The following is a 115,343-nucleotide window of genomic DNA, read 5'->3' on the forward strand; positions in this document are numbered from 1 at the left end:
GCTTAAGAAGGCGGAGGAGTTACGAAATGACGGCAACTCCGTTGAGGTTAATTTCCAGAGTCGCAGCATGAAGAGTCAGATTAAAGAAGCTAAAAAATTAAATAGTAAGAACATTATAAGACTTGAGTAATTAGAAACGAGGGCGAATTTGATCGCCTTTTTCTTTTAACTCCATATTGAAAGAAGTGAGGATTTGAGTAATAAAAAAGAAAAGATCGGGACGGTCGGTCTGACGGCGTTCGTATTATCCGCGATGGTTGGTGGTGGAATCTATGATCTGCCACAGAACATGGCGCTCCATGCCGGAGCAATTGCCCAAATCATCGCTTGGGCCCTGTCAGGACTGATTATCTGGTTCATCGTACGTTCGTTTATGACACTATCAGAAGTTCGGCCCCAATTTACCACTGGGTTATACCATTATGCCCACGCTGGTTTTGGGAACTTTACCGCGTTCTTTGTAAGCTGGGGTTATTGGATCTGTCAGTCGTTTGCCGTGGCTGCGTACTCGGTGCTACTGATGTCGACGTTAAACGCGTTTTGGCCCGGGACGTTTACCGGTGGAAATAACTGGATCTCTATTTTAGGTGGAACGATTGTGTTGTGGCTGATGACCTACCTGATCCTGAAGGGGATTCGGGTTACTAGTCATGTGGACGTCTTTGGGACAATCTGTATGTTGACGATTGTGGCTATCTTTATCATTACCATGATCGTGGTCTTTAACTGGCACGCTTTTACCACGAATATGTTTGCTGCTCAAACATTGCCGAAGGTCAACGATAAAGCCATGGGTGGTCTCTTTTCCCAGGTTCGAAACGCCATGATGACCACCATGTGGGTCTTCTCTGGAGTTGAGGGTGCCGTGGTCCTTTCAAGTAACGCCAAGAGCCAAAAGGACGTTCGCCAGGCCACCAAGTATGGTTTCTTGATTTGTTTGGTACTGTACGCTTTGGTATCAATCCTACCACTTGGCTTACGGAGTTATGGTCAGATTGCGAACCTGCAGAGTCCTTCAACCGGGGCTTTGATGCAGATCGTCTTGGGACCACTAGGACGATTAATCATCACCTTTGGGGTAATCGTGGCCGTCTTATCAAGTTGGTTAACGTGGGTTTTGGTCCTATCCGAAATGCCACGTGCCGCTTCCATGGACGGAACCTTCCCGAAGTTCTTTAGAAAGATGGGAAAGAACAACGTTCCGATTCACTCATTGTTCATGACAGTTTTGGTCATTCAGTTGATCATCATTTTTACCCACTTTGCGGGTAGGGCCTTCAACTTTACTTTGACGATTGTTGGAACGATGACGGTTCCACCATACTTGATTTCGATGATGTATCTGTTCAAGATCAGTCGAAATGAGAAGACGTTTAATCCAACTGGCAACAAGATTTCCGTCTCGAGAAAGAGTGCCTACTTCGTTTCCGCCCTCGCAATCCTTGGAACCCTATTTATGGGGTATGCCGCTGGGCTTGAGTACATGACGATTGCCTTTGTGATCTATGCGATTGGGATTCCATTGTTTATGTACGCTAGAAAACAGTACGCACCCGACCAACCAATCTTTGGGAAGTACGAACGTTACTTTGCCATTGGAATTTTGATTGTGGCCGTTATCGGTGTGATTTTGCTGATTCAACCAAAACTATAAAACTAAATTTAAAGGACGATTGATTTAATTCAATCGTCCTTTTTCTATTCATTAATTTTAGTTTAAATGACGTACGTAAAGCCGCATATAACTATCCTTGCTTTGAGCGTTTTGGTAAGATTATAAAATAACTAATTAAGTGGGGATTAAAGATGAGTTTTTTAATTGATTTCGTGCTTCACATTGACCACCACCTGGTTACCCTTGTTAACGTGTTTGGTAATTGGACTTATTTAATATTGTTTGCGGTCATTTTCATTGAGACCGGAGCCGTGATTATGCCGTTCTTGCCGGGCGATTCGCTTTTGTTTGCTGCGGCGGCATTAGCGGCCGCCAGTACCAATGATTTAAACATCTGGATCTTCGTGATTCTGTTTTTCCTAGCTTCAGCACTGGGCGACTCGCTCGATTTCTTTCTGGGACGGAAGGTTGGACTGGCAATCACGGACAACAAGTATCTCAGCCGTTTTATTAAGCCAAAGGACTTCGAGAAAGCCCATCGTTTCTTTGATAAATATGGATCGTGGGCGATCTTGCTGGGACGATTCATGCCAATTGTACGGACGTTTGTCCCATTTGTAGCCGCCAGCAGTGACTACAGCTATCAAAAGTTCGTTAAATATAATGTGAGTGCCTGTGTCGCGTGGGTTGTACTTTGTTGCGGTGGCGGATATTTCTTTGGCAACATTCCATTCGTGAAGGAGCACTTCTCGGCGGTAATCCTGACGATTATCTTGATTACGTTGTTACCTGCCATCATTGGTGTCATTAAAACTCGTTTTACTAGTAAAAAGGACGAAGCCTAGGGCTTCGTCCTTTTATTTTCCAATCGAATGAGTCAGAAACTGAACTTGAATTAACGGAAATCCTGCAGTTCGTGACTAATCTTTTTGGTTTGAGGATAAATTTGTTGATAGATTTTGAAAAGTTTGGCGTATTTATCAGCGTTAGCCTGGATTGGTTCGTAGGTCTTACCGAACTTAATGAACTGATCGGCACAGGCAGGGAAACCGGTGAACCAGCCGAGTCCAACGGCTGCGATCATGGCCGCTCCGATGCCAGGTCCCTGTTCGTTCTTTAGTGTTGTGACTGGCTTATCGAAGATGTCAGCTTGGATTTGCGTCCAGACTGCACTTTTAGCTCCGCCACCAATGGAAGTGACGTGGTCAATCGTGGCACCCATTTCGTCATAAATGGTTAAAATGTCTCTCAGACTGAAGGTAATGCCTTCCATGACCGCACGGGTGAAGTCGCGTCGTACCTGGGTCCGATCGATGCCGACAAAGCTTCCCCGAATCTGAGAATCAGCGTGGGGCATTCGTTCTCCGGCAATGTAGGGTGTAAACAGGAGACCGTTTGCTCCGATCGGCGAATTGCCAGCCTCATCGGTCATTTCGGTGAAGTCTTCATCTGGGACAAAGGTGTTTTTGTACCAGGTGAGGGAATCACCGGCAGCCAGCGTAACACCCATAGAATAGTAGGTGTTTGGAATCGAGTGATCTTCCATTTGAAGACGTCCACCGTAATCGGTGGAGAGATCAACTTCGTGATGGAGAACCACCCCAGACGTTCCCACACTGACCAGGGCGTTATTTGGTGACATGATTCCCGCACCAACGGCTCCAGCGGAGTTGTCAGCGGCACCCCCGTAAACTTTAGTAACGGTCGACATGTCGGCTTCGTCGGCAAAGTCTGGGATGACGTTTCCTGCGTAATCAATGGATTGGATCAGTGGTGGGAGAATTTTTTCGGGAATTCCCAGTGCATGACAGATTTCTAAACTCCACTTGTTGTCGTGGATGTCTAGAAGGGTGGTTCCGGTGGCGTCGGAGAAGTCAACCGCGATGTTTCCGGTCATCTTAAAGCGCAGGTAGTCCTTTGGTAATAGAAAGGTTTTTACTTTGGCCCAGTTCTCGGGTTCGTTTTCTTTGACCCAGAGCAGTTTGGTGATTGTAAAGCCCTCCAGTGGTTGATTACCCGTGATTTCAACGAACCGTTTGCCCAGTTTATCCTCAATTTCTTTCCGTTGTTTGGTGGTTCGGGTATCATTCCACAAAATGGCGGGACGGATAACCTGATTATTTTTATCTAATAAGACGAGGCCGTGCATCTGACCCGAAAAACTAGCTCCGCTGATGGAGACCGGATCCACGTTATCATCATTGACTAATTTTCTGATGGCAGCAATCGTGCCGTTAACCCAGTCGTTGGGGTTTTGTTCACTCCAACCTGGTTGTGGTTGTGGATTGGGATACGACGTTGATTCTTGCCCCACAATGTCACCCAGTTTGTTGACCGCTGTGACTTTAACCGATCCCGTTCCGAGGTCGATTCCTAAAACGTTCTTTTCCATGTGTGCACCAACTTTCGTAAATGTTTTTGTAGTTGCTTCGTTAATTTAAGATTAGCAGGTTATGTAATCGTTTTCAACGCTTGCGTGTTGTTTATTATATTCTAAATCAAATTATAGTTTTAAATGAAATTAAGTTATAATGATCACATTATGATAGGAGTGAAAGTATAGTAATGTATGCAGATAAACCAAAGGATTTATTAATTATTGGAAATGGATTTGATTTAGCTTGTGGGTTAGAAAGTAGCTTTAAAAATTATTTTGATTATATTAAAAAACAAACCTTAATTAAAACTATGGAAAATGAAGAAGTTCAAGAGCACAATATTATGGATTATGTACATGATTTTCTTAATATGAGAGCTTATGTACAAAATAATGAAAACATAGATTCAAAGCTTGATAATCCAATGATTCGATTTATCTATGATATATGCGTGAATGATGATACTATTCGAATTTCTAATTATCCATTAGTGACTGAACATAAATCAAATGGCAGTATAGGATCACTTTTTGATGTGTATTTTTTAACTAATGAAATATTAAATAATAATTGGTCTGATGTTGAAACGAATTTATATAATCTTATTAATAATAATGATAATAATTTGAATTATTTAATCTTAGTAATGAAGCATTTAAAAGTTTTAAAGGATAATTTATATGATAAAAAGAGCAAGTATTCAGCTTTTATAAATAACAGTAAAAAAAGAACGAATATAGTTAATGAATTAGATTATAGTTGTAAAGATGGATCATTGACATTATTATTTATTATGTTAATGACATTTGAATATCCAATTGATTCATATTCAGATAGGGAATTTGTAAACTTCATTTTTAATCAATTAAATCAATTTGAAAGAAATTTAGGTGAATATATTGGTTCTATTGAAAATGATTCGTATAGAAAAAATGCAAAAAACTTATTAAAAAGGATAAATAAAAATATTTATAATAATAGAAGTTTTAATATTTTAGATTTTAACTATACAAATCCATTTTCTGAAGATTCAACGATAGATAATGTTCATGGAGATACATCACAACCAATTATTGGAGTTGATGCTAACTCAATAAGAAATGATGATTATTTTTATAAGTTCAGTAAAACGTATCGGATCATGACTAGGTCTACAGATAATAAAGAATTAATTTTACCAGATGATCCTAAAAATATTTATTTCTATGGTCATTCATTAGCTCCGGCTGATTATTCCTACTTCCAAACAATTTTTGATCATTATGATATTTACAATAGTTCAATCAAGTTAGTATTTTGTTATTCAATTTATGATTCAAATAAAGAAAATAAAATTAAGTCTAATTATTTTGAAGAAGTATATAAACTTATGAATACTTATGGTGAATCAACCGGAACTCAAAAGGGAAGAAATATCCTTCATAAAATGATTCTTGAAGGACGTCTTATGTTAAAAGAAATTGATACAAGTGATTTAAAGAATATTGAAAGTGCTAATACTAAAGAGTAAAAAACAAGCATTACGTAATAAATACATAATGCTTGTTTTTATTCATCAATCTCCATCGCCATCTTTACCAGCTGTTTCTTAACTGGTCCCACGGCATCCCGATGTGCCAGGACAATCAAAGTGTCACCGGCTTTAATCTTGGTGTTGCCATTGGGAATAATGTGCAGATTGCCACGACTGATCGTGATGAGAATGGAGTTTTCTGGCCATTTTACGTTTTTGACCAGTTTATTTTCAATTGAACTAAATTCGTAGACGGGTACCTGAATCCTGTCCGTCTTGCTGTCAGCATTGAAGTACGTCTTGATGGCAGTCAGCCGTTCGGCCAAGGCTTGATAGATTGGTTGACCACCCATCATATCGACCACGACGTAGGAAACCAAGACCACGAGCGCTAACGCCATGAAGTTCTTGGTGTTACCCACGAGTTCGGTAATTAGCATGATTGAAGTGAACGGAGCTTTACTAACGGCCGCAAAATAACCGGCCATTCCAAAAATCAGGAGATTATTGACGTATCCAGTTCCCAGCAGTCCTGATTGTGACATGAAGCCACCATATGCGGCTCCAATTAGTGATCCGACGGCAAGGACCGGCATGAAGAAGCCACCTGGAATCCCAGCACCATACGTAATCAAACCAAAGACGAACCGAACGATTAGGAAGACAAAGATGGCGGTCAATGGAACGTTATGAGTGGCCACCGTCATGATGACCCGACTACCACTTCCAATCGTGGTCGGGAAGAACATTCCAATAGGAATGACCATTAAGATCGGGATGGCACACATGAAGTACCAGGGAATGATTTTAATTTTGGCGAACCATTTGGGAAGATCCAGCAGGCCTAAATTATAGACGTAACCTAGTACACCCAGAATAATTCCCAGAATGATCAGCTGCCAGTAGTTCTGGAGCTGAAAAGTGTGACTGTAAAAAATGGGAAGGATAGGTTTTAGCCCAAAAACTTTCAATGAAACAAAGTTCGCACAGATTGACCCGGTCAGTGACGAGAGCCAGACGGCTGGTGAAAAGTTCCGGTAGACACCCTCCATGACGAAGAACGTCCCGGCTAGTGGGGCACTAAAAGTCGCCGAAAGTCCGGCGGCAGCTCCGGTTGCAATCATTAGCCGACGTTCAGAGCCGACTTCCTTGAATCCCTGAGCGACTCCTTGACCGATTGCACCACCTAATTGAACGGATGGACCCTCTCGACCTAAGAAGATCCCGGTTCCGACGGTTAGAACTCCTGTAACAAACTTCCGCCATAGAATTGAAACCCAGTTGGTTTCAATGTTTCCAGCTAGTTGAGCTTCCACTTGGGGGATTCCGGAACCCTTGACGTCAGGATCACCTTTCATGATGAGTCCCGTGACGATTGAGATCAGTAAGAAGAGAGGAATCACGAACCATAGGAGGTTAAGGTTGTGGTCAAGACCATTGTAAATGATTAAAGACCATTTGAGTGCCACTTGGATTAGATAACGAAAGGACGCAATGACGGCTCCCGTTAGGATTCCAATGATGGTCGCAAAGAGGACGTATCTTAAATCTGAAAAATCGATGTGATGTGTGCGTTTTGCCAAGCTTTTCATCTCCATTAAGCAATTACATTAATTGTATCACAATTATTTTTACCAAATGGATTCGATTTTCATGTAAAATGGAAGTATAAAGATGAATTAGATGGAGGAATTTATGAAGAAATCAGATGTTGTTCAAAAGTTAGACTTCTTGTATGTTCTAACGCTTATAATTGCGATCGTTGAAACGGTCTTGTTATTCCCGATCCTTGGTGGAATCATTATCGTAAGTATGCTTTGGGTTCCATTACTAGTCCTACTGGGACTTTACATTACCTGTTTTATCATCAGCTCCCAGATGGTGAGCTCTTTAGATGATGGCAAGGTTCGTTCTGATATGTTAAGCATCAAGCCCAAATTCATCGTTGGGATTATCCTGTCAGTAGTAGCGGTGATTCCAATTGTAGGATGGGTTTCACATATCATCATGGCTATCATTATGTGGCAAGTCTTCACTAATATTAGTACGCTCAAGACTGATTTAATCGATAATGATGAGTCTAATGGGGAATGGAAAGACGTTACTCCTGATTCTGAGAAAGAACAGTCGGGAAATCATGGTTCGGATGATCGTAACGCAAATAAATAGATAAAATAGAGCGTTCTTATTGTTAAAATAAAGACGCTCTATTTATTTACATTAATTTTTCACTAAACATCATATTTTTTGTGTCATTGTATTTTACATACATTAAGATAGTAAGTAGACGTGACAATTTATTTTAAAAGTCTTAATTAGAGAGGGGAAAGAGCCAATGAAAAGAATACTAAAGTGGACCGGAGTGACGGCTTTTTTCTTTGTCATTTTTACAATTATCCTAGATTTGGCCTTAGGTTATCTCCTGTTCAACTTTGCCTTTGGAAAAACTGGTTTAGCTAGTTTATACAATGAAAACGCGGGAACACCTGATACCGAATGGTTTAGTGATAACAACACCCAAGTCTTACACGAAAAGGCGGACGACGGTACCAATTTGGTAGCCAGGTACGTTCCATCAGAAAAGCCATCTAATAAGACAGTGATCGTGGTTCATGGCTACGGTAGTAACAGTGAAGAGATGGAAGCTTTCATTAAGATTTTTCATGCGGACGGCTACAACGTCCTAGCACCTGACAATCAATCGTTTGGTGGAAGTGGTGGAAAGTACATCGGGTATGGGGTTAAAGACGCCACTAACCTTGAAAAATGGGCTAGAGTGGTGAATTCTGACCATCCTGGTGGTGAATTAGGATTGTTTGGAACCAGTATGGGGGCTTCGGCGGTCATGTACTCACTGCCAAAGATGCCTAGTAACGTCAAGTTTGCGATTGAAGATAGTGGCTACGCTAGTGTCGAGGGCGAACTTGGTGGTCAACTAAAGCGACTATTCAACATTCCCAGTTTTCCGCTCGTTCCGACCGTCAATCTTTACGTCAAAACGTTGGCGAAGTATAACATGAATGACGGAAACACCAAGAAGACCTTGAAACACAACCAGATTCCACTGTTTATCATTCACGGGGATGCCGACAAGTTCGTGCCAGTGAGGAACGCCTATGAAAACTATCGAAATGATGCCGGACCGAAGCAAATTTGGATCATTAAGGGTGCTGGTCACATTGAAAGCCGAAGTCAAGATCCGGATACGTATACGCAAAAGGTTACGGATTTTGCTCAACAGTATTTTAAGTAGTCAAAATTGTTGATATGATTGATAAGTTAAACCAGTAAAATTTAGGAGATGGATTTTAATCAAAGCCAAAATCAGGTTGACATTTGCATACCTACTCGTGGTTCTAGTGATCGCTGCTTATTTTATCTTTGATCAAAAAGAGCGGCTGGTTCTCTTTTTAGAGGGAACCGGCTTATTTGCTTCATGTGTCCTGTTTGGATGGCATGGAATTAATGAGTTAATTAGAAGAATTTTTAAAGTGTTTTAAGCCAATAAAAAAGGAATGTGATTTAATCACATTCCTTTTTGATTTAATTTTAACCATTACCATTTTGAAATGATGGGTATAATGTCATACCACCATCAACGTAAAGGGAAACACCGGTTACGTAGCTAGCTTGATCGGAAGCTAACCAAACCGCAGCAGCGGCAACTTCTGAAGGCTTACCAATTCGGTGCATTGGAACCATGTTAACAGTTGATTCATAAGTCTTTGGATCAGCGAATTTCTTAGCGTTGATTGGGGTGTTGATCGCACCTGGACAAATTGAGTTAACTCGAATGTTTTGTTTAGCGAACTCCATTGCGGTAGTTTCGGTGAACAACTTAACGCCACCCTTGCTTGCTGCATAGCTAGCAAATGTAGGCCATGGAATTTGTTGATGAACTGATGAAGTTTGAACGATACTACCTTTTTTGTTTTTCTTTAAGAAGTAGTTCAAAGCGGCCTTAGTTCCTAAGAAGGTTCCGGTTAAGTCAACGTTGACAACTGCCTCCCATTGTTCCAATGGAATTTCGTTAGTTGGAGTCTTTTTCTCCATTCCAGCGTTGTTAAACCAGACGTCTAAGTCACCAAAAGCGTCAACGGCTGCCTTTACTAATGATTCAGCACCAGCATCGTCACCAATGTCACCTTGTTTTGTGACAGCATGACCACCGTTTTTTTCAACGACTTCAACAACTTGGTTAGCTGCTTCTTCGTTTTTGTGGTAGTTAATTACCACATTCATGTGTTCTTGACCCAAACGTTCAGCAATTGCAGCACCGATTCCGGAGTCTCCTCCAGTAATAACGGCTGTCTTGCCTTCAAGATCTTTGTACATAACCATAACAATACACCTCTGCTTTTCCTTAATCCTGTTAGTGGATTAAACTTATCTTGTGATTACATAATACCCCATTAAATCACGAATATAAAGTGAAAAAGCTTATTGGCTTTTTAAAATTAAATTGTGTACATTATACTTGCACTATGGATAATTTCTGTTAGTATTGATAGTGAAGATTTGAAGAAATTCATTTCTGAACCATTTAACTAGGAGGTTATGAATATGAAATTAACAATTACTGATGACGCAATGGCCTACATGAAGAAGAGATTAGCAGGTGCTAACGCATATCTGTTGACCGCAAATGACGGGTCAAATAACTTCTCTGAAGGTGCTGGTGGTGCTTGCACTGTTGGAGACGCATTTCAAGTCGTTGGTGTTTCAAAGGCACCCAGCGATTACGATGTAAAGCTCGAAAACAACCAAGACGCTGACGTTTTAACCAGCAAGAATGACATGACATTCTTCGGACCAGGTCTAAAGCTTGATTTCAAGAATAACTTCTTGCAGTTAAAGGATGACGGCGAAATGATTGATGGCCAAGTTACGACCAACAATCAAGTCGATAAATAATAAAACAGATTAATAAGTCATAGAATCGAAGGTCAAACTTCGGTTCTTTTTTATTACCAAACTTTCGTAAACTTATTGACAATGGCTAAGAAAAAATGTAGAGTAACGACAACCAAAAAACAATAAACTAAACAAACCGAAAAGTTGAGTAGACAGAACAAACCCTAAGAGAGTCTCAGATAGCTGCGATGAGATGGGTGAACGTTGTTGAAGATGGACTTGGAGTTTTCACCAGTGAATGATCAGCTGGTGACGGGGTTACCGCCGATATCAAGGTCAAGTTATTGATTGATAACTTGTAAGATAATGGTCGTGAGACGATTATGAACTAAGGTGGTACCGCGAAAGCATTCGTCCTTTGATAGGATGAATGCTTTTTTTGTTTGGTAAAATGGGAGGAATGAAAATGAGAAGATGGGTTAAATACGTAATTTGGATTGGAATTATCTTATTTGTTGGAGTTGCGGGATACTTTAGCTTTTTCCACCAGTCCGAAGCCGAAGCCAACACCATCAACGTTGGGATCATGGCGGGTTCTAAGCAGGAGCAGGCAATCTGGAACGAAGTGGCCAAGACCGCGAAAGATAAGTACGGACTAAACGTGAAATTTCAGACGTTTACCGATTACTCTCAACCAAACAACGCGTTAACCAATGGTGACATTGACGTAAACGCCTACCAAAACTATCCGTTCTTGGATAACTGGAACGAGGTTCATCACACTGACATCGTGCCGGTTGGTGACACCGTCATTGAACCCATGAGAATTTATTCTAATCAGTTTAAGTCTGTTAATGACATTTCAAACGGAACTTCAATTGCCGTTCCAAATGATACCAATAACGAATCGCGGGCACTCCACGTCCTTCAGAGTGCCGGTCTGATTAAGTTAAATCCGAAAAAGACCTTCACCACGGTCAAGGACATCACTAGTAACCCCAAGAATCTGAAGATCAAGGAAGTTGATGCTTCTCAGACTCCACGACTGCTGAATTCAACCGGAGCCTCCGTGGTCAACGGGAACTTTGCTGAAAGTTCTAACTTGAGTCCCAAGAAGGTTATCTATACTCCACCATTTACCAAAGATTCACATAAGTGGGTTAACTTCATTGCGTCAACGAAGAAGAATAAGAACGATAAACAGATTAAGGAACTAGTTAAGGCCTACCAGACTGAAAAGACTGCCAAGTTAATTAAGAAAGAATCGGGAATTAACCAACAGGCGGCTTGGAACTTAAAATTCAAATAACAATGAGGGAATCCATCAATTGATTTGGTGGGTTCCTTTTCGTCTGTGGAAACAGAAGTTCAAAGAATGGTAAAATAAAGAAAAATGATTGATTGGAGGTGTCCAGATGGTTTCAGTAGCTACAATGAGAGACGTTGCTTCAGAGGCAGGAGTGTCAACCGCAACTATTTCACGATATTTAAACGGAAAGACGAATCACATGTCAAGTGCTACCGCCAAGCGGGTCACCGAAGCAATTAAGAAATTGAACTACGTGCCAAACGAGTCCGCCAGACAGCTAATTACGAAGCAGAGTCGCTTAGTGGCCGTGGTTGCGGCAGACGTTGACGACTATTTTTCGACTGAAATCTTTAAAGGGGTTAATTCAGTTCTAAAGAAAAATAATTTCATCGCGGTTCTAATGGATTCAGATAGTGACGAACAGCGCGAACTTGGAACTCTTTCTTCACTTAATCAGCAGATGTTTGGTGGAGTGATTATTCAGCCCTTAAGTAACGACTTGAAGGCTTTTAAAAAGGTGATTCCGCAAAACATTCCGGTGGTTATGCTTGATCGGCAGGTGGAAAATAGCCCGTGGCCGAGTGTGGTTACCAATAACTACACGATTAGCAAGAAAGCGGCACAATATTTTAAGGATCAGGGATTAAACCATGTTTTTGTGATCACGAACAACGTCAAGAACGTTTCAACGCGTGAGGAACGGTTAAGCGGGATCAAGGCCGTTTTTCATGAAAACGTTCAAATTATCGAGCCCGGTGATAATGAGGATTCGTTTAACGTAGCATACGAAAAGCTGAAACGCTCAGTAGCCGCAACCCATGGTGGTCTAATTTTTGCGTTAAAGGAACGATGGTTGCTTAAATTTCTACCAAAATTAATCCGAGATGGTGTGATTCGAAAATCGGATGGAGTACATATGACGGGATTCTCTGATACATCATTAACTGACAATATTGATCCAGGAATCAAAGTTATTAATCAGGATCCTTATCAGATTGGGGTTAGTGCGGCTCAAATTCTAATCGAGGGAGTCGAAAGTGCTACTCAACCGATCGCCAAAAAGATTGAAATCCCGGCACAATTTTAAGGGAAGCTTACAGACTAGCTATTTTAGCTAGCCTTTTTTTATAGTGATTTGGAAAACGATTACACATTTATTTAAAAATATCACAAAATAGTATTGACTAGCTTTATGTAAACGATTACCATAGTTATAAATATGAAAGCGTTAACAAAGCAATTAAAGGAGTGCAATACTGATGAAATTGTTTTTAAATACATGGATCTTTGTAAATGACATTGATGCTGGAACGCGTCAGAGTGAGCTGTTTGCTCGTGTTAAAGACACGGGAGCCGACGGAATTGAAGTTCGCCGGGAGTACATCAAGGATTTTCCGAAAGAACTTGATGACATTCATCAAGCTAGTAGGAAGACCGGTTTACTGGTGAACTACAGCGTCCCCGATGAGCTCTTCTTAAAGGATGGGTCTATCAATCCCAAGTTAAAGCAATATTTTGATGAGGGACAACGGATGGGAATTACCAAGATTAAGTTTAACGTTGGTAATTTTAGAAAGTTTGATGGCGACCTAGCCCACGCGTTTGATGGGTTACCACTTGATCAAATCCAATTAAACGTGGAAAACGACCAGACAGAAGTGAGTGGCAAGATTGCCAACATTAAGCATTTTTTGAATCAAGCGAAAAAGAATGATTTGCCGATTAAATATGTTTATGACCTAGGGAACTGGGCATTTACCCATCAAAGTGCTGATTACGCTGCCGATTGTTTGGGTAGTTATACCGATTACATTCATTTAAAGAACGTTAATCAGTTTGATGAGGATGACCTTCAGACGGCTGATGACCTCAACGATGGGATGTTTGATTGGAAAAACATTCTAAGAGAATTGCCACCAAAGACCGACCTAGCGCTGGAATTTCCAATGCAAGATGACGAACATGTGAAACGTCAGGTCCAGTTACTTAAGGATGAGGTGATGTAATTGATAAATACGATAATTGCGATTTTGTTGTTAATTACGTTTGCGGGTTTTATTTTTTACATTATTAAAGGTGGCGACCTTACAATCGGGTTCTTTGTCATGGCGATTCTCTGGACCGTCATTGGTCTAATCCCGTATCATACTGCCATAACCGCCGTCTTCTCGACGCCAGCTTTGAAATACGGATCCACCATCATTTACATTGTCTTTGGTTCGTGGTTCGGTCGGGTCTTAGTTGAAAGTGGGATTGCTCCCTCCATTTCACAAAAGACCAATAAGGTGGGTAAATCCCATCCCTTACTGGCTGCTATCCTGATTGTGCTAGTAACCGCGCTCTTGTTCGTGAGTTCTTACGGAGTGGGTTCTGTAATTGCCATTGGTGTCATTTTACTGCCAATCCTGCTTTCTCTGGGGATCCCACGAGATGTTGCCTTGACGACCTTTGCCCTCTCCATTGGATCGGCGATGTATGTCAACGTTGTCCTATTTAATCAGATCAAAGCCTTCTTTCCCAAGGCGCAGTATAACTTGCACTACCTTGAGTTTGGTTGGGCTGCCATGGCGGTTCAGCTGATCGCGGTCATCTTGTTCTTAGTCATGAAACGCCACACTTTCAATCCTAAGAATGCTGAAGCCAACTTAAAGGAAATCGGGGCAACCGATCCAGGCGATGTGAATAAGATCCCGTACATTGCCTATGCCATCCCAGTTGTTCCAGTTATCTTGAACATGGCTCTTGGTTGGGATGCCATCCCGGCCTTGATTCTCTCAAGTATCTTGGCCATGCTAGTAACTGGGAAGATGAATGGCTACAAGAAGTTTAAAAAGTTCTTAAACACTACCATTAAACAGTCCATTAATGATATTTCTGGATTAATTATGTTCTTAATGGCGCTAGTAATGTTCGCTGGGGCTGCCCAATTAAACGCTGGTCGTTTCAAGGGCATCTTTAGTGCCATCTTGCCTAACAGTCATTTACTGTTAGCACTTGGAATTGGAATCTTAGCGCCATTGGCCTTGTTTAGAGGACCCTTACAGGTGTGGGGAGCTGGTGCCGCAACGGCAGCCGTCTTATCTGCCACTGGCATGTTTAACGACATGTTCCTCTTGCCTCTCATGTACGTTCCAACTCTAATGGCGGTCTCCACCGACATTACCCAATCGTGGAATGTCTGGGGCCTTGATTACATGAAGGTTCGTCCTCAGCAATTATTGAAACTGGGAGTTCCAATCATGTGGATCGTTTCCATTATTAATGAAATATTAGTCTACTTATTCTTCGGATAGATGATTAAAGAAAGGTGAAAACTTATGAGTGAATTTCTGACAATTGGCGAACCAGTGGTGACGTTCGCCTCAACCGATCCTGATGCCAGCCTCGCTGACTCAACCCATTACTTAAAAATCCTAGGAGGTGCCGAGTTAAACGTGGCCATTGGTGCCAAACGATTAGGACATTCCGCCCAGTACGTTTCTCAAGTTGGAACCGATCCCCTAGGACAATACGCTAAAAATGTCATCATTGGTCATGGGGTTGGAATTGATTACGTCAAAGACGACCCCGAGCATTGGACGGGGCATCAGTTAAAACAGATGGTAACGCACGGAGATCCGAAGACGTTTAACTACCGCACGGGGTCCGCTGCTTCTCATTTGGATAAAGATGTCATTGATGAAATTAACCTTGATGATGTTAAGATGGCCCACCTAACGGGGATCTTCCCGGCGCTCTCAGATGAAGCCCAAGCCTCATATCGTGCATTAATGGACCGCTTGATTAATAATAAAATTAAGATAACGTTTGATCCAAATTTGCGTCCCGGACTGTGGGGTGATCATGATCGAATGATTAAAACGATTAACGAGTTGGCAAAATCGGCGGACATTGTGATGCCCGGTGTAAACGAGGGAAAGGTCCTGATGGGCAGTGATGATCCTGAACAAATTGCCGATTTTTACCTCCAAAACGGCGAACGAACCCAAGCGGTTTTAATTAAATTAGGACCCGCTGGAGCGTACGTCAAAACAAAGAATGGTGATTCGTACACCGTTGATGGTTTCAAGGTTGATCACGTTGTGGATACCGTTGGTGCTGGAGATGGCTTTGCCCTAGGAGTCATCACCGCGTTACTGGAAGATAAGGACTTAAAAAGTGCCGTGATGCGAGGAAATGCCGTTGGCGCCATGCAGGTCCAAACGCCGGGTGATAACGACGGTTACCCCACTCAAGATCAGTTAAAGGATTTTTACAGAAAAGCAAATGTTAGTGAATCATAGACAGGAGAGATAATTATGGCTAAAAAAGTTGCAGTACAAGCAAGTTTAGCTCCAGATGGGAAACAATTATTAAAGGATAATGGTTTTGAAGTCGTCGAATTGCCAGACAAGAAGATTTCGACCCTGCTTGACAAGGCCGCTGACGCTTATGGAATTCTGATTGGAACTGCGCCATTTCCTAACGATACGATTGAAAAGATGCCTAATCTGAAGATTATCGCTAGAAACGGTGTGGGTTACGATAACATCGACGTTCCCTTCATGGTACAACATGGGATATATGTAACAATTACACCACTCGCTAACGCTTCAACGGTGGCGGAGACTACGCTTGCGGAAATCTTTGACATTTCCAAGAACGTTACGAATGATTCCCACGAAATGCGTGAAGGCAATTGGAACTACAAGAAGGATCACAAGGGCTTTGACTTAGAGGGGAAGACCCTTGGAATTCTTGGTTATGGTCGCATTGGTAAGATGGTCGCTAAAAAGGTGAGCGGATTAGGGATGAATGTCATTTACAATTCACCCCATGCCGAAGATTCTGAGTACGGAAAAGCGGTTAATCGTGACGCCATCTTTACTGATTCGGACATCGTTACCCTGCACATGCCAGTGCTTCCCTCAACTAAGGGAAGTGTGGGGAAACGTGAATTTGAGATGATGCATAGCTCTTCGGTTCTCATTAATTTGGCTCGGGGTGCACTCATTAATACGGATGATCTTATCGATGCGTTAAAGAGTGGTGAAATTAAAGCCGCTGCCTTGGATGTGTTTGATAAAGAGCCACTTCCAATGGATAGTCCGCTTTATCAATTGGATAACGTCCTCTTGACTCCCCACATTGCCTCGAACACGGTGGAATGCATGAACCGGATGGCACATGATGCGGCGAGTGAGATCGTTAAAGTTCTAAATGGTGAACAACCACAGTGGGCCGTTCAAAAATAAAATTTTAAAGTGTTAAGGACTGGGATGATTTCATTCCAGTCTTTTTTTGTTTAAGGAAATCTTAAAAAAGTAATTGTCATGATCATGGTTTCACGGTACAATGCAATACAAATGAAAAGGAGTGATGCATATGCATAACATGTTCAAGAAAGAATCGGTTGAAAATTTTGTTAGAGCTGATGCCGGTTTGAAGCGGACCTTAACCGCGAAAGATTTAATTGGACTTGGTGTTGGTGCCGTGGTTGGAACTGGAATCTTTATTCTGCCAGGACACGAAGCAGCGTCACACGCAGGACCAGCCGTGGCGTTAGCGTTCTTGTTCGCTGCCATCTTAGCGGGAGTCGTGGGGATGGCCTATGCTGAGTTTTCGTCAGCCATGCCCGTTGCTGGATCTGCATACTCCTTTGGAAGCGTTGTTTACGGGGAGATTATTGGGTGGATCCTCGGATGGGGGCTTATTCTTGAGTATTTCCTGGCGGTCTCTGCTGAAGCAACGGGATTCGCTTCATACTTTAATAACAATATTCTGGCGGCAATTGGGTTTAACATTCCTAAGGCACTTCAAAATGGACCTATGCAAGGCGGGGTCGTCAATATCACAGGGGTGGTAATTACGCTGCTAGTCGGCCTTTTGGCGCTCATGGGGACAAACTTTTCTAAAAAGATTGAGAACTTTGCTGTTCTGGTCAAAATTGGCATTATTTTACTGTTCATTGTCGTAGGTGTTTTTTACATAAAGTCGAGCAACTACGTTCCGTTTTATCCGAAACAATTTCACACCACACCATTTGGTTTAGGTGGGATTTCGACCGCAGCTGCCACCGTCTTTTTTGCCTTCATGGGATTTGACGCTTTAGCCTCAAATTCGGCAGAAACGATCAATCCGAACAAAAACATGGCCAAGGGAATTCTTGGAACCGTTCTGATCGCAGCTGTTTTGTACGTCGGCTTTTCACTGGTACTAACTGGAATGGTGCACTATTCGCTTTTAAACGTTGATGATCCAGCTGCCCTGGCATTTTCCATGGTTCACTTAAACTTCATGAACAAGGCAATTACGATTGGAGCCTTATTTGGGATCTTTACCGCCATGGTAACCATGGTGATCGGGAGTTCACGGCTGGTTTACTCTTTAGGACGTGACGGCCTTATTTCTAAGAAAATGGGGAAGATCAACCATAAGACTGGGATTCCCACCTCTGCCGTTTGGTTGGCCGTTATTATCCAGGCTATTTTTGCTGGAATCGTTCCATTAACGCAGTTGGTTTCGTTAATTAATGCGGGAACGCTAGTGGCCTTTACCTTTATCTCGTTTGGAATCATTCCACTTCGGCATCGTAAAGACATCAAGAACACTGGGTACAAGATGCCACTCTACCCATACCTACCAATTCTGGCGGGTCTGATGAGTATTTACTTTATCATCATGTTGCCAAACGTAACCAAGATTGCGGTAGTGGGCTGGTTAGCCCTTGGAATTGTGATTTACTTTGTTTACGGGATTCATCATTCCAGACTACAAAATGAAGAATAAATTGATGGGAAGTCCAATGGTGGGCCTCTCATTTTTTGTGGACAAGTGAGCTCCTGCTGTGATAAAATTAACTTATATTATCAGTAATAAGTAAGGAGAATGAATGATGGACAAAAAAGTAGCTTTAGTTACGGGTGCTGGGCAAGGAATCGGCGCTGCCATTGCTAAACGTTTGAGTAAGGACGGCTTTTCCGTGGCACTCGTTGGTCGTCACTTGGATAAAGTGGAAGAAATTGCTAAGGAGATTCAAAGTGACAACGGAGATGCCATTGCGATTAAGGCGGACGTTGCTAATCGGGATGAGGTCTTTGCCGCAGTAGAAAAAGCTGCTAAACATTTTGGTGACTTCAATGTCATTGTCAACAATGCCGGAATTGCACCAACCACACCAATTCAAACCGTTACTCCAGAAGTCTTGGAACAAGCTGAAAAGATTAACGTTGGTGGAACCATCTGGGGCATCCAAGCTGCTGCCAAGAAGTTCAAAGAATTAGGACACAGTGGCAAGATCATTAACGCATCTTCACAAGCTGGGATGACTGGAAATGAAAACTTGACGGTTTATGGTTCAACGAAATTCGCCATTAGAGGAATTACCGAGACAACTGCCAAGGAATTGGCTGACGATGGCATTACTGTTAACGCCTACTGCCCTGGAATCGTTGTGACGCCAATGATGAATGACATTGCTCAAAACGTGGCCGATGAAGCAGGTAAACCATTTGAATGGGGAATGGAACAATTCGCTAAGGACATTGCCTTAAAGCGTCTTTCAAAACCTGAAGACGTGGCAGGCTGCGTATCATACTTGGCAGGACCTGACTCAGACTACATGACTGGTCAATCGTTGTTGATTGATGGTGGAATGGTTTTTAATTAAATAATTAACGGGAACTCCAGTGCTTTAACTGGGGTTCTTTTAATACATACGAAGAGGAGAGTAAAAATGGCTTTAAAAACAAGATTTTGTCCCAATTGTGGTGCAGAAATTCCAATTGACGTGAAGTTCTGTACCAAGTGTGGATACAAACAACCAAGTATTGATGAATTAGAGGAAATGAACCGGAAAGAAGCTTCGGACGTGGAAACTCCCTTGGCTTCTGAAGTGGATTCATCAGCTAAGGAGGATATTGTTATTCCTGTTTCAGCTGGTACGATTCCGGACGGCTACGACTTTAATACGAATGGTTCCATGGCTTTGAGTGGACATTACGTTCCTGATGATGATCAAAGCTTGCGTGAATTTCAACACCACGCATTTGAGAAAATCAGATTGATTGTGAAGAAAAATCATTGTGACGGAGCCTTCAACTTGGCAATTCAAACGCAAATTGACGGAGATAGTTCAAAAATGTTCATTTTTGCCTATTTTGATATGGTAAATAGTGTAAAATAATAATAGATGTTATATTAACATCTATTTAATACATATTATGGAGGTTTTATCATGGATGAAACAAAGCACTGCCCTAACTGTGGCAAGTTGCTGAAAGCGGACGTAAAGTTCTGTCCTTATTGCGGTCAAGCTCAACCAGAAAGGGCGGGAGCTACTGATAGTTGCCAAGCTAATTATGAGAATCAGAGTAATAATTGGCAACAGACTTATCGTCCTAATAGCGATAGTGGAAACGGTAATATTCGCTCAGAATATTCATCACCAAATATGATTACTTCGTTTCAAGATTATTTTGGCAATATGTTTCATATTTCTGGAAGAATGAGCCGAGCTTCATATTGGTGGTCAGTACTTGATATTACTTTACTTGTTTGTGTTACTTGGGCATTTGTTGCTATTTTTAGTTCTACAAATACTTCCGCTGGAAATATGATTGCAGGATTATTTTCCGTAATATTTATCATCTTGTATATCTTTTTATACGTCGGTAATATCACTGCCATGTGTCGGAGATTTCATGATATTAACTATTCAGCTGGTTTCTGGTGGTTACAATTGATTCCATTTATTGGAAGCATCATTGTTTTCATTTTCATGTTGTTTAGTTCTGTGGACGAAGGAAATCGGTTCGGTGGACCAGACGTTAACTATTTGAAAAAGTTAAATTAAAGCATGTTAAAAACACCCTTCAGTTTGAAGGGTGTTTTTGTATGATTATTTTTTGAAATGTTCCATGTAATATTTTGGAGTATAAATCGTACCGCTTTCGGCGGCTTTATCAATTCCATTCATTTCTTTTGGATAAATTAATACTTTTGAAAATGTTCTTTTATTTGAAAAGGGCTGCTTAGGTGCAAACACAGTTTCAATGTATTTGTTAGAAAGCTTATCATACATTCTTAGCATATATACTTTATGCCCATTATAATTAAACAAATATCGATTGGTATATTTGTTTTTCATGAGAACCATGTTTTTTTGATCCATAATTTTATCTGCGGCAAAGTTTTCAGCATCCTTTTTAGAATAAAATTCTTTTGCGTAATCTTCGTAATCATTTCCAACCATTACAATCATCGATAGAATATCTGTTTTGCTATTAGTATAAGCCCATTTCATTATCTCATTTGGAGAAGTCGATCCACGTGACTCGTAGTATTTATATCCACCAAATGAAATTCCAGCTAATAAGAGCACTACCAATACAAGACTTGTAATGATAACACTTGTAGTTGAATGACCTTTATTTTGGTTATAATTATTTGGGTGATTTGGATGATTCGATTTTACTTCATTATTAGAACTTGGTTGCTCCGCTCCACAATACGGACAGAACTTCACGTCCCTTCCAATTTTCTTCCCACATTTGACACAAAACTTAGTATTATCCATTAGTTATCATCCTATCCCTCGAATGCTTGAGATCCCATAATCATTCCGAACACAATTCCAACGATCATTAGAACGATTGAAACAATGATTAGGATATTTCCGGCATTTTTGTGGTATTTACGTTCAAAGAATCCGAGGACAATGCCAATAATTCCGAAAACCACGGGGATAAATAGTAAAGAGAGTACCGCCGATATCCAACCGAATACTAATAAAAGCGTACTGGCCGTTGTGTTGTTGCCTTGCTTGGCAGAAGATTCTTGATTATGTACTACTTGCTGAGAATCACTACTGGTGGATGTGGAAGTGGGTTGTTCCGCACCACAGTACTGGCAGAACTTTGTCTCTTTGGGGATTTTTTTCCCACACTTGACACAGAATTTTTCGTTATCATTATTCATTAAGAAAGCCTCCATCTTGTGATAAATGTATTTATTCACTTTAATAATACCATTTCTTTTTCTTAGCCGCAATTTAACAATGAATCTAAAGAAACAAAAATCGTCCAACTGTAATTTACCAATTGAACGATTTTTTAATATTTATTTGTATTGTTTAGCTTCCTCATCACTGCAATACAACCAGTGACCAGGGGTAACCTCTTGAAGATACTGATCATCTTTGAAGGGTTTACTGTGATCAAACTTGATGATCTTGTGCTGCTTTTCTGAATGTGGGTCAGGAACGGGGACCGCTGACAGTAAGCTCTGAGTGTACTTGTGAAGTGGATGGTTGTACAACTCGTCCGTGTCTGCCATTTCAACGATCTTGCCATTGTACATTACTGCAATGCGATCACTGATGTACTTCACCATTGAAAGGTCATGGGCAATGAACAGGTAGGTAAGTCCTTCCTTTTCCTGGATGTCTTGCATCAGATTTACTACTTGAGCTTGGACGGAAACATCTAGGGCGGAAATGGGTTCATCGGCAATGATGAACTTCGGTTTAACGGCTAGGGCTCTGGCAATCCCGATTCGTTGTCGTTGACCACCAGAGAACTCGTAGGGATAACGACTAGCATGTTCTTCATTCAAATTAACCAAGTGAAGGAGTTCGTGAACCCGTTTGTCTCGTTCATCAGCGTTTTTAACTAGATGATTAATGTCGAGTCCTTCAGCGATGATGTCTTCAACTTTCATTCTGGGATTCAATGAAGCATAGGGATCCTGAAAAATCATCTGCATCTGACTCCGAAAGTCCTTCATCTGTTTACGCTTTAACTTTGAAATGTTTTTGCCTTCAAAGTCGATTTCACCATCAGTAGGATCGTATAAACGAATGATATCACGGCCCGTCGTACTTTTACCTGACCCGGATTCACCAACAAGTCCTAGGGTTTCACCCGGGTAGATGTCAAATGAGATGTCATCAACGGCTTTCACTTCGTCAGGTTTTCCAACGTTGAAGTATTGTTTTAAATGTTTAACTGAAACAATGGGATCTTTTTTAGTCATGGTCGGCTTCACCTCGTTTCTTAAATTCAGCCTGACGCTTTTGAATGGATTCTGGTGGAGTTACCTTTGGAGCTCGCTTGTCTAATAGCCAGGTAGCAGCGTAATGCGTGTCACTTACCTTGAAGAAGGGTGGCTGCTTTTCGTGGTCAATCTTTAAGGCGTACTTGTTTCGAGCGTAGAAAGCGTCCCCCTTAGGAGGATTGATCAGGTTCGGTGGAGTCCCTGGAATGGTGTTAAGTCGATCACTATTCATGGAAAGGGTCGGCATAGAATCTAGAAGTCCCCAGGTGTACGGGTGTTGTGGATTGTAGAAAATGTCATCAACGGTTCCATACTCCACAATTTTACCAGCGTACATTACGGCAACTCGGTCAGCAATGTTGGCAACTACCCCTAAATCATGGGTAATGAAAATGATCGAGGTTCCAATTTTGTCCTTTAAATCCTTTAACAACTTAATGATTTGGGCCTGCACGGTAACGTCCAGGGCTGTCGTTGGTTCGTCAGCAATTAAAACATCAGGATTGTCAATAATGGCCATTGCAATCACGATCCGTTGCCGTTGCCCACCAGAAAATTGGTGTGGATAGTCGCGCATTCGTTCTCGGGCATTGGGAATTCCAACTTCTTCGAGGACTTCAGCAGCTTGTTCTAAGGCTTTATGTTTTGACATTCCCTCATGAACGCGGAGTGGTTCAGCCACCTGGTTCCCAATATTCATAGTGGGATCAAGTGAGGTCATGGGGTCCTGGGAGATCATGGCGATCTTGCCACCACGGATCTTGTCCATTTCTTTCTTAGATTCCTTTAAAATATCTTTGCCTTCAAAATCAATGGTACCGTTGGTGATGGTTTCGTTATCAGCTAGGAGACGCATAATAGTTCTCACGGTGATTGACTTACCTGAACCAGATTCACCAACGAGTGCTAGGGTCTCTCCCTTGTCAAGGTGAAAGCTAACATCTCGAATGGCCTTGACGGTTCCGTTTAGGGTATCAAAATCAATTGACAGGTCTTTAACGTCTAATACTTTTTGAGCCATCTTATTTGTCTCCTTTACTTAGATTTTGGATCGAACGCATCCCTTAGCCCGTCACCAAGTAGGTTAGTCGTAATCATAATTACTGACAGTACGATTGCTGGAACCCACATTTGATATGGCAAGAAATGGAACGCCTTCTGACCATCATTTAGAAGGGTACCAAGTGATGCGTTTGGTGCTGGAATTCCAATTCCGATGAAGCTTAGGAAAGCTTCAAAGAAGATGGCCGATGGAATGGTGAACATCGTTTGAATGATAATGGTTGAACTTAGGTTGGGAATCAGGTGTTTCATCGCAATCTTGAATGGTGATTCACCAAGGGTTCGAGCGGCTAGAACGTACTCCGATTCCTTTAGTTTAAAGGTCTGGGCCCGGACTAGTCGTGACATGGTGATCCATCCGGTAAAGGCAATGGCGATGATGATTGAAGTAATACCTGGTTTTAGGATTAATAGTAGTAGGACAACCACGATCAGGTTAGGAATTGATGAAAGAATTTCAACGATTCTCTGCATGAAGGTGTCAACGGCACCGCCGACCCAACCAGAGATTAATCCGTAAGGAACACCGACTAATAAATCAACGGCTGTAGCAACCACGGCAATGAACAGTGACAAACGGGTTCCATACAGAATTCTTGAGAAGAGGTCTCGACCAAGGTAGTCGGTCCCCATGATGTAGTAGGTACCCTTTGGAACGTGTTCTGCTTGATAAGCATTGACCATGTGACCGCCGGCTTCATGAATTCCGTTTAAACCGGGGATGTTCAGTGAACCCCATTTTGGTGGCAGGTTAGCGTACAGAACGTTTTGAGCGTTTGGATCGTGTGGTGACAAGATTGGCGCGAAGATTGCGACTAGGGCAATAATTACTAAAAGAATTAAAGAAGTCATGGCAACCTTGTTTCTGATTAATCTTCGTTTAACGTCTTGAAAGTACGTTAAAGATGGGGTGTTAATTGATTCGGATTCAGTGTCCAAGTTTGAAAGATCGTCACTAGCGAATTGGAACTGATCCTCAAGTGGTGGTAGGTTTTCAGCCATTATTCTTTACCTCCGTTTCCTAGTCTGATTCGTGGATCGATGATTCCGTAGAGAATATCGACAACTAAGATAATTACAACTAATAAGAATGAATAGAAGATTGTAAGTCCCATGATGGTTGGGTAATCGTTGGTCAAAATGGATTGAACGAACTGATTTCCGATTCCTGGGATTGAGAAGATGTTTTCTACTACCAGTGAACCGGTCATGATTGAGACGGCCATTGGTCCAACGATGGTAATTACCGGAATGAGCGAGTTTCGCAGGGCGTGATGCGTAATCGTCTTGCGTTCCGAATCACCCTTCGCTTTAGCTAGTTCAATGTAGTCACTGTCTAAGACATCAACCATTTCAGTCCGCATGAATCGTGCCACGTTAGCGAGTGGAAAGGCCGCAAGTGCTAACGTCGGTAGGATACTGGAACTGAAGTTCTGCCAGAGTGCTACGGGGAACCATTGCAGTTTGTAACCGAAGTAGTACTGAAGAAGAACGGCTAAAACGAAACTTGGGATTGAGATTCCTAGAATTGAGATGAAAGTGGCACCTGAGTCAACCCAGGTGTTTTTCTTGATGGCGGCAACGGCTCCAAGAAGAATTCCCAGAACGGAACCAACGATCATGGCTTGGGTACCAATCTGCATTGAAGGTCCAATGTCATGAGCGATCAACTGGGTAACTGGTTGGTTGTTAAATTGAAATGAGGTTCCTAAGTTTCCGTGGAGTAAGTTTCCCATGTAGATTAGGTACTGATCCCAAAGTGGTTTATTTAATCCATACTTTTGGTTCATTATTGCAATTTGACTTGGCTGGAGTTTTGCCTGGTTCGAGTAAGGGGTACCGGGTAAAAATTTCATCAGGAAAAATGTCACTGAAGCAACAATGAATAAAGTGAGGATTAGGTAGAAAATTCGACGAATGATGTATTTTGTCATTTTGATTTACCTCTCTTTATTTCTTGTAGGCAGCTGCGAGATCGTAGTTCCCATTTGGTGACATGTTGTAATTCTTAACGTCATTTCTTGTAAGTGCCGCAGTGTTTAATTGATAAAGCGGAACGACTCCCTCTTGTTTGGTTAAGATCGTTTGGGCGTTTAAGAGGTTCTGCCAACGAGCCTGATAGTTCCCGGCATTTTTGTCAGAAGCTTCCTTGATTTGGTTATCAAATTCTTTGTTAGACCAGTGACCGTCATTCATGGCGCCACCAGTTTCAAAGAGGTTCAAGAAGGTAACTGGATCTGGGAAATCGGCGTTCCAAGCGGAGACAACCATGTCGAAATCACCACTCGTTGAACGTTGTAGACGGTTCTTGAATGGAACGTTAGCAAGGGTCACTTTCAATCCTGGTAATTTCTGTAGTTCGGCCTGCAAGAATTCTGATTGTTTAAGTGCAGAGTCTGTGTCATCACTTAAAAGAGTTAAATTAAGATTCTTTTGACCAGTTTCCTTTAGACCTTCCGTCCAGAGCTGTTTAGCTAGTTTAGGATTGTAGTTGTTGTAACTAGCGTCTTGTTTACTCTGAGGTTCGTTTTCAAAGTCAGTCCCGGTCTGCTTGTTCCAAGTCATCTTGGAAGGAACGACACTAGCATCCGGGGTCGCCGTCTTACCTAAAACTTGATTAGAGAGAAGCTGGCGATTGATGGAATGACCAATAGCCTGTCTAATCTTGGTGTTTTTAAAGAACGGATCCTTCTTCTCGTTCATTTCGATGTAGTAAGTGCTTGAAGTTGGATTAGTTGAGAAGTCTTTATTATTTTTCAATTGATTAGCAGAATCACCCGATAAGTCTTGGTATCTGTCAATCACATGACTGGCATACAAGTTGAGTCCGGTATTTGGATCTTTAACAACGTAATATTTGATGTTATTTAATTTGACGTTGTCTTTGTTCCAGTACGAATTATTCTTACTTTCGGTCCAAGCGGTATTTCCAACCTGCCATTTGTCTAGTTTGAATGGTCCGTCAAATACCATTTCTTTGCTGTTTAGTCCATACTTACTTCCAGCTTTTTCAACCACTTTTTGGTTCAGTGGAAGATATGACGCACCGGTTAACAAGGAGTTAAAGTATGGAATTGGTTGCGATAGGTTAACCTGTAACTTATGCGGACCAATTGCTTTAACACCTAAGGTCTTTGGTGACGCCTTGCCGTTGGTGATTTTGTCAGCATTCTTAACTCCCTGGAAAATGTAGGAGTATTGAGAAGCCGTCTTAGGATCAACGATTCTTCTCCATGAGTAGACGAAGTCATAAGCGGTTACGGGGTCTCCATTTGACCATTTAGCGTTTCTCAGGTTGAAATTATACTGAGTTCCGCCCTTAGTCGGAGTCACAACCTTGGTAGCAATTCCGGGTTCAATTTTCCGACCGCTATATCTGTATAATCCTTCCATGGTGTTGGCTAAATTTTGGGCTCCAATAGTATCAGTAACGGTACTTGAATCCATGGTGGAAATAATATCTTTGGAATTAATCGCAAGATCCTTACTTCCAGACTTAGTACTTCCAGAAGAACAACCAGTAAGCACCAGTGCAAGTGCCGCACCGATGAATGCTACTGAAAATATCTTCTTGTGGTTCAAATGAAACACCTCCATGTTTGCTTTTTGTCGAATATACTCGCGTGTTTCACAAAAGTAAATATGAATTTTTATATTTTTATTAAGAAGTTTAATAAAGCCTTAAAATGGTTGAATTAATGTAAGCGCTTGTGTTTCTGTGATACGGGCAATGAAAGCTTGTTCATAATTAATGCCCTTTTTAATTAATATCTTTCGTAATTTCATTCCTTAAATTCGGATAGAGAAATGTGAATGTAATGGCGTTACAAGTGATACAATACGAACAAGAAAAATATTAAGGAGTGATCATTTTGGATAAAAAAGCAATTAGTCCGCAAGACCTGGAATGGTATGAAAAGAGTTATGAAGACAAAGACGATAGTCTTGTCTTAGAACGTGCTGTTTCACACAACGGAATTAACAACAGTGCTGCCGACTACAAGGCCGACGAAAAGATGAAACGAGTATTCTCCGTGGAAGTTCCCGAACAACACGTTGCTGATCAGAAGCAAAGTGGTAGATGTTGGATGTTCTCCGCGTTGAACACGATGCGTTTCAAGATCGCTGAAAACTACAAGATTTCTCCTAAGTTTGAGTTGTCACAGAACTACGTTAACTTCTGGGATAAATTTGAGAAGTCAAACTACTTCTTAGAAAACGTCATCAAGACAGCTGATCAACCACTTGGATCACGTAAGATTGATTTCTTAATGGAGACCCCTCAACAAGACGGTGGTCAATGGGACATGTTGTGCGCCATCATTGAGAAGTATGGCGTTGTTCCAAGCTCTACCATGGTTGAGACATACAATAGTAATCGTTCCGACGAATTGAACCAAACTTTGAACCTGAAACTAAGACGTGACGCGGAAGTTTTGCGTAAAATGGTAAAGGATGGTTCTGCAGAAGAAAAATTGGAATCAACTAAGAGTGACATGTTAAATGATGTGTACCGCATCTTGGCATATTCACTTGGTCGTCCAACCAAACGCTTTGATTTTGAGTACCGTGATACCGACAACAAGTACCACATGGACAAAGATCTGACTCCTAAAGAGTTCTTTGATAAGTACGTCAACATCAATTTAGAGGACTACGTTTCATTGATTAACTCACCAACTGATGACAAACCATTCAACGAAACCTACACCATTGAGATGCTTGGAAACGTCGTTGGTGGTCGTCAGGTGAAACATTTGAATCTTCCCATTGATGAATTAAAAGACTTGGCCATCAAACAGTTGAAGAACGGTGAAGCCGTTTGGTTTGGTTGTGATGTTGTTCAGGATTCCGATCGTAAGAAGGGGATCATGGATACCCACTTGTACCACAAGGATGCCTTGTTTAGCACTGACTTGAAGATGAGCAAGGGTGCTCGTTTGGACTACAAGGAAAGCATGATGACTCATGCCATGGTCATTACTGGTGTTGACCTTGTTGACGACCAACCAACGAAATGGAAAGTTGAAAATAGTTGGGGTGAAAAAGTCGGCGACAAGGGTTACTTCGTCATGAGTGACGACTGGTTTAACGAATTCGTCTACCAGACGGTCATCAACAAGAAATACATGTCTGACAAACAACTTGAGGAACAAAAACAGGCTCCAAAGATGTTGGAACCTTGGGACCCAATGGGTTCACTAGCTAGTTTTAAAAAATAATTAAAATTTGTATTGACAGATATTTTTCTGCGGATTAATATACTTACAACAAATTAAATAAACGAGATGGAAAAGCTGAGTACCCATTGAATTTTCTAAGAGAGTCTCTGGTTGGTGTGAAGAGATGAGATGAATTCGGGGAATATGGACTTTTCAACATTTACTGGTGAGATTTTCGAACCAGCGACGGGGTTGCTACCGATATCAACGCAAGGCTCTTCTGGTTAAGACGTCGACCAGAGTAGTCTTTGAGGCAGTTGCTTGTGAGAGCAACCGCAAACTAAGGTGGTAACACGAAAGCATTCGTCCTTTTTAATTAAAGGGGACGGGTGCTTTTTTTATTTAATTTAATGGATTAGGCAACCAAATAAAATTAGGAAGTGGACATCATGAAAAGAAGTACAAAATGGATTATTGGAATTGTCATCGTTGTTGTCATTGTTGGATTAGGATGGTTCAGTTTTGCACATCGTTCTGAGCAAAGTAAAAAGACCGTGAAGGTTGGATTAATGAGTGGATCGAAAGCGGACGACAAGATTTGGGAATCCGTTGCTGAAACCGCCAAGAAGAAATACGGTGTGACCATTCAATTTACTCACTTCACTGATTACACCCAACCCAACAAGGCGTTGACCCAACACGAAATTGATCTGAACTCGTTTCAGCACTACGCCTTCCTGGATAACTGGAACAAGCAGAATCATACCAACATCGTATCGGTTGGTAACACGTACATTGCACCAATCCGACTCTATTCAAATAAGTATAAGAATGTAAAAGACATTCCCAATGGTGGAACGATTGCTCTACCAAATGACACTTCCAATGAAAGTCGTTCACTTTACCTCCTTAAGAATGCTGGCCTCATTACTTTGAAGGACAAGAAGGGTTTCCTAGGACTCAATGATATTGAAAAGAATCCGAAGAATCTGAAGTTCAAAGAAGTGGATGCTTCCCAGACTCCACGGGTCCTAAACAGTGTGGACGGTTCAATCGTTAACAATACCTACGCTGCTCCAGCTCACCTAAGTGAGAAACAAAGTATTTACGTTGAGCCACTTAATAAGGACTCAAAGATTTGGGTTAACTTGATTGCCGCTAACAAGGATCAAAAGAATAACAAGAATTACCAAGACGTCGTTAAAGCCTTTCAGACTAAGAAGACTGAGCAGTTAGTTAAGAAGTACTATGGAAACACAGAAATTCCTGCTTGGAATCGTAAATTTTAGGAGGAACCAATGAGTAATAATATTGTTCAATTCAAGGACGTCTCAGTTACGTTCAAACAAAAAAAGAATGTAATTCACGCTGTTTCAGATGTAACGCTTGGAATTCCCAAAGGTGAGATCTTCGGGATTGCCGGATATTCTGGTGCCGGAAAGTCTACGTTAGTTCGAACCATTAACCTGTTACAAAAACCCACCGATGGTGAGGTTGATGTGTTTGGAAAGACCTTCTATAAAAAAGAAGGGGATCACGTTTCATCCATTAGTACCAAAGATCTACGTGATGAACGACGTCAAATCGGAATGATTTTCCAGCACTTTAACCTCTTGGAAGAACAAAACGTCCAACGAAACGTAGAGTTTGGACTGAAACACAGTGGTTTAAAGGAAAAAGAACGAGAGGCCAAGGCCAAGAAAATGCTCGATATCGTTGGATTAGGGGACTACTTAAAAGCTTATCCGTCCCAATTATCCGGTGGGCAGCAGCAACGAGTTGCGATCGCTCGGGCACTTGCCAATGATCCGAAGATTTTGATTTCGGATGAAGCCACATCCGCACTTGATCCTAAGAATACCGATCAAATCTTGGACTTGCTGAAAGAATTAAATGAGAAATATGGTTTGACGATCATCCTGATTACCCATGAAATGGAAGCTATCAAGCGAATCTGTCAACAGGTTGCCATCATGAGTGACGGGAAAGTCGTTGACGTTGGTGATTTGCTTGAAATCTTCGTTGATTCGAAGAATCCAACCACGAGAAAGATTGTTGGTAACAGTTTCAACGCCCTGGAAATCCTAAAGTCGATGAACATTGACGTGAATAAACGGAACTTGATTCAGCTGACCTACCTGTCAGCTGACATTAATGATCCCATCATTGTTAGTCTGTATGAAAAGTTCCACATTTCCGCTAGTATCATCTATAGTAATATCGAAAAACTAGGTGAACAGGTAGTTGGAACGTTGATCGTTGATTTACTCGGTGGTAAAGAGGATCAGGAAGCAGCTGTGAAGTACCTTGAGGGTCAAAACATCAAGGTCACTGAATTGAAGGAGGCAGAATAATGGGAGCTTGGTTTGCAACTCATTTTCCTAATGTAGTGTCACAGGGATTAAATGGTGAAGAAGGCTGGATCACAGCCGTTAATCAGACAATTTACATGACGTTTTGGTCAGCAATTTTTGGTGGAATTGCGGGAATTATTTTCGGAGTTTGTTTAGTAATATTTGCGGATAACGGAATTATGCCATGTCATCCACTGTTCTGGATCATTGATAAAGTTGTATCATTGTTCCGTGCCGTTCCATTTATCATCTTACTGGCTTTCATTGCGCCAGTGACCCAGAAGATCGTTGGAACTCAAATCGGAACGACAGCTGCTTTGGTTCCATTGTCAGTCGGTGTCTTTCCGTTCTATGCGCGGCAAGTTCAGGTCGCACTTGAGAGTGTTGATCATGGCATTATTGAGTCAGCTGAATCACTGGGGGCCACAAACTGGGATCTAATCTTCGGCGTTTACCTCAGTGAAGCTCGTTCAGAGTTGATTCGGGTTTCAACCGTGACATTGATTAGTTTAGTTGGTTTGACCGCTATGGCCGGTGCCATCGGTGCTGGTGGTCTTGGAAACATGGCCATCTCTTACGGTTACAACCGATTCGCTAATGACACTACCTTGGTCGCTACCATTCTCGTTGTGATCATGGTTCTCATTATTCAAGTTGTTGGTGATGTTTGGGCTAAGTTCGCTAATCACGCTGATCAAGGTTAATAAATGATGATTTAAAGAAAGGTGTTTCAGAATGGAAAAAGCAGAGAAAATCAAAATTTTACAGGATTTGATTCAGATTAAATCTGTGAATGGTAATGAAATTGAGATCTCAGAATACTTGTCAAAACTACTTAAAAAGCATGGAATTGACAGTAAGATTTTTCCGTTTGACGACGGCCGCGCAAACTTAATTGCGGAACTTGGGACTGGTGAGTCAGATCAGGTGCTGGCTTTAGAAGGCCATCAAGACACGGTGGCGGTTGCTCATCCGGAAAATTGGAAACGCGATCCCTTCAAAGGTGAGATCGTGGGTGACAAAATCTATGGACGTGGGGCCGCTGACATGAAGAGTGGTCTTGCTTCTGAAGTGATTGCGTTGTGTGAGTTGGCCGATAAGGGCCAAGTTCCAAACGGCAAGATTCGTTTGATTGCTACGTCAGGGGAAGAGTTTGGTGCCCCGGGTGCTTATAAGATCGAATCAAAGTACATTGACGACGTGGACGCCATGATTGTCGGTGAACCGTCTGATGGGGATGTAACCTACGCTCATTCTGGTAGTTTGAACTACCAGATTACGAGTACTGGGAAACCAGCCCACAGTTCCACTCCAGACCTAGGGTTGAACGCAATTACCGGTCTGGTGAAATACATTCAAGCTGAGCCAAGACTATTTGATGATCTGCCCGTTGATCCCGTACTTGGTAAAGTTCAGCACAGTATTACGGTGATTAACGGTGGGGAACAGGTTAACATCATCCCCGGATCCGCTAGCTTGCTGGGTAATGTTCGTCCTACACCTTCCTTTAACAACGATAACGTGATTGAATTAATCCAAACGGCCGTTGATAAAATCAACGATAAGACCCCATATCATCTCGAATTCAAATTGATTCACAATTTCTATCCAATTGAAACCGATAAAAACAATTCGTTTGTGCAGGATGCTTATCAAGTTACTAAGAAAGATTACCATAATCATGATTCTGAGCTGATCGTGAACAACGGTGCAACCGATGCCAGTGTTTACGTTCAGGAAAACGACCAGATGGCTGTGATCTTGTTGGGACCTGACAAGAATAATACGTCGCATCAGATTAATGAGTATACGACGCTATCGAGTTATCTTGATACGATTGATGCCTATCAGGATATTGCGAATGATTTCTTTGCAAAAAAGTAAAAACAAAGGCCTTGAACGGTGAGTTCAAGGCCTTTGTTGCGTATTTAGTATTTTTATATAATTATTTATATCTTAGAAAGCATCTTGAGTGCTTTTATTACCTTGGGGTTATCTGTTACTTTTTTATTAGCTTCTTCATTAATTCTTTTACGGTTTTTGGGATCCATTAAATGTTCTTGGATTCTTTGTAATTCTTTAGCTTGTTTTTTAGATATTTTATTTTTCATGATTTCCTCAATTAATTTATTTCAATAAAAAAAGAAGCCTCAATCGAGACTTCTTTTTTTATTATTTAAAATTACCATCTTAAGATAGCTGAAACTTTCTTGTCAGTTGGCATATCGCTAGCAGGCAATACGGTAACGTCACCATCAAGACCAAGAACAGTCAATGCTAATGAGTTTAATTCGTTAGCTGGACGTGAACCTTCGGAGTTGACTTCAACGTCTTCACCGTTGTCTTTGCTTTCAACGTAAGCATCTTGTTGGATGATTAGGTTAGCGATTCGGTCGTCGATAGCAGCCTTTAAGATTTGATCGTAGTCATCAGTGGTCTTTTTAGCACCATCAGCTTTGTCGTAGACGTTCTTCATTGACTTCTCACCATCAGAAACGAAGTTATCGTGAATGGTTTGAGCAACTTCTTGGACGTTTTCGCCGGCATTCTTAACGGCAGCATCCATTTCAACGTGTTTGTCTTCAACCACGTATGGGTTATGAGTAGCACGGTTGAAACGACCTTCGTCTTCAGCGTTTGCAACAACTACTAATGGATTGTGATCTTTGTTTGAAACATGCTTTTGAACATATTTGTCAACGAGTTCGTAGTATTCGTGAGTATCCCACTTAGCGCCATTCTTTCGAGGATCGTCCTGAGTTTCAGTCTCAGTCTTATCTGAATCGAATGGATCTGGAGTGTCAGTATCATCATCAATGACGTTTAGGTCGTTAACGTGAAATACCTTGAAATCGTCACGTTGTAAGAACAACATGTCAAAATCAGGAACAAATTGGTATTGTCTTACGATTGGTAAGATTTGTAATCTGTCTGAGAATGAGAATGCGGTTTGTGGGGCATAGTTCAATTGTGCAACTTCGATTGAATCGTTAGTTACATACATGATGATACCCTTAGCGATTGTTGACTTAGGTTGTAAAGTCTTTAAGTAGTTCTTAATTTGAAAATCGTAGGCGTTCCAAAGTTCTGGTTTATATTGCTTTTGAAATGCTTTCTTAGCAGTGTCAACCAAACTGTTAATTTGGGTGTTATCTCTACGAGTATTGTCTTCCTTAGGATCCAAAGGAACAGTAATTGTTAAAACTGGGCCGTTGTCAGATTCCAAGTCAAGCAAGTTTTTGATTTGATCTTTTTTGTCATGCTTAGCCATGATGAAAACCTCCATTAATAAATTGTTACTATACTCTACTATATTACCATTTTTGCAACCAATTGGAAACGGATACCTCAATTAGAGTTTGTCAGTGACAAGCCGTTTGACCATGAAGTACACAATTAAGGCAAAAATAACGATGATGGCCAATAGAACCATTAACTTTTTGAAGCTTCCCTGAAGGATCGTATCACCACCAAGAGAGTATATAACCGAGATTGGTACACTTCCTAAAACGGTTGCGATCTTAACGTCCTTGCTAGTGAAACGCTCCTTGTCTTGATTGGCCTGAAAACTTACCAAGTAAGTGGGAATAATGGGAATTGAATATCCGATAATTAGACCCAATAGGGGGTGCTTAAGATTCTTGAAGTGTTGGGCGTATTTATTGTCCTTATACTTTTTACTCATTCCTTTAAACGAGGAGACAATTTTAGTGGTTCCAAGGTTACCAGCAGATAGGCCGATGATGTTAATGATAATTCCAAACCATTTGCCAAAACAGATGCCGGAGATGACCCCGACTACCGCCACTGGTGCGCCAGGAATCAGTGTCAGAATGTATAAAAGGAAGATCAAGAGGACGGCATCCACTACACCATGATCACGAATTTCTTGGATAGCAGTGCCACGGGTAGCTGGATTAAACATCATCTTAATTTCAGGCCAGTAGTCCATGAAAAGGATGTAGAAGAAGAGGACGGCGATGATAATCGCGAGATATTTTAGGATGTCCATGCGGTGTTCTTTAATGAATTCAATGATGATAAAAGACTCCTCCAAGTGTTATAGCTATATCTTATAAGAAAATCATCGTTACGTCTATTCTTTCTGAAAAAAATAAACCAACCATTTTGGTTGGTTTATAAATTATTTTTCGGCATGTTTTAAAACATTTTGAGCGATAAACGAAGCATACTTTGGTGTTCCTTGTACGTTAGGATGCGTCTGATCCTGATAGAGATACTGGGGATGATTCTTAGCGTAATCATACCAGTCAATGACGTACAGGTTCTTATACTTCTTTTGTGCTTTATTTAAGAATGAGTTGACTTGATTCTGCCATGGTTGAGTTGGAACGTACGTATTGATCCAGAAGACGTGACGATTCTTGCCAGCAATCTCCATGTATTGCTTCATTGTCTGATCGTTAATGGCTCCGTTGGTTCCAAGTCCAATGATGACGTTTTTACCAAGCAGACCCTGTTGTTCCAGACTCTTTATAATGGCAACACCGTCTTGAGGATGACGTGAAGTTTGGGCATCAATGTAGAGCTTGGGGAAAATCTTTTGCAAGTTATCGCGACCAGACAACATGACGGAATCACCAATGGCACTCCCAGAAAGATTTTGGGCTTCTTGAAGTTGGGGCTTAGTTAAGCCGTCTTTTTCGAGTTTCTTATTAACCTTGGTGTTCTTCGTTTTCTTCCCTGATTTAATCTCTTTAGCCAGTTTTTCGTTGTGCTTGTTCTGAGACTTCGAATTCTTTTGAATCCGGTTAGCTAGTTGAGTGTGATTAGCCGCCTTGGGATTAACCGTGGTGGACTGGAAAATTCCAACCGTTCCGATGGCAAGGACAACAATTGCGGCCATCTTTAAGATCAGGTGATGCTTGAAACATGAAATGATCCAGTTTTCAATCTCATCAAGACTCATCTTACCAATGTGGAAGAGGGTCTTGAAGAAGTCGATGACGTGATGGTAATCATATTTGGCAAGTGGCACCTCAATAAAGCGGTATGACAATTCTGAAATGACAATGATAATCGCAATTTCAATAATGGCATACAGCCATTGATGATCGGCCACGTCCTTGAACTTGTCGGCAAAAAAGACAAAGACAGGGAATTGGTAAACATAGATTTCGTAACTCCGAGATCCAATCCAGTTGAATAACTTGTTAGTTAGAATGCGGTTCCAGTGGCTATTAGGATGAACAATGGCCATCATTGCCATCACAGTGAAGATTGAGAACAAGGCCATTCCGCCACGATACAAAAACGGTGATTGTGAGCCAGTCGTAAAGATGATCCAACCCATTCCAATCATTCCGACTAAACCAAAGACGTCCAGTAAAAATGATTTTTGTTGGTCATCATCCTTTTTCTGGGTGCTGGTCCAAAAGACAGCTAGAGCAGCTCCAAAAAGAATTGAGAACATCCGGGTATCAGTTCCATAGTAAACTCGACTTGGATCCTTGCCTGGTTGATATAAAACGGCCATGAGGATCACTGATAGGGCTGAAAGTGCAATCGCCATGAAAAAGATCGGATGCTTATTACCGTGAAATTTTTTAAGTAAGAAGTATGCAATCAAAGGCCAAATTAAGTAAAATTGACCTTCAATTGCAAGGGTCCAAAGGTGTGTAAAGGGAGACGCACTTCCTGCAAAATTCTGGAAGTACGATTGACCATTCATGATTTCCCACCAGTTGTACACGTAAGCTAGGTTCGATACGACACTCTGCCATAAATTCGCAAGTAGATTGCGTTGAAACAACGTTATGTAGGCAGCCGTTGCAAACAACATTGTAATGAGCGTCGGGTAGAGACGTTTGAGGCGTTTTTGCCAAAAGAATCCGTAACGGAAGTGATCCGTGGCGTGATACTCACTGATAAGATGATCAGTGACAAGGTAACCTGACAACGTCAAGAATACCGGAACACCCAGGTATCCTCCAGTAAATACGCTAGGTGACAAGTGGTACAGAATGACACAGATAACGGCGAGTGCCCGTAAGCCGGTGAAGCCGGTAATGAACCGACGTTTTGGAGTTTTATTATTCATATTATTGGATCCTTGAAATTAATTTATTTATTAGTATACTTCTTCACAATATTGAAAAGTCTAGCACTCTAAAGCCGCACTGTATATGGCTTTCAGCAAATCTTAAGAAATAAATCATCGTACAAAAAAAGACCCATCAATGATGATGGGTCTTTTTTAGAATCAAACTAATTTAATTAGTCACCACTAGCAAATTTGGTTTTGTCAGTGTTCTTAGTGATTTCGATGGTGTCTTTTCTAAGGTCAGCCTTAAGATGTTTAACATCTTGGTGATCCAAGTAGTACATCGCAATCTTATCTCTTAATTGTTGTTCGATTACTCGACGTAATGGACGAGCACCCATGGCTTCATCGTAACCTTGGTCCATCAACCATTTCTTAGCATCTGGAGTTACGTAAAGTTCCATGTCTTTTTGAGCTAAGGTGTCGTTTAAGTTACCGATCATAAGATCAACAATCTTGCTTAAGTCTTCCTTAGTCAAGTGTGAAAATTCAACGATAGCATTGAATCGGTTCAAGAATTCAGGTCTGAAGTATGGAGCCAAACGGTCCATAATTGACATATCCTTCTTGTTGTTCTTGCTCATTGAATCGTTACCGAATCCGGCATTTGAAGTAGCAATGATAACAGTGTTCTTAAAGTCAACCACGTTACCTTGACCATCAGTCAAACGACCATCATCCATAACTTGAAGTAATAGGGTAATTACTTGTGGGTTAGCTTTTTCAATTTCATCAAGCAATACGATTGAGTATGGGTTTCTTCTTACTTGTTCAGTAAGGGTATTACCATTGTCACCGTAACCAACGTAACCAGCTGAAGTACCAATTAACTTAGATACAGCAGTTACATCTTGGTATTCTGACATATCAAGTCTAATGATTGAGTTTTCATCGTTGAACATGTCTTTAGCTAATTGCTTAACTAATTCGGTCTTACCAACACCAGTAGGTCCAACGAATAAGAATGAACCGATTGGACGGTTACCTTCGTCAAAACCAGCACGGTTTCTACGAATAGCGTTAACAACTAAATCAACAGCTTGGTCTTGTCCAATAACACGACCCTTAAGTCTAGTATCCATGCCTTTCAATCTTTCAAGATCGTTAGCACTCATTTGTGAAACTGGAATACCAGTTAATCGTTCAACTGAGGCAGCAATGTCAGATACTTTGGCAACTGGACGTTCAGTGTTAGTGTCGTCACTCTTAAGTTTCTTTTGGATGTCTTCGATCTTAGTCTTAGCTTTGGCAGCGTCTTCATACTTTTCAGCCTTAGCAGCATCATCTTTTTCTTTCTTAGCAGCCTTTAATTCACTTTCAAGGGTAACCTTGTCAGTAACAGGGTGTTTTGCAGCTAAGTGAGCAGCAGTCATATCGATCAAGTCAATTGCCTTGTCAGGTAATGAACGTTGAGGGATGTATTGAACAGAGTAGTCAACAGCAGCTTTTAGAACATCGTCAGGTAATGTAACTTGGTGATGGTCTTCGTAAGCCTTCTTGATACCCTTTAAGATTTCAAGCGTGGTTGCTTTGCTTGGAGCGTTAACAGTAACATCATTGAAACGACGTGCAAGAGCAGAGTCCTTCATGATGGTGTTTCTGTATTCGTCTTGAGTAGTAGCACCGATAACTGAGATCTCACCACGGCTCAAAGCTGGTTTGATCATGTCGGCTAAGCCTTTGCTTCCAGATTCGTCACCTGAAGCACCGGCACCAACAATTTGATGAATTTCATCAAAGAATAGGATAACGTTTTTACGTTCTTCAACTTCTTTGATTAATTTTTGAATGTTCTCTTCGTATGCACCACGGTATTGAGTGCCAGCTTCAAGAGAAGATAAGTCGATTGAGATAATCTGCTTGTCTTTGATAGCACCAGGAACATCGCCCTTAACGATCTTTTGAGCTAAACCTTCAACGATGGCAGTTTTACCAACACCAGCGTCACCTACTAAGATCGGGTTGTTCTTGATACGACGACTCAAAATTTCAGCTGTTTCTTGAATTTCTTTGTCACGTCCAATAACTGGGTCAAGTAAACCTTGTTTAGCTTCATCAGTTAGGTTACGACCAACTTTGTCCAAGTAGCTTTCAGCTTTCTTTTGTTGCTTGGCGTTGCCGCCACCGTTTTGACCGCCACGGCCAGGAATTTGACCTGATTTTCTCATTGCTTCAACTTCTTCAGGTGTCAGTTCGTGACCGTTAACAACGTAACGAGCATTAGGGTTATTTTGACCCATGCCACCACCTAATAGACTATTAAATAAATCGTCCATTCCGTTTCCGAATGGATCATTTCCAAAATTGTCTGCCATATGCAATTCCTTCTTTCCCTATTTTCACCACTTGGTGATTTTATGACTATTTAAGATAACAGGAACTTATCTCTAGTTCCAATTTCAATTATACCAGTTATGGGTCGGATGCATAGTATTTTGCTCATGTTTGATGAAATTGGTCAGGATTGGTCAGACTACTTCCCATGACCAGTGCTGATTTCCAAGATTTTTAATTTATAATTCACTTCTGGGGCTTTGACTGAAATGGTCTCGCCAACCTGATGATGTAAGAGTGATTTGCCAAGCGGGGAATCATAAAAGATTTTATTTTCTTCAAGTTTAGAGAACTCCGCTTCTTGTTTTCCAACAATAATGAAGGAATCGGAATCGCCATCTTCTAAAAACTTAACCTTAACCTTACTTCCAATGCCAACTTGATCACTTTTTGGGTTTGAAACCACTTCCGCATATTGTTCCTGCTTACGAAAGTATCGCAATCGATTTTCGAGCTGGTGAAGTTCTCTTTTAGAAGTGCTGTACTCAGCATTTTCAGAACGGTCACCTAACGCAGCTGCGTCGTGAAGTGCTTGGATTTTCCCTGGCCGATTTTTTTCAAGCGTTTTGATTTCATCTTGAATTTGTTGATAGCCGTGCTTTGTCATTTTATTAAAATACGTAGCCAACTTGATCACCTCTGTCTTTTTTTCGTCCAAATTTTACCATAATTATGGTAGTAAAAAGCCTGCATTTCCCATTTAAAGTTTGATTAGTAGCGCTCTTATGATATTATTACACTATGATTAATTCTAAATTGATTTCATTTTAACTAACTAAGGAGAAATAATATGAGAAGCCGTCACATGGAGAAAGAATCTCATAAGACTCGTAACATCATTATTCTAGTAGTGATTGTAGTGGTTGCCATTGTTTTGGCATTTCTAGGATATGGTGCTTACAAGTACAAATCTGCTTCAAATCAAATTAATAAAGCTTATAAGAGTGCCGGCATCAAGAAAACACGGGATACCGACGCCCTATTAAACCACAGAAAGCCAGTCTCAATTCTGTTACTTGGAACCGATACTGGGGCCCTTGATCGGAATTACAAGGGTCGAACCGATACCATTATGGTTGCTACTCTTAATCCCGAGACCAAGAAGATGACGTTAACTAGTATTCCTCGTGATACTGCCGTTAACATTCCTGGATATCCACAAGATTCACCATCTAAGATTAATGCAGCTTACACCTATGGAAGTGCTGGAACCGCAATTAAGACGGTTGAAAAGCTATTAAACGTGCCGATTGATTTTTATGCCCTCATTAATATGGGTGGTTTAAAAGAAATTGTGGACCAAGTTGGTGGAGTAACCATTACGCCAACACTGTCGTTTAGTTACGAAGGCTACACCTTTAAGAAGGGTCAACCAACTAAGATGGACGGAAAAGAAGCACTATCATATTCTCGGATGAGATATGACGATCCTGCTGGTGACTATGGTAGAACCATGCGTCAACGTCAGATTCTACAAGCCATTGCGGGTAAGGGTGCTTCGGTATCACAATTAATGAACAACGACTTCATTAGTTCCATTGCCAAATCCAGTCAAACAGACTTAAGTTCAAGTGATTTGACGAAACTTGCAGCAGGGTACCGTGAACACGGTGACTTTGTTGATAATCATTTACAGGGTGAGAACCAGATGATTGCGAACTCAGCAATGCAAGTTCCAACGGAAAGTCAACTGCAGCAGACGACTAACTTTATTCGAAAGAACCTTGGTTTACCTGCCGCAAAGACTGGAAGCGCAGCTTATCACTAGATTTAAATAGAAACACGATGTTCTCCTGAGTGTATGAGGAGAACATTTTGGCGTAAAAGGGTAATTAGAACTAAGGATGAAGGAGTCGTGATGCATGGAAGAGAACATAAAGAGAAAGACGATCTGGCTTGACCCTAAAAAAGTCCAAGATCGCCCCGTCTACTTCACGTGTAAAAGAATATTTGACATTATTGCCAGTTCCCTTGGACTTATTCTATTAAGTCCTTTATTCCTAGTGCTTAGTATTTTAATTAAGTTTGATGGATCCCATGGAAAGGTCTTTTATACGCAAGAACGGGTTGGATGCAACGGAGATATTTTCAAGATGTATAAGTTCCGCTCAATGATTCCCAACGCTGACCAAAAATTAGCTGAACTTAAAAAATTTAATGAGGTTGATGGAGCCATGTTTAAGATGAAAGACGACCCCCGGGTTACCCGAGTTGGTCGTTTTATTCGAAAATATAGTTTGGATGAACTTCCTCAGTTGGTGAACGTCTTGATTGGTGAAATGTCACTAGTGGGACCACGTCCACCACTTCCAAAAGAAGTGGCTGAATACACGGAATATGATCGTCAACGTTTATTAGTTAAACCGGGTTGCACTGGCTTGTGGCAGGTAACTGGGCGTAATAACGTTGGTTTTGATGACATGGTTTATTTAGATATTGTTTATATTATGAATAGTGGTTTCTGGTTTGATCTTAAGATTATATGTAAGACGGTTCAGATTATGGTCGTGCCAAACGCGGCATATTAAAGGGGTTTAAGGATGAAAATTGCAATTTTGGTGGCAGCACATAAGGATGCTCCTATGCCAAAGGATCGAAGTTTATACCTACCGGTTCTGGTTGGAGCCGATAAGAACTATCATGGTCAGCAGGGCTTTCAACTTGATAATCAAGGCGAAAACATTTCAGCTAAGAACCCAAACTATAATGAACTAACTGCCATCTACTGGGCCTGGGAGAATTTACACAATGTGGATGCCATTGGACTTGTTCACTATCGCCGACTTTTTAGTAAACACCTTGATCGATCACTTGATAAGGTTTTGACACAAAAGCAGGTTGAAAAAATGCTTGAAAAAGCACCAGTGATCTTACCCCGTAAGCGTTATTACGTGGTGGAAACGATCTATTCTCATTACGTTCATTCTCACTACAAGGAGCCCTTGGAAGAGACACGGAAGGTAATTTCTGCGATTGATCCAGATTACCTCGGAAGTTTTGATAAGGTCATGCATCGTCGTTCAGCTCATATGTTTAACATGTTTATCATGAAGACAAACTACTTCGATGACTACTGCAAATGGCTTTTTAACATTTTGTTTAACGTCGAAAAGCGGATCGACATTTCAAACTATTCGGTTCAAGAAGCACGGGTTTTTGGCTATCTATCTGAAGTTTTGATGGATGTCTGGATTGATAAAAATCACGTTAAGTACACTGAGTGTAACTGGATTCAGATCGGTGACCGGCACCTCGTTAAAAAGGCGTGGGGATTTGTGAAACGGAAATTTTCCAGTAACGTTGGAAAAGACGAGACACACTACTAGAAAGAGGATTCATTAATGACTAACTATGACATTAGTATTATCATGCCAAGTTTTAATTCGGAAAAATCAATTGGAAAAGCGATTGATTCCATTTTTAATCAGGAAACTGATTTTAGTTTTGAGCTTTTGGTTATTGATGATGGGTCCTCTGATGACACTGTGAATATTATCAAGTCACGGATGCTCCAAAACAAGAGCATCCAACTTTTTTATACTGATCATAAGTATCAGGCTGAGGCCAGAAATCAAGGCATCAAGCATGCCTCTGGGAAATACATCATGTTTTCTGACGATGATGATGAGTATTTGCCAGGATACATCCAGGCCATGGGAGAAAAAATTAAAGATATGCAGCTAGTGATTGCGGGAATTGAGAAGCAGTTTCCCAACGGCCGAGTTGAAGTTGAGGATCAGTCAGTTATGGAAACCGCCACTAGTGACGATCAACTACTTGGTGATTACCTTACTAAAAACCAAGAAATGGATGTTGGTTTGTGGAATAAGATTTTTGTTAAAAAGATCATTGATGATAATCACATTCTGATGAGTAACAAGAATTTTTTTGAGGATAGTCTGTTTGTCCTTCAATATCTGTTAGCGATTAACTGGGAACAGATTGGCTACGTTAATCAGCCAATGTACCTGTTAAATAAGCATGAGGGATCAACGACAAATACATACGATCCTGAGTTGTTGGACAAGTGCAATGAGTATATTGATAAGGTAAGTAAGTTAATTGCCAATCGACCTGAGTTAGAAAAGTATTTTAGAAGCTTTAAGGCACGGATCGACTTGTTTTATGTTCACCGCAATATTTTGAATAATCCGAAGTGGGATGTGCAAGATCAACGCTTAATCCTGCGACCCTTGATTAATTCATCATATCTAAAGGAGCTCAGCAAAAAGTATGTAAGTGCAATTATGCTGGCGTTTATGATGCCTAAAACTTACATTAAGTTGTATTCAAAACGAAAGTGAGGATCAGATTTGAATCTAAAATCCTTTATGTACAAGGCATTTAACGATGCAGTCTACATCCCAATTTATCAAATTAAATATAAACGGCAGTTTCAGACTTTAAAAATTAAGTCAATTGAGCAAACAATTGATGCGATTACGAAGGATCACATTTCCCTTAGTCGCTTTGGTGACGGTGAGTTCAAGTGGATCAATATGACTGGGCAAGAGTCTTTTGAACATGATTCAAAAGAATTGAGTCAACGGCTTTTAGAGGTTCTTCATTCTGATTTGAAGCGACATGGAATTGGATTACCACAGGCCTTTAAAAATCCTGATATCATGAACGCCAACAAGTATTGGGAACGTGAAATGGGGATGTACGGTAAACAATGGCTTTCTGATTTAGATTTTTCTAAAATGTACTTCAACACTAGTGTGACGCGTCCCTACATGGATTTGAAAGATAAGAAAATTGCTAAGTACGTTTTTGATGAATTTAAAAAGTACGTTTCAAATAAAAGTATCTTAGTAATCGAAGGTGATCAGACCCATTTTGGTGAGGGAAATGATCTGTTAAGTAGTGCCAGCAGTGTGATGAGATTAGAATGTCCTAGTCACAATGCCTTTGAGCAATATGAAACAATTTTGGGTCAGTCTAAGCATGCCATCTTAAATGAAGATCCAGATTTAGTTCTGGCTGCGTTAGGACCAACTGCCACCATTCTCTCGTATGATTTAACTAAGATTCTAAACAAACAGGTACTTGATATCGGACATTTTGATGTAGAGTATACTTGGTTCTTAAATGGTGACAAAAAAAGAACTAAAATTAATGGCAAGGCTGTTAATGAAGTGAAAAGGTAACTAATACAAGCATGTGATATCTTTTATTGCTTGTACTATTATTCTTTATTATTGTTAATGAAGTAGAATTATACTTCTTTTTATCAATTTACCTAGTGAGTTATTTATACCTTACAGGTGGTAAACAAAACAATTTAAGTGGGGCACGCCCCAATAAACTATTACATTTTGGAGGATAACATGACTGATTATTTAGTGGTTGGTTCAGGATTATTTGGATCAACGTTTGCGTACGAAGCTGCTAAACGTGGTAATCACGTTGAGGTAATTGAAAAGCGAGACCACGTTGGTGGTAACATCTATACAAAAGAAGTAGAGGGAATCCAGGTTCATGAATATGGGGCTCACATTTTCCATACCAAGATGAAGGACATCTGGGATTATGTGCACCAGTTTGCTGACTTTAACAACTACGTTAATAGCCCAATTGCCAACTATCATGGCGAGATCTACAACATGCCGTTCAACATGAACACCTTCAACAAGTTGTGGGGTGTTAGGACTCCAGCAGAAGCTAAGGCTAAGATTGAGGAACAGAAACGGGATGCTAACATTCCAGATAGACCAACTAATCTTGAAGAACAAGCTATTTCGTTGGTTGGACCTGATTTATACGAAAAATTAGTTAAAGGTTACACCGAAAAACAGTGGGGAAGAAAGGCAACTGATCTTCCAGCTTTTATCATTAGAAGAATTCCCGTTCGTTTCATTTATGACAATAACTACTTCAGTGATCCATACCAGGGAATTCCAATTGGTGGTTATACCCAAATCATTGAAAAGATGCTTGCTAGTGACCTAATCGACGTTAAAACCAATACTGATTTCTTCGATAAGAAGGATGAATACTTAAAATCTGGCAAACGGATTATCTTTACTGGAATGATCGATCAGTTCTTTGACTATCAACTAGGAGCCCTTGAGTACCGAAGCTTGAAGTTTGATACTGAAGTTAAAGACGTCGATAATTATCAGGGAAATGCTGTTGTCAATTACACGGACGCTGAAACTCCTTACACCAGAGTGATTGAACACAAACACTTTGAATTTGGTAAGGGTAACAAACATAAGACGGTAATAACTCATGAATATCCTAAAACTTGGCATCGTGGGGATGAGCCTTATTACCCAATCGATGACAAGAAGAACCGTTCTTTATACAAAAAATACGCAGAATTGGCTGCAAAAGATGTGCCTAATGTATTTTTCGGTGGCCGCTTAGGTCAGTACCGATACTACAACATGGATCAGGCCATTATGTCAGCTTTGAGATTAGTTAAAAACGAATTTGGTGAATAAATTTGGGTAAAGTAATTAAGAACTATTTGTATAATGCGTCCTATCAACTATTTGTGTTGATAGTTCCTTTAATAACGACACCTTACTTAGCTCGTGTGCTAGGACCACAGGGAGTCGGAATTAATTCATATACGAATGCTAATATTCAATATTTCATTATTTTTGGGAGTGTCGGGGTTGCTCTATACGGAAATCGTCAGATTGCGTACGTGCGCAACAATAAGCAGAAGCTGACTAACACTTTTTATGAAATTTTCTTTATGCGAATGGTAACAATTGGCGTTGCTTACATTGCATTTTTCATTTTTTTAGCATTAGTTCATCGTTATCATAGTTATTACATTGCCCAATCTTTTTCACTACTCGCTGCGGCTTTTGATATTTCTTGGTTCTTTCAAGGAGTTGAGAACTTTGCCGTGACCGTTTTAAGAAATTTCATTGTTAAAATTATTACGCTTTTCAGTATTTTTGCGTTCGTCAAGTCATACAGTGACTTGTGGTTATACATATTTATACTGTCCATGTCACTTTTAATCGGGAATTTAACCTTGTTCCCAAGTTTGAGAAAATATCTTGGAAAAGTGGATTGGAAAAACTTTCACTGGTTTAAGCACTTTTGGCCGTCGATGGTGCTTTTTGTTCCGGAGATTGCCACTCAGATTTATTTGGTTGTCAATAAGACTATGTTAGGTGCCATGACATCCGTCACTGCGGCAGGATATTTTGATCAGTCTGATAAGATCGTGAAATTGTCGCTGGCGGTTGTTACCGCAACCGGAACCGTGATGCTTCCCCACGTGGCAAATGCCTTTATGCAAGGGAAACACGAGAAGGTTAAAGACTACTTGTATCAAAGTTTTGAGTTCGTTACTGCCTTGTCGGTTCCAATTGCTTTTGGGATTGCGGCCGTAGCACCCCACTTTGTACCATTATTCTTTAGTCCCAAATTCATGGCAGTTGTGCCACTGATGATGATTGAATCAATTGTAGTGGTTATGATTGCGTGGAGTAATGCGATTGGGGTTCAGTACCTCGTTCCTACCAATCAAAACAAAGCCTACAATTATTCCGTTATTATTGGTGCCATTATTAACATTGTAGCCAACGTTCCCTTGATTTTACTGTGGGGAGCGGTTGGAACTGCCGTTGCGACGGTTCTTTCTGAGGCTTCGGTGACTGGAATTCAGTTATATGCCGTTAAAGACGAGATCGATTTTAGAAAGTTGTACCATGGATTCTTTAAGTACTTCATCGCGGGTCTTTTGATGTTTGCCATCGTATTCTTACTCAATGCCACTTTAAGAGTTAAGTGGATTAATTTGATCATCGAGGTATTCCTTGGAATCATTGTTTATACGGCTTTGATTTTCGTTCTGAAGACTAAAGTGTCTAAAGATGTAATTACTATTATCAAAAAGAAGTTTTAACTTAAAATATTAAGAGGTTATGAGTCAATGAAAATTGCGTTTGTCAGTGAGGATAAACTAAATGATGTTTCCGTTTGGTCTGGGACTACCAGTAATATTTATGATGTCATTTCCAAACGAAATGAAGTTGTTTCGGTGCGTCCGTCTGGCATTAAGCTGTTTTGTGGAAAAGTAATTCGTAAGTTTACAAAATGGTTTAAATTACCCGATCTGGAGGCATTTTCCGATGAATGGATTGCCAAAGTTGAAGGTAAATCATTAAGCCAAAAATTAAAAAGTCATTCAGACGTTGATTTTATTTTTGTGGCCGCTGAAGATAATTTAATCGAATTTCTTCATACTGACATACCAATTGTTTTTTTAAATGATGCAACTTTTAACGAGATGATTAACTACTATTGGTTCCATTTGACGAAAAAACAGATCAATATTCATACCCGAATGGATCAAACGACCCTTGATAAGTCAGCATTGATTTTGATGGCGAGTGAATGGGCTAAAAATGATGCGGTGCAAACCTATGGCATTAACGAAAGTAAGGTTAAAGTCTTGCCGTTTGGTGCTAATTTGCCCGATCAATTTGTTCCTCATCAACTAGAGGCTGATGATAAGGTGAAGTTATTATTTGTTGGAGTCGAGTGGGAACGAAAGGGAATGGACGTCATCTGTTCCATGATGGATAAATTAAATGAGAAGTATCCTCATCAATTTGAAATTAATGTTATTGGATTAAACGGTCTGGATGATCAGAAATTTCCCGACAACATTAAGTTTCATGGATTCGTTTCTAAACACACTGACGCTGGTTTAGACAAGATGATTAAGATTTATAATGAAAGTGATATCTTTGTACTGCCCACTAAAGCAGAGTGTGCGGGCATTGCATTTGCTGAAGCCTCCGAATATGGTCTGCCGTCCATCACGTACGATACCGGTGGAATTGGGACTTACGTAATTAATGATTACAGTGGTTATCGGTTAAATAGATCGGCAACAGCCATGGATTTTGCTGACACAGTTAGTGATTTGGCGAATGATCATGAGAAATTGGTTAAGATGTCAAAAAATGCGCGTAGATTGTATAAGACGAAGTTAAATTGGGATGCCTGGGAACATGGCTTTAATAAATTGACCCATAAATTTGATAATTAGGTGGAATTTAAAGGAGTTTAGTGGAACTGATGAAAAAATTGATTATTGATGTGGTCCGTTCGAAGGCTAACGATGGAATTGGTAAGCCCAAAGAAGACATTAATGAAGTCCTTGAAAACGATTATGGTTTTCAAATGGCTTACTTAAAACAATTCAAATATGGAAAGTTTGATCGCCATTTTTTGATCAATTATCGGATCAACAAACTTGATAAATATCACTTAAAATCAACTGATGTAATTGTCATTCAATACCCCATTTACTCTGGAAAACAGTTTGAAGAAACCCTCTTGAGATATCTCAATGATCGACGGGTTAAGACGGTGGCTGTCATTCACGACATCGATTCGTTACGTTTTCCTAATAGTACTTTCAAAACGGTCAAAGATGAGGCCGAGTTTTTAAATAACTTTACAGCGGTAATTTCACCCAATAGCACCATGTCAGATACATTGAGGGAAAATGGCTTAAACGTTCCGTGTGTTGACCTTGAAATCTTTGATTATTTTTCTGATGTTCATAGTAAAAAGAATGGGATTAAGTACAAGGATGAGATCACCTTCGCTGGAAACCTGAATAAATCTGTTTTCTTAAAATATTTAGAGGTTCCTGAGGACATTCAATTTGATGTCTTTGGTAATATTGATGATCCAGAAACGTTAAATTCTTCCTTGAAGTACATGGGAAGCGTTTCTCCAGATGTGTTATCGAAAAAGTTAGGCCATGGTTATGGACTAGTATGGGATGGTAACAGTGTGGATAGTATGGAAGGTAAGATTGGTGACTATCTACGATACAATAATCCTTACAAGGCTTCATCATATCTGAGCGCTGGCATGCCAGTGATTGTCTGGGAGGAGTCAGCAATTGCTAAATTCGTTGAAGAACATCATGTTGGATTAGCGGTGGATTCAATCGCTGACCTGGCAATGTCTTTGAAACGAGTAACTGATGGTGAATTCAATCAAATGGTCGATAATGCTCATGCAATTTCAGCGAAGTTACACGATGGTTTCTACACTAAACAGGCTTTTGATAAGGTATTTGATAAAATTAAATAAAACAAATCAAAAACGACGTGTTAATCTATTAGTTAATATTAACTAATGACTATCACGTCGTTATTTTTTTAGGAGTGATTGTATGAAAAAAGTTTTAGTGCTTGGATCTAGTGGACAACTAGGTCGTGAACTATCTGATCTTTTAAACGAACAACAAATTGAGTTTGATGCTCCATCTTCAAAAGAGATGGATGTAACTGATCAAAATAGGGTCATGAGGTATTTTAAAGATCATCAACCAGAGGTGGTTTTTGATTGTGTGGGTTACACGAACATTGCGAGTGCGGAAAAAGAGCCCGGAAAGACAATCAATCAGAACGTTAATTTTCTTGGAACCCAGTACGTTGCTTTGGCTGCAAGAGATGTGAACGCGACATTGGTCCACATCAGTACGAATCGTGTTTTTGATGGAAATGACAATTCTGAACCGCATAAGACGACGGACATCCCCAATCCAATCAGTGAATACAGTAAGCAGAAACGGATGGCGGAGCGTGCCATCGAAGAGATTAGTACAAAATACTATACAATTCGAACGACAAAACTGTTTGGTAAATATGACACGAACTTTACGAACATGTTATTAACTCCCGCCGATGAGAATGGTCTTCGGCATGTTTCCAATGAACAGCTTAATAACATCACGTGGACAAGGACCTTAGCTGAATTTATGTTATATGTTATTGAAAATGAACTTCCATTCGGAATGTATCATTTATCCAACCAAGGATTGACGAATTCTTATAAGGTGTTTCAGAAAATTCAGAAAAATAGTTCAATTGATGTTACACCAACTAATCCCAGAAATGATACGGTCATAGAATGGCCGATTCTTGATTTGAGCAAGGTAAATGACACTGATTTTAAAAATCTAACGTGGGATGAGGCCATCGCTCAATTATTGAACACTTTATAATACTAAAACCCGTTTTCTGCAATCTTTTTTAACCTCCGTGTAATGTTTTCCTAATATTACTGAAATTTCCACCCCTTAACGTATTGAATGTTGAGAGGAGGAAAAGACATGAACTGGAAACACATTATTCTAACAGTAGTCAGTGTTGCAGCTATTTTTACTACGGGCATAGCAGTCGCAAATAGTTCGCGCATGGACGTTAATGCTGATTCATCGAGATACACCACCGTTAATAGACAGAAAAAAGTTCAGAAAGCAAAACGGGCGAAACAACCCGTAAAAGTAATTAAGTCAGAAAGTTCAGTAACTCAGTTAAGCAAGTCCGAAGGGGCTGCCAAAAACTGGATTGCTTATCAAGAATCACGTGGTGACTATCACGCCAAGAATCCAACTAACCCAACAGTGTACGGTAAGTACCAATTAAGTCGAACTTACCTGCACGGCGATTATTCAAAAGAGAATCAAGAACGGACTGCCGATAATTACGTTTATGGACGTTATGGATCTTGGAAGAACGCTAAAAAACATTGGGAAAATAATAACTGGTACTAAACTTTTAGTACATAAGGCTCATGACAAAAGTCATGAGCCTTTTTGCGTGTTAATGAAGCTTTTAATGGTAAGGTTAGGTTAAGAATAAATATGTAATTGGAGGGATATATTATGACAGACAGATTAAAGAACAAAGTTGCAATCATTACTGGTGGGACCCTTGGAATTGGCTATGCCATTGCCGAGATGTTTGTTAAAGAAGGCGCTAAGGTAGCGATTACTGGGCGTAATGAAGATCGTGGCCGTGAAGCAGCAGATGCAATTAACAAAGAATACCCAAACACAGCTAAATTTATCAAACAGGATGTTTCTGATCCAGAGCGTTGGCCAGAAGTGTTTGAAGAAACTGAGAAGGATTTTGGTCAAGTTACTACATTGATTAACAATGCTGGAATTGCGATTGGCAAGTCGATCGAAGATACTACCACTGAAGAATGGAAGAAAGTCTTAAGCATTGATCTTGACGGTGTTTTCTATGGAATGCGTGAAGGAATCAAACAAATGAAGAACAAGAACATTGGTGCTTCCATCGTAAACATGTCATCAATCGAAGGTTTAGTTGGTGATCCTGATTTGGGTGCTTACAATGCCTCAAAGGGTGGTGTTCGCATGATGTCAAAGTCAGCTGCACTAGATTGTGCGCTTAAAGATTACGGCATTCGAGTTAACTCAGTTCACCCAGGCTACATTCAAACTCCAATGGTTAAACCAGACTTTGTTAAAGCCATGTCACAAAGAAGCAAGACTCCAATGGGCCACTTAGGTAAACCAAAAGACGTTGCATACGCTGCTGTTTACTTGGCTTCTGATGAATCCGAATTCACTACTGGCAGTGAGTTAGTGGTTGATGGTGGATACACGGCTCAATAAAAATTAGTATGAAAAAAGGCGACCTCACAGTCGTCTTTTTCTTTTCTGGTTTATTTTGTTAAGATGGCGTAAATGCCAGCAATGACCAAGATAATCATTACAACCGCCATTACAACGATTCGTTTCACTTGTGTTTTATGAAAATTATTAAATTTGTTTGCCATAGTATTCTCCTCTGATTGGTTATGAACATTTTAGCATTTAATAAGAGAAAAGAATTGCATTTTAACCACGGTTTAATTCATAATTGAGTTGTTAAAATAAGGAGATAGATCAATGTTTAAAATAACTATTTACCATGCTGATGCAATGCAGAAGCAATATTTTGAAGATTATAATCAAACAAGTTTTGAACTAAAGTTTGTTAAAGAGAGATTAACGATGGCTAATGTGATCCAGGCCCAGGGATCAAATGGTGTCTTGATCGATGGGATGTGCAATGCGGACGCTAAAATTGTTGATCATTTAGCTGACTATGGCGTTGAGTACTTGTTTACCCGTGCCGTTGGCATTAATAATATTGATGTTAAAGAAGCCACTGCTAAAGGGATCAAAGTGGCTAATGTACCCGACTATTCGCCACATTCAGTTGCTGGTCTTGCGTTCACACTTGGAATGACGCTTTTCCGTCATGTAGCTCAAGCTACTGCTAACACGCATGATGCTGACTTTCGGATCCTGCCCCTCTACTTTAGTCGTGAGATTCATGACTCTACGGTTGGAATTATCGGAGCTGGGAGAATTGGAACGGCCGAAGCTGAGATGTATGATGCGGTTGGTGCTAACGTTTTAGCGTACCAACGTCATCCAAACCCAGACAATCAAGCCGTTAAATTTGTGGAGATGGATGAACTGTTAGCTAAGTCAGATATTGTTTCCATCCATGTTCCGTTAACTTCTGGAACCGAAAAATTAATCGGTAAACCAGAATTGGACCAAATGAAGAATGATGCCATTTTGGTTAACACGGCTCGTGGTGGGGTAGTTGATAGTAATGCTGTCGCTGATGCCGTTGAAAACTTTCAAATTGGTGGTTATGGAACCGATGTTTTGCTTGATGAGGGCGAAGTCATTGGGAAAGAATTCAACAGTTTGGACGACGTTCCAAGTGCTGAAGACAAGAAATTGATGAAGAATTATCCAAATGTCATCGTGACACCTCATATGGGAGCATTTACCGAGGAAGCCAATAAAGACATGGTTCGGATTAGTTTTGAGAACTTCAAACAAGTGCTTGCAACTGGTAAACCATTGCATCCAGTAAACTAAGGAGAGATAGAATGGCAAAGATTACTGCTTATGATGTAAGACCATTTGAAAAAGAATATTTTGTGGACTTAAATTCATATGATTTTGATTTGAATCTGGTTGAGAAGCCATTGAGTATTGACACCGTTGACGAAGCGATGGGAACCAACGCTATCTTGATTGATGGCTCGTGTACCGCTGATAAAAAGGTGTTGGATAAAGTCAAAGACCTTGGGATTAAGTATCTCTTTACTCGTTTTGTCGGGTACAACAACATTGATTTAGATGCTGCCAAGGCCGACGGCATTATGGTGGCGAACGTTCCTAGTTATTCCCCATATTCAGTTGCTGAACTTGCACTGACAATGGGGATGGATCTGTTCCGCCACGTTGCTCAGGCAACCGTAAACACCAATAATGCTGACTTTCGTGTTTTGCCAACTTATTACAGTAACGAAATTCACGACGCTACCGTTGGAATTATTGGTGTTGGTCACATGGGAAGTGCCGAGGCCAAGTTGTACCATAACTTAGGAGCCAAAGTTCTTGGTTACCAGCGTCATCCTAATGACAATCCGGACGTGACGTTTGTTAGTGAAGATGAGTTGTTAGAGAAATCTGATATTGTCTCACTGCACGTCCCATACGTCCCAGGTGAAAACGACGAAATGATTGGTGGGCCTGAACTGGCAAAGATGAAACGCAACGCTATTCTGGTTAACACGGCGCGTGGTGAGTTGGTTGATACGAATGCAATTACGATTGCTTTGTCAGGTAGTAATATTGGTGGATACGCTGCCGATGTAATTATTGATGAAAATCAAATTGACGGCAATGAGTTCAATTCATTGGATGATCTTCCAAACAAAGACGTGTTAGAATTGATGAAGCGTTATCCAAATGTTATTATTACTCCACACATTGGGTATCTAACTAAACCCGCTACGATTGACATGATCAAGGTTAGTTATGATAACTTTCATGAAGCCATGACAACTGGGAAGACCAAGAATCAAATTTAACGAAAGAAGTTTTTAAACATGGAATTAAAGCAACAATTCTTAGACCTAGAGAAAAACCGACGGACCATCTATGATTTAGGAAAAGACGTTCCGTTCTCTCAAGACGATCTATATACTTATATTAAGGAATTAATCAAATACACACCAAGCGCCTTTAACGGGCAAACGGTTCGTGCCGTTGTGTTATTCGACGAGAACCATGACAAGCTGTGGGACATCGTTGAAGATGCCTTAAGAGAAAAAGTGCCAGCAAATGGTTTCCTTCGAACTAAGGCTAAAATCTCGACTTTTAGGGATGCTTATGCATCAATCCTGTTCTTTACTGACATGGATAAGGTTAAGGAATTGCAGGGTCAATTCAAGACGTATCAGTACGAAATGTATAACTGGTCAGAAGAAGGCCAAGGCAACGCTCAGTTCGCCGTTTGGACTGGACTTGAAGAAAATGGTTTAGGTGTTAATATTCAACACTATGATCCATTGATTAATGCTCAAGTTGCTTCTACCTTTGACATTCCTGATAACTGGCAACTACGTGCTGAGATGAACTTTGGTTCTGTCAACACTCCAGCTGGTAAGAAGGACTTTATGGACGATAGCAAGCGATTTAAAGAATTTAAATAAGATATACGTAAAAAGAAGCATGAAGATTTTATCTTCATGCTTCTTTTTTGTTGGATAAAATTATGTTTCGTGTTTTGAATAATTCTGATATGATTATATATGTATTTTATTAATTAAGAGGTGCTGTTATCACAAAATGTAAAAGGATTATTCAAAGACATCCCAATTTATTGGTAATGATGTTATTTGGATTGTTGAGTATTTTGATTGTTTTACCGTATTTTCATGGTGGAGTTGTTTATAATCAATTTGATCTTCAATTCCATATTTCTAGTATTCAAGAAAATTATTTAAATGTGAAGAATGGAAATTGGACTCATATTTTACCAGATATAAATACTAAAACATTCGGCAATTTTGGGTATCCGAATAGTTTATTTTATCCAATTTTTACTTTTTTACCTGAAATATTTATTCATTTAATTTTTAAAAGTGCTTGGATTTCATATTTAATTTTTGCGATAATAGCAAACTTTTTGATTCTTTTATCAATGTTTATTTTATGTCGAAAACTGAGTATTTCAATGATTCCTTCCATAATTGGATCATTAATTTATGAGTTTTCAGGATTTAATCAGATATGGCAATTTAATAATGAAGATATTTCCCAAGTTATGGTATTGATTTTCTTGCCAATTGCGTTTTATGGAGTTTATCAAATTATTCTTGGTAATTATAAGAAATGGTATATCCTTTCAATTGGGATGTTTTTGATCTGCATGACTCATCTTGTTTCTTTAGTGATGGTTTCAATGTTTGTTCTTTTCTTAGCATTGTATGTTTTATTTACCAATTTTAATTTACGAGAAAAGGTAGTAAGAATAATAACATTGATTATATCGGCTGTTGTTACTTTGCTTTTATCTGCATTTTTCTTAGTGCCTTTACTTTTTAATATGCATTATGTAGGAAACATTTCAGTATTTGTCATTCAATTAGATAAATTTGCTATCAACTTACAAAATTTTTTCTTTAATTATCTACCAAATAATAATCTAGAAACTAACTGGACGCAATTATCCGGCATAGGTATTTTAGGATTAGTTGCAATTGCTTTGATTTGTGTTGCATGGAAACATTTGAGTAGAGAATACCGATACTTGGTATTAGGTTTAATCATTTTTAGTTTATTAACTACTAATTTATTTCCGTGGAATTTGTTTCAAAATGTAATGCAGTTTTTGCAATTTCCTATTAGATTTATGCTGATTGTTTCATTTCTACTAGCAATCTTAGGAGCAAAATCTACACAAATTGTTCTAGAAAATAATTTATTAAGTTCTTCTAAAAATTTTGGGATATTTTTTGTTATATTAATTAGTTCTATTGGAATAATTTTTACAACTTCTACTACTGAATATTTGAAGCATAGTGGGAGACAAGTATTGTCAACTGAAGAATTTGAAAAAGTTTCCCCAGAATGGGATACATTAGATTATTTACCGCAGGTTTCCCAGCCTATAAGGGATGATTTATTTAAGCATTCAATTCCGAAAATGAATACTAAACAAAAGGGGTTGAAACAGGGTGAATATTTGACTTCATATGATCAAGTTAGTTACCAATTACGTTCAAATAAGGATTTATCAAGTATACGACTCCCCAATATTTACTATCCGGGATTTCATGCATATGTTAATAATAAAGAAGTACCAATTAAAGTTGATAAAAACAAGGCTATTAACATCCCAGTTCGAAAGGGTATAAACAATATTGATATTGTATACAAGAAGACCATTACCCAGATTGTTACTTTGTGGATCAGTATTATTATTTGGATTGTTTTAATTGGGTGGATTGTTTATAAGAAATTATTCAATAGAAAAATAAAGCATAAAAAGTTATATAAATAAATTAAAAAATATGGAAGTTCTATCTTCATATTTTTTATGTGAAATATCAAATTGTAAAAGGAATGATTAAATGCATAAGTCTATTACTTTTATGAACAAGCATAAAAGTTTTGTAATTTTTATTATATTTTTTGTTTTAAGTTTATTAATGATTATTCCATATTGGAATTTTCCATATATTGTAAATGATTTGCCATATCATTTGGCACCATTGAATGAAGCTAATTATTTTATTCAAAAACATCAATGGTTTAATATTTTCTCGAGTATTAGTACTAAAACGATGGGTGAGTTTGGATATCCAGAAAATTTGTTTTATCCGTCTTTTACATACTATCCAGTTCTTATATTTAGAATAATTCACTTAAGTGCTTTTAGAACATATTTATTGTCTCTCATAGTTATTAATTTCTTAGCATTTTGTTCTATGTATATAGTGACCAAAAAATTAACTAATAGTAAGAAAGCAGCTCTATTTTCATCAATTGTTTACGGATTTTCTCAATACAAGCTAAATGATATGTATGTGTTCCAAAATGTAGCGGAGAGTATCGCATTTATTTTGGTGCCTATTTGTTTTTACGGACTTTATCAAATAATATGTTTTGACTATAAAAAATGGTGGATATTATCAATTGGGTTATCCCTTCTTATTCTCACTCACGTTTTATCTGTTGTAGTTTTAAGCGTATTTATGCTTCTTTCACTTGGAATGCTTTTTATTAAAAAAAGTAGTTGGCAGGTTAAATTAAAAAGGATTTTTTGGTTAATAGTAGCTGGAATTGTCAGTTTATTATTGTCAGTAATATTTTTAGGTCCTTTGATTCAGAATTATTTATCTATTAATGGAAATTTATTAATGGGTAAAAGTATTTTATTTACTAATGCTGTTAATATTAATAATGTTATTGGGGCTTCAGTTGGACTAATTGAAGTAGTGATAATAATTATGGCATTAGTTTATTTTAAATATTTGTTGACATTCTATAGATATATACTCGTTGAGATTTTCATCTCAATATTATTGATAACCAATTTATTTCCATGGGGTCTTCTTCAATCAATAATGTACCCTATTCAATTTCCAGTTAGATTTCTTGCCATTACAAACTTTTTGGTAGCACTTATCGGTGGTAAATGTTTATTAATTTTATTTAGTAGAGTTAGCTACAATAATAAAAGTAAATATTCTTTATTTTTTGGTGGATTAGTTATTTTAGAATTATGTATTTTTACTGCACAAGCAGAAATGAATAGAAGAAATTTACCTAAAATTTCTGTTGATGAATTTAATTTGAGATCTTCTCAAATTTCTTATTATGATTATCTTCCGAAAAATGCAGAGCCAATAATTAATAAGTTAGATAAACATTCAATTCCATTAATGAATAAAGCAAGTAATATCAAGCAAAGCGGTTATTCGACATCTTATAATGCCATTCATTATAAGATAAATAATGGTAGTAGAATAAAATATATTAACTTACCAAATGAGTATTATCCTGGATTTCATGCTTATGTAAATAATAAAGAAGTTCCAATTAAATCTAATAAAAACAATGCCATTAATATCCCAATACAAAAGGGTAGAAATGATATTGATATTATGTATAAGAGTACTATAACTCAAATTATTTCTTTTTGGATTAGCATTATTAGTTGGATCATTTTAATTAGTTTTATTAGTTACAAAAAGTTTATAAATTTCAGAATAAAGCATAAAAAATCAAATAAATAACTTTAAAAGAGTGAAGAATTATTTCTTCACTCTTTATTTGACTCAAATTGTGTTTTTTGTTAGTTAAAAGTCTGATATCATTATGTTTGTGTTAAATTTTACATAATTTAGGAGAAAATATGAAAAAAAGATTAACTTATATTGATGTGATCAACATCATTGCAATTTTTGCTGTCCTGATGTTGCATTCTTCTCAGTATCCAACTAATGGGATAGTTTTAAAGAATAATATTATTCAAGCAATTTTTATCCCAGCCATTTATTTATTTCTAATGAATTCCGGTGCAACTTTAATCGGATATAGATCAAAGTATGATACAAAAACATTCTTTATTAAAAGATTTAGACGTGTGATTATTCCATTTGTGATATGGAGTATTGTTTGGTACTTATATGATACAAAGTTTACTGCATTTCCTGGACCAATTCCTCACCCAGACCCAAGTATCAATGATTTTCTTTTAGGATTTTTAAATAATAATATCGATAATATTTTTTGGTTCTTCTATGCCATTATTCTTTTGTATCTGTTAGTCCCTTTACTATCTTTGTTAGTGGATCGTCACAAAGATTTGTTATTTTATCTTGTAATTCTTAATTTCATTGGTGACTTTATTTATATATATGTTATTCAAGCTTATAAATTACCAATTGATCCTACCAAGATTCAAATAAATCCAATTGCATCTGTTTTTGTTGGGATTTTTATCATGGGTTATTTAATTAATACTAACTATTTCTCTAAAAAAGTTGAAATGTGTATTTCAGTTATTGGAATTTGTGCATTAGCATTTTTATTAATATCAGAGATCTTTCTTCCAAATGTTGCTTCTCATGACATCTTAGGTAATTCTCCTTATTTATTTTTCTATGTGATTGGTGTATTTACTTTGATTAAATTAATAGTAGGTAAATTTAAATTATTTAATAATATTCATGTAAAAAGTCTTTTAGCTAAAATGGCTTCTGTTAGTTTAGGAATATATATTCTTCATCCATTTTTCTTTAAAGTCTTTGACGTTATTTTCAAAGGTAGTCCTTCAGGATTTATGCATGTATTCATTATGCCTATCGTAACTTATGTCTTATGTGGATTAATGGTTTATGTAATTAAGAAGGTACCATTTGTGAAAGATGCTTTGCCATAAAAATATTCATCAAACAAGCCCAATCCAGATGGATTGGGCTTGTTTATTTACCATTTACTTTCTCTTTTTAAACACTTTTCTCTTCTTTGGATACAATACCAGATCAAGATTGCCCTTAGATCCAAACTGACCTAAGTAGACATCTTGAATGGTGCATCCCTGTTTCTCACATAGTTGTTCAACTTGATTAGCATCTAGGCCACGATGGCTAGCAACGTTTTCATTCAGTTGGCCATCAGTGATGAGTGGGTAGTTCATGGTTGGTTCGTCGTTCAGAGTTACGGTCAATTGACCGTTTTCTTCAAGGGTGGCGTTTTTCACGTCCTTAAAATCATTAACTCCATGAGTTCTAAGCTTGAAAGCAAGCTGATTAGCAGTTAAACCGTTCCGCAATGCACGGTTAACGTTTACGACACCATTTAAAATCAGTATCTGCGGACTTCCGTTGATCATCTTGTTCAGTGTATTACTCGTCCCAGTTAAGAACTTACTTGCGAAGACGATGACTGACCAGATCAATAGAATGATGATGAATTGGATTGGGGTAATGTCTTGGTTGTAGATAACACCACCGATAATTCCACCAAGAATATAGTTCTGGAGTTGATCGACGGCATTTGATGGAGCCAAGTTTCCTTTACCAGAAAGGTTAATCTGCAAGACGATCATGATGAATCCAATTAAGAACTTCAAGAAGATGGTTCCGTATTGTGAGTCACTACTACTCCAGGTAAAGCCACCAGAATTAACGTGTTGTGGCTGTGATACAAGTTTGGTTGGAGTGACGGTGTAGTTCGTCATGTCAGTGTTGAAATGGACAACGTAGGCGTCTTTTCCCGCCTGAATCGTCATTCCATCAACTAGATTGTTGCTGCTGGAATACATCTGATTCAGCGGTACCTTCTTCTGCTTACTGATGTTCTTCATGATTTGGACGGTCTGAGTCGTTTGACTGTCAGCGTTCTTTTGCTGAAAGACCCTGCCCGTCTGCATCGCAATAATCAGAGCACCAAGCATGGTGACTAAGATGAACAGACTTCGAAATCTCAAGTTGCTTCTATTGCGATAATAGAAGATCCCAGTTCCAATGATGACCAACGCAATTACTATAATCAAAGCAATAAAAATGTAGTTGGTAAAATGGAAGTTGTGGGCAATGAATGAATATGAATAAAGTTTCATGACTCTCGCTCCAATTTTGTTGTATTTATGTAACAATTATACTCAATTTGGATAATTTTGGTATTAAATTTTGAACAATTTAATTTTTGTTACATACAATAAGTCATTTATAGAACATTTTAACTTTAAAAGTACTAAACTTTGGTTAATTTATGGCATTCGAAAGTGATACAATTGTGTGTGCTATAATATCTGTATTATTAACGTGTTTTCTAGTTAAGGTACATTTAACCGTGTTATTTATAAGTGGGGGTTGTATCATCGAATATTCAAATACACAATGGTTCATATATAAATTATCGGAGCTTTTATCTAATAAATTATTGATACTTTTAATATTAACAGTTGCTTTTGTTATTTTAGTAATTGGTTATATTTTAATTAGATCTAGTTCTCATCACGATAAAATAATGAATCATGCTTTAAACAAAAATCATAAAAAGATGGGAATATGGTTAGTTTGTATTGGAATCTTATTTATTGGACTCTTTTTTGTGGGATCTAAGTACGTTAAAAAAATTGCCATTAGCCCCGATGAGATTACAAGAACTAATAAAATCAATTTTAGCGAAAAGGGCACTATTAGTAATATTGATCAATCAAATGGTAATTATGTGTACGAAATTAGATTCAATAATAAAAATAAACCACGGGTCGTTTATATTTCTGCACTTGCTCGACCGGTTCCAATCGATGCCTTACCACCAATTCAACCATTTAGTGGTACATTCATTGAACAATCAGTGATTAGTCATGCCACGCTGGGTAGTAAAGTGATGTTAAGGTCATATAAATATGATTATAAATACAAAAATCATAAAAAGTTTGATCCTAATGATCATTATTCCAATCAACAATTAAAACTATTAAATGAAAATTATGTAAATGGAGTTGTAACAGAGAAATGATAAGAGATTCAATAAACTTTTTAAAAAAACATGAATCTTCTTTATACTTGTGGGCCCTAGTAGTTGGAATCCTTGATGTATTAATTGGCACTACTATGATTGTTAAGATTTATCCAATCATTGGACATCTGTTGCATTTATTGTTGTTGCTTGCTCTTCTATATGTATTTTTTAAAATATTTTTTGTTGATGACTTGAAACCAATTTATTTAATAGGAATTTTCATACTAATTGCTTTTATATTTATAAATGGTCACGTAGCAAGAGAGCAGAATTTACTTTACACAATGGTCTTTTTAGTGGGAATGAAAGATGTCCCCATTAAAAAAATTATTAAAACTGAAATAATAACAACCTTAAGTGTTCTATGTATAATTATTTTATTATCGTTATTTGGGGTTTTACCAAATTTACAGTTTCCAAGAAATGGATTAATTAGAAATAGTTTGGGGTTTATTTACCCCTTATTATTGTCTTCGACGGTATTTTTCTTAAATATTGCTTTAGCGAGTTATTTAGTAACGAACAAAATATCATTGAAGAAAAAGCTTGCTGTCACTTTAGCAATGGCAGTTGCAACGATCGCAACTTATTTAATAACTGATTCAAGAACTGATCTTTTGCTTAATATCGCAATATTAATCGTAATTATACTTTCATGTTTCTCACTTACTCTAAGAAATCGATATACCAAGTTATTAGCAGAGTTAACACCCATCTTAATTGCCTTTTGGACGTTTATATCCATGATTTTTTATAGAAATGACAGAATATGGCTCGCTTTAAATAGTTTATTTAGTAATAGATTAGCCTTAGTTCATGAAGCATATTTAAAGTATATTCCCGGACTTTTAGGACAGTACATCAAACAACGTGGTAATGGTGGTAAAGTTAGCGACGTTGTTAACTATTTCTATATTGATTCAAGTTTTTCAAGGGTATTGTTTATGGACGGCTACATCGTGTTTGTAGCAATAATGGTCTTAATTGCCATTGGACTTGGTCGTCTAGTTTCTAAAGACAGTGCGTCGGCTGCATATTTGACTATGATTGTAATTATTACTCTTATTGAGGGTATTTTTACTGATCATATGTTTTTTGCTAACAACGTGGCATTATTTATCTTAGCTAGTCAATGCATGGAATTAATCAATAAACCAAGTAAAAATCATTTAAAAAAGGTTACGTAAATTTAGGAGTCTTCTTAATGGAATCAAAAAAGACAGAGGAAGAATTAAACAAAAAAATTAAGTATCTGCATAACTTTGCCAACTGGGGATTAACGCCACTAGTTGTGATCTTCATCGTGGTTTACTTTCTGACAAAACCAACCTCGATCTGGACCATTCTTTTGGCCCTCTTAGTGGTCTTTACCACCTTTATTGTTTGTGTGATGGCGTTAGTGTACATCCACCAGAAAAAGAAGTTGCAGAAACAAAATGACAATCAAAAATAATTAAAGGAGGGCGGTTTTAAGTGACCGTCTTTTTTCATGCCATTTGATTAGTGTATAATCGATGATAATTAAGAACTTAATAATTATATTTTATAAGAGGAAATCATGAAAAAATACAAGTATCCTAAAACGATTTTGGCAGTGATTTTAATTTTAGTAGCGGCCGCTTTCTTAGTTTCAATTCAGTGCTTTTCACATAGTTTGTTGCTGGGAAACGACTCACTTTTTCATTTTAGTCGAATTTATGACATTAAAATGCAGATGCAGACGGGCCACTTTAACTACTTCATGACCAACTATGGGTTCAATCAGAGTGGTCGGATCGTTAATGCCATTTATGGACCATACATGGCGGTCATTTTGGGATTCATTTTGTTGCTCACTAAAAGTTGGTTCAGTTTTCAAGTCGTAACAAGTTTTATTCTGTATGCAGTTGCTGGATTAGGAGCTTACGGACTTTTTCGACGGGTAAAAGTGAACCAGTGGTTTGCGACTGCTGGCGCCATTATTTACTTGTCACAAAACTTCATCACTGGTTGGCAGACGGACGCTCAATTTCTAGCCTGGGGAGCAATCATCCTACCATTTGCGGTAATGGTCGCTCTTGATTTGATGGATGGTTCACCAAAAAAGGTTCACGTGACGTTGGCACTGGTTGTGGCGGCGTTGCTTGAAATGCACATCTTAAGTGCACTGTTTACGGTCATCATGCTGTTACCATTTGCGCTGATCGGTCTTTGGCGATCCCGTGCTAAATGGAAATATTTGGGGAAGATTGCGTTAAACGTTATTTTGACATTAATCTTAGCTGGTAACTACTTCGTCAGCTTTTTGAGTGTTTTCGGTAAAAATGAACTCATGCCACCATTTATGATGGAGTACATGGGTACGTATTCTGCAAGTTTTAATTTTTACAATAATTTACCAAACGGTGTGGGCATTGTGCTGACCCTCATCTGCGTCTTTCAGTTAATTTACATGATAATCGCTAAGAGAAAGGACCTAACTAACATTGTGGTGACGGTTATCGGTGGATTGTTTTTGTTATTATCATCTGCCATTCTGCCGTGGAACGCCATGGGAGAACAGTGGACCTACATGCAGAATTTCATTCAGTTCCCATACCGTTTCTTTCCGTATGCGGCAATTTTGCTGATGGTGGGCTTCTTGATTTCGATCAGTCAGATCAGTAATGATTGGTACGAAAAAATCAGTGCGTCGCACGGTGATATTCACTATAACTATATGAAAATTTTCATGGAGGTCGTGGTGACTGTTATGGCAGTCGCAGCACTCTGGTTTGCGGATTCTAACATTCAGTATGGCGTCGACATTTGGAATAACCCCAAGAGTTCCCCGATTAAACGTAATATGATCAAGACACTTCCGGACCCCGAAACGCCGAAGAAGTACATGGCACCATCCAAGAGTCCATTTAAGAAAGGTGTGAGCGTCAAACAGGTTCGCTCTGACTTTATGAGTAAGAACTTAGGCAAGCCGCTCCGAGATATCTCTGAGTCAAACGGCGATTACCTGCCAAATGACTCGGGTAATCCTAACTTTGATGCGGTAGGATCACATTATCACGCAGATATTATGAACAATCATGGCTTTAAGAAACACGTTACGCGGAGTGGGGCACTCGTGACGAAATGGACTGCCGATTCTGGTAAGGCCAAGAACGGTTATCGGACGATTCCAATAATCTTGTACCATAATTCAACGGTGAAGTTGAATGGGGCGAAGCTGAGTCCTAACCAATATCGCGTTTCCGATATTGGAGCGGCGAAGGTTAAAGAACAGCCTGGTCAGAATCAGATGACGGTCAGGTATCAGCAACCAGCTCATTTCATGACAGTTATTGCTGTGTCAGTGCTTGCATGGATTGTGACGGTTGGATGTGTGATTGTTAAAGGAATGTATAAATGGATTAAAAAATAATAGACAAAAAAGGATTGAGCCACTAGTGGTTCAATCCTTTTAATGTTAAAGATTATTCCAGTTAATTCCCTTACTAACATCAGAATAATGATCTGGATTTTGGTCTTTTTGTCCTTCAAGCGCTTCCTGAAGTTGGCCATTCTTTTTTAATTCTTTGGTTTCTTTTGTATCACTATTATTTTTCATCATTGGCCACCACAACCTTACCAATCATTTGCTTACTTTCAACCAACTTAGTTGCTTTCCGCAAATTCTCAGCGTTAATTGGACCAAACTGCTTGGTTAAGGTACTTATCAAGTTACCTTCATCAAGCATGATGCTGATTTTATCTAAGATTTCATGCTGAGTAATCATGTCAGGAGTATGGAACTCGGATTTGGTAAACATGTATTCCCAAGCAAAACGAGCCCGTTTCTCTTTGAGCTTACTCATGTCGAGAGACTTGCCTGATCCAGTGATGGACACGATCGTGCCAGAAGGGGCAATTAACTCGCAGATTTCATCCCAGTAAGCATCCAAGTTACGCAGATCTAGAATGTAATCTACATACTTGAATCCCTTGTCATGAATCTGTTTGATGATGTCATCATGATAGTCAACAACAATATCGGAACCATGGTCAAGTTCCCATTGCTTCGTCTCATCTTTTCCGGCAGTTGAAATGACCTGAAGGTTGGCACGATGAGCCAATTGAGTCGCAATCGAACCAACGCCACCAGCACCGTTAATAATCAAGATGGATTTATTGTGGTTTTGTTCGTCACGATCGTAAAAGTCGATGTTCATTTGTTCAAACATGGCTTCCCATGCGGTCAAGCTAGTGAGTGGCATGGCAGCGGCGTGAGCGTTATCCAAGCTGTGCGGAGCGATTCCAACAATCCGTTCGTCAACGGTTTGATATTCACTATCACAGCCCGGACGAACGTGCGATCCGGAGTAAAAGACCCGGTCGCCAACACTGAAACGATTGGTCTTTGAACCAACTTTTTCAACGGTTCCAACCGCATCCCATCCGATAATTTTAGGATCCTTTAGCGGCACCTTTTGGGACTCACGGGTGAAAACGTCCACAGGGTTGACCGAAACAGCTTCAACCTTTACCAGCAAATCATGTGGTTCGGATTCTGGAACATCAGTGGTAAAATCAAATAAGCTTTTGGGGTCATCAATCGGTAGGTATTTAGTGTAACCAACGGCGTTCATTTTTTTAGTCATAATCGTTCTCCTTTTACGTATTCTACCCTTAGGATACCACGCGTGCGGTGATAATTGTTGATGTGAGTTTATTGTGGGAGTTAGGTTGCATTCTGTTTTTATGATAAAATAGTGACATGAAAGAGTGGGATGAGGTAGAAAATGCAAAGATTGTATTGGGATTCCGTTCATGTTAACGGAGATAAGATATTCTTCACGATTGACGATCATGGATTGAATTTCGTAAGCAGTCCGGGTCAGGGAGTTTCACAGCTACTTGATTTTTATACGAACGATCATTTTGAGTACGCAAAGAACAGTGAGCGTAGTCTGTTATATCGGAAAACGATTAAGAATTATTTGCGGGGTAAGTCAACTGACCTTGACCTACCAATTGATTTTATGAGCTATGGGTCCGACGAAGGACGGTTGATCTGGAACGAAATTGCCCAGATTCCATTTGGTGAGCTAGTGACGGTTTCTGACCTTGCTGATCAGTCTGGTTTAGGTCCTGACAAGGTCGAATTGGCAATCTCTAAGAGTCCCATTTGGCTGGTGTTACCACTTCATCGTGTAACGGATCGAAATGGTCGTTACCCCTATCGAACTGGTGATACGACCCGAGATTTCTTGGTGGATCTGGAACATCCGAAAAAGTAAATATAACTAAATAGGGATTTCGATTGGAAAATCCCTTTTACTTTCAGTAAATTTATAGCGATATGGCTTTTGTATAAGTAATTGATGTTGTATAGTCATAATCAAAATAATAAATGAGGTATTTAAAATGAAACATATTATTAAGGCAGACAACGGTAGAGTGTTTAAACGGCTAGTATCAACTGGTGTCAATGAGGATAGTAACCAGTTTGATTTCAACAAGATTCGTCCCATTCCTCAACAGATCCAGGACGTGATCGTGGATAATTTCTTATCGAACGCGGCCATTGGAGTTTACATGGTCAACGTTGATTTTAATCGGGATGACATTCCATCTACGGTTGAGGCTTTGGCGGCTGACATGAATCAAAATGGTGATGAATTCTACGATAAGGTAGAACGTGATCAACAGAAATTCCTGTCCACTTTCATGGAAGTTTACGGACAGTTTGAACAGCCCATGGATGACAAGATGAAGGAAGGTACCATTGCTTCGCTGCAGCGGGGATACATTGGCGCGAAGAAGTACTTGATTGAAGACAACATCGATTTGGAAGTCTTCAAATCATATGATCCAGAGGAAATTCTTCAACCAGATTTAAGAGAAGGCTTTCAAGGCATCGATCTGAACGTGCTGGCTTGGTTGTCAAAGCAGGGTGAAATGTTGATCAATAACTACATCGCTTTTCAGGCTTTCAACGAAGAGGACTGGACTGATGAGAACTGGCGCATTACCGAGAATGCCTTTGATACTGAATTAGATAAAAAAGAAAATACCATTACGTTTCATACGTACGAGATTGTCGGTTTGACCGATTTGTTTGAAACATTGTTAATTAAGTCGGATTCGTAGGCGGATGATGTGAAGTATTCGTATGAGTTGTAAAAATGAGAATTATTGAAATAATTTAATATCAATTAATTCTGTTACCTTAATTGATGGCATATTTTTTAGATTTTCTATGATCATATTTTTAAAAAATATTTTTCTATTTTGGTAAACTTGTTGACAAGTAGAATAAATTAATGTGTATAATAGCTATAGCATAAAAAATTTATGCAAATTCCTAGTCATGTTGGTGAATTTTATTTGAAGACTAATTTAACAGATTTCAAAAGACTATTTATTATGGCAAGTCTTATAATTGCTGTTTTAAATATATTGAAGTTAAATAAAAGAAGTACCATTGATTTAACAGGAATGATGTTCTTAATATCTAATTATATTACAATAATGGGTTTTAAGTTAAAGCAAAAATATAATGATAAAAGAATACCAACGCTAATTTGTAAAATCGTTGATGACATAATTATATTATCCTTCTTTATTACAATGATGGATACTAGTTTTCCATATATACCACAAAACTATTGGAAAAATATTCTAATTGGTGTCTTAATCTTGTCGGCCTCTTATTATATTATTGTTAGCTTTTTTGTTATGAACAATGAAGAAATAAAACAATTAATAGATGAAACAACTAACAAGTTTGCTAAAGAATTTGATAAACAGATTAAACAAGTTTCCCAAGAAATCGATGACATGGGTGGATGGTCTGAATTCGTTAAAACAGATGTTGGAAGACAATGGGCAAGTGCTGTAAAAGAAGCAAGTCAGCCGAAATCACCACGGGATCATAAAAAATCAAAAAAGAGAGGGAAATAATTATGTTATATTTAATTATTATTGTTTTTAGTATGATAATTACTTTCTTTTTAAGGACTTTTGATATTATGTTATCTTTTAGGGATAGAAATATAAAGATATCATTTATTGATTCTTTAAAAACTTTATTATTACTTTCAAAAAATCAATTTGTTTTATGTTTTAATTTGTTTAAGACAATGAAATGGAAAGAATTGAAAAGTTATTTATATAGTTATTTATTCCATTTTGATCTATTGGTTACTTTACTAGTATCGATTGTATATGAAGTAGATGAAGCTGTAAAAACAAATCATGTACCAATTTTAAAGGTAGATAAAGATGAATCATTTATGGATAAAATAAAAAGTGCTGTTCCTGAATATAATGATCGGCAGGTTACATTAGCTTCCTGATATTTGATTAGTTGTATTGAAAAGCTCGCTTGATATGAACCTATTAAGTGGAACATAGATCTCAACTTAAGAGGTTCTGTTATGTCGAAATTTAATTATGAGCTAAAATAATGATGGTTATTAATACCTTAATGAGGTTAGTTCAATTCAGTTATGTCAGAGATATGAGATAAAATCACGTATTTTAATATTTAATTGGGTAGACAGATTTAAACAATTGGGAACAAAATAATTAACCACATGGGCAAACATGTAAAATAAATTAAACCGAAGGTTTTTAACAGATCGCCATTATCAAAAGTTAGTTACTGATATCACTGAATTGCGGTACGGTTCTAAATCAAATTCAGAACGTCTTTATTAAAATCTTGTTTTAGATTTATTTTACGGTAAAATCATTTCTTACAGTTTATCCAAATAGCCATATCTTAATTCAGTTTTTTTACTAATAAGTAGAGCAATAAATTATTACAACAATGATCGGATTAAAAATCTAGGCGGCTCATCTGTGATTCAATTCCAGGAGCAAACCAATTAGAAGGGATTATACAATGTGTCCAACTTTATGGTTTTATATCATTACTAGTAGTGTTTATTTTGTGTTAAGGCCATATTTTGTTCATATTAAAGTCCTATAAAACGTTGACCTAATAGTGGGTATAATTTATAAGAATGCTCGAGATGAGATTTGAATTATTGAATGATCTATTATGGAGATGTCCATTCCGGCATCTCTTTTTTTATTCCATTTCATGTTCACTCATTAACAAATCTCCCTCAATAGGATAAACTTAGGTAACAAAAATACCTCATCGTATTTTCCAAAGGAGACTTTGACATGACACAATACATTATTGGAATCGACATTGGCACTTCCAGCACCAAGGCCATCTTGATGACGACCGCTGGTGATATTATTTCGCAGGGCCGTGTTTCGTATTCATTAGAAAACCCGTATCCAGAATGGGCTCAAGAAAATGCGGATGATTGGCTTAATGCGGCTACGACTCTGATTAAAGATCTGGCTGAAAAGGTTGATAGTAAAAATATTATCGGTATTGGAATTGACGGTCTCTATGGAGGATCGGGAGTTCCAGTTGATAAAGCGGGTCAACCACTTGGACCAGCTCTGATTTGGATGGATCGGCGCGCTACTGAAGAAACTGACCAGGCTTTAAAACTCGTTAGTAAAGCTGAACTAATGGACATTACCGGTAATTTGGCGGATCCATACTATGGTTACACTAAAATTATGTGGTTGAAACAACATCAGCCAGAACTTTATCGGGACACTTATCAATTTTTGCCACCCGAATCGTACGTCATCTATAAGTTAACGGGAAATATCAGCATTAATTATTCTGCGGCAGGCAATTTAGCGGGTGTTTTCAATATTAATGATGACGAGTGGTCACCCGAATTAGCCGATAAGCTGGGAATTGACTTGAAGAAATTACCCCAGAAAATGATTGCTAGTACCGACGTTGCCGGAAAAGTGAGTGATGAGTGGGCACAAAAGCTGGACATTAATCCTGGCACGCCAATCTTTAACACGGGTGTTGACGTGGGTCCGGCTACGGTTGGTACTGGTGTGCTTGGAGCCGGGCGCATGACAATCGCACTCGGAACGTCAATGAACGCGGCTTTGGTAACTGACAAACCGCTGAAAGATGATAACTTGATCATCTGGCCCTATGCTTATAAGCCTAAAGAATACTACTATAATTTTGCCGGGGCGAACACTGCTGGTGCCGTGATTGCGTGGTTTACCCGTGAATTTGCGCAGGAAGTCGATAACAATAATGGTACAAGAATGTTGGATGAAGAAAGTGAAGCAGTTCCAGCGGGTAGTAATGGCTTGATTGTCCTGCCATACTTCATGGGTGAGCGCAGTCCGATTTGGGATTCCAACGTACGGGGAACCATCTTTGGAATTTCGATGACGACGAAGCGTTATGAAATGTTCAACGCCTTTCAGGAAGCCATTGCGTACTCGGTGCGTCAAAGCATTGAACAGTTTGGTGATTACATCGGTGATTCGTTTACCCTAGTTGGTGGTGTCAGCAATTCGAAGAAAATGGTCCAGATTATTGCGGACGTGACGGGTAAAACCGTCAAAACGACTGATTCTGGTGGTGAAGCCGACCTTGGAAGTGCCATTTTGACGGGAATTGGGTTGGATCAAATCCATCCTGAGGATGCCGAGAAGTGGATTAAGATTAATGAAAAGGTTGAACCCGATCTTGTAAAACACGAGAAATACAATAAGTATTACGAGTTGTATCGTTTGGCATATACGGATACTAAGGGATTTTATGAAAAGTATAATGAGCTAATAAGTAAATGATGAATTTTTGATATTATTTAATTTTCAAAAAAGAAACCGATTATAGGTTTCTTTTTTTTGCAATGGTCATGCTATACTCATGACAGACGTGGGTTTTGCCCACTCTTAGTCAATTATAATTTAAAAATAATATTAGACTTATGTTAAGGAGTTTTCTTTATGAGTAAAGGAAATAAACGTATAACTCAACGTGATGTGAGATTACTTGATGAGACATTAAAGAATAAAGAAAATGAAAAAGATGTAGAAAATGCATGGAGAACTATCTTTAGAAAATATTTTGTTGAAAATAATGATAAGGAAAGTTCACCTGAAATGAATTCTCCATATAATGTAGATGGTCTAATAACCACTCATGAACTTATTCCAACAAAATTATTAATGGAGTTTAAAGACGGTACTGATTTAAATAAAGATTACGATAGATCACGCATTATGGCACAATGTATCCACTATATGCATATTTTTAAAGAGCAAGGTGAGAGTTTACCTAATGTCATTGTTGGTGCAGACGAAAATCAAGCTTTTGTTTTATATGCACCAAATTTTTATCATTATGTTGATGATAATAAATATAATTGGGATACACGTCCTAGTGATGCTTATAGAAATGACACTAAGTTAATGGACGATCTTACAAAAGATCCTAATATGAAAGTATGGACATATGATTTCTTAGAAAAGGGAATTACTTTAAAGCAAGAATATTTAAATATTAAAAATATGTTTGATGAAATTGATAGTTATACGAAGTTACAAGGTGATAACTTCAAAGTGAGTGTTACTGATAAAAATATTAATGGGTTATTTCTTCAATTTGAGAAAATTGTACTTAAAAATTCTACAAAAGTTAATCCAGTTGATGCAGTTAATGCATTTATGAAATTACTATTAGTTGAAGACCAAGATGAATATTATCAAAATCCAGGGAATCATAATAAACTACACCTACCTAATGATAAATCAATAGATATTAATGGGAGCGAATTTCAAATATTCTTTAAGCGTTATGATAGAAACTTTTCTCCTAACGAGAAAGACAGACTTAAAGATATGGTAGATAGATTAATTAAAGATGATGAACGCAGAAAGAGTGGTGACTTTTGGACTCCTACTATCTGGGCTGATCAAGCAGATAAGGTTTTACAAAAAAGTTTTGGTAATAATTATAAAAATGAAGCTCTTATTTGGGATTGTGCTGCTGGAGATAAAAATTTAACTCGAGATTTCAGCTATGATATGTTATTTTCTTCCACTATTCATCAAGGAGAAGTTAATTTAAGTTCACATAGAAATCCTGAAGCGATTTCTTTTCGATATGATTTTTTAAATGATGATGTTGATAAAAATCCTACCGATAATCCCGATCCATCTAATTGGAAAATGCCTAATCGTTTATATAATAATCTTATTGATGCTTCTAGAACAGGTAAGAATGTAATTTTTTATACTAATCCCCCATTTGCAACGGAAAATAGTAATAAACGAACAAATGGGAAAAGCAAATCAAGTAATTCAAAAAACAACAAAATTGTTTCTTTCATGAAAGAACATAATCTGGGGGGGGCAGCAACACAACAACTATTCTCACAATTTCTTGGAAGAATATTAAAGTTGATTGATGATTTTGATTTAAAGAGAGCTGGTATTGGTTTCTTTATGCCAGCAACTTTTTTTACTGGTGGTAAAGGTTGGCATCTATTCAATAAAAAGTTCTTTGAAGAATTCAAAGTTGATAGAGGTATTGTTTTTAAATCTGACGAGTTTAGTGATACTTCAGGTAATTGGCCTATTGTTTTTGTGACATTAAAATTACAGAAAAATAATATTGAAATTCAGGATATGACAAATAATTTTAAAGTTGAGGAAACTAATTATGACGACAAATCAGGTACTTATAATGTAATTAATAAGGATAATTTAAAGAAGACTATGAGAATGGTTTTTCCACCCGATTTACTAGAAAATAGCTGGGCCTCATTTGATAATTCCTTATCTAATTTTGTTTCTAACTACCCTTCATTAACGTCAGCTATGAAAATCACATCTGGAAAATCATCTGGTAAACTAAAACAAAATTCCCTTGGATATTTACAATTTAAGGGAAGTAGAATATCTGAAAATAGAAGTGGTGTGTGGCTAGCATCAAGTTTAATTTCTAATGGTCATGGATTTAATGTAATAGAAGAAAATTTTGATAAAACTATTGTGATGTTTTCTGCTAGAAGAGCTATTGACAGGAATTGGTTAAATGATAGAGATAATTATCAAATACCAAATGTGGAAAAGAATGGTTACCAGGAATTTGTAAATGATAGTCTAGTATTTTCCCTTTTTGATTCTCAAAGTAAACAAGCGGCTTACAGAAATGGTGGATTTAGTAATTTAAAAAACTTTCAATGTAAGTGGGCAAATCAGTGGTTTTGGGTTGATATTAATACTGTAAAAGAAGAAGCAAATAGGCAGAATCAAGATGTTATATTTAATGATGTAAATGGAGATAAAAATAGATTTGTTACTACTCAATTAAAAAAAAGAGAATTATCTCCAACTGCAAGGAAAGTTTTGGATCAGGCAACTAATGTTTGGAGAAAGTCTTTAAGATTGCGTACTTTAGCTTTATCGGCTGATGATAGTATGTCATATGATGCGTGGGATGCTGGATGGTTTCAAATAAAACAGTTAATTAAGAACTATGGGGGGCCAGGAATTGTTTTCAGATTTAAAGAATTTCGACACTTTATTTAAGAATCTGAAGAATAAAATTGCAGAGGAAGTATATGAATTTGGAATGCTAAGTAAATAGCTTTCTAATTAGTAAAGATATACTTTTATATAATTTATTTTAAAGATCAAGTTGCATTACATTGCGATCAATTTAGTTGTTGGCAGTGTTGGATATAATTAATTAAAAATTAGTGTTCCAAAATCGGTTATTTAATATGATTGTATTTTATTCGAATGTATTATCATTTCTATATGTACATTTTATTTTTGTTTACCTATTTTTAAATAAACTATAACTCACCGCAAGTTCACATTTTTGACTTTCCATTCTCACAGCCACATACTTCTTTTAGATTAAAAAGAAAGAAGTGTGATAAGAATGAAAATTGCAATCTACGGCGCAGGTTCACTTGGCACCATTATTGGTGCTTATTTGACCAAGGCGTATGGCAAAGATCACGTGGATTTGATCGCTGACAATCCCCAACACATCAAAGATTTAAACGAGAAGGGAGCCACCGTTACCGGGACCGCCAATTTTACGGTTCCCGTTTCCGCTAAAACTCCCGATGAATTGAAACTGAATGAGTACGATTTGGTGCTTCTCTTGACGAAGCAAACGCATAACGACGAAGTGCTTCCCAAGGTCAAAGAAGTGTTAAAACCAGATGGCACGTTAGTTTCACTGCAAAATGGGGTTCCAGAAATCGCGGTTTCAAAGGTGATTGATCCTAAGAACATCGTAGCTGGATCGGTTGAATTTGGTGGAACGCAGCTCAATCACAATGAATCTGAATTGACCACCGCCCAACCGGCTTTTGAGAATGCGGCGTTTCAGATTGGTGAACTCGACGGTAAAGGTACGGATCGAATTAAGCAGGTTCAAGCAGTGCTGAATCACGTTGGTGGCACGGCCGTTTCTGATAACTTGCTGGGAACCAAATGGTCCAAACTCTTAGTTAATTCATCATTTAGCGGATTGTCAGCGGCCAGTGATGCAACGTTTGGTCAGATTGCTGACAGTGAAATCGGCTTAAAGGCGGCGTTGAACATTGTCAATGAGGGCTTGAAAGTAGGCCATGCTGACGGTGTAAAATTCGCCAAAATGGGCAACCATGATCTGAGTTCATTGTCCATGGATCACCGTAATGATGAATCGGGTCAACTGGCATATCTCAGGTCAGCCATGGCAAACAGTAAGGACCTGAAAGCTAGCATGTTGCAAGATCTCGAGAAGGGTCATAAAACTGAGGTTAATGACATTAATGGGGTAATCGCTGATACTGGTAAAAAGTACGGCATTAAGACACCTTTTAATGATTTGATAATCAAGATTGTTTCTAACGCGCAGGACACGGGCAAATTACCCCAATTTGACGATACAATGACACAATTTCAAAAGCTCCTAGATAATAAATAGTAAAAAATATGAGAGTATTTTCAACCTTAGTTTGGAAATGCTCTTTTTTGAACTTTACACAACCTTGTAAAATCCCCAGTCTAAGCGCTTTACATTGACTTTATGTGATTCACCCCACATACTTTTTCATGAGTCCACTAATCATTGGACTCGAATAACAGATGGGGAGTGACAAGCATGAAAATTGCAATTTATGGTGCTGGTTCACTCGGCACCATTATTGGAGCTTACTTAACGAAAGCATACGGTAAAAAACACGTTGATTTAATTGCGAATAATGATAAACACATTGGCGACTTAAATAGTCAGGGAGCCCATGTCAACGGATCGGCAGAGTTTAGAGTTCCGGTCTCAGGTAAGATTCCCTGCGAATTACACGCAAATGACTATGACTTAGTACTCCTTTTAACTAAGCAGCCTGATAACGATAAAGTGTTAGATGAGATTAGAAAAGTATTGAAACCCGATGGCACGTTAGTTTCATTGCAAAATGGGGTTCCGGAAGCTACGATTGCGGAAGTAATTGATCCAGAACAAATGGTTGCTGGGTCCGTGGAATTTGGTGGTCGAATGCTTAAAAATAACGAAGCTGAGATTAACACGCTTCTGCCCGCATTTGAGAAGAACGCCTTTCAGATTGGGGAATTGAACGGGAAAGACACCCTACGGATTCGTATCATCCAACACGTCTTAAGCTTTGTTGGTGGAACGCGAATTTCGGGCAATATCCTGGGAGCCAAATGGGCTAATTTATTGGTTAGTGCATCGTTTGGTGGTCTTTCAGCCGCTGGCAACGTCACCTATGGGCAAGTCGCAAACGACGCGATTGGCTTAAAGGGTGCGCTCCACCTTATTTCTGAAGGACTGCAGGTTGGAGCTGCTGAAGGGATCAATTTTGCCAACATGGGTGAGTACGATCCCTACGACTTCGCTTTGAACGGTCAGTACGATGAGGACATGCAACTAAACTGCTTGAGAAGGGCGTTTACTGAAAATGGCAACCTGAAGAGTAGCATGCTCTATGATCTGAAACGGAATCGTCCGACGGAAGTTCATGACATCAACGGTTTAATCGCCAGTAAGGGACGTAAACACTACATTGAAACGCCCTTTAATGACCTCATTATTCAAATTATTGACGAAGCTCAGGATACGAACACGATTCCAGATTTTGCCGACACGAAAGACCGTTTTGCTGACCTTATGAGCAAGGAATTTGCTAGAAAAGCCCTGCCCATGATCGTTTAAGTAATTCTATTTACAGTTACGGTGAATCTCTAAGTTTATTTTAGAGATTCACTTTTTTTATATTTTCATTAACCTACTAATAATCCCAGTCTAAGCGCTTTGTTTTGACTTTCACTTGCTCACGCAACATAATTTTACTGGATTCAACTTTTTTGAATTCGAAAGATACGAGAAAACGTGGGAATATACATCAATAAGAAGTAGGTAGAGATTATGAAAAAAGAGGAACTATTAAAAAAAATCACAACCCCCATTAATGATCCAGCTTTTCCAGAAACCAAAGTTTCATACATTAACCGGGAGTTTGTCTGTTTTAGGTACAAGACGGATGGAGATGCTTTAAAAAAGATTCTCCCAGAACCACTCAAGCCGAGAGGAAACCAGGTTAAGTTTGAATTTATCAAGATGCCAGATGCTACTGGACGTGGTAGTTATACGGAAGCTTGTCAGATCATTCCGTGCACCTTTAAGGGTAAGATGGGAGAATTTACTTTAGCCATGTACGTTGATAACTTTCCTTCGATTGCCTCGGGAAGAGAAACCGCTGCCTTTCCTAAAAAGTTGGGAAAACCACGGGTCTACATTGACGGTACCGAAACCCTGGCTGCAACACTGGACTACGGATCCTTACGTGTTGCCCAGGGAACCATGGGGTACCGATATCAACCCATGGATCTGATGACCGCAGAAGATGAACTGACGCAACCCAATTATCGATTGAACATCATGCGTGACTACGATGGATCGCCTCGCATCGTTGAGCTGACGGAGAGCATGATTACTAATCTGAACGTGAAGGATGCTTGGACCAGTCCAGCCCGTCTGCAGCTCTTTGAACATGTCCACGCTCCGGTGGCTGATTTACCTGTTAGAGAGATGGTGGGCGGAAGTGACATTATCGCCGACCTGACGCTTCCACAACCGAAGAAAATTTATGATTATCTCAGCTAAACTGAATATGTAATATTATGAATCTCTAAAGTTACTTTTAGGGGTTCATTTTTTGTGGTTAAATATACTATATGTTAAAAATGATTATTTGAAAGAAAGGCGAAAAATGACTGTCGCGATCTCAATCTTTATTTTTCTGTTCTTGGTCTGGTTATTGTTTGAATTTATTAGTAGTACCGCTTGTGGCTGTCTCCTACTAATGTTTCTTTTAGCTGCTACCATTGGATTATTTGCGGCTAATTTCTGGATCCTTGGCATCATTATGGCGGTTTTGATCACCGTGGGAGCGTTATTTAATCATTAAGGACTTGTTTTATGTAAATTAAAAGCTTTCAGTTCCAATTATTGGGCTGAAAGCTTTTTTAGATGGAAATTAATTTTTGGGATCATGTTCTTGATGCCACTTTTTGATTTGTTCCAAACGTTCTTTAAACCGAACTTCATGTCCCTGACTGGTTGGCTTGTAGTATACGTGACCAGCTACGGACGGTGGCATCGTCTTCATGGTGGTTAATTTATCCTTATAGTTATGGGCCAGTTCGTAGCCCTTCCCATAGCCTAAGTTTTTCATCAATTTTGTTGGAGCATTTCTGATTTGAAGCGGTACCGGATCATCAGCAGTTTCTTTGACGTCTTTTGCTGCCGCCAAACGGGCCTTATAAAGGGCATTTGATTTGGGCGCCAGTGACAGGTATGTAACGGCTTCAACGAGGTGGACGTCACATTCGGGCATCCCCAAGAACTGACAGGCCTGAAAAACATTAATGGCAACGTTTAAGGCGTTCGTGTCAGCCAAGCCAACGTCTTCACTCGCAAATCGGACTAGTCGACGGGCGATGTAGAGTGGATCCTCCCCACCATCTAACATCCGTGAAAGCCAGTAGATGGCGGCGTCAACGTCACTATTACGCATGGATTTATGCAAGGCGGAGATGATATATATTGTAGTGTTCTTCACCGTTTTTGTCATACAAGACGAACTTATTACTAATTAACGGTTTTAAGTCGTTGAGGGTGATGGTGGTTACGCCATCCTTTTGTTCGCCATTTAAGACTGCCATTTCCAGGGTGTTTAAGGCCTTGCGCGCGTCTCCGTTAGCAAAATTAGCAATCTCATTGATTTCATCTTTGCCGATCTGAACGTGCTGTTTCCCAAAACCATTCGGATTCTTAATGGCATTGTTTAAAAGTGAGACGATGTCATCGGGCTTCAAAGCGTGTAAGACGAAGACCTTACAACGTGACAACAACGCTGAATTCACCTCGAACGATGGATTCTCGGTCGTTGCTCCGATTAAGATGATGCTGCCCTGTTCAACGTAGGGAAGGAAAGCATCCTGCTGCGCCTTATTAAAGCGGTGAATTTCATCCACGAAGACGATGGTTTTCTGGCCCACTTCCTGATCTTGTTCAGCCTGACGCATGATTTTTTTAATTTTACTGATGCTACTGTCGGCGGCACTAAAGCTAAAGAAATTTGATTGGGTCTTTTTGGCGATGATTTCAGCTAAAGTAGTCTTACCAACTCCTGGTGGTCCCCAAAAGATCATGGAGGATACCTGATCGTTTTCAATTAATTCGCGTAAAATTTTGCCGTGACCCAGTAAGTTCTGTTGGCCGACAAATTGATCCAGGTTCTTGGGACGAACCCGACTTGCGAGTGGTTCGTTTTGGTCTGGATTGGCAAATAGGGATTCTTGTCGCATTTGATCACTTCGATTCTCAGAATGAATCTGATTGATAGTATTAATAACATTCAAGTTAGACCACTTGACTCAATCATGCAATCGATGGGACTAAAAAACTCCCTTAATTAAGGGAGTTTGGTTTTAGATTTCGTATGATGGTTTATCTGACAGTAGATCTTTGACCTGCTCATCAAGAGTGGGAAGGGGTCTACCGATGACTTGTGGTAGATCGGGATCATTGTCCGTGTTGTTTTCTAAAATTTCTTGGTGAGTCATCCCGAACTTCACGGCCTGCTCGTCAATGTTTTCGTCGAGGACACCCGCACGAATCATGTCCTGAACGTCGACCATAAAATCAATTGATCCTGATTCAAAGCCCCGTTCAGCCAGTGCTTTGCGATAATTTTCGTCGTTTAGCAGTCTGACCTTAAAATCTTGATTGGTGTTAGCGATTACCGAAGCTGCCAGATCGGCGTAAGTGTGTTCATTTCCATAGAATTCGTAGACGTCTTTCGTCTTTTCATCACTTGCCAAGACTTTGGCAGCGGCATAAGCGTAGTATTTTTCTTCCGCCCATCCAACCTTACCGTCTCCAGCCGAGAAGATGAAGTCTTCGCCGTTAGCGGACCGTTTGATGAAGTTGGCATCATTTTCTAGATACCAGTTATTGCGCAGAAAGGAATGCTTAATTCCGGTATCTGTGATTAATTTTTCGGTTTTAGCATGATCCTTCGCTAATGGAACTTTGGCGATGTTAGCGTGGGGGAAACTGGTATAGGCAATGAATTTGACCTTGGCTTTTACGGCAGCATTAACCACGTTTTCATGTTGAACGTAGCGGGGATGCTTGGGATTCGGTTGTGACGAGACAAACAGGAGCTTATCAATTCCATCGAAGGCTTTGTCCAGACTTTCGGTGTCGTTGTAGTCACCCTTTCTAATCTCAACGCCAGCGGGATACATTTTTTTGGCTTTCTCGGTGTTTCTTGCGATCACGACGATGTCTTCGACTGGCACCAGTCGGATTAAACCCAGAATAGCACGTTCGCCGAAACGACCAGTTCCAGCGGTAACTCCATATTTCATAGTGATTTCTCCTTCGTCTTCATTACTTAAAAATTAGCATTAATCTTTTTAAAAGGCAATTAATCCATTTTATGAAATGATTATTTATGAATGCCTTCGCGATAATGATATAATAAGAACGTATAAACAGAAGAGGAGGGTTTAGTATGAGTGACAGAAGACCTAGTGAAAAACAAGAAAAAAATTTATTGCATAAATTAGAAAAAGACGATCATAAAAAGGATCGTGGCCATGAAAACCGTTCAACTAAGGGTAAAGAAATCCATAAACACATTGAACGTAGTGACCGTCCTGAAGAACCAAATAAGGACCGTAAATAATTAATGGCATAAAAAAAGATCGCGAATTCGCGATCTTTTATTTTGGCCTAGAATGAACGAACAATTAACAAAATTCCGAAGAACATGAAGTAGAATGCTACTAGGAATAATGCAACGGACATTGCCATGGCTGGTTGAAATAATAGGGCAATTCCTAAGATTAAACCAACGATTCCAAGGATAACTTCAAACCAGAAGTAACCCTTGTGGTTCCTTTCAGCAAAACGACTGTACCATAGTTCGAACAGTGAATCGACGATGAACCAGATTGATAACATCAACCAGATGTAGATTCCACCAACGGCTGGATCTAAGAAGATTAAGATACCAATGATGATATCAAGTACACCGTTAATGATTAGCCAAACTGGTGACATTCCTAATGATCGGTCCAGTTGAGAAATTTCAGCGATCTTGAAGATACCTTCAACGATCGATAGGATAGCAATTACGAAAACCAATGCTTTAAATGAGTTCAATGGATTTCTCAAAATGAAGAGTGACAAAATTACACTCAGGATTCCAATAACCAATGAAAACGGATCAAAGCCCTTTGTTTTACTAAACATATAAACACTCCTTTTTTATTTATTAGCCTAAGCTTAAATTCATTTTACCAAAATTTAAGAAATAAGCCACCCTTTGAGATTTGGCGGGGTAGAATATTAGGAAGATTAATTGAAAATGGGAATGATTAAGTGGGGAGTTGACGTATCTTAGTACCGAAGCATTGGGGATTAGTCATGAACGGCTTGAATTGAAAAATTTAAACTATAAAAACATTTTTAAAAATAGTCACATTTGTTAGGTTGCGTCACAAAAATATAATACAATGAGATTTAGTTACATATTTTTACAAATACTTAGTATAGAGGGAAATTTTATTTATGAAAAAGAAAATGCATGTTTGGAAGTACTATGCGGCAGCGTTCATCATCCCAGTTATCGTTGCTTGTATCGTATTTGCCATTTATGGAATCACGCCGTTCGGTAATCATAACTTATTATTGAGTGACTTACTCACCCAATACATGCCATTTTTTAAGCTACTTCGTGATCAAATGCTGCATCATACTCTAAGTTCATACTCATTCTTGGTATCCATTGGTGACAATACGGTGCCAATCTACACCTATTACCTCATGAGTCCATTGAACCTGCTAGTCTCGTGGTTCAGCGTGATTCACTTGCCAATTCTGATTTCCATCATCATCTTGATTAAGATCGGTTTAATTGGTTGGTCAATGGCCTTCTTCTTGAAGGTAAAGTACCAAAGACAAGACATGATGCAGATCATGGCAGCCGTTGCGTACAGTTTATGTGGTTACGTGGCACTCTACTTCTACGATTTCATGTGGCTCGAAGCCTTGATGATTCTCCCACTCTTGACCCTTGGGATTGAACGTCTTTTCTACAAGGGCAAGTGGGGTGGTTATGTGGTTGCTCTGACAGCGATTATCATCATGAATTACTACATGGGGTACATGTTATGTATCTACTCCGTAATCTACTTTGTTTACCTAGTCTTCTTGAATCGCCCTATTAAGACGGGCTTTTGGCACTATTTAAAGGTCCACGGTTCCATGACGTGCAAGTACGTGATCAGTTCGATTATTGCTGCCTTGTTATCTGGTTTCATGTTAATTCCATCAATCGTGGGGATGCTCTCGACTAGTAAAGGGCTCTTCAAGATTTGGGATTTTATTCCATACCCAAGGTTTAGTCCGGCTGTCTTCGCCAATTTAGGGGTGGGTGCCAACAACTTTATGGGACGCTTATCACACGACCCCAGTATTTTTGTGGGAACCATCTTTATCATGGGATTACTGGTGTTCTGGTTCTCTAAAAAGATTTCGAAACGACAAAAACACGCTTCATTTTGGTTGGTGGGTGCCATTTTCTTAGGCATGTGGATTACCACCTTTAACACCATTTGGCACATGTTCCAAAATCCAGCGGGCTTCCCGTATCGTGAAGCCTTCATGTTTGGATTCGTAATGATTATGTTTGCCTACGAGGCCTACATTAATGGTGCGTTTAAGAATAATCGGGTTGTCATAACGGCCGGGTCGATTGTGGCTGCATTACTCGTGATTGGCTACATTTGCGCTGATATCATTATTTTCTTTAACCATATGCAACAGGTAAATAACCAGCTGATTGTTAGCAACACCCATCTGTTGATTGCCATAGTCTTCGTGGCACTGACGACCGGATTGCTAGTAGCCGCTAATCGCTATGGCAAGAAGATTTGGTACCTGATTTTCGCCGTTTTGTGTGTTGAAATGGGTGTCAACCTCTATCTTTCGCTTCAAGGCGAACTGGTTAACGGTGTCAGACAAAGTGCTTCGTTTGGTAATCAGAAGCGTTTTGAGAACGCCTATAACCAGTCAAAGGGAATTATTGATCGAAAAATTGATAATAAGAAGGACCAGACAACTTTCCATCGGAATGACGTTGACAATCAGATTTACAGTCATATTATTAATCAAGCCTATAATCAGTATAATGATTCCATTATCTTTAATTTCAGAGGGGTAAGTGGATACAGTTCTACGCTGAACATGCATACGCAGGACGTTCTCTCTAAACTAGGATTATCATCACGAAACGTCCGAAGAGTCAGTGTCATTGGGAGTTCACCCGTTACAGATCAACTGTTGGGGATTACGAATCATCTGACGATTTTGCCAAACGGGCAGGCCGTTAATAAAAAAGATAACCGATTTAGTGGTCTTGGTTATGCCGTTTCAGATCAGATCGTTAAGACGAAGTTGAAAAAGAACCACGTCTTCATTAACTTAAATAAGTTTGTCCAGCATGAAGCTGGGACCAAGAAGAAGTATATGCATCGGGCTCAGGTAACCGTGAATAGTTCCAATAAACGGCATTACAAGATGCCTAGCTCTTATAACACGAAGTTAATGGACCAAATTGATGGATATGAGTATCATCTTACGATCAATCCAACCATTACCGGGAACCAGTACATGTACTTGGCTAACGCCAATTTGTATAATGATCAGATCTTCGTAAATGGTAAGCCGCTTCCTAACAGATACAAGATGCTTGGAACCGAAAATGTTTACTTGGGTCACTTTAAAAGGGGTGAAAAGTATACCGTAAAACTGGTTGTAACGGATGCGATCAAGGAGAAGAGCTTGCTTAGGAGCTTCTCTGGACTTGATAATGCTGCCTTTAATAAGTTTGTTGATGAGACACAACCTTACAAGTTGCAAATTGATCATCCCGAAAACCTGAAACTTTCTGGATCTGATTTTACTGGTCACGTTAAGACCACGCCAAAACGAAACGTACTGATGTTGAGTATTCCGTACGATAAGGGATGGCATGTGACCGAAAATGGCAAGAAGGTCAAAACCTTGATGGTTGGTGATGGAATGACAGGCTTGAAGTTGAAACCTGGAAAGCACACGCTTCACTTCCATTATCGAACTCCAGGACTAATTCTTGGATTAATTCTGACCCTAGTTGGAATCATTGGTGCTTTCTCAGAATGGTTCTTCTACCGCAAACGAAATAAATAAAAACTAGCATTCCCAAAACACTTTGGGAATGCTTTTTTGTTATAATTAGGTTAGTGTTAAGAAAACGAGTGAGGTAATAACTATGAAAGTAACTGCATATCTAGTACGACATGGACAAACTTATATGAACCTGTACAACAAGGTTCAGGGATGGATTGATTCACCGTTAACCAAGAAGGGTTTGGAAGACGCTGATAATGCTGGTGAGAGACTAAAGGACATTAATTTTGATGCGGCTTTTAGTAGTGATTCGGGACGTGCCATTCAGACCGCCCATCACATTCTGCAAGCTAACAATAATAACATCAACATCATTAGTTACCAGTTCCCGGAATTGCGAGAACAATTTCACGGATATTTTGAGGGTGAAAATCTGGAACAGATGTGGCAATTCGTTGGTGAACAGGTAAAGACCACCTCTGAAGCTGGGGTACTTAAGAACTTTGGACTGGAGAAAGCCCGGGACTTAATCGCAAAGGCTGATTTATATAATAACGCCGAAGACAACAAGACGTTCTGGAAACGGGTTGACCGTGGGATCGATCGAATTCGTGAAAATACGAAAGATGGCGACAAGATCTTGATTGTTTCTCACGGAATGACCATTCGTTCCATCGTTGACCGTTATAATCCAGCTTTGGATATCGGAGAACCAGCTAAGAACGGTAGTATTACCAAGCTGATTATTACCGATAAGGACATTAAGGTTGAGTACTTTAACAATTTAGGTAAGGTATAGAAAAAAGAAGTTGAGATAGATGTCTCAACTTCTTTTTTATTATGTAAATTTTCCAAATGGTTTACTTCGTAGTTTGTGAATAATATAATTAAATCAATTTAAGAAGGAGTGATTGAGATGGTTAAATTATTTGCGAGTCCCAGTAACTATGTTCAAGGACCGGATGTCTTGATGCACAGCGCTGATCGTATTGGTAAATTTGGTAAGAGGGTCCTGTTACTATCAAGTCCGTCGGTATTAAAAATTATTGGTAATGACTTTGCGGAGTACTTAAAAAAGAACGATTTTGACGTGGAAGTAGTTAATTTTACGGGTGAATCATCAGAAAGTGAGATTGATCGGGTAACTAAGATTGGCCAAACTAAAGGTGATAACGTTGTGATTGGGCTTGGTGGTGGAAAAGTATCCGACAGTGCGAAGGCCATTGCGGATAACCTGAATACTACCGTTGTGATTGCACCAACGATTGCCTCTACCGACGCTCCGTGCTCGCGTCTTTCGGTGATTTATACGGACAATGGTCAATTTGACCACTATCGCTTTTACAAGAAAAATCCTGACATGGTTATTTTGGATACGAAGGTCATCAGTCATGCCCCAGTGAAATTCTTGATTGCTGGAATGGCGGACGCTATGGCTACCAACGTTGAAGCAACTGACACCCGAAAGTCCGATGGAACTAACATGCTGGGTGGAAAATCGACATTGGCTGGTGAATCAATTGGACAAAAGTGTGAACAGACACTGTTCAAGTATGGAAGTCTAGCGGTAGCCGCTAACGTGGTTGGATCTGTGACACCAGAACTTGATAATATCGTTGAAGCCAATACGCTTCTTAGTGGAATTGGGTTTGAAAGTGGCGGATTAGCTGCCGCACACGCTATTTACAACGGTTTTACGGCCTTAAGTGGTGAAATTGACCAATTATCCCATGGCCAGAAAGTTGCCTTTGGGACTCTATGTGAACTTGTTCTGACTGGTTCAGATCATCGGCGCTTCGAGAAGTACTTGAGTTTCGACTTAGAATTTGGATTACCGACCACGTTGGAAGACTTAAAATTGGGAACTGCCAGTGATAAAGAGTTAATGAGGGCTGCCACGCAGGCATGTGATCCAAGTGATACTATGGTTAACTTACCAGTCTCCGTCACTCCAATCGACGTGATGAACGCCATGAAGACCGTCTCAGAATTCAGTCATGAATATCAGGTTAAGAATGGACTTGGTGATTAAAATGCAAACTCGTGATGATGTCATCAAATACATTAAAAAGCAATTTGACGTTGAACCAGACCATCCCTTTAAGGAATACCCGAAGTACTTGGCATTTCGCCACAAGGACGACCAAAAGTGGTTTGCTCTGATTATGGACGTTCCAAAAGACCGATTGGGATTAGATGGAACCGATGAAATTGACGTACTGGACGTGAAGGTAGATCCAGACGTTGCTGGTCTTTTGAAACAATCGAAAGGCTATTTGCCCGCCTATCATATGAATAAGGAACACTGGATCACGATTGTGTTGGGTGACGTGGATTCAAAACAGGTTCAAAAGATGATAAAAGATAGCTTTAAAATGACCCAATAGTGAGGATTACTGCTAAATAAACTATGATGGCGAGTGAGAACCAACCATCTAATTTCCTAAAATGGGTTTCATGATAACGAGTGGTTTTTGAATTAGTTGCGTAGCCGCGGGCATCAAGAGCATCACTCATCTTGTTAGCATGATTGGTGATAGCGAATAACAACGGAATGATGAGTTGAACGTGGAGTTGGATTTTCTTTGTCAGTTTTGCTGGAGAGAAGTCAACTCCACGACTGATTTGAGCGGTTTTAATGTCGTTTAATTCATTTAAAATGATGGGTACGAATTGTAAGGTAAGTGTCACCATGAGCGAAAGTTGTGGCACCGGAACATGGAAGAATCGCAGCGGACTGATCAAGCGTGACATTCCCTGGGCCAGTTCGGTTGAACTTGTGGTAAAGGATAGGAGAGCAGCGACCAGGATCATGAGGATGATTTTGATACAAATTTGAAGTCCATCCAACCAGCCACTGATGTTGACGTGGCTAAGACTCAAGTGGTGACTCGGAAAGATTCCATGATAAATTAAGATAAACACTAAGATGAATAAAATGGGTTTGATTGAACTTAATGCCATTCCGAGTTTGATTTGGGCCAAATAATACAACCAAAGTAAAACTAAAACGTTCATTCCAAGTTGAAATGGGGTAGTTGTCCACATAAAAGCCATGGTTATGATGGTGATGGAAATGAGTTTAGTCCGCGGATCTAACCGATTGAGAAATGAGTGGTTGTCAACGTATGAACCGAAGATGAAGTTATCCATGTTTAATTTGTGCTATGAGACTGATTTTTTTGGTGGCGACACAAATTAGACTGACGATAACGGCTTTGATGAAATCACCTGGGATGAACGCGAGATTGGAAACTAGAGACGCCATGACTGACATGTGGGCAATTACTGAGAGATATAAAGCACCAAAAAAGTCGATCAGAATGACTCCACCAATGATATTCACAATGAGGTATTTCCAGAAGTTAATCTTCTTCCATAACTTTTCAACTAGGTAGCCGATGACAAAAGCTGCGATGGGCCAGATGATAAAGTATCCACCAGTGGGTCCAGTTAGAATTCCCAGGCCACCGCGTCCTCCAGAAAGGACCGGCAGACCAATTAACACAAGGATTACCACCAGCAGGGAACTGATGAAGCCATTCTTCTTACCAAGAAAGCTGCCTTGCAGCATGACACCCATGCTTTGGATGGTGATTGGTACTGGGATGAATGGCAGTGTGATTGGTGGAAAGAGGCCTAAAACGATGACGATGGCCGCAAATAATGCATCATAGACGAGTTCTTTGGTTTTCATGAGTAATTATCTCCTTAATAAGTGACTGAATGTGTTTAATTAAGGATAGCGATTAGATTATCATTCTACAATCACTTTTTGGGATCATTATCTTGACATAATGTTACGTAAGAACTTTGGCTTGGTAGTGTTGTAGACACATAATTAAATATGCAACTTTAGTTCCCTTAAAAGAATTATGTGGTGGTTTAATTGTTGACAAATTTTATCCTAAATCGTAAAATTAATGTGTAATAAAAAAAGGAAGAGATGCTAGGACATCCCTTCCATATTCGCAAGTTTGGTGCGGTTTTTTGGGTGAGCTAATCAGTTATGATTAGCTTTTTTTATTATAGCGTACGCTTTGGCAAAATTAATTGCCGAAACGGATACTATGAATAGTCCTAAACAAACGGACAATCCCAAAGAACCTTCCCATTCTGTGATTTCATGTCATCAGCTCCTTCTCGTTTGGTTGATGAAGCTGGATGTAACCACATGAAGCTTGCTAAAGCTTTCCTTTCTGGGAGCTACCCAGGAATTAATTACTCTATTAATTATTTTATCTCATATGATAAACAAAAGCACTAATTATTTTTAATAAGAATCAATCTACAATAAAGAGGTCACACAGTTGTGTGACCTCTTTATTTCTTCTAAAAGAACTGTTTAATGTTATTTGTAATCTTTCGCATATCACGATCATCCAACTTTGCAACCAGCTTAGTTTCACTTCTAACTTCCATGTCTACGGTTCGAACGTGCTGTAACATGGCCGTTCTTGTTGTTAACCTGGAAGTAAAGTGGTGATTTAACGTACTTTTTTTCTTCTAAGTACTTCTCTGATGAACTAATTGGAATCACAATCACCGTGTTCATTAAACGATTGTAGTGATTGTTACTAACCACCAAACATGGCCGCTTTTTCTTCGTTTCAGTGCCAAGTGCTGGTTCAAGATTGACGAAGTAAATTTCGCCTTGTTTACAATTCATTAATCGATAACCTCCGACCCTTGGTCAGGACCCCAGTCCGTTTCGGGACTGCTGACGTTACCGTATTTCTTTTCCTGGTCCTCCACGATTTTCCAGAAGTCTTCAAAAGACTCTTTGGGTGCAATCGTGATCGAACCATCTTTTTGAATCGTAAACTCAACCTGATCGTTCTGCTTGAGATCGAGAATGTCACGGACGGTTTTCGGAATCGTGATTTGATTCTTACTTGTCATCGTGGCGGTAATTTTAATTTTGTTTGTAAACATGCACTAACCTCCCATATGCCCTCTTCTAATGTAGCTCAAAATTAAAAGAAAGGGAAACGATTTGTGCTTAAACCATTCTTTTATCAAACCATTTCGCAAGTAAGGAAAGACCGTAGTTAATAATGAAGTACATGATCGCAATGGTAATGAACATCGGAATCATGTAGTTGGGGTTTTGACCGTAAATAACTTGTGATCGGAAGGTTAATTCTGGGAGCACAATGGCAGTGGCCAACGAAGTGTCCTTAACTAGTGAAATGAATTGGGAAATGAGGGGAGGAATCGATTTCTTTAGAGCCTGGGGCAAAAGAATGTGCCAGAGGGTCTGAACCTTATTCATCCCGGTCGAGAGGGCTCCCTCAGCTTGATCAGCACCAACTGAGAGAAGGCCGCCCCGAATGATTTCACCAACCATGCTGGCTTCAAAGACCGACATGGCAACGACGGTGGCCGCAAAAGCGTTTAATTCCACTCCTAGCTTTGGCAAAGCAAAGAAGGTGAAGAAGATCAGAAGCAAGAGAGGTAGGTTTCGGATGGTATTAGAAATGAACCGAACCGTTTTGGTGAAGTAGGGGACCTTTTCAAATAGAATGATTCCAATTAAGGTTCCTAACACGAAACTGATTAGGATTGAAATTACCGAAACTACGATGGTGACAACTAGACCACCCAGTAAGTAATGCATGTTAATTAAACTAAATGCTCCACTCATTCTGTGGCACCCCCATTCACTTTACTTTCAATGATGCTCATGCACTTAGAGACGGAGACGGTGATAATTAAGTACATAATTCCAACGATGATGTAGGTGTTGAACGGATCTAGATTTTCACCCGAAATAACGTTAGCTTGGTACATTAAATCAAATCCGGCCACGAATGACAGAATTGATGAGTTTTTAACTAGATTAATGAATTGGTTTCCAAGTGATGGAATTGCCAATTTAAAGCCCTGTGGCAAGACCACCTGAACCATGGCCTGAGTGTACGTAAGTCCGTTGGCTCGAGCTCCTTCCATTTGACCTGGATCAACCGAGTCGACTCCACCTCGGATACATTCGGCGATGAAGGCAGAGGTGTAAAGGATCAGGCCAATGGTTCCGGACCAGAATCCTGAAATGTGAAAGTCAGCGGCGACCACCACGTAGAAGAAAAGGGTGATAACTAGAAGTGGAATGTTACGGAAGAATTCCACAAACGCACTCCCAATGAACTTCAGAAATTTATTGGGTGCCATCTCTAGGAGGGCAAAGATGGTTCCCAAGACTAAGGATCCTACTAGGCCAACGATTGAGGATAAGATGGTGATCCAGAAGCCGTCTAATAGGGTTTTCCAATTTTCAAGAAAGATATTTATCATTTTTCTAGACTCCTCCAATCTAATCCAGGAACGTGTGAGAACCATTTTTTAATCAATTTGTTATAGGTACCGTTGGCAATGACTTGTTCCAATGCCTTGTTCATGGCGGACCTTAATTCTGGTTGATTCTTGTTCATGGCCAGTCCGTAAGGCTGGTTGGTAAATGGTTTTCCAACAACTTTGGTGGATCGATTTTGATCAGCTAAACCATATAAAATGGCGTTATCGGTAGTAACGGCAACACCTTGACCAGACTCAAGGGCACTTAGGGCCTGAGAATTATCTGGCATTGAGATGACTTTAGCCTTGGGTGCGAACTGTTTCATGGTCTGAACCGCAGTGGTCCCAATCGTGGTGATCACGGTGTACTTCGGACTGTTTAACTGCTTAATGTCTTTGATTGGTGAATCTTTTTTAACCAGGATGGATTGTCCAGCTGGGAAATACGGTTTAGTAAAATCAATCACTTTGGCACGTTCAGGAGTGATAGTCATGGTAGCGGCGACCGCCTCTACCTGATGGTTCTTTAGTAACTGAATTTTCGAATTAGTTGTAACCGAAGTGAATTCGGGTTTAATTTTCGTTCCAGCGTTTTTAGCCATTTGGGCGGTAATGGCACGTGCCATATCAACGTCGAAGCCTTCACTTTGACCAGTTTTCGGACTGATCAGACCAAACAAACGCGTATCACCCTTTACACCCCAGCGCATCACGTGACTACTTTTAATTTTATTATAGTCGTTGCTGTCGACTGCTTGGTGCTTTTTGGCCTCAAGGCCACCGAAGATTCCGCCGATGATCACGATGACTAAGACGATGGAGGCAATTAAACCCACTCGTTTTAACTTAAATTTACTCATGGAATCTACCTCACTTTTTATTTATGTTCAACTTGTGATAAGAACTTGCGAGCTCGTTCGGTCTTCGGGTGATCGAAAAATTCGTCGGTCTTTGAGTTCTCAAGGATCTTACCATCAGCCATAAAAATGACCCGATCGGCAACGGCTTTCGCAAAGCCCATTTCATGGGTTACAACCAGGGTAGTCATGTCCGAGGTATTAGCGATGTCTTGCATGATGTCTAAAACACTACCAACCATTTCGGGGTCAAGGGCAGAAGTGGGTTCGTCAAACAACAGCACCTTTGGATCCATGGCTAGTGATCTAGCAATAGCGATTCGTTGTTGCTGACCACCAGAGAGCTGAGCTGGATACTTCGTACCTTGGTCAGGTAAATCGACTCGTTCAAGGAGCTTTTTAGCGACTTTTTCGTTTTCGGATTGCGGCCGCTTCAAGACGATGCGCGGAGCTAGCGTAATGTTTTCCGTGATGGTCTTGTTGTTGTAGAGATTGAAATGTTGAAAGACCATTCCCACGTCGGTTCTAAGTTTATTTAGATTAGTTTTGCTACTCGAAAGATCCTTTCCATCCACAATTAATTGTCCCTGTTGAATGGTTTCGAGTCCATTGATGGTTCTAAGTAGGGTTGATTTACCGGATCCAGATGGTCCGATTAGCACGACGTTTTCACCTTCGTGAATGTCGAGGTTGATATTGGTTAAAGCGTGAAATTTGTCATAGTATTTTTCTACGTTTTTGAATTGAATGATTGATCCCATTAAATTGTCCTCCTTCTTACATAAACTCCAAAAAACGTGTTTTGGGGTTAAGACTAGATTATACGCATTGAAAAGAAATTACTAGCATTGATGACACATTTTGTTACACAAAGATGAATTTTTTTAAAAGATAATGAAAAAAAGTCCCCCAATTTTTATAAATTTAGGAACTTTATTTCAGACTTATTTTTTTGAATTTTACTACTTTTTTATTTGTTGAAATGACTTCATTAATGCTTTCCTGAGTTCTGGATCATGCGCAAAGATGAATGTTCCGTAGACGCCCCGTTTCATTAAGACGTTAACGGAATTGAGGATAATCTGTTTGCGTACTTTTTTGAACTCCTTTTGATCTGTGATGTCTTTACGATGCTTCTTACTTTCAACGTCGGTTTGCTTACTTAGATCGACCTTAATTTGATGATCGCTAGGATCGAGATAAATTGGAGGGCCCAGAATGATGCCCACGTAGTTTAGGTCAAATCCCTGACAGGTGTAAATGGAGCCTACTTCATCAATGGTTTGGGGAATTTCAGCCCAAGGAGTACTGGTGTAATTGTACTGATCCCACGGCATCTTAAAACCACCACGTTCTCTGATGTAATGTTTCCCACCATCTAACGTTGAGGGGTAACCAGTAGTTGACACAATTCGTGATAAGCCAACCTTGTTATTTTTCTGGATGATTTCCTGTCGCATTTGTTCGGCATCATCAAAGATCCGAAAATCATAACCATCGTCAGCATCCTTTGGAATTGGCAACAATTTACCAGCGGTGAACTCGTTCATCCAGTGGACCAAATCAGGTTTGGCAGTCATCCGAAATTGATGGGTCAGCTGGTAACTTTCGTGATAGTAGGGAGCAAGAAGCTTTTTTAAACGACTTTGATCCCAGTAGCACTTGGTTCGTAAGACCTGATTCATGTCAAAGACGGCAATTACAACCTTGCTTGATTTGATAATCTCTTCTAACTGATTTTCCTGGTAGAAGTTGTTGTAATGGTCAGGTGATGAGAGTAAGAGGTGAGCTTCATCAACAATGACCACGTCAGCACGTTCGTCTCTTTTATGCATTTGGTTGATAAACGAGGTTGGACGCATAAAGTTTTTCTTTAAGACGTTATTTTCTGATCCGGCAATCTGTTTATAAACTTTCAAGATTTCGGGATGGTTGACCAAAAAATAATTCTTGGTGCCATGAAGTTTGTCATCCCTTCGTGCGGCTTGCTGAATGTTGAAGAAGAGTTGACTTAAAATCACGCTCTTCCCGGTTCCAGCGTCACCAAAGATGGTAAAAATTGAATGCTGTTTTTGATCAATTCGCTGATTAATAAATTGTTCAATTTGATCAATAAGCTGTTTCTGTTCGCCAGTCAATTCGTGGAGATTAGGAGCAAGCTTCTTAATTGCTTGATTATTATGCATTTTGGGTGTTGTGCTTTCTTTGAATGGTCCAGTTGACCAAGGTTAAGATTAAGCCAGCAACTGCCAAGACGAATAGTAAGAGGAAGTCCATGTGACCACCCATGATGGTTTTGGCAACGTACTGAGCGGCATCATGTGCTTGGTTCTGATTGAAGGCGTAGATGGTTGCTAGCACACTAGTACCAATTGAGCCCGCATATTGTTGCAACATGTTGAACAAAGAGTTCACATCGGCTGAATCGGACTGAGGTGCAGTTTCCTGAGCGTTAGTAATGGTACATGAGAACGCACAGTTAAATCCAAATCGGAGAAGGGCAAACAGTAACATTAAAATAATGGTACTAAACATTGCGGTCATCGTACTAAATAAGAACATGGCAATCGTCAGGAGGACCATTCCGGTGATGATCGGTTTGAAAGCCCCAAAGCGATCGTAGACACCACCAGCAAATGGTGAGGTTACACCACCAATGATGGAACCAGGCAACAGGATTAATCCAGCAACCATGGCACTCGAATGGAGAACCGTTTCCGCATAAATCGGGATGACAAATGAAGCACCAATGTTGATGAACATCAACAAGAAGTAGTTAACGGCATTTAATGAAACCGTTGGAATTTTAAGGGGATGAAGTGACATTAGTTGGGAGTCACCGTGACCATTGAGGTAAATGAACAGTCCGAGGGTAATCAAACCAATGATGATTGGGATCAGTCCGCTCATGAAGGTTGCACCCTTAACTCCGAACTGGTTGGCGCCCCATACAAATGAGAAGAGGGTGACAATCAGAAGGGCAAAACTGATGAAATCAAACCGTTTAGAAATTCCGGGAGCCTGAAGATCGATACTCTTGAGCCCAATGAATAACGTGATTAAGACGATTGGAAAGGCGATGATAAAGATGTATCGCCATGAGAGTAGAGATGATAAGGTTCCGCCATAGGTTGGGCCAAGGGCTGGAGCAATTGAAATTACCATTGAGGCAATTCCAGTGTAGAAGCCAATCTTTGGTCGTGGAACTTCAGCGAAGATGATTTGGTACATCATGGGTAAAGAAAGTCCAGTGGCAGCGGCCTGAATTAAACGTCCGATTAAGAGTAACCAGAAGTTAGGTGCAATTGCACACAAGACATCACCCACGATAAAGGCTAAGACAGCGAAGACAAAGATCTTCTTTAGTGAGAACCTCTTAAGTAGATAAGCGGTGGTAGCCATCGTAATCGTTACCACTAATAAGTATCCGGTTGAAATCCATTGAACTAAATTCAATGAAATGTGAAAAATTTGGGAAAGTTCTGGGAACGTCACGTTCATTGAGGTTTCCAGTAAAATTCCACAAAATGATAATAACGCGGTTGCGAGGATCGCGATTTTGGTTTTTAAGCTTACTTTTGAATCCAAATAATTTCCTCCATTAGCGTCTTTTATTGATTGGCGTCGTTAACTGCTTTGTTGACAGCGTTTCTAAATCCAGTTGCATCTAAAGCGACCACTCCCTTGATGGTAGATCCACCAGGTGAAGTAACTTGATCCTTCAGGGTGGCTGGTGAAATGCCAGTGTCTAATGCTAATTTACCACTGCCTTGCACCATGCTGGCCGCAACTTTAAAGGCGGTTTCACGATTAAGGCCATTTTGAACGGCTGCATCAGCTAGGGCATCCATAAAGACGTCGACAAAGGCAGGACCACATCCGGCAACGGTGCCAACGATACCGAGATTTTGGTTACTGGTCTTGATTAAAGTACCAAGATTTTCAACCACCTTTAAAGCAGTTTTTACGTCGTCTTCATTCGCATGATCTGATTCACCAACGGCGATACAACCCGCGTTGACCGCAACCGGGATGTTAGGGACGATGCAAACCACCGAATTGTTTTTATGAACGGCGTTAATTTCTGCCTCAGTTACACCCTGAGCAGCTGAAACGATGACCGTTTGGTCGGGCAACTTCGTGTTTTTTAAGACACTAACCGTAATGGGTGCCGGGGTTGTTACAAATAGCACGTTCAAATCACTGGGGAAATCATCATCAACGATTGTGAATCCCAACGTCTTTGATAAATCTTTCAGTTCTGAAGTAACGTGGTGGCCTTTTACAAAAATGTCATGAGGGTCATATTTATTAACTAAACCCTTAATGATTGCGCTGCCCATGTGGCCGGCGCCGAGTACTCCAATTTTCATGTATTTCACTCCTTAATTTACTATTATGATAATAATACATCATTGTTAATTGGTTATGTAAGGCTGAATTCGGAAACCACGGATTTTGTGAAAACGGATCATTATTGGTAAGCGCTTACAGCTAATGATATAATAAAAGTAGGGTTTTATGAATGAAACACGAGAAAAGGGGCTGGTAATTTGAATTTAAAGGGTTGGTTTCATAACTTAACTAATAAAGAAACGCCGAGCCTTTCAGACACAAAGTTAGCTGATAACATCGAGTTTATTGATAATGAAGGTAAATACCTAGAAACGGTCGTCAATAGTTTTAGGGACAAGTCTGGTCTGGTTCACTACCGGGGTGAGGGCTATACCGTTGAAAACTCTTTTGCCTTTGCCATTGGAGACCTAGTGAATGACGATAATCTCATCGAAAAGTGTACATATTCGATCAAGGTGTTAAAAAGAATGCGTGCACCAAAAAAGTCCAAATTAGCTACATTAATTACTCAGATGATTAAAATGATTGACCATGTTTCCGACTACGTTAACGGGATGCGGCGTGATATGCGCAAGGGAACTTCTGGACACGCTGCCATTCAAATGTATTGGCGCAGTGAGAAAGCGATTAAAGACTTTAAAGTCGAAAAGGTATATACGGTGGCCCTTGTGAATGCTGATGAACCACTGGTTAAGTGACAATAAAAAACTGGACTCGTTTGAGTCCAGTTTTTTTGATGTTTTAATCTATTGATTTAATAATTCATCATCGACAGCCTTAACGTAGCTTTGCAGCTTCTTATCAGCAGCTTCTGCGGTACCAGCTTTAACCCCAATGTAGAATTTGATTTTTGGTTCAGTTCCAGAAGGACGGATGGCAAGCCACGTGCCATCATCGAGCCAGTACTTTAAGACGTTTGATTGAGGTAAATCAATCTTTTGGGTTGATCCATCCGCCATTGTGGTGGTTGAAGTTTGGAAGTCTTCCAGTTTGACAACTTTAGCACCGTTAAATGAAGTCATAGGGTGATCCCTAAAGTTCTTCATGATGGCTGCCATCTTGGACTTACCTTCAAGACCATCAAATTCTTTGGAAATGGTCTTTTCTCTAAAGTATCCATACTTCTTGTAGATTTCTTGTAGCCCGTCGTACAAGGTCATTCCCTTTTCCTTGTAGTATGCGGCTACTTCAGCTAGTAGCAAGGTGGATTGGATGGCATCCTTATCACGAACAAATGGTTTGATCAAGTAACCATAACTTTCTTCAAAGCCAAACAAGAAGGTGTGGTCTTGATTTTGTTCAAAATTCTTGATTTGTTCGGCAATAAACTTAAATCCGGTGAGGACATCCTTCATTTCAACACCGTAGTTCTTGGCAATGTCAGTAGCCAGTTCCGTTGAAACAATTGATTTGACCACGACACCGTCCTTAGGAAGGTCACCAGCATCCTTTTTGGCCTGTAAAATGTAATTGAGGAGGACACTAGCGATCTGATTTCCGGTCATGAGTTTGTATTCGCCATTGGGCTGTCTAACCGCAGCTCCCAGACGATCAGCGTCAGGATCAGTCGCGATGAGGACGTCCGCGTCTTCTTTTTTACCTAACTGAATGGCCAGGTCAAAAGTCTGTGGGAATTCTGGATTAGGAAACGGAGTGGTGGGAAATTCAGGATCAGCGATGGTCTGTTCAACCACGGCATCGTAATTCTTGAACCCAGCGTCTGACAAGGCCCGTCTGGCAATGATTTTACCAGTTCCATGAAGAGGAGTATAGACAAACTTTAGGTCTTTTCCTACCTTATTGATAAGGTCATGATTAACGTTGACGGTTTGGACGGCTTGAAGATAAGGAACATCGACATTTTCACCAACGATGCTCATCAGGTTGTCGTTTCGCAAGTCCTTCTCTTCGGAAACGGGAATCTTGAATAAATCATCAACCTTACGGACGTAGGTAGTCATTAAATCGGATTCTTTTGGTGGCATCTGACCCCCGTCTTCACCGTAAATTTTGTATCCATTGTATTGTTTGGGGTTATGACTGGCGGTAATCATGATACCCGCGTAGGTGTTTAAATGACGAACCGCAAACGATAGTTCTGGGGTAGGACGAATGTCGTCAAAGACAAACGTCTTAATTCCGTGAGCACCCAGTACTCGAGCTGCTTCGTGAGCAAAAAGCTGGGAATTGTAACGAGGATCAAAGCTGATCACCACGCCCCGCTTCTTTACCTTGGGATCAAGCGTATCCATTAACTGAGCCAAACCCTCAGTGGCCTGACGAACAGTGTAGACGTTCATTCGGTTAGTTCCAGCGCCTAAGGTTCCCCGCATACCAGCGGTTCCAAACGAAAGTGAAGAACCAAAAGCATCTTCGATTTGATCTGGATTATCACGCATTTTTGCTAAATCAATTTTTAATTCTGCTGGCATATCTTCCTGGGAAACCCAGTTCAGATATTCCTTTTTAGTATCTGTTGAACTCATAATTCTCCTCCTGGAAAGCAATTTTTCCCACGTCGAATAGTGTGAATTGTAACTTCTATAAAGGATTATAGTTAAAGTCTGACACTCCGTCAATGTAAGCGCCTTTATATTGCTATCGTGACTATGATATACTGATATCAAGGTGGTGAGACAAATGAAATTTGATTATGAACCAGGACGTTTTTACGCTAACGATGTACATGGCAATCTAATTGCCGAGGTAACTTTTACTGAAGATAATGGAGTGGTCTCCATTAATGAAACGTTTGTTAACCCGAACTATCGCGGGCAAGGACTTGCTGGGAAGTTAATTATGGTAATGATTGATTACGCTAAGAAAAATCATTATCAGATCAAACCCGTTTGTTCCTTCGCCGTTAAATTTTTCGGAAAAAACACTCAATACGATGATTTATTAGTAGGAGGTAAATAAGATGGCTGTACTAGTTGCCGGAGGAGCCGGATATATCGGTTCTCACATGGTAGATCGCTTGATTAATGACGGATATGACGTTGTTGTGGTTGATAATTTGTCAACTGGACATCGTCAGGCCATTAATCCAAAGGCAAAGTTTTATGAAGGGGACACCCGTGACTCGGATTTCTTGGACGACGTGTTTTCTAAAGAAAAGATTGATGCGATCATCCACATGGATGCCTTCTCACTCGTTCCCGAATCAATGAAAGATCCACTAAAATACTTTGATAATAATGTAATTGGGATGATTAAGTTACTGGAATCAATGAAAAAAGCAGGCATTAAGTACCTGGTCTTTTCTTCAACTGCCGCTACTTACGGGAATCCAGAACGAATTCCGATTTATGAAAAGGACCGTAAAGACCCCATTAACCCTTATGGTGAAAGTAAACTAATCATGGAACACATCATGAAGTGGGTAGACAAAGCCTATGGCATTAAGTTTGTGGCATTACGTTACTTCAATGCTGCGGGAGCCAAGGAAGATGGCTCAATTGGTGAGGACCATCATCCAGAAACGCATTTGATTCCCATCGTTTTAAAGGTAGCGGCTGGCCAGCAAGATACGATGAAGATTTTTGGGGACGATTATGATACCCCAGATGGAACAAACGTCCGTGACTACGTCCATGTCCTTGATTTAGCCGATGCTCATATCTTGGCCATGAAATACTTGGAGAAGGGTAATCCAAGCAACATCTTTAACCTGGGTTCTTCAACTGGCTTTTCTAACAAACAGATTATTGATGCAGCACGAAAAGTGACTGGGAAGAAGATTCCAACTGAGATTGCTCCAAGACGTGGCGGTGATCCTGATACGCTGGTGGCAAATTCTGACAAGGCACGTGAAGTCCTTGGATGGAAGCCACAGTTTGATAATATCGACTCTATCATCAAAACCGCTTGGACGTGGAAAACGAAGCATCCAAATGGTTATGAAGATAAATAAATGGGGCACAAATATTGAAGAAGAGTAAAACTTACATTGGTGTCATCCTGGCAATTGCTGGTGCCATCATGTGGGGAATTCAAGGACCGGTTTCGCAGTTCTTGTTTCAAGACAAGAGTTTTTCAACGGAATGGCTTATGGGAGTTAAGATGTCGGTTGCTGGCATCTTAATTCTTTTGTTTACAAAATTTGTTCAAAAGAATCACATTTTAAAAATTTGGCATACGGGTCGAAGCTGGATAATCCTGCTTTGTTATGCCATTTTTGGACTTTCAGCGGTGCAGTACCTTTATTTACTGACGACGCGTGCCAGTAATGCGGCGACTTCGACGATCATGCAAAGTTTGGGGACGGTTATCATCATGATCCTGACCGTCATCGTCTATCATCAAGCTCCGACAGTTCAACAGGGTGTAGCCGTTATTGTGGCCCTAATTGGAACCTGGTTACTGGTGACTAAGGGTGACTTAACGCATTTAGCGATGAGTCCGAAGGCATTCACCCTTGGTCTTTGTTTGGCATTTGCGGGAGCCCTTCAGACCATGCTGCCGGTTAAACTGCAGGAAAAGTTCAGCACGTTTGTCATCATCGGGTGGGCCATGATCGTTGGTGGCGTGATTTTTACCTGTATCCATCCCTTCTGGGTTGATGTTCCTCATCTATCGCTTGGCGGAATTTTAGGAGTAGCTTTCATTGTACTTTTTGGCACAATGCTGTCATTTCTTTGTTTTACTTCCAGTCTGCGATACGTATCCGCTACCACCGCGGGACTACTAGATACGTTTGAACCACTCTCAGCAACCATTGGAACGGTTGTATTTTTGCACACTAGTTTCAATCTTTACGAAACCATCGGTGGCATTCTAGTCTTAAGCACCGTCTTTATCCTGGCAATTAGGCCACGGAAATCGTAGTGATAGCACTAACTAATTAGTTGGTGCTTTTTTAATTGACTTGTTTTCGTTGTATTGCTTGTTTGTGATCAATTTTGTATAATTGAAAGCGTTACACATGAATTAATATGTTAATTAAAATATTAAGCGTTGAGGAGGAGTTCGATGAATAAATTTGTCAAAAAATACATATTTTTTGCGGCGTTCTGGGTCATTGCTGTTTTAGCCGCTGTCTTATTTTTGCCCAACATTTCACAGGTAACTGCGGAACACGGACAAACTAAGATTCCAGCTAACATGCAGAGCCAGGTTGCAGAAAATATTCAAAAGCATTGGGGTCATCACATCAGTGATACCAGACAAGTGGTCTTGGTATACAACAATGGTGATAAAAAGATTGATACAGGCAAACAAGCCAACATTGATCACACTGTCTCAAAGTTAAAAAATAATGCTGATTACTACGGCATCAAGGGTGTAACGTCCGCTAATGAAAATGCGGCGACTAAGAAACAGCTGATCTCAAAGGATGGTACCACTGAGCTGGTCCAACTGAATGTTTCTAAGAAAGATTCAGTTGAGACGATGAATAACAAGCTTAAAAAGGGTGCCAAAACGTCGAATTTGAAGTCGTACGTCACTGGGTCGGACGTTTTAAACGATGATATGCGGCAATCAATGATTGACGGAATTAAACAGACCGAGGTTATCGCCGCCGTCTTCATCTTGATTGTCTTGATAATTGTCTTTAGATCGCCAATTGTCCCACTAATTTCACTATTAACCGTGGGAGTCTCTTTCATTGTTTCCCTAAGTGTAGTCATAAATATGGCTAAGTACATGGGCTTTCCACTTTCAAACTTTACTCAAGTCTTCATGGTGGTCGTCTTATTCGGGATTGGAACAGATTACAATATCCTGCTGTACGACAGGTTTAAAGATAATCTGGGTCAAGGAATGGATAAGGTTGAAGCCACCGTGGACGCGAGAAAACGAGCTGGAAAGACCATCCTTTATAGTGGAGGATCCGTTTTAATCGGGTTCTTTGCACTGGGACTGGCGAAATTCTCTATTTACCAGTCCGGGGTAGCCGTTGCCATTGGGGTGGTCGTTCTCCTGTTGGTTCTACTTTCATTGAACCCATTCTTTATGGCACTCCTTGGTAAGACCATGTACTGGCCTGCCAAAAATCTTTCCCCCAAGAAGCGTGGAAGTCGCATTTGGCACTTCCTTTCAAGTCATTCAGTGGCCCATCCCATCATCGCGATTGCGTTGGTCTTAGTCATAACGCTGCCACTGATCTTCTTTACCGGAAAGAGTAGTTTAAACTACGATAATTCGGTTGAACTAAGTGATTCATTACCTTCTAAACAGGGATTGAACACGGTTCAGCAACATTTCTCCAAGGGGACTGCTGAACCTTCCACCATTTACATTCAATCTAAGCATAAAGTTAACAACGAGAAATCGATGATGGAGATTGACCGGATCACTCGTCAGTTGAAGAAGAACAAGGAAATTAAGACGGTGGCGTCGGTTACTCAACCAAGTGGGGAACCGGTAAACCAACTCTACTTAAATAATCAACTTGGTACGCTTAATAGTAAGATGCAGCAAGCTAACGCAGGATTAAGTCAGATTCAAGCCGGAGCTAACGGTGGTTCCTTTAATGCCGATCAATTAAAGGCGATTGGAACTTCAGCCCAATCAATTGGAAATCACTTGAAGACCATTCAAGGGGTTAGTGGGGCAAGTACTGCTCCTGGTCAAACTTCTGGTCAGGCAGTAATTGCTCAGATGCAACAACAGGCAACTGCTATGGGATCACCAATGAGCCCACAACAATTGCAAATCGTTGCTAGTGGACTTCAAAACGTTAGTTCTCAAGTTCAAATGCAACAAGCATCTGCGATGTCTGGTTTACAAAATGAATTAACTGGCATTGCTTCAGACACACAAAATATCGGAAACAATGCGCAAGCCATGGGGCAACAACTCCAAGGAATTCAGTCGCAATTAACACAGGCTAACGCTGGCCTTAATAAGATTAATCAGGGAATGCAACAATCCAACGAATATCTGACGGGATTGCAAGATTCAGCTGCGGCTGCTAATACGTTCTACATTCCAAATCAGGTGCTTAAGAGTAAGACCTTTAAGCAATCGTTGAATAACTACGTCTCCTCAAACGATAAGATTACTAACATTACCGTTGTTTTGAAGGATAATCCATCCAACGCGAAGTCAATGAACCTTGTTAAGAATGTGCAGAATCAAGTTAAGCAGTCTCTTAAAGGAACCAGTCTAAATGACGCTACCGTTGCCATTGGTGGTGAAACAGCTACGATGTCTGATACCCATGACATTGCATCGCAAGACTTCTTTAGAACGGCCGTTATCATGTTGGTTGGAATCCTGATTGCGTTGATGTTTGTAACGCGTTCCATTTTGCAACCACTCTACATTGAAGGAACGTTGATTTTGACGTATTTCACTTCGTTAACGTTAACCCGTTTGTTCTCAGAGACCTTCTTAGGTCAAAGTATGTTAACTTGGAATACGCCGTTCTTCACCTTTATTATGCTGATTGCGTTGGGTGTTGATTACAGTATCTTCCTAATGATGAGGTATCGTGAGACCACGGATGGATCACCAGCGGAACGAATTGTCAGTTCTGCCAACTACATTGGTGTTGTGGTATTGTCAGCTGCAGTCATCTTAGGTGGTACCTTTGCCGCACTGATTCCATCTGGAATCTTGACACTGATTCAAGTTGCCATTGGCGTCATCATTGGTTTGATTATTCTAGTAATTATCTTACCAATCCTGTTACCAGCTGCCATTCGTTTGACTTATCAACCAATTAGCTTTAAACGAAATAAGAACTAAGCTTAAGCGTTAAATCAAAAGAGAGATCAGTTTTGACTGACCTCTCTTTTTTGTGTCATCTAAAATGACATGGGCTATTGACCGGCTTTCGCTTTACGCCTAAAATTAACTTATTAATATGTAAAAAAATAAATCGGTCGTGACCGAGTTAGGGTGAAAATATGAGTGAAGATAAGACTAGCATCGGAAAAAGTAAAGTATTAAAAGGGATTGCCTGGGCAACCCTGGCATCAACCTTTTGGGGTGTTTCTGGAGTGGTTCTCCAGTTTGTCTCACAAAATGCTGCCATTCCAGCCTCATGGTTCTTGTCAGTAAGAACCATTTTTTCTGGAATTTTGCTTTTAGTGATCGGATCCATCATGTATGGAACCAAGATTTTCCATGTTTTTAAAGACTGGAAGTCCATTATTTGTATCGTCGCTTATGGAATCATCGGATTAGGTGCTAACCTAATGTCATTTTACCTTAGTGTTCAGGATGGAAATGCGGCTTCGGCAACGATCCTGCAGTACTTATCGCCATTATTTATCCTGTTGGGTGGATTTTTGTTCATGCATAAGCGACCTTACAAGATCGATTTAATCGTTTTTCTATTAGCTCTTGTAGGGGTCTTTCTGGCAATTACCAAGGGTGACATTAATCAATTAGCTATTCCACTCCCAGCCCTACTTTGGGGAATTGTTTCTGGAATTACCGCCGCTTGTTATGTGGTCATCCCTCGTCCACTAATGGAAGAAAATTCACCCATTGTGGTTCTCGGTTGGGGAACTTTGATTGCGGGCTTGGTCTTTAACATTCATCAACCAGTCTGGGTTGGGGTTCCACACCTAACTACTGGTGCCATCGTTGGAATTGGAGCCATCGTAATCATTGGAACGGTTATTCCATTTGCATGTTTGCTTCACAGTTTGCACTTTGCTTCTTCAGAAGACGTTAGTTTGGTGGATGCTGTTCAACCAGTGGTCACTTTCATCTTGAGTGTGCTCTTCTTACACACTAAGATTAGTTTGATGGAAGTAGTTGGGTCAGCGTTAGTAATTCTCGCAATTTACATTTTGCAGGATTCCAAGCGCCGGAACGTGAAACAACAGAAGCTGTAACAAAGATAATCATGGCAAATAAATATAAAGTAATGCGGTTTACCGGAGTTCCACTAGCAATGGATGATGCCGGTAATTATGTAATTAAAAAAGATGAGAACGGCAATTTTAAACTTCATACTTGGCGAATTGGAAAACATACCAGGGGCCATTTTCATCGGATCGGTCAAGTTTTTTAACGGAAAATCGATTAAGGGTTGCCATTGTGCAGGATTTTAGTGTATCTTTTAACAAACGGCATCGGTATACGCCGATGGAGCGTTTTTTAGATGATTATGTTGATAAAAAAGTTATTGATGAAGCTGAGTCACACTTGGATTAATTGGAAACTGTGAGGAGATAATATGAAAAGTAGAACGGGTAAGATGAGCAACACCGTTAAGGGAATTTGTTTAGCGGCGTTTGCGTCAACTTCATGGGGTGTTGCTGGTGTCATAACACAGTATGTTTCACAAAATGTTGGGATTCCAGCTTCCTGGTTTCTATCAGCCCGTACCACTGGTGCGGCCATTGTTTTGTTACTAGTTAGTGCCATTATTTATGGTAAGGGAATCTTTAGTGTCTTTAAGTCGTGGAAGTCAATCATGTGGTTGGTTTTGTATGGTTTGTTTGGACTAGCAGCTAACATGGGAAGTTTCTATGTCAGTATTCAGACCGGTAACGCAGCCGCAACTACGATTTTGCAGTACCTATCACCACTGTTTATCTTATTAGGTGGATTTGTGTTTATGCATAAAAAGCCGATGAAGATGGACATCGTGGTCTTCGTTTTGGCCTTGGCTGGAGTGTTTTTATCAATTACCAAAGGTGATATTTCACAACTATCAATTCCAATGGGATCATTTTTCTGGGGAATTATTTCTGGAATTACCGCAGCTTTATACGTGGTTCTGCCACGACCACTTGCTCACGATAATTCACCCATCGTTGTTCTTGGTTGGGGAACTTTAATTGCCAGCTTGGCCTTTAACATTAACCACCCGGTATGGACCAACGTTCCTCACTTAGGAATGGGCGGAGTGCTTGGCGTTTGTGGAATCATTCTGTTTGGAACTTTGCTTACTTTTTCCTCACTAATCTACGCTTCTCGTTTTACCTCATCAGAGGTTATCAGTTTACTGGATGCGATTCAGCCAGTAGCAACCTTTGTCCTGAGTGTGATCTTCTTACATACTCACATTAGTTGGGTTGAAGTCTTAGGTGCTGTTCTGGTTATTCTGGCGGTTTACATCCTTCAGTATGTACAACGACACAAGAATCAAGAGGAGCTCTTATAACTTTCTTAAGCATTTGAGCATATTGGTTTGAAGGCCCAATCTTTCAGGATATAATAGTGTCAATCTTAATAAAGGGAGAGATTATTATGGCAGAAGAAAGTAAAGAGACAAAAGCATTAGACAAGATCTCAGAAATCATGAACAAGTTGCAAAAGACTTTGGACAAAGAAGGCACTGAATCAAAAGAGGGCCACAAAGTTCATAGTTGGTTGGAAGAACACCGTGCTATTCATGAAATCAAACGAACCCTTCATGAAGTTGGCAAGTTCGACAAGTTTGACTCAGCCGCTTACGACAAATTCATGAAGGATTACGAAAAAGTTGTTAATGATTTGGACGACAACGATTAATAATCTATAATTTCTAGGGAAGCTGCAATGGTAGCTTCTCTTTTTTTGTGAAGATCTTTAAAAGAAGGGAAATGATAATTTGGCGGGTACGACGAATGAGTTCAGCTTTGATGGATTCACTTTAAATCCGGCGGTAGGTGAGTTGAGTAGTAATACTCAATCCATTAAGTTAACCGCTACTGAGACCTCGCTGATGGTGCTTTTTATTGAGCACAAAGACAAGCTAGTATCAAAAAAAGAATTAATGACTTTTCTGTGGGCTAACGGTGCTTTTATTGACCAAGATGCCATTGAGGATGATATTAGCAGATTGAGACATAAGCTTGGTCAGGTTGGTTTAAAAGATAGGATCAAGACGGTGCCAATGCGAGGATATAAGTTGGTTACGAATCGGTAGGATTAATAATCAAAAAGAGAGATGGCAAAAATGTCATCTCTTTTTCTTTGTATAAAAAAGAACCCATCAATTAATTGATGGATTCAGGAAAATAAAAAATTATTTCTTAAGTAACTTTTCAGCATCAGCTTTAACGTCGTCATCGCTCATGTCTAAGTACTTTTCCATGTCGGATTCAGTCTTCATGGTGTCATGACTGTTATCTTCCATGTAGTGGTCCCATAAGGCATCACGGACAGGAATTGAGTCATCGCTCCAATCAAATACTTCTGACATCTTTTCGTCTAATACACGTGGTGTTTCAAAATCATCAGCCATGTTATATATCCCCTTTTCATTTATTCACTTCTATTTTAATTCTTTTTAGCAAAAAGTGTTAGCTATTTGCACTTAATTTCGCCTTTTTACTTAATTTTTTGATGCCAGGAATGCTTAACATTGTCACAAAGCTAATTAAATATAGAACGGAAAGGAAAATCATTACAACCATCAGGTTATACTGGTCCATTAAAATCCCAATGATCACCGATGACATTCCGCCAACCGCTCGACCGACACCAACAATAATGTTGTTAGCACTACTTCTAACCTCGGTGGGGTAGAGTTGACTGACAACTGCACCATATCCGCCATACATCCCATTGGAGAAGAAACCGACGATCGCTCCAATTACTAGGAGGGCAATCGTAGTGTGGGCAAGCACCAGGAGATAGACCATGATTGACGAGGCAATTAAAAAGATTCCAAATGAAAGTCTAGGACCAATGCGATCTAAGATGGAACCAAAGGTCATCATTCCCACACTCATTCCGATAATGGTGGAAATCATCCAAAGTGATGATCCGGCAACGTTCAATCCGCTTTGCTTTTGAACGATGGTGGGTAACCAGTTCATGAGGCCGAAATAACCGGCGATTTGGACGGTGGTCATGATCATCAAACCGATACTTTGATAGGACGTTTGAAAGTCAGAAAACATGTATTTTCGAATGGCTTCTGCGGTGGAAATGGTTTGTTCTTGCTTGGACTTCAGAAATTCGTTGGATTCCGAAAGGTGTCGACGAACGAAGAAGATTAAGACAATGGGAATTAATCCAAATAGGTAGAGTGCGTGCCAACCCAAGTGGGGAATAATAAAAGCAGCTAAGACGGCCGCAAGTAGTGCGCCGACTTGGCCGCCAACCGAGGCAATCGACGACATTTTACCTAACTTATTCTTGGGAAAGGCTTCCGCAAGGAGCGTAATTCCCAGCCCGTATTCACCGCCTGCTCCGATTCCGGTCAGTAGTCTCAAAAAGTAAATGAGATAGATGTTGTTGGCAAATCCCATTAAAGCTGTCGCAAACGCAAAGATGAAGATGGTGTATGTAAACGTTTTGACCCTGCCAAATCGATCGCCCAGAAAGCCAAAGATGACTCCACCAAGTAACATTCCCCAGTTAGTAATGGTTCCAATCAGACCGGCAGCTCCAGCTGAAATGTGGAGCGAAGCAATCATCGAACTCATCGTGAAAGATAGAAAGAGCACATCCATGTTTTCAAGACCAAATCCAGAACTAGATGATAGTAAAACTAGTTTTTGGTTCTTGCTCATTGCGTGGCTGTGCTCAGTATCATTGGTTATATTATTATCCATAATTTCCTCCAAATTAAGACTCACTGGTCTTTTTTATTTGTTGCTGTTAGCGATTATTGCATAGCAAAATTATTTTTGCAAGGTCCAATTTGAACTTGACGAGCCGACCAATCTTCCCTATATTAGGAGTAATCATTAATTAAATTGGTTCAGAGAAGCCAAAATTATGTTTATCAATTCATATAAATTTAATTCTAAAGGACCATTCTCTGACATTTGTCTCGGAATGGTCCATTTTTGTGAGGTAAAAAATGAAAAAAACAATGATGATTGCGTTGGATTTTCCAACCCAAATGGATGTGAATACTTTTCTTGATCAATTTCCGTATCCAGAACAGTTGATCGTTAAGATTGGGATGGAACTCTTTTACCGTTACGGACCAGAAGCAGTGCGGGAAATTCAAAATAAGGGATGCTCGATTTTCCTGGATCTAAAGTTAATGGACATTCCCAATACGGTTTATGCTGGAATGTTTCAACTGGCCAAACTGGGAGTCGATTACGTGACAGTCCATACTCTTGGTGGTAGTGAGATGATGCGTGCCGCCAAACGGGGGCTAGTTGATGGGAGTGCGGAGGCAAATAAGAAGGTACCTGAGCTACTGGGAGTAACCGAATTAACCTCCATTTCCCAGACGGCGCTCACTAACGAACAAAACTGTTCGTTAACTATGAATGAACAGGTCGTTTCCCTTGCTAACTTAGCTAAGGCATCTGGTTGTGATGGCGTGATTACGTCTGCCAAAGAGTTGAATGATCTCGTGGAACAGGTCGGCGATGATTTTGACTACGTGGTTCCTGGCATCCGGAGCAGGGATGACGCCAGTGAGGATCAGAAGCGGGTGGCAACTCCAGAGCAGGCTCGAGAACACGGTGCTTCCGCCATTGTCGTTGGAAGGCCAATTACTCAGAATGAGCATCCCTATCGAGCCTATCAAAAGTATGATGATGAATGGAATCTTAAGAAAAGGGTGGATTAATGATGAATACAACTAGCATTTTAAAGGACCTCGTAAGTGATCGAATTGTCCAACTTAACCCCAGTCAGCCGTTTACATTTGCGAGTGGGATTAAGTCGCCAATCTATACGGACCTTCGTTTGACAATTTCGTATCCGAAGTTAAGACGTAAAATTTATCTGGCCCTTGGTGATTTGATTGAAACTAATTTTCCCAACGCCACTGTCATTGGCGGTGTTGCCACCGCTGGCATTCCTCATGCTGCGTGGGTAGCGGAAGAAATGCAGTTACCGATGATCTACGTCAGATCCAAGCCCAAAGATCACGGAACCAGTAAACAAATCGAGGGAAGGGTAACACCGTCTGACCACATTGTCCTAATTGATGACCTGATTTCAACTGGTGGAAGCGTGATTAAAGCTTCCAAGGCAGTTCAAGCTGACGGCTATCAAGTTGACGGGGTGGTTTCAATTTTCTCCTATGGGTTTGCGGACGCTACTGATAATTTTAAAAAGGCTAATTTAAAATTTGTGCCACTACTAACTTATCCAGAATTAATTAAGCAAATGCTTAACGATGAACAAATTCAAAATGATGAGTATGAACGGTTGAACAAGTGGCATCAGGATCCATGGTCATGGAAATAAATTACCGTTTTTATTTCCCAATTTTTAAGGATATATTACGATCTATTATCGCTTACAATTCGTTATTGACACGTGAAAAATTTAACTATATGATAGGAATTGTTGATAGATAGATGAATATAATTACAAAAATAGGAGAAGTGATTATGGTTAAAGCAGCAGTTGTTAGAGATAATTCAGATGGATATGTAGACGTTAAAGATGTCAAGTTACGTCCAATTCATGAGGGTGAAGCCCTAGTTAAAGTTGAATATTGTGGTCTTTGTCACACTGACTTGCACGTGGCTTCAGGTGATTTCGGTGAGGTTCCTGGCCGAATCATTGGACATGAAGGAGTTGGCCGAGTAATTCAAGTTGCAGACGATGTAACCGACTTAAAGATTGGTGATCGGGTTTCGATTGCCTGGTTCTACTCAGCTGATGGAACCTGTGAGTACTGTGTTACTGGAAATGAAACTCTATGTCGGAACGTTAAAAACTCTGGTTTTACCGTTAATGGTGCGATGGCTGAAGAATGTATCGTAGATGCTAAGTACGCCGTTAAGGTTCCAGAAGGTTTGGATCCCGTAGAAGCAACTTCATTAACCTGTGCTGGTGTTACGACTTACAAAGCCTTGAAGATTGGTGACACGAAACCAGGTAAGTGGGTTGAAGTCGTAGGTGCCGGTGGTTTAGGTAACCTTGGGGTTCAATTAGCTCACAATGTTTTTGGTGCACCAGTGGTTGTCGTTGACGGTGACCCTAAGAAGTTGGAAGCCGCTAAAAAGAACGGTGCCGATGTTTTGATTAACCGTCACGATGGTAACGTAGCTGAACAAATTCAGGACAAGGTTGGCGGTGTTTACGATTCTATCGTTACGGCCGTTAATCCAGACGCTTTCACTCAATCAGTTAACGCCTTGAGACCTAATGGAACATTGGTTGCCGTTGCTCTTCCTAAGGGTGACATGGCACTTAACATTGATAAGACGGTTCTTGACGGCATCAAGGTTGCTGGTTCACTTGTAGGAACTAGACAAGACCTAAGAGAAACCTTCCAGTTCGGTGCTGAAGGAAAGGTTAAACCAATCGTTAGAACCGACAAATTGGAAAACATCAATAACGTCATTGATGACATGAAGGCCGGTAAGATTGTTGGTCGAGTTGTCTTTGATTTCACTGGCGACGAAAAATAATTTAAACTTATAATTAATTAAGAAGCAGAATTGTTCAAATTCTGCTTCTTTTTTTAATAATTACTTCGATGTTCGTTATAATGGAGAAATGAGATTATTTTTAAATTCATAACGAACGAGGAAGCATAATGAAAGAAAACCCCAAGTATAAAATTGCCATTCCAAATCAAGTGGTAGAACGCTTGCACATTAAGCCTGATGCTAAATTAAAGCTCACACTGCGACGGCAAGGGATGGTGGTAGAAAAAATTAATGATGGAAGTGCGGACTCTTGGAACGTGTCAATCTGGTGGTCTCTCATTCCGGCCATTCTAACTGCCGTCATGGTCCTAATATTTTTTAAGTATCGGAATTTTCGGATTATTCCCTTGAGTGGTCAGTTTTCGATTGCAAGTGGAACCATTGTCTTTGGTCTGATTTTTGGTGCACTCTTGTTTACGATTTTTTTGGTTAAAAGCCGGAAGAATCCGCAAAATACCATTTATCGCAACATCTATTGGCGAAATTTTCCAACAATTGTCCTGTCGTTTACGGCTAGCTTACTGGTTGGATTACTAGGAATCTTTTGGATACTGGGAATTGCCTTTAAGGGGGCAACTTTTGATGTTTATACAGCAACCATTATCATTGCGGTTTTAGAGGGGATCGTGAACTACGTCATGATCGGGGTAGCCGTGGCTTTGACACCCACGTTGCTAGTTGATCTCTTGAACCTGATCATCGTGTCTGGAGTCCTCATCTCCATGTCTTCTAACAGTCACCGTTACTGGTGGAAACACAACCTGAGCTTTCTTGGGACCAGTCGGGCCACTGATAGCTGGCAGTTTAATTTGACCATTATTTTTTCGGCTTTATTGATGTGGGCCGTGATTGATTTCTTGTTTGTTTCATTGAAGTCGGTCCAAAAGCCCACCGTTCAGACTTGGATTTTAAGGACTCTGATGACTTTAATGGCTTTTAACGTTGCCGCAATTGGAATCATTCCGAATGACATTCAGGTTCCGTGGATGCACTTCTGGCATACGCAGTTTGGGTGGTCGTTAGTCTGGATTATCATTATTTTAATTGCGGGAATTCGGTGGCTGTGGCCTGGGATTTCCAAGAACTTTTTAAAGACCTCTTATCTGATTGGTTTTCTCCTGGTACTAGCCAGTATTCTCTTCCAGGTCGTGCACTACTTTTCACTCACAGCTTTTGAGATTACCTCATTTACGCTAGCGTTTGCGTGGATTTTGATGTTATTTCAGTATATTTTAAACGTCGTGAACAAGGGAATCCTCGATTTTACGGTTACTTTAACCCAAAATAAATAAGCAGAATCCATGAAATAAATAGCGTGATATCCTACAATGTATTCATGGAGGTGTTAAGTATGAGTAGAGACTTAGAATCAAAAGTACGTTTAAATAATGGCGTTGAAATGCCCCAATTAGGAATGGGTGTTTGGAAGAGCAACAACAAAACTGCCGCTCAATCCGTTGAATGGGCATTAAATGATGGTTATCGAGCAATCGATACCGCTAAACAATATGGTAATGAAGCCGGTGTTGGTGAAGGTCTGAAAAAGGGCTTAGCTGACAACGGGTTAAAACGTGAAGATGTTTTTCTAACAACTAAAGTATTTAACGGTGATCAAGGATATGACTCAACACTTGAAGCTTTTGAAGGCCAATTGAAGCGTCTTCAAACTCCATACGTTGATTTACTACTGATTCACTGGCCAGTAAATGGCAAGTACAAGGAAACATGGCGCGCCCTTGAAAAGATTTATCATGAAGGTAAAGCTCGCGCAATTGGAGTTTCAAACTTCAACATTCGTCGTCTTAGAGACTTAATGAAGCATTCTTCCGTAAAGCCGGCCGTTAACCAAATGGAATTCCATCCATTGGAACAAGAAGCTGACATTAAAGAATACTGTGATCTAAATGACATCAAACTCGAAGCATGGTCACCACTTGGTGGTGGAGAAGCCTTAGGCAATCCACTTGTTAAGAAGTTGGCTGAAAAGTACGGTAAATCAACCGCACAGATCATTCTTCGTTGGGACATGCAACGTGGTATCATTTCAATTCCAAAGTCAGCTCACGAAAAGTATATCCAAGCTAATGCTGACATCTTTGATTTTGAACTTGATGATGACGACATTCGTTTAATTAACAGTCTAAACGTTGACAAGCGTTCAATTTGGTACGGTGACTTCCGTTGGAACGGAAATCCTGATGCTCCAGTTGACACTGTTGATCAATGGGACGATTAATATTAATCAAAAGAGAAGCATATGCTTCTCTTTTTTTATTGCCTGCGGTGGCGACTGATAGCGTTTTTATTAAGATTTAGTTATAATAAAAGTGTAAAACAAATTAACAAAGGGAGAAATATTATGATTATTAAAGCAATTAAAAGTGCCTTAAATATCACTAAAAAGCATTTTTGGATTTTGCTGGCAATGGTTGTTCCCGCTATCCTAATCTCTGCGATTCTTGGCGGAGTTGTTAGTAGCCTGCAGAATTCTGAAGCTTTGAGTTTAAGTTATAGTTTTGGCGCTAGTTTTAGTGTCTGGTTAATATCCGTCTTAGTTGGAATTATCGGAGTGGTTCTGTTCGAGTCGGCCGCCATGGGTTATCTGACTGGTGATGAGACCGAGACCTTTAAGTTTGAAGATGCCTTTGTGGCCTTTAAGCAGGGTAATACTTGGTTGGTAGCAGCCTTATACGCTGCCTTCATGGATCTGATTAGCTTCATTTTTGGAGCACTGTTTGTTGCCGCCGTAGGGGTAATTAGTGCGTCATTTGTACCTCAGGCCTTTGGTTTTAATACCACAACCGCTCAGATCATTGCTCTGATTATTGTGGGCATTGTGATTTTGGCTTTAGTTGGAATCGCTTGGATTTTCGTTGCTACCGGCTTAGCCTTTATCTACTTAACTTACTTTGACGCCAAACGGAAGGGTCAAGAATTACATTTGATGGCTGGATTTTCGAAATCTTGGAACCTCATGAATGGTAAGCGTTGGGATTTGATTGGTTTGAAACTTTTGACCTTAATCATTGCCGTCGTTACTCTTGCTATCATTGCGGTAGTGGGGGCCTTGTTATGGTGGATCTTTGCTTCAATGCTAACTTGGACCGTCTTTGCGATTGTACTAGAAGCAGTTTTGGCTGTTCTTGCCGTTGCTATTTCAATTTTTTACACGGTATGGTTCGCAATGGCTAATATCAAGTTCTACGAAGAAATTAAATAGTTAATAAGATAATTTTAAAAGAGAAGCTGATGGGCTTCTCTTTTTTTGTGGATTTTCATTTTACGCAAAAGTTCGTTATCCTGGACCTAATTAATTTTTAAGGGAGAGTATCATATCTATGGCAATTGAAGCAATTAGTAAAGCACTTAGTACCACCAAAAAATATTTCTGGCGACTCCTCTTGATGACAGTTCCGTATGTGATTATTTATTTCGTTTTAACTGGGCTCGAGATCTATTTTATGAAGGAAACTCAGATCATGAACTTGAACGATATTTTTACATCAGGAGTTTCAATGATCATGCGGATCGTGATCACCCTTATCACTAATATTTTGGGGATGTCCATTATTATGGGATATCTTTTGGGTGAAAAAGACGGTCACTTTCCCTTTAAAAATGCGTTTGCAGTTTTTACTAGGGGTAACACGTGGCTGATTTCGATTGGTTATTTACTTCTTATAATTGTGATTATGATTTTATATGCTGGTGTTACGATAGGTGGAATTTGGGGGATTGCGACCCTGTTAGGAAGCTTTTCCCTAAACGTTTGGCTGAAACTGTTGATTGCGATTGTCGGGATTGGTTTAATAATTGCCTGGTTCTTTTTGTATGCCTACGTTGGACTAGGATTGCAGTTTATGTATCTGGCTTACTTTGAAGCCAAGGGACAAAATAAGCACGTTTCCTTCTTTTATGGTATTAGAGCCTCTTTAGAAATGATGAAAGGACACCGATGGAGCCTCTTTGGATTTAAATTTACCTTATTATTAGTTGCCTTGGCAATTTTCCTGTTGTTAGGAATTATCGGAATTATCTTGTGGGCGATCTTTGCCGTTGCTCTATCGTTAAAGATTGTAGGAGACATCTTTCTGATTTTAATTGGTCTGATGGCGGTTGCAGTTTTTCTTTTCTTTAATGTATGGATTTTCATGGGTTACGC

The 115,343-nt window shown here is 39.6% G+C and carries 111 protein-coding genes, 2 pseudogenes and 2 other annotated features (2 of these 115 running past the window's edge); of the genes and pseudogenes, 77 read left to right on the forward strand and 36 right to left on the reverse strand.

All coding sequences use genetic code 11. The features are described from left to right. The 3 genes from hisS to FC73_RS02830 form a co-directional block, all read left to right on the forward strand. A protein-coding gene (hisS, locus tag FC73_RS02820; RefSeq protein WP_010022350.1) for a histidine--tRNA ligase crosses the window boundary here: on the forward strand, nt 1-130 show its 3' portion. It extends 1,061 nt beyond the left edge of the window; the window shows 130 of its 1,191 coding nt (coding positions 1,062-1,191); its start codon lies beyond the left edge, outside the window; the stop codon is at nt 128-130. Nucleotides 131-193: 63 nt separating this feature from the next. Then, complete coding sequence (locus FC73_RS02825; protein WP_010022351.1) at nt 194-1,654, forward strand: amino acid permease; 1,461 nt, start codon at nt 194-196, stop codon at nt 1,652-1,654. Nucleotides 1,655-1,806: 152 nt separating this feature from the next. Beyond that, complete coding sequence (locus tag FC73_RS02830) at nt 1,807-2,460, forward strand: VTT domain-containing protein (protein WP_010022352.1); 654 nt, start codon at nt 1,807-1,809, stop codon at nt 2,458-2,460. Nucleotides 2,461-2,510: 50 nt separating this feature from the next. On the opposite strand, the gene xylB is transcribed toward FC73_RS02830, so the two are convergent. After that, on the reverse strand, nt 2,511-4,007 hold the full coding sequence (gene xylB / locus FC73_RS02835; RefSeq protein ID WP_010022353.1) for a xylulokinase: 1,497 nt from the start codon (nt 4,005-4,007) through the stop codon (nt 2,511-2,513). Nucleotides 4,008-4,180: 173 nt separating this feature from the next. On the opposite strand from xylB, the gene FC73_RS02840 reads away from it, so the two are divergent. Then, nucleotides 4,181-5,503 carry an AbiH family protein gene (locus FC73_RS02840; protein ID WP_010022355.1) on the forward strand — a complete coding sequence of 441 codons (1,323 nt, stop codon included), beginning with the start codon at nt 4,181-4,183 and terminating at the stop codon, nt 5,501-5,503. 38 nt (nt 5,504-5,541) lie between these two features. Here the strand turns inward: FC73_RS02840 and FC73_RS02845 are convergent, their stop codons facing one another. Next, entirely contained in the window at nt 5,542-7,089 is a 1,548-nt protein-coding gene (locus FC73_RS02845) for a ClC family H(+)/Cl(-) exchange transporter (protein ID WP_010022357.1), read from the reverse strand. Between the two features lie 112 nt (nt 7,090-7,201). Between FC73_RS02845 and FC73_RS02850 the strand changes: the two genes are divergently transcribed. Both FC73_RS02850 and FC73_RS02855 read left to right on the forward strand, forming a co-directional pair. Next, a complete protein-coding gene (locus FC73_RS02850; protein ID WP_010022359.1) occupies nt 7,202-7,675 on the forward strand; it encodes a hypothetical protein in 474 nt (157 codons plus the stop codon). Nucleotides 7,676-7,841: 166 nt separating this feature from the next. Continuing rightward, complete coding sequence (locus FC73_RS02855) at nt 7,842-8,759, forward strand: alpha/beta hydrolase (RefSeq protein WP_010022360.1); 918 nt, start codon at nt 7,842-7,844, stop codon at nt 8,757-8,759. A 296-nt stretch (nt 8,760-9,055) separates the two neighbouring features. Here the strand turns inward: FC73_RS02855 and FC73_RS02860 are convergent, their stop codons facing one another. Then, nucleotides 9,056-9,841 (reverse strand): glucose 1-dehydrogenase, encoded by a 786-nt coding sequence (locus tag FC73_RS02860; RefSeq protein WP_010022362.1) that lies wholly within the window; start codon nt 9,839-9,841, stop codon nt 9,056-9,058. A gap of 228 nt (nt 9,842-10,069) precedes the next feature. Between FC73_RS02860 and FC73_RS02865 the strand changes: the two genes are divergently transcribed. The 11 genes from FC73_RS02865 (at nt 10,070) to FC73_RS02915 (ending at nt 20,502) form a co-directional block, all read left to right on the forward strand. Continuing rightward, nucleotides 10,070-10,420 carry an iron-sulfur cluster biosynthesis family protein gene (locus FC73_RS02865; protein WP_010022364.1) on the forward strand — a complete coding sequence of 117 codons (351 nt, stop codon included), beginning with the start codon at nt 10,070-10,072 and terminating at the stop codon, nt 10,418-10,420. 129 nt (nt 10,421-10,549) lie between these two features. After that, nucleotides 10,550-10,782, forward strand: a binding site (T-box leader). 38 nt (nt 10,783-10,820) lie between these two features. Beyond that, entirely contained in the window at nt 10,821-11,669 is an 849-nt protein-coding gene (locus FC73_RS02870; protein ID WP_029327162.1) for a MetQ/NlpA family ABC transporter substrate-binding protein, read from the forward strand. Nucleotides 11,670-11,775: 106 nt separating this feature from the next. Next, nucleotides 11,776-12,756, forward strand: coding sequence for a LacI family DNA-binding transcriptional regulator (locus tag FC73_RS02875; RefSeq protein WP_010022368.1), 981 nt, complete (start codon nt 11,776-11,778; stop codon nt 12,754-12,756). 172 nt (nt 12,757-12,928) lie between these two features. Next, nucleotides 12,929-13,675 carry a sugar phosphate isomerase/epimerase family protein gene (locus tag FC73_RS02880; RefSeq protein WP_010022369.1) on the forward strand — a complete coding sequence of 249 codons (747 nt, stop codon included), beginning with the start codon at nt 12,929-12,931 and terminating at the stop codon, nt 13,673-13,675. Then, the gene (locus tag FC73_RS02885) at nt 13,676-14,962 is read left to right on the forward strand and encodes a hypothetical protein (RefSeq protein ID WP_010022370.1); all 1,287 of its coding nucleotides are present in this window, start codon (nt 13,676-13,678) and stop codon (nt 14,960-14,962) included. A gap of 24 nt (nt 14,963-14,986) precedes the next feature. After that, nucleotides 14,987-15,952 (forward strand): sugar kinase, encoded by a 966-nt coding sequence (locus FC73_RS02890; RefSeq protein WP_010022372.1) that lies wholly within the window; start codon nt 14,987-14,989, stop codon nt 15,950-15,952. Between the two features lie 15 nt (nt 15,953-15,967). Further along, nucleotides 15,968-16,903 (forward strand): phosphoglycerate dehydrogenase, encoded by a 936-nt coding sequence (locus FC73_RS02895; RefSeq protein ID WP_010022374.1) that lies wholly within the window; start codon nt 15,968-15,970, stop codon nt 16,901-16,903. Between the two features lie 130 nt (nt 16,904-17,033). Beyond that, the gene (locus tag FC73_RS02900) at nt 17,034-18,437 is read left to right on the forward strand and encodes an APC family permease (RefSeq protein ID WP_010022375.1); all 1,404 of its coding nucleotides are present in this window, start codon (nt 17,034-17,036) and stop codon (nt 18,435-18,437) included. 106 nt (nt 18,438-18,543) lie between these two features. Next, complete coding sequence (locus FC73_RS02905; RefSeq protein WP_010022377.1) at nt 18,544-19,317, forward strand: (S)-acetoin forming diacetyl reductase; 774 nt, start codon at nt 18,544-18,546, stop codon at nt 19,315-19,317. Nucleotides 19,318-19,383: 66 nt separating this feature from the next. Beyond that, complete coding sequence (locus FC73_RS02910; RefSeq protein ID WP_010022378.1) at nt 19,384-19,833, forward strand: zinc ribbon domain-containing protein; 450 nt, start codon at nt 19,384-19,386, stop codon at nt 19,831-19,833. A gap of 51 nt (nt 19,834-19,884) precedes the next feature. Beyond that, nucleotides 19,885-20,502 carry a DUF805 domain-containing protein gene (locus FC73_RS02915; RefSeq protein ID WP_010022380.1) on the forward strand — a complete coding sequence of 206 codons (618 nt, stop codon included), beginning with the start codon at nt 19,885-19,887 and terminating at the stop codon, nt 20,500-20,502. A 45-nt stretch (nt 20,503-20,547) separates the two neighbouring features. Here FC73_RS02915 and FC73_RS02920 read toward each other — a convergent pair whose 3' ends face one another. From FC73_RS02920 to FC73_RS02950, 7 genes are all read right to left on the reverse strand, one after another. Beyond that, entirely contained in the window at nt 20,548-21,225 is a 678-nt protein-coding gene (locus tag FC73_RS02920) for a zinc ribbon domain-containing protein (RefSeq protein ID WP_010022382.1), read from the reverse strand. Nucleotides 21,226-21,236: 11 nt separating this feature from the next. After that, entirely contained in the window at nt 21,237-21,626 is a 390-nt protein-coding gene (locus tag FC73_RS02925; RefSeq protein WP_010022383.1) for a zinc-ribbon domain-containing protein, read from the reverse strand. 141 nt (nt 21,627-21,767) lie between these two features. Next, a complete protein-coding gene (locus FC73_RS02930; protein WP_010022385.1) occupies nt 21,768-22,682 on the reverse strand; it encodes an ABC transporter ATP-binding protein in 915 nt (304 codons plus the stop codon). Next, nucleotides 22,675-23,724 carry an ABC transporter ATP-binding protein gene (locus tag FC73_RS02935; RefSeq protein WP_010022387.1) on the reverse strand — a complete coding sequence of 350 codons (1,050 nt, stop codon included), beginning with the start codon at nt 23,722-23,724 and terminating at the stop codon, nt 22,675-22,677. Before FC73_RS02935 ends, FC73_RS02930 begins: the two co-directional genes overlap by 8 nt. A gap of 14 nt (nt 23,725-23,738) precedes the next feature. Further along, a complete protein-coding gene (locus FC73_RS02940; protein WP_010022388.1) occupies nt 23,739-24,767 on the reverse strand; it encodes an ABC transporter permease in 1,029 nt (342 codons plus the stop codon). Continuing rightward, nucleotides 24,767-25,699 (reverse strand): oligopeptide ABC transporter permease, encoded by a 933-nt coding sequence (gene opp3b, locus FC73_RS02945; RefSeq protein ID WP_010022390.1) that lies wholly within the window; start codon nt 25,697-25,699, stop codon nt 24,767-24,769. The genes FC73_RS02940 and opp3b overlap by 1 nt, the downstream gene beginning before the upstream one ends. Nucleotides 25,700-25,715: 16 nt before the next feature. Then, a complete protein-coding gene (locus FC73_RS02950) occupies nt 25,716-27,356 on the reverse strand; it encodes a peptide ABC transporter substrate-binding protein (RefSeq protein ID WP_225416850.1) in 1,641 nt (546 codons plus the stop codon). Nucleotides 27,357-27,637: 281 nt separating this feature from the next. Here FC73_RS02950 and FC73_RS02955 point away from each other — a divergent pair, with 281 nt between their 5' ends. The 5 genes from FC73_RS02955 (at nt 27,638) to FC73_RS02975 (ending at nt 33,165) form a co-directional block, all read left to right on the forward strand. Next, nucleotides 27,638-28,987 (forward strand): C1 family peptidase, encoded by a 1,350-nt coding sequence (locus tag FC73_RS02955; protein ID WP_010022393.1) that lies wholly within the window; start codon nt 27,638-27,640, stop codon nt 28,985-28,987. A 57-nt stretch (nt 28,988-29,044) separates the two neighbouring features. Then, nucleotides 29,045-29,301 (forward strand) — a binding site (T-box leader). A 75-nt stretch (nt 29,302-29,376) separates the two neighbouring features. Next, on the forward strand, nt 29,377-30,216 hold the full coding sequence (locus FC73_RS02960; RefSeq protein ID WP_010022394.1) for a MetQ/NlpA family ABC transporter substrate-binding protein: 840 nt from the start codon (nt 29,377-29,379) through the stop codon (nt 30,214-30,216). Nucleotides 30,217-30,225: 9 nt separating this feature from the next. Further along, complete coding sequence (locus FC73_RS02965; protein WP_010022395.1) at nt 30,226-31,281, forward strand: methionine ABC transporter ATP-binding protein; 1,056 nt, start codon at nt 30,226-30,228, stop codon at nt 31,279-31,281. Next, entirely contained in the window at nt 31,281-31,985 is a 705-nt protein-coding gene (locus FC73_RS02970; RefSeq protein WP_010022396.1) for a methionine ABC transporter permease, read from the forward strand. The genes FC73_RS02965 and FC73_RS02970 overlap by 1 nt, the downstream gene beginning before the upstream one ends. Before the next feature lie 31 nt (nt 31,986-32,016). Next, nucleotides 32,017-33,165, forward strand: a complete 1,149-nt coding sequence (locus tag FC73_RS02975) for an ArgE/DapE family deacylase (protein ID WP_010022398.1) — start codon at nt 32,017-32,019, stop codon at nt 33,163-33,165. Between the two features lie 65 nt (nt 33,166-33,230). Here the strand turns inward: FC73_RS02975 and FC73_RS06975 are convergent, their stop codons facing one another. The 6 genes from FC73_RS06975 to greA form a co-directional block, all read right to left on the reverse strand. Continuing rightward, nucleotides 33,231-33,392 (reverse strand): hypothetical protein, encoded by a 162-nt coding sequence (locus tag FC73_RS06975; protein WP_010022400.1) that lies wholly within the window; start codon nt 33,390-33,392, stop codon nt 33,231-33,233. A 71-nt stretch (nt 33,393-33,463) separates the two neighbouring features. Beyond that, a complete protein-coding gene (locus FC73_RS02980; RefSeq protein ID WP_010022401.1) occupies nt 33,464-34,552 on the reverse strand; it encodes a baeRF3 domain-containing protein in 1,089 nt (362 codons plus the stop codon). An 81-nt stretch (nt 34,553-34,633) separates the two neighbouring features. Next, complete coding sequence (locus FC73_RS02985; protein WP_010022402.1) at nt 34,634-35,338, reverse strand: TVP38/TMEM64 family protein; 705 nt, start codon at nt 35,336-35,338, stop codon at nt 34,634-34,636. A gap of 87 nt (nt 35,339-35,425) precedes the next feature. Further along, nucleotides 35,426-37,342, reverse strand: coding sequence for an acyltransferase family protein (locus tag FC73_RS02990; RefSeq protein WP_010022403.1), 1,917 nt, complete (start codon nt 37,340-37,342; stop codon nt 35,426-35,428). Nucleotides 37,343-37,518: 176 nt separating this feature from the next. Beyond that, nucleotides 37,519-39,660: an ATP-dependent Clp protease ATP-binding subunit gene (locus tag FC73_RS02995; protein ID WP_010022404.1), complete on the reverse strand. Its 2,142-nt coding sequence runs from the start codon at nt 39,658-39,660 to the stop codon at nt 37,519-37,521. 158 nt (nt 39,661-39,818) lie between these two features. Next, nucleotides 39,819-40,307, reverse strand: coding sequence for a transcription elongation factor GreA (greA, locus tag FC73_RS03000; RefSeq protein WP_010022406.1), 489 nt, complete (start codon nt 40,305-40,307; stop codon nt 39,819-39,821). 162 nt (nt 40,308-40,469) lie between these two features. Here greA and FC73_RS03005 point away from each other — a divergent pair, with 162 nt between their 5' ends. The 18 genes from FC73_RS03005 to FC73_RS03090 all read left to right on the forward strand — a co-directional run bounded on the left by FC73_RS03005 (nt 40,470) and on the right by FC73_RS03090 (nt 59,739). Further along, the gene (locus FC73_RS03005; RefSeq protein ID WP_010022407.1) at nt 40,470-41,447 is read left to right on the forward strand and encodes an LCP family protein; all 978 of its coding nucleotides are present in this window, start codon (nt 40,470-40,472) and stop codon (nt 41,445-41,447) included. 94 nt (nt 41,448-41,541) lie between these two features. Then, nucleotides 41,542-42,207: a sugar transferase gene (locus tag FC73_RS03010; RefSeq protein WP_010022408.1), complete on the forward strand. Its 666-nt coding sequence runs from the start codon at nt 41,542-41,544 to the stop codon at nt 42,205-42,207. 12 nt (nt 42,208-42,219) lie between these two features. Further along, the gene (locus FC73_RS03015) at nt 42,220-43,005 is read left to right on the forward strand and encodes a DUF4422 domain-containing protein (protein WP_010022409.1); all 786 of its coding nucleotides are present in this window, start codon (nt 42,220-42,222) and stop codon (nt 43,003-43,005) included. 15 nt (nt 43,006-43,020) lie between these two features. Then, the gene (locus FC73_RS03020) at nt 43,021-43,983 is read left to right on the forward strand and encodes a glycosyltransferase family 2 protein (protein WP_010022410.1); all 963 of its coding nucleotides are present in this window, start codon (nt 43,021-43,023) and stop codon (nt 43,981-43,983) included. Between the two features lie 9 nt (nt 43,984-43,992). Beyond that, on the forward strand, nt 43,993-44,829 hold the full coding sequence (locus FC73_RS03025; protein WP_010022411.1) for a GT-D fold domain-containing glycosyltransferase: 837 nt from the start codon (nt 43,993-43,995) through the stop codon (nt 44,827-44,829). A 180-nt stretch (nt 44,830-45,009) separates the two neighbouring features. Further along, the gene (gene glf, locus FC73_RS03030) at nt 45,010-46,128 is read left to right on the forward strand and encodes a UDP-galactopyranose mutase (protein WP_010022412.1); all 1,119 of its coding nucleotides are present in this window, start codon (nt 45,010-45,012) and stop codon (nt 46,126-46,128) included. 2 nt (nt 46,129-46,130) lie between these two features. Beyond that, entirely contained in the window at nt 46,131-47,555 is a 1,425-nt protein-coding gene (locus FC73_RS03035) for a flippase (RefSeq protein ID WP_010022414.1), read from the forward strand. 27 nt (nt 47,556-47,582) lie between these two features. Continuing rightward, on the forward strand, nt 47,583-48,707 hold the full coding sequence (locus FC73_RS03040; protein WP_010022416.1) for a glycosyltransferase family 4 protein: 1,125 nt from the start codon (nt 47,583-47,585) through the stop codon (nt 48,705-48,707). A 29-nt stretch (nt 48,708-48,736) separates the two neighbouring features. Continuing rightward, nucleotides 48,737-49,768, forward strand: coding sequence for a glycosyltransferase (locus FC73_RS03045; RefSeq protein WP_010022417.1), 1,032 nt, complete (start codon nt 48,737-48,739; stop codon nt 49,766-49,768). Between the two features lie 82 nt (nt 49,769-49,850). After that, a complete protein-coding gene (locus tag FC73_RS03050; protein ID WP_010022418.1) occupies nt 49,851-50,684 on the forward strand; it encodes an SDR family oxidoreductase in 834 nt (277 codons plus the stop codon). A 108-nt stretch (nt 50,685-50,792) separates the two neighbouring features. Next, nucleotides 50,793-51,236, forward strand: coding sequence for an aggregation-promoting factor C-terminal-like domain-containing protein (locus FC73_RS03055; RefSeq protein WP_010022419.1), 444 nt, complete (start codon nt 50,793-50,795; stop codon nt 51,234-51,236). A 111-nt stretch (nt 51,237-51,347) separates the two neighbouring features. After that, nucleotides 51,348-52,106, forward strand: a complete 759-nt coding sequence (locus tag FC73_RS03060) for an NADP-dependent (R)-specific alcohol dehydrogenase (protein ID WP_010022420.1) — start codon at nt 51,348-51,350, stop codon at nt 52,104-52,106. 276 nt (nt 52,107-52,382) lie between these two features. Next, nucleotides 52,383-53,375: an NAD(P)-dependent oxidoreductase gene (locus FC73_RS03065; protein ID WP_010022422.1), complete on the forward strand. Its 993-nt coding sequence runs from the start codon at nt 52,383-52,385 to the stop codon at nt 53,373-53,375. Between the two features lie 11 nt (nt 53,376-53,386). Beyond that, entirely contained in the window at nt 53,387-54,376 is a 990-nt protein-coding gene (locus FC73_RS03070; protein WP_010022423.1) for an NAD(P)-dependent oxidoreductase, read from the forward strand. 18 nt (nt 54,377-54,394) lie between these two features. After that, on the forward strand, nt 54,395-55,000 hold the full coding sequence (locus tag FC73_RS03075) for a nitroreductase family protein (protein ID WP_010022425.1): 606 nt from the start codon (nt 54,395-54,397) through the stop codon (nt 54,998-55,000). Nucleotides 55,001-55,194: 194 nt separating this feature from the next. Beyond that, nucleotides 55,195-56,853 (forward strand): YfhO family protein, encoded by a 1,659-nt coding sequence (locus FC73_RS03080; RefSeq protein ID WP_162250897.1) that lies wholly within the window; start codon nt 55,195-55,197, stop codon nt 56,851-56,853. Between the two features lie 70 nt (nt 56,854-56,923). Further along, entirely contained in the window at nt 56,924-58,591 is a 1,668-nt protein-coding gene (locus tag FC73_RS03085) for a glycosyltransferase family protein (protein ID WP_010022428.1), read from the forward strand. Nucleotides 58,592-58,710: 119 nt separating this feature from the next. Continuing rightward, on the forward strand, nt 58,711-59,739 hold the full coding sequence (locus FC73_RS03090) for an acyltransferase (RefSeq protein ID WP_010022429.1): 1,029 nt from the start codon (nt 58,711-58,713) through the stop codon (nt 59,737-59,739). A gap of 54 nt (nt 59,740-59,793) precedes the next feature. Here FC73_RS03090 and FC73_RS03095 read toward each other — a convergent pair whose 3' ends face one another. Then, a complete protein-coding gene (locus FC73_RS03095; protein WP_010022430.1) occupies nt 59,794-60,921 on the reverse strand; it encodes a DUF3290 family protein in 1,128 nt (375 codons plus the stop codon). A 410-nt stretch (nt 60,922-61,331) separates the two neighbouring features. Here FC73_RS03095 and FC73_RS03100 point away from each other — a divergent pair, with 410 nt between their 5' ends. The 4 genes from FC73_RS03100 to FC73_RS03115 all read left to right on the forward strand — a co-directional run bounded on the left by FC73_RS03100 (nt 61,332) and on the right by FC73_RS03115 (nt 65,226). Then, nucleotides 61,332-61,829, forward strand: a complete 498-nt coding sequence (locus FC73_RS03100; RefSeq protein WP_010022431.1) for a hypothetical protein — start codon at nt 61,332-61,334, stop codon at nt 61,827-61,829. Beyond that, nucleotides 61,826-63,019 (forward strand): hypothetical protein, encoded by a 1,194-nt coding sequence (locus FC73_RS03105; protein ID WP_010022432.1) that lies wholly within the window; start codon nt 61,826-61,828, stop codon nt 63,017-63,019. Before FC73_RS03100 ends, FC73_RS03105 begins: the two co-directional genes overlap by 4 nt. A 17-nt stretch (nt 63,020-63,036) precedes the next feature. Then, the gene (locus FC73_RS03110; RefSeq protein WP_010022434.1) at nt 63,037-63,285 is read left to right on the forward strand and encodes a hypothetical protein; all 249 of its coding nucleotides are present in this window, start codon (nt 63,037-63,039) and stop codon (nt 63,283-63,285) included. A 105-nt stretch (nt 63,286-63,390) separates the two neighbouring features. Continuing rightward, nucleotides 63,391-65,226 carry a cell division protein gene (locus tag FC73_RS03115; protein ID WP_010022436.1) on the forward strand — a complete coding sequence of 612 codons (1,836 nt, stop codon included), beginning with the start codon at nt 63,391-63,393 and terminating at the stop codon, nt 65,224-65,226. A 45-nt stretch (nt 65,227-65,271) separates the two neighbouring features. Here FC73_RS03115 and FC73_RS06980 read toward each other — a convergent pair whose 3' ends face one another. Together FC73_RS06980 and FC73_RS03120 are read right to left on the reverse strand one after the other, a co-directional pair. After that, nucleotides 65,272-65,412, reverse strand: a complete 141-nt coding sequence (locus tag FC73_RS06980; RefSeq protein WP_010022437.1) for a hypothetical protein — start codon at nt 65,410-65,412, stop codon at nt 65,272-65,274. After that, on the reverse strand, nt 65,402-66,442 hold the full coding sequence (locus FC73_RS03120) for a zinc-binding alcohol dehydrogenase family protein (protein WP_010022438.1): 1,041 nt from the start codon (nt 66,440-66,442) through the stop codon (nt 65,402-65,404). Before FC73_RS03120 ends, FC73_RS06980 begins: the two co-directional genes overlap by 11 nt. A 141-nt stretch (nt 66,443-66,583) precedes the next feature. Between FC73_RS03120 and FC73_RS03125 the strand changes: the two genes are divergently transcribed. The 11 genes from FC73_RS03125 to FC73_RS03170 all read left to right on the forward strand — a co-directional run bounded on the left by FC73_RS03125 (nt 66,584) and on the right by FC73_RS03170 (nt 78,139). Further along, nucleotides 66,584-67,081, forward strand: coding sequence for an MGMT family protein (locus FC73_RS03125; protein WP_010022439.1), 498 nt, complete (start codon nt 66,584-66,586; stop codon nt 67,079-67,081). A gap of 127 nt (nt 67,082-67,208) precedes the next feature. Next, nucleotides 67,209-67,934 (forward strand): hypothetical protein, encoded by a 726-nt coding sequence (locus FC73_RS03130; protein ID WP_010022440.1) that lies wholly within the window; start codon nt 67,209-67,211, stop codon nt 67,932-67,934. 237 nt (nt 67,935-68,171) lie between these two features. Next, a complete protein-coding gene (locus FC73_RS03135; RefSeq protein ID WP_010022442.1) occupies nt 68,172-68,747 on the forward strand; it encodes a hypothetical protein in 576 nt (191 codons plus the stop codon). A gap of 2 nt (nt 68,748-68,749) precedes the next feature. Beyond that, nucleotides 68,750-69,142: a hypothetical protein gene (locus tag FC73_RS03140; protein WP_010022444.1), complete on the forward strand. Its 393-nt coding sequence runs from the start codon at nt 68,750-68,752 to the stop codon at nt 69,140-69,142. A gap of 460 nt (nt 69,143-69,602) precedes the next feature. Then, nucleotides 69,603-69,680: a hypothetical protein gene (locus FC73_RS07180; RefSeq protein WP_478210285.1), complete on the forward strand. Its 78-nt coding sequence runs from the start codon at nt 69,603-69,605 to the stop codon at nt 69,678-69,680. A 300-nt stretch (nt 69,681-69,980) separates the two neighbouring features. Then, nucleotides 69,981-71,489, forward strand: a complete 1,509-nt coding sequence (locus FC73_RS03145) for an FGGY-family carbohydrate kinase (RefSeq protein ID WP_010022445.1) — start codon at nt 69,981-69,983, stop codon at nt 71,487-71,489. A 159-nt stretch (nt 71,490-71,648) separates the two neighbouring features. Then, nucleotides 71,649-74,237, forward strand: a complete 2,589-nt coding sequence (locus tag FC73_RS03150; RefSeq protein WP_010022446.1) for a hypothetical protein — start codon at nt 71,649-71,651, stop codon at nt 74,235-74,237. 358 nt (nt 74,238-74,595) lie between these two features. Further along, the gene (locus tag FC73_RS03155) at nt 74,596-75,636 is read left to right on the forward strand and encodes a ketopantoate reductase family protein (RefSeq protein ID WP_010022447.1); all 1,041 of its coding nucleotides are present in this window, start codon (nt 74,596-74,598) and stop codon (nt 75,634-75,636) included. Between the two features lie 177 nt (nt 75,637-75,813). Beyond that, nucleotides 75,814-76,884 carry a ketopantoate reductase family protein gene (locus FC73_RS03160; RefSeq protein WP_010022449.1) on the forward strand — a complete coding sequence of 357 codons (1,071 nt, stop codon included), beginning with the start codon at nt 75,814-75,816 and terminating at the stop codon, nt 76,882-76,884. A 213-nt stretch (nt 76,885-77,097) separates the two neighbouring features. Then, a complete protein-coding gene (locus FC73_RS03165) occupies nt 77,098-77,835 on the forward strand; it encodes an acetoacetate decarboxylase (RefSeq protein ID WP_010022451.1) in 738 nt (245 codons plus the stop codon). 52 nt (nt 77,836-77,887) lie between these two features. Beyond that, nucleotides 77,888-78,139 carry a hypothetical protein gene (locus FC73_RS03170; RefSeq protein WP_010022452.1) on the forward strand — a complete coding sequence of 84 codons (252 nt, stop codon included), beginning with the start codon at nt 77,888-77,890 and terminating at the stop codon, nt 78,137-78,139. Between the two features lie 69 nt (nt 78,140-78,208). Here FC73_RS03170 and FC73_RS03175 read toward each other — a convergent pair. Together FC73_RS03175 and FC73_RS03180 are read right to left on the reverse strand one after the other, a co-directional pair. Further along, nucleotides 78,209-79,541, reverse strand: a pseudogene (locus tag FC73_RS03175) (replication-associated recombination protein A). A 123-nt stretch (nt 79,542-79,664) separates the two neighbouring features. After that, the gene (locus FC73_RS03180; protein WP_010022454.1) at nt 79,665-80,609 is read right to left on the reverse strand and encodes an NmrA family NAD(P)-binding protein; all 945 of its coding nucleotides are present in this window, start codon (nt 80,607-80,609) and stop codon (nt 79,665-79,667) included. A gap of 146 nt (nt 80,610-80,755) precedes the next feature. On the opposite strand from FC73_RS03180, the gene FC73_RS06985 reads away from it, so the two are divergent. Further along, entirely contained in the window at nt 80,756-80,929 is a 174-nt protein-coding gene (locus FC73_RS06985) for a hypothetical protein (RefSeq protein WP_010022456.1), read from the forward strand. A gap of 47 nt (nt 80,930-80,976) precedes the next feature. On the opposite strand, the gene FC73_RS03185 is transcribed toward FC73_RS06985, so the two are convergent. Next, entirely contained in the window at nt 80,977-81,498 is a 522-nt protein-coding gene (locus FC73_RS03185; RefSeq protein WP_010022457.1) for an HdeD family acid-resistance protein, read from the reverse strand. Nucleotides 81,499-81,816: 318 nt separating this feature from the next. Here FC73_RS03185 and FC73_RS03190 point away from each other — a divergent pair, with 318 nt between their 5' ends. The 4 genes from FC73_RS03190 (at nt 81,817) to FC73_RS03205 (ending at nt 86,804) form a co-directional block, all read left to right on the forward strand. Further along, entirely contained in the window at nt 81,817-84,477 is a 2,661-nt protein-coding gene (locus tag FC73_RS03190) for a YfhO family protein (protein ID WP_010022458.1), read from the forward strand. Between the two features lie 82 nt (nt 84,478-84,559). Beyond that, nucleotides 84,560-85,216, forward strand: a complete 657-nt coding sequence (locus FC73_RS03195) for a histidine phosphatase family protein (protein WP_010022459.1) — start codon at nt 84,560-84,562, stop codon at nt 85,214-85,216. 117 nt (nt 85,217-85,333) lie between these two features. After that, nucleotides 85,334-86,449: a glycerol dehydrogenase gene (locus FC73_RS03200; protein WP_010022460.1), complete on the forward strand. Its 1,116-nt coding sequence runs from the start codon at nt 85,334-85,336 to the stop codon at nt 86,447-86,449. 1 nt (nt 86,450) lies between these two features. Next, on the forward strand, nt 86,451-86,804 hold the full coding sequence (locus tag FC73_RS03205; RefSeq protein ID WP_029327169.1) for an MmcQ/YjbR family DNA-binding protein: 354 nt from the start codon (nt 86,451-86,453) through the stop codon (nt 86,802-86,804). Here FC73_RS03205 and FC73_RS03210 read toward each other — a convergent pair. From FC73_RS03210 to FC73_RS03260, 11 genes are all read right to left on the reverse strand, one after another. After that, on the reverse strand, nt 86,788-87,570 hold the full coding sequence (locus FC73_RS03210; protein WP_010022463.1) for an energy-coupling factor transporter transmembrane component T family protein: 783 nt from the start codon (nt 87,568-87,570) through the stop codon (nt 86,788-86,790). The genes FC73_RS03205 and FC73_RS03210 overlap by 17 nt on opposite strands. Continuing rightward, nucleotides 87,563-88,114, reverse strand: coding sequence for a biotin transporter BioY (locus tag FC73_RS03215; RefSeq protein WP_010022465.1), 552 nt, complete (start codon nt 88,112-88,114; stop codon nt 87,563-87,565). The genes FC73_RS03210 and FC73_RS03215 overlap by 8 nt, the downstream gene beginning before the upstream one ends. A 714-nt stretch (nt 88,115-88,828) precedes the next feature. Next, nucleotides 88,829-89,086, reverse strand: a complete 258-nt coding sequence (locus FC73_RS03220; RefSeq protein WP_010022468.1) for a type II toxin-antitoxin system PemK/MazF family toxin — start codon at nt 89,084-89,086, stop codon at nt 88,829-88,831. Then, entirely contained in the window at nt 89,086-89,352 is a 267-nt protein-coding gene (locus FC73_RS03225) for an AbrB/MazE/SpoVT family DNA-binding domain-containing protein (RefSeq protein WP_010022469.1), read from the reverse strand. The genes FC73_RS03220 and FC73_RS03225 overlap by 1 nt, the downstream gene beginning before the upstream one ends. A gap of 67 nt (nt 89,353-89,419) precedes the next feature. Further along, nucleotides 89,420-90,064, reverse strand: coding sequence for an amino acid ABC transporter permease (locus FC73_RS03230; protein ID WP_010022470.1), 645 nt, complete (start codon nt 90,062-90,064; stop codon nt 89,420-89,422). Then, the gene (locus FC73_RS03235) at nt 90,061-90,711 is read right to left on the reverse strand and encodes an amino acid ABC transporter permease (RefSeq protein ID WP_040472333.1); all 651 of its coding nucleotides are present in this window, start codon (nt 90,709-90,711) and stop codon (nt 90,061-90,063) included. The genes FC73_RS03230 and FC73_RS03235 overlap by 4 nt, the downstream gene beginning before the upstream one ends. After that, a complete protein-coding gene (locus FC73_RS03240) occupies nt 90,708-91,571 on the reverse strand; it encodes a transporter substrate-binding domain-containing protein (protein WP_056936288.1) in 864 nt (287 codons plus the stop codon). The genes FC73_RS03235 and FC73_RS03240 overlap by 4 nt, the downstream gene beginning before the upstream one ends. Before the next feature lie 17 nt (nt 91,572-91,588). Next, entirely contained in the window at nt 91,589-92,329 is a 741-nt protein-coding gene (locus FC73_RS03245) for an amino acid ABC transporter ATP-binding protein (protein ID WP_010022474.1), read from the reverse strand. Between the two features lie 201 nt (nt 92,330-92,530). Then, a complete protein-coding gene (locus tag FC73_RS03250) occupies nt 92,531-93,754 on the reverse strand; it encodes a DUF2075 domain-containing protein (protein ID WP_010022475.1) in 1,224 nt (407 codons plus the stop codon). Beyond that, the gene (locus FC73_RS03255; protein WP_010022476.1) at nt 93,747-95,156 is read right to left on the reverse strand and encodes an MFS transporter; all 1,410 of its coding nucleotides are present in this window, start codon (nt 95,154-95,156) and stop codon (nt 93,747-93,749) included. Before FC73_RS03255 ends, FC73_RS03250 begins: the two co-directional genes overlap by 8 nt. A 23-nt stretch (nt 95,157-95,179) precedes the next feature. Next, nucleotides 95,180-95,941, reverse strand: coding sequence for a pyrroline-5-carboxylate reductase family protein (locus FC73_RS03260; protein WP_010022477.1), 762 nt, complete (start codon nt 95,939-95,941; stop codon nt 95,180-95,182). A gap of 180 nt (nt 95,942-96,121) precedes the next feature. Between FC73_RS03260 and FC73_RS03265 the strand changes: the two genes are divergently transcribed. Beyond that, nucleotides 96,122-96,622, forward strand: a complete 501-nt coding sequence (locus FC73_RS03265; RefSeq protein ID WP_010022478.1) for a hypothetical protein — start codon at nt 96,122-96,124, stop codon at nt 96,620-96,622. Nucleotides 96,623-96,670: 48 nt separating this feature from the next. On the opposite strand, the gene FC73_RS03270 is transcribed toward FC73_RS03265, so the two are convergent. Beyond that, nucleotides 96,671-98,410, reverse strand: a complete 1,740-nt coding sequence (locus FC73_RS03270; protein WP_010022480.1) for a phospho-sugar mutase — start codon at nt 98,408-98,410, stop codon at nt 96,671-96,673. Between the two features lie 154 nt (nt 98,411-98,564). Between FC73_RS03270 and FC73_RS03275 the strand changes: the two genes are divergently transcribed. From FC73_RS03275 to FC73_RS03315, 9 genes and pseudogenes are all read left to right on the forward strand, one after another. After that, on the forward strand, nt 98,565-98,843 hold the full coding sequence (locus tag FC73_RS03275) for a GNAT family N-acetyltransferase (protein ID WP_010022482.1): 279 nt from the start codon (nt 98,565-98,567) through the stop codon (nt 98,841-98,843). Between the two features lies 1 nt (nt 98,844). Beyond that, nucleotides 98,845-99,837, forward strand: coding sequence for a UDP-glucose 4-epimerase GalE (gene galE, locus FC73_RS03280; protein ID WP_010022483.1), 993 nt, complete (start codon nt 98,845-98,847; stop codon nt 99,835-99,837). Between the two features lie 14 nt (nt 99,838-99,851). Continuing rightward, on the forward strand, nt 99,852-100,751 hold the full coding sequence (locus FC73_RS03285) for a DMT family transporter (protein ID WP_010022484.1): 900 nt from the start codon (nt 99,852-99,854) through the stop codon (nt 100,749-100,751). Nucleotides 100,752-100,895: 144 nt separating this feature from the next. Beyond that, a complete protein-coding gene (locus tag FC73_RS03290) occupies nt 100,896-103,619 on the forward strand; it encodes an MMPL family transporter (RefSeq protein ID WP_010022485.1) in 2,724 nt (907 codons plus the stop codon). Between the two features lie 161 nt (nt 103,620-103,780). After that, nucleotides 103,781-104,719 (forward strand): DMT family transporter, encoded by a 939-nt coding sequence (locus FC73_RS03295; RefSeq protein ID WP_010022486.1) that lies wholly within the window; start codon nt 103,781-103,783, stop codon nt 104,717-104,719. Nucleotides 104,720-104,778: 59 nt separating this feature from the next. Continuing rightward, nucleotides 104,779-105,041, forward strand: a pseudogene (locus tag FC73_RS07170) (DUF7671 family protein). A 22-nt stretch (nt 105,042-105,063) separates the two neighbouring features. After that, nucleotides 105,064-105,996 carry a DMT family transporter gene (locus tag FC73_RS03305; RefSeq protein ID WP_010022491.1) on the forward strand — a complete coding sequence of 311 codons (933 nt, stop codon included), beginning with the start codon at nt 105,064-105,066 and terminating at the stop codon, nt 105,994-105,996. An 86-nt stretch (nt 105,997-106,082) separates the two neighbouring features. Further along, nucleotides 106,083-106,346: a hypothetical protein gene (locus FC73_RS03310; protein ID WP_010022492.1), complete on the forward strand. Its 264-nt coding sequence runs from the start codon at nt 106,083-106,085 to the stop codon at nt 106,344-106,346. Between the two features lie 79 nt (nt 106,347-106,425). Further along, nucleotides 106,426-106,743, forward strand: a complete 318-nt coding sequence (locus tag FC73_RS03315) for a winged helix-turn-helix domain-containing protein (RefSeq protein WP_010022493.1) — start codon at nt 106,426-106,428, stop codon at nt 106,741-106,743. 99 nt (nt 106,744-106,842) lie between these two features. Here the strand turns inward: FC73_RS03315 and FC73_RS03320 are convergent, their stop codons facing one another. Continuing rightward, nucleotides 106,843-107,061 carry a P8 family protein gene (locus tag FC73_RS03320; RefSeq protein WP_010022495.1) on the reverse strand — a complete coding sequence of 73 codons (219 nt, stop codon included), beginning with the start codon at nt 107,059-107,061 and terminating at the stop codon, nt 106,843-106,845. A gap of 58 nt (nt 107,062-107,119) precedes the next feature. Further along, a complete protein-coding gene (locus FC73_RS03325) occupies nt 107,120-108,379 on the reverse strand; it encodes an MFS transporter (protein ID WP_010022497.1) in 1,260 nt (419 codons plus the stop codon). A 251-nt stretch (nt 108,380-108,630) separates the two neighbouring features. Here FC73_RS03325 and pyrF point away from each other — a divergent pair, with 251 nt between their 5' ends. From pyrF to FC73_RS03360, 7 genes are all read left to right on the forward strand, one after another. Next, nucleotides 108,631-109,359: an orotidine-5'-phosphate decarboxylase gene (gene pyrF / locus FC73_RS03330; RefSeq protein WP_010022498.1), complete on the forward strand. Its 729-nt coding sequence runs from the start codon at nt 108,631-108,633 to the stop codon at nt 109,357-109,359. A 2-nt stretch (nt 109,360-109,361) separates the two neighbouring features. Continuing rightward, complete coding sequence (gene pyrE, locus FC73_RS03335; RefSeq protein ID WP_010022499.1) at nt 109,362-109,985, forward strand: orotate phosphoribosyltransferase; 624 nt, start codon at nt 109,362-109,364, stop codon at nt 109,983-109,985. Between the two features lie 146 nt (nt 109,986-110,131). Then, nucleotides 110,132-111,160 carry an alcohol dehydrogenase AdhP gene (adhP, locus tag FC73_RS03340; protein ID WP_010022501.1) on the forward strand — a complete coding sequence of 343 codons (1,029 nt, stop codon included), beginning with the start codon at nt 110,132-110,134 and terminating at the stop codon, nt 111,158-111,160. 128 nt (nt 111,161-111,288) lie between these two features. Next, nucleotides 111,289-112,473 carry a hypothetical protein gene (locus tag FC73_RS03345; protein WP_010022502.1) on the forward strand — a complete coding sequence of 395 codons (1,185 nt, stop codon included), beginning with the start codon at nt 111,289-111,291 and terminating at the stop codon, nt 112,471-112,473. A gap of 59 nt (nt 112,474-112,532) precedes the next feature. Beyond that, complete coding sequence (locus FC73_RS03350) at nt 112,533-113,417, forward strand: aldo/keto reductase (protein WP_010022503.1); 885 nt, start codon at nt 112,533-112,535, stop codon at nt 113,415-113,417. A 123-nt stretch (nt 113,418-113,540) separates the two neighbouring features. After that, nucleotides 113,541-114,401, forward strand: coding sequence for a hypothetical protein (locus tag FC73_RS03355; RefSeq protein WP_010022504.1), 861 nt, complete (start codon nt 113,541-113,543; stop codon nt 114,399-114,401). A 118-nt stretch (nt 114,402-114,519) separates the two neighbouring features. Next, nucleotides 114,520-115,343: the 5' portion of a hypothetical protein gene (locus FC73_RS03360; protein ID WP_010022505.1), read on the forward strand. Its footprint extends 25 nt past the window's final position; 824 of the gene's 849 nt are visible here — the first part of the coding sequence; the start codon lies at nt 114,520-114,522; the stop codon falls past the right edge of the window.

Source organism: Fructilactobacillus fructivorans, from assembly GCF_001434095.1.
In the GTDB taxonomy this organism is placed as follows: domain Bacteria; phylum Bacillota; class Bacilli; order Lactobacillales; family Lactobacillaceae; genus Fructilactobacillus; species Fructilactobacillus fructivorans.

What these genes read in the sequence shown, in the direction of transcription:
- FC73_RS02830 (WP_010022352.1), top strand. Translation starts at nt 1,807, where the DNA reads ATGAGTTTTTTAATTGATTTCGTGCTTCACATTGACCACCACCTGGTT.
- xylB (WP_010022353.1), bottom strand. Translation starts at nt 4,007, where the DNA reads ATGGAAAAGAACGTTTTAGGAATCGACCTCGGAACGGGATCGGTTAAA.
- FC73_RS02840 (WP_010022355.1), top strand. Translation starts at nt 4,181, where the DNA reads ATGTATGCAGATAAACCAAAGGATTTATTAATTATTGGAAATGGATTT.
- FC73_RS02850 (WP_010022359.1), top strand. Translation starts at nt 7,202, where the DNA reads ATGAAGAAATCAGATGTTGTTCAAAAGTTAGACTTCTTGTATGTTCTA.
- FC73_RS02855 (WP_010022360.1), top strand. Translation starts at nt 7,842, where the DNA reads ATGAAAAGAATACTAAAGTGGACCGGAGTGACGGCTTTTTTCTTTGTC.
- FC73_RS02860 (WP_010022362.1), bottom strand. Translation starts at nt 9,841, where the DNA reads ATGTACAAAGATCTTGAAGGCAAGACAGCCGTTATTACTGGAGGAGAC.
- FC73_RS02865 (WP_010022364.1), top strand. Translation starts at nt 10,070, where the DNA reads ATGAAATTAACAATTACTGATGACGCAATGGCCTACATGAAGAAGAGA.
- FC73_RS02870 (WP_029327162.1), top strand. Translation starts at nt 10,821, where the DNA reads ATGAAAATGAGAAGATGGGTTAAATACGTAATTTGGATTGGAATTATC.
- FC73_RS02875 (WP_010022368.1), top strand. Translation starts at nt 11,776, where the DNA reads ATGGTTTCAGTAGCTACAATGAGAGACGTTGCTTCAGAGGCAGGAGTG.
- FC73_RS02880 (WP_010022369.1), top strand. Translation starts at nt 12,929, where the DNA reads ATGAAATTGTTTTTAAATACATGGATCTTTGTAAATGACATTGATGCT.
- FC73_RS02890 (WP_010022372.1), top strand. Translation starts at nt 14,987, where the DNA reads ATGAGTGAATTTCTGACAATTGGCGAACCAGTGGTGACGTTCGCCTCA.
- FC73_RS02895 (WP_010022374.1), top strand. Translation starts at nt 15,968, where the DNA reads ATGGCTAAAAAAGTTGCAGTACAAGCAAGTTTAGCTCCAGATGGGAAA.
- FC73_RS02900 (WP_010022375.1), top strand. Translation starts at nt 17,034, where the DNA reads ATGCATAACATGTTCAAGAAAGAATCGGTTGAAAATTTTGTTAGAGCT.
- FC73_RS02905 (WP_010022377.1), top strand. Translation starts at nt 18,544, where the DNA reads ATGGACAAAAAAGTAGCTTTAGTTACGGGTGCTGGGCAAGGAATCGGC.
- FC73_RS02910 (WP_010022378.1), top strand. Translation starts at nt 19,384, where the DNA reads ATGGCTTTAAAAACAAGATTTTGTCCCAATTGTGGTGCAGAAATTCCA.
- FC73_RS02915 (WP_010022380.1), top strand. Translation starts at nt 19,885, where the DNA reads ATGGATGAAACAAAGCACTGCCCTAACTGTGGCAAGTTGCTGAAAGCG.
- FC73_RS02920 (WP_010022382.1), bottom strand. Translation starts at nt 21,225, where the DNA reads ATGGATAATACTAAGTTTTGTGTCAAATGTGGGAAGAAAATTGGAAGG.
- FC73_RS02925 (WP_010022383.1), bottom strand. Translation starts at nt 21,626, where the DNA reads ATGAATAATGATAACGAAAAATTCTGTGTCAAGTGTGGGAAAAAAATC.
- FC73_RS02930 (WP_010022385.1), bottom strand. Translation starts at nt 22,682, where the DNA reads ATGACTAAAAAAGATCCCATTGTTTCAGTTAAACATTTAAAACAATAC.
- FC73_RS02935 (WP_010022387.1), bottom strand. Translation starts at nt 23,724, where the DNA reads ATGGCTCAAAAAGTATTAGACGTTAAAGACCTGTCAATTGATTTTGAT.
- FC73_RS02940 (WP_010022388.1), bottom strand. Translation starts at nt 24,767, where the DNA reads ATGGCTGAAAACCTACCACCACTTGAGGATCAGTTCCAATTCGCTAGT.
- opp3b (WP_010022390.1), bottom strand. Translation starts at nt 25,699, where the DNA reads ATGACAAAATACATCATTCGTCGAATTTTCTACCTAATCCTCACTTTA.
- FC73_RS02960 (WP_010022394.1), top strand. Translation starts at nt 29,377, where the DNA reads ATGAAAAGAAGTACAAAATGGATTATTGGAATTGTCATCGTTGTTGTC.
- FC73_RS02965 (WP_010022395.1), top strand. Translation starts at nt 30,226, where the DNA reads ATGAGTAATAATATTGTTCAATTCAAGGACGTCTCAGTTACGTTCAAA.
- FC73_RS02970 (WP_010022396.1), top strand. Translation starts at nt 31,281, where the DNA reads ATGGGAGCTTGGTTTGCAACTCATTTTCCTAATGTAGTGTCACAGGGA.
- FC73_RS02975 (WP_010022398.1), top strand. Translation starts at nt 32,017, where the DNA reads ATGGAAAAAGCAGAGAAAATCAAAATTTTACAGGATTTGATTCAGATT.
- FC73_RS06975 (WP_010022400.1), bottom strand. Translation starts at nt 33,392, where the DNA reads ATGAAAAATAAAATATCTAAAAAACAAGCTAAAGAATTACAAAGAATC.
- FC73_RS02980 (WP_010022401.1), bottom strand. Translation starts at nt 34,552, where the DNA reads ATGGCTAAGCATGACAAAAAAGATCAAATCAAAAACTTGCTTGACTTG.
- FC73_RS02990 (WP_010022403.1), bottom strand. Translation starts at nt 37,342, where the DNA reads ATGAATAATAAAACTCCAAAACGTCGGTTCATTACCGGCTTCACCGGC.
- FC73_RS02995 (WP_010022404.1), bottom strand. Translation starts at nt 39,660, where the DNA reads ATGGCAGACAATTTTGGAAATGATCCATTCGGAAACGGAATGGACGAT.
- FC73_RS03005 (WP_010022407.1), top strand. Translation starts at nt 40,470, where the DNA reads ATGAGAAGCCGTCACATGGAGAAAGAATCTCATAAGACTCGTAACATC.
- FC73_RS03010 (WP_010022408.1), top strand. Translation starts at nt 41,542, where the DNA reads ATGGAAGAGAACATAAAGAGAAAGACGATCTGGCTTGACCCTAAAAAA.
- FC73_RS03015 (WP_010022409.1), top strand. Translation starts at nt 42,220, where the DNA reads ATGAAAATTGCAATTTTGGTGGCAGCACATAAGGATGCTCCTATGCCA.
- FC73_RS03020 (WP_010022410.1), top strand. Translation starts at nt 43,021, where the DNA reads ATGACTAACTATGACATTAGTATTATCATGCCAAGTTTTAATTCGGAA.
- glf (WP_010022412.1), top strand. Translation starts at nt 45,010, where the DNA reads ATGACTGATTATTTAGTGGTTGGTTCAGGATTATTTGGATCAACGTTT.
- FC73_RS03040 (WP_010022416.1), top strand. Translation starts at nt 47,583, where the DNA reads ATGAAAATTGCGTTTGTCAGTGAGGATAAACTAAATGATGTTTCCGTT.
- FC73_RS03045 (WP_010022417.1), top strand. Translation starts at nt 48,737, where the DNA reads ATGAAAAAATTGATTATTGATGTGGTCCGTTCGAAGGCTAACGATGGA.
- FC73_RS03050 (WP_010022418.1), top strand. Translation starts at nt 49,851, where the DNA reads ATGAAAAAAGTTTTAGTGCTTGGATCTAGTGGACAACTAGGTCGTGAA.
- FC73_RS03055 (WP_010022419.1), top strand. Translation starts at nt 50,793, where the DNA reads ATGAACTGGAAACACATTATTCTAACAGTAGTCAGTGTTGCAGCTATT.
- FC73_RS03060 (WP_010022420.1), top strand. Translation starts at nt 51,348, where the DNA reads ATGACAGACAGATTAAAGAACAAAGTTGCAATCATTACTGGTGGGACC.
- FC73_RS03065 (WP_010022422.1), top strand. Translation starts at nt 52,383, where the DNA reads ATGTTTAAAATAACTATTTACCATGCTGATGCAATGCAGAAGCAATAT.
- FC73_RS03070 (WP_010022423.1), top strand. Translation starts at nt 53,387, where the DNA reads ATGGCAAAGATTACTGCTTATGATGTAAGACCATTTGAAAAAGAATAT.
- FC73_RS03075 (WP_010022425.1), top strand. Translation starts at nt 54,395, where the DNA reads ATGGAATTAAAGCAACAATTCTTAGACCTAGAGAAAAACCGACGGACC.
- FC73_RS03085 (WP_010022428.1), top strand. Translation starts at nt 56,924, where the DNA reads ATGCATAAGTCTATTACTTTTATGAACAAGCATAAAAGTTTTGTAATT.
- FC73_RS03090 (WP_010022429.1), top strand. Translation starts at nt 58,711, where the DNA reads ATGAAAAAAAGATTAACTTATATTGATGTGATCAACATCATTGCAATT.
- FC73_RS03095 (WP_010022430.1), bottom strand. Translation starts at nt 60,921, where the DNA reads ATGAAACTTTATTCATATTCATTCATTGCCCACAACTTCCATTTTACC.
- FC73_RS03100 (WP_010022431.1), top strand. Translation starts at nt 61,332, where the DNA reads ATGAATCATGCTTTAAACAAAAATCATAAAAAGATGGGAATATGGTTA.
- FC73_RS03105 (WP_010022432.1), top strand. Translation starts at nt 61,826, where the DNA reads ATGATAAGAGATTCAATAAACTTTTTAAAAAAACATGAATCTTCTTTA.
- FC73_RS03110 (WP_010022434.1), top strand. Translation starts at nt 63,037, where the DNA reads ATGGAATCAAAAAAGACAGAGGAAGAATTAAACAAAAAAATTAAGTAT.
- FC73_RS03115 (WP_010022436.1), top strand. Translation starts at nt 63,391, where the DNA reads ATGAAAAAATACAAGTATCCTAAAACGATTTTGGCAGTGATTTTAATT.
- FC73_RS06980 (WP_010022437.1), bottom strand. Translation starts at nt 65,412, where the DNA reads ATGAAAAATAATAGTGATACAAAAGAAACCAAAGAATTAAAAAAGAAT.
- FC73_RS03120 (WP_010022438.1), bottom strand. Translation starts at nt 66,442, where the DNA reads ATGACTAAAAAAATGAACGCCGTTGGTTACACTAAATACCTACCGATT.
- FC73_RS03125 (WP_010022439.1), top strand. Translation starts at nt 66,584, where the DNA reads ATGCAAAGATTGTATTGGGATTCCGTTCATGTTAACGGAGATAAGATA.
- FC73_RS03130 (WP_010022440.1), top strand. Translation starts at nt 67,209, where the DNA reads ATGAAACATATTATTAAGGCAGACAACGGTAGAGTGTTTAAACGGCTA.
- FC73_RS03140 (WP_010022444.1), top strand. Translation starts at nt 68,750, where the DNA reads ATGTTATATTTAATTATTATTGTTTTTAGTATGATAATTACTTTCTTT.
- FC73_RS03145 (WP_010022445.1), top strand. Translation starts at nt 69,981, where the DNA reads ATGACACAATACATTATTGGAATCGACATTGGCACTTCCAGCACCAAG.
- FC73_RS03150 (WP_010022446.1), top strand. Translation starts at nt 71,649, where the DNA reads ATGAGTAAAGGAAATAAACGTATAACTCAACGTGATGTGAGATTACTT.
- FC73_RS03155 (WP_010022447.1), top strand. Translation starts at nt 74,596, where the DNA reads ATGAAAATTGCAATCTACGGCGCAGGTTCACTTGGCACCATTATTGGT.
- FC73_RS03160 (WP_010022449.1), top strand. Translation starts at nt 75,814, where the DNA reads ATGAAAATTGCAATTTATGGTGCTGGTTCACTCGGCACCATTATTGGA.
- FC73_RS03165 (WP_010022451.1), top strand. Translation starts at nt 77,098, where the DNA reads ATGAAAAAAGAGGAACTATTAAAAAAAATCACAACCCCCATTAATGAT.
- FC73_RS03180 (WP_010022454.1), bottom strand. Translation starts at nt 80,609, where the DNA reads ATGAAATATGGAGTTACCGCTGGAACTGGTCGTTTCGGCGAACGTGCT.
- FC73_RS06985 (WP_010022456.1), top strand. Translation starts at nt 80,756, where the DNA reads ATGAGTGACAGAAGACCTAGTGAAAAACAAGAAAAAAATTTATTGCAT.
- FC73_RS03185 (WP_010022457.1), bottom strand. Translation starts at nt 81,498, where the DNA reads ATGTTTAGTAAAACAAAGGGCTTTGATCCGTTTTCATTGGTTATTGGA.
- FC73_RS03190 (WP_010022458.1), top strand. Translation starts at nt 81,817, where the DNA reads ATGAAAAAGAAAATGCATGTTTGGAAGTACTATGCGGCAGCGTTCATC.
- FC73_RS03195 (WP_010022459.1), top strand. Translation starts at nt 84,560, where the DNA reads ATGAAAGTAACTGCATATCTAGTACGACATGGACAAACTTATATGAAC.
- FC73_RS03200 (WP_010022460.1), top strand. Translation starts at nt 85,334, where the DNA reads ATGGTTAAATTATTTGCGAGTCCCAGTAACTATGTTCAAGGACCGGAT.
- FC73_RS03205 (WP_029327169.1), top strand. Translation starts at nt 86,451, where the DNA reads ATGCAAACTCGTGATGATGTCATCAAATACATTAAAAAGCAATTTGAC.
- FC73_RS03210 (WP_010022463.1), bottom strand. Translation starts at nt 87,570, where the DNA reads ATGGATAACTTCATCTTCGGTTCATACGTTGACAACCACTCATTTCTC.
- FC73_RS03215 (WP_010022465.1), bottom strand. Translation starts at nt 88,114, where the DNA reads ATGAAAACCAAAGAACTCGTCTATGATGCATTATTTGCGGCCATCGTC.
- FC73_RS03220 (WP_010022468.1), bottom strand. Translation starts at nt 89,086, where the DNA reads ATGAATTGTAAACAAGGCGAAATTTACTTCGTCAATCTTGAACCAGCA.
- FC73_RS03225 (WP_010022469.1), bottom strand. Translation starts at nt 89,352, where the DNA reads ATGTTTACAAACAAAATTAAAATTACCGCCACGATGACAAGTAAGAAT.
- FC73_RS03230 (WP_010022470.1), bottom strand. Translation starts at nt 90,064, where the DNA reads ATGAGTGGAGCATTTAGTTTAATTAACATGCATTACTTACTGGGTGGT.
- FC73_RS03235 (WP_040472333.1), bottom strand. Translation starts at nt 90,711, where the DNA reads ATGATAAATATCTTTCTTGAAAATTGGAAAACCCTATTAGACGGCTTC.
- FC73_RS03240 (WP_056936288.1), bottom strand. Translation starts at nt 91,571, where the DNA reads ATGAGTAAATTTAAGTTAAAACGAGTGGGTTTAATTGCCTCCATCGTC.
- FC73_RS03245 (WP_010022474.1), bottom strand. Translation starts at nt 92,329, where the DNA reads ATGGGATCAATCATTCAATTCAAAAACGTAGAAAAATACTATGACAAA.
- FC73_RS03250 (WP_010022475.1), bottom strand. Translation starts at nt 93,754, where the DNA reads ATGCATAATAATCAAGCAATTAAGAAGCTTGCTCCTAATCTCCACGAA.
- FC73_RS03260 (WP_010022477.1), bottom strand. Translation starts at nt 95,941, where the DNA reads ATGAAAATTGGAGTACTCGGCGCCGGCCACATGGGCAGCGCAATCATT.
- FC73_RS03270 (WP_010022480.1), bottom strand. Translation starts at nt 98,410, where the DNA reads ATGAGTTCAACAGATACTAAAAAGGAATATCTGAACTGGGTTTCCCAG.
- FC73_RS03275 (WP_010022482.1), top strand. Translation starts at nt 98,565, where the DNA reads ATGAAATTTGATTATGAACCAGGACGTTTTTACGCTAACGATGTACAT.
- galE (WP_010022483.1), top strand. Translation starts at nt 98,845, where the DNA reads ATGGCTGTACTAGTTGCCGGAGGAGCCGGATATATCGGTTCTCACATG.
- FC73_RS03290 (WP_010022485.1), top strand. Translation starts at nt 100,896, where the DNA reads ATGAATAAATTTGTCAAAAAATACATATTTTTTGCGGCGTTCTGGGTC.
- FC73_RS03295 (WP_010022486.1), top strand. Translation starts at nt 103,781, where the DNA reads ATGAGTGAAGATAAGACTAGCATCGGAAAAAGTAAAGTATTAAAAGGG.
- FC73_RS03305 (WP_010022491.1), top strand. Translation starts at nt 105,064, where the DNA reads ATGAAAAGTAGAACGGGTAAGATGAGCAACACCGTTAAGGGAATTTGT.
- FC73_RS03310 (WP_010022492.1), top strand. Translation starts at nt 106,083, where the DNA reads ATGGCAGAAGAAAGTAAAGAGACAAAAGCATTAGACAAGATCTCAGAA.
- FC73_RS03320 (WP_010022495.1), bottom strand. Translation starts at nt 107,061, where the DNA reads ATGGCTGATGATTTTGAAACACCACGTGTATTAGACGAAAAGATGTCA.
- FC73_RS03325 (WP_010022497.1), bottom strand. Translation starts at nt 108,379, where the DNA reads ATGGATAATAATATAACCAATGATACTGAGCACAGCCACGCAATGAGC.
- pyrF (WP_010022498.1), top strand. Translation starts at nt 108,631, where the DNA reads ATGAAAAAAACAATGATGATTGCGTTGGATTTTCCAACCCAAATGGAT.
- pyrE (WP_010022499.1), top strand. Translation starts at nt 109,362, where the DNA reads ATGAATACAACTAGCATTTTAAAGGACCTCGTAAGTGATCGAATTGTC.
- adhP (WP_010022501.1), top strand. Translation starts at nt 110,132, where the DNA reads ATGGTTAAAGCAGCAGTTGTTAGAGATAATTCAGATGGATATGTAGAC.
- FC73_RS03345 (WP_010022502.1), top strand. Translation starts at nt 111,289, where the DNA reads ATGAAAGAAAACCCCAAGTATAAAATTGCCATTCCAAATCAAGTGGTA.
- FC73_RS03350 (WP_010022503.1), top strand. Translation starts at nt 112,533, where the DNA reads ATGAGTAGAGACTTAGAATCAAAAGTACGTTTAAATAATGGCGTTGAA.
- FC73_RS03355 (WP_010022504.1), top strand. Translation starts at nt 113,541, where the DNA reads ATGATTATTAAAGCAATTAAAAGTGCCTTAAATATCACTAAAAAGCAT.